This is a genomic window from Streptococcus gallinaceus (genome assembly GCF_024170225.1).
Lineage (GTDB): Bacteria > Bacillota > Bacilli > Lactobacillales > Streptococcaceae > Streptococcus > Streptococcus gallinaceus.
In genome coordinates, this window is record NZ_JALJXU010000003.1 from 57672 (window position 1) to 173014 (window position 115343).

A 115343-nucleotide genomic window follows, 5' to 3' on the forward strand; every position below is an offset into this window, starting at 1 on the left:
ACCAATGATATATGGCAAAGGTTCTAAAGGAAATTATCCACGACTTTCAAAGTTAGCACAAAAATTACCAGTTTTTCCTAATTATGAAAATAAACGAAGTATGTTGCATATTGATAACCTTTGTGAGTTTATAAAGCAAGTTATTGATGGTAACTTGGAAGGTGTACTGTTTCCGCAAAACAAGGAATACGTAGCTACTAGTCAACTTGTAAAAACTGTTGCTAGTGTACATCATCATAAGATTAATCTAACCAAAATGTTTAATCCAATTATTCAATTGCTATTTTTTAATGATAATATAAAAAAATGTTTGGAAATTTAATGTATGAAACGACGATGAGTCAGTATGATTTTGAATATCAAATTAGAGATTTTGAAGAATCAATAGAATTAACAGAATTATAATGGGAGTATGATAGTGGAAAAGAAATATGCCCTCATTGTGGCTAGTGTTGCTTCGATGATAGAGCAGTTTAATATGCATAATATTTGTCTATTACAGGAGCAGGGATATGAGGTTCATATTGCGACAAATTTTGAAAACGGGAGTACAATTTCTGATGAGCGAATTATTCAACTGAAAGAAGAGCTAAATAGCAATAATGTTAAGTTTTTTCAGATTGATTTTAGTAGGAATGTCGGTAATTTTATAAGTCATAAAAAAGCATATTCTCAACTAAGAAGAATTAGCGAATTGTATAACTATTCACTCATGCATTGTCATTCTCCAATTGGTGGAGTACTTGCAAGACTTGTATTTAGAAATTCTTCAACGAAAATTATTTATACAGCACATGGATTTCAGTTTTACAAAGGGGGACGTGTCAGAGACTGGGTGTTATTCTATCCTATTGAATATATTTTTTCTTATTTTACTGATATTTTAATCACGATTAACAATGAAGATTATGCTTTGGCTACTACTTCGATGAAAGCAAAGAAAGTTTTCAAAGTGGATGGTGTTGGTATTGAATATTCAAAAATTCGGGCATCTGCTACTCGCAACAAATCATCAAAAATAAGGCATTCTCTTGGATTATCGGAAGAAGAAATAATATTAATTTCGGTGGGGGAATTGAGTGTTCGAAAGAATCATATGATTATTATTAAAGCTCTTGCTATGCTCGATTTACCAAATCTTACGTACTTAATTATTGGTCAAGGGGAACAAGAATTAGTTATTAAAAAATATTTGGAAGCAAATAATTTATGTAATAAAGTTTTGTTACTTGGTTATCGTAAAAACATTCCGCAATTACTTCAAGAGAGCGACATTTTTTGTTTTCCTTCTAAAAGAGAAGGGTTGGGCTTAGCAGCAATTGAAGCGATGGCAGCAGGTCTTCCGATATTAACTTCTAACGTTAATGGAATAAATGATTATTCTATAAGTGGAGAAACTGGTTATAAATACCATTTTGATGATGTAGAGGGGTTTGCAGAGGGGATTTGCCGACTATTAGATAATGAAACACGTCAAAAAATAGGAGAGCACAATGTCCATGCCGCAAAAAAATATGATATTGCACAAGTGAATCAGCAAATGAAAGCTATTTACAGTCAATTATAAGGAGAAAAAATGGTCATTTTTTATTTTATTTTTCTATTGTTGATTTGCCTGAGCCTTGTATTTCCTAACAGTAAAATAGTATTTGGGATGAATTCTTTGCTACTATGGATTTTGTTTGCTTTCAACCGCGGCGGTGCCGACTATATAGGCTATAGAGCAATGTTTTATACCTTTGGAAATGAGGCAGTACATTTTGATTTTAAAGGAGATTCATTGTGGAAGCTGCTTAATCAAATCTTTTATCAAATGCATTTTAGCTTGGAAATATTTCTAACAGTCATTCTTACCTGTGCAGTTGTTTCCTATTTGCTTTTTATCAAAAAATATTCCAAAAACCCTAATATTGTACTTGCTTTAAGCAGTGTATATCCTTTAGTAGATAACATCATACAGAAACGTTTTTTTTTAGCGATGGCAATTTTAATATGGATTGTTCCGATTTGTTTAAAGCATAGATATAGTTATAAACGATTATTCTATTCGACAGTATTCATCTACCTATCATATTTGATACACTCAGGATATGCTATCATGTTACTTTTATTAGTACCTATTTATTGTATAGATAGAGAGTTTAAAAGTAGAATGATAGGGTATCTAACAGTATTATCTGTAGTTTTAGGAAGTGTAGCTTTGAAATTTGCTCCGTTATTGATATCTAGTAGTAAGTTATATTTATACTTGGAAGATACTTCTTTAAAGACAAATCTTTGGAAATTGGTGGTTCATGTTGCCATTATTTTTATCTATACAGGACTTGTATATCAATCATATCGACCGTTAGTAAAAGAACATCCAGAAAACAAAGATTTTCATCAAGTATTAATGTGGATTTCATCAGGGATGTTGCTATTCATTCCTTTTGTATTACTCAATTCTACATTTTTTAGATTTCCACGACTTTTATTTTTATTCGCGTTTATCATGGTTTCCAATTTATTCAATGTGAAAGACTATAAGATAAAATTACATACATTTAACGTATTACTTATAATGATGGGGATACAGGTGGCAATGTTTGCGATGATGTATGTCTTGACAGGAAATGCAGGTTTTAATAGTTTGGTGCGCCCTTTGATTGAATTAAATGAAGTTTTGCAGCATGTAGTGAGGTAAGGAGAGAGTAAGTGAATAAAGTTTCAATTATTGTTCCGATATATAATGTTGGAAACTACTTATTTCAATGTTTGATGAGCATTCAAAAACAAACTTATCAGAATATTGAAGTAATTTTAGTAGATGATGGAAGTAGTGATTTATCATCAGATGTTGCAAAGAGATTCTCGGAACAAGATGAACGATTTATTTATCATCGCAAAGTTAATGGAGGTTTATCTTCGGCTAGAAATGCTGGTTTGAAAATGGTTACGGGAAACTTTGTTTTATTTGTAGACGGGGATGATATGCTGGAAGAAAATTGCGTTGAAGAGTTGATACGAGTTCAAAATGCATTTGAAGTTGATATTGTATTATTTCCATTTACTAAATTTTATGGTACGCAACGGGAAGAATGTTCGATTATCCCAACAGAATTTCCGGTTGATTTGGCTGGATACGTCCATCAAAGAATTTTTGGTTTAACCAATTCACAATTAAACGCACCTCTTACTAGTGAGAGACTAAATACTGCATGGGGGAAATTGTATTTGTTTGAAAAAATACAGAATTTCACCTTTACGGACACTCAAATCATTGGCAGTGAGGATGTATACTACAATGCTCAAGTGTTCAGTCAACATCTATCAGTAGCCTATTGTGATAATACTAGATATTTGTATAGAAAAGATAATGAGAATAGCTTAACAACTGTTTATAATGAGGCGTTGATTGATCGTCATCATCGATTATATAGTTTGATGTTTGATATTATTCAAGAGCATAGTTTAGATGAAAATTTTACAGAGTCTTTAGATAATCGGATTATTTTAAATTTATTCCCTTTAATTGCCAATATAGTGAACTCTAAAAAAAAATTGAGATTTAAATTAGTAGCGATTAAAGAATTATTGACTAAAAAGATATATCAAGAGAGATTTAGAGCTTTTCAATTCTCCAGATTACCATCTATATGGAGAATTTTTTACAGGTTGTGTAAATATAAAATGGTATTTAGTTTGTTGTGTATGGTACGAGTAATGTATATGGTGAGGTCGTTACGAAATGGCAATAAATGATCCTAAAAGAATTTTCATTATTCCTTATTTTGGAAAGTTTAATAATTACTTTCAATTATTTTTAAATTCATGTAAACAAAATAATCAGACTAATTTTTTAATTTTAACAGATGATACCACTGCATTTGATTATCCTCAAAATGTTACGGTCATCTATACTTCTCTGGAAGAAATAAGTACCAGAGCTGAGAGCGCATTACATCGACCTATACATATTAATAGAGCCTATAAATTATGTGATTTTAAAGCTATATATGGAATACTGTTTGCAGATTTGGTTCAAGATTATGATTATTGGGGATATTGTGATACAGATTTGATTTTTGGTAATTTTGATGGTATGATAGAAAAAATATTCGAACAAGATTATGATAAAATATTCTTTTTAGGACACTGTACCTTGGTCAGAAATTCAAAAGAAATTAATCAATTATTATTGTCTAATAAAAATTTTTTAGAAAAATTAACAGATGTTGATAATAATTATTCACTAGATGAAGAATTTAATGGAAGTATCAATACAATATTACTAAATAAAGAAAAAAGAGTGTGCTTAGAGGAATTAGAAGCAAATACTTATACCAAAACGTCAAATTTTTATTTAACGAAATGGAACAAGAGGCTTCAAAAGTATGAGATTATCAAGCGGAAAAATCATGTATTTGTTCGTGAAGAAAAAGGTTTATTTGAGTATTTTATAGAAAATGGTCAGCTGATAAAGAAAGAGTATCTATATATGCATTTTCAATCACGTCTAATGGAGCTTAAGGTGGATTGTAACAGTTCAGTCTACAAAATTATACCGAATGCTTTTGAACCATTAGAGTATACAGAAGTTAGTCTAGATAATTTCGCGAAAATCAAAAAGAAAAATTGGAACTTACATTATTTTAGATTACGTTCTAAAAACCTTAAAATAAAACTAGAAAGAAAATTAAAGAAAAAATGGAAGTAGATATTAGCGTTATCATCCCCGCTTACAATGCAGAAAAGACAATAGAAAAATGTATCGAAAGTGTATTGGTACAGACTGGATGTAGCTATGAGATGATAATTGTGAATGATGGCTCAACAGATCGAACACCAGAAATTATTGAGCGATATAAGAAACAATACGATAATATTGTATATATTAGTCAAGAGAATAAGGGACCTGCTATAGCTCGAAATGTTGCTCTTGATAAAGTTTCGGGGAAACATATATTATTTCTAGATAGCGATGATTTTCTTACGGTAGATGCCTTTGCCATCTTATCCTCTTATATTGGGAAGGATTTAGTTATTTTAGGATTTCAGCATGTAAAAAATGAAGAGATAGTAAAAAAGTACCGTTTTGATAGGACACAACAGATAAATTTGAGAGATTTATTTGAAGAGTATAGATATTTATCTTATCTAAATCCAAGTTGCACAAGACTATTCAAAGCTTCCTTAATAAAAAAATATAATATAGAGTTTGTTTCTGAGGATGTAATAGGAGGTAGCTTTGGTGAGGATACTATTTTCAATTACTCTTATTATAAAAATATATTAAACTGTTACGTAGATTCTAGTATTATTTATAATGTAAATTTAACTGAAAATTCATTATCCAGAACTTATAAAAAAAATACATTTCAACCGATGTTATATTCATTAAAATTAAGCCAGGAGCTCTCGCTTTCAACTAAAGGGAAATCATTGACCTTTTTAAAGTTATTAAAAAATTTTGTTCTAAATGAGATTGGAACAGGAGTTAATAGTTTGATCATTATTGCTGAAATTAAAGAGTTTCATCAACAGAGTCAAAGTTTTCTCGTATCAGATACTAGCCTATATAATCGCTTATTGGTATTTTTTTTAAATAGAAGGTTTTATTTTATGAGCTATTTTGTTTTAAAAATAGCTTTTTGGAGATTAAAAAATATGAGGTCAAAAAGTGCATAAAATTTCGATTGTTGTTCCTGTATACAATGTCGAGGAATATCTATCAACTTGCATAGAGAGCATTCTTTGTCAAAACTATCAGTATTTAGAAATTATATTGGTTAATGATGGCTCAACAGATTCTTCGGGGAAGATTTGTGAAAGGTATCAGAAAATAGATGAGAGAATAAAGGTACTTCATAAGCAAAATGGAGGTCTATCGGATGCTCGGAATAAGGGAACAGAAATTGCTAGCGGAGACTATATCACATACGTGGATTCAGATGATTTTATAGCTGAGAACTATATTGAAGAATTATATAATATTTTGTTAAAAAAAGAGGCTGATATAGCAGTTTGTTCTTATATTGATTATAGAGAGGGGGAAACTTGCGAAGAGAAGAGTCTGTTGAAAAATTGGACAATATCTTTGTATAGTTCTGCTGATATCATTCAATTAATGTATGACTTTAATCGATTTAAATCAAGCTTAACAACAGCGTGGGGGCTATTACTTCCTAGCAAGGTTGCTAAAAAAGTCACGTTTCCAAAGGGAAAATTGCATGAAGATGAATTTACGACCTACAAGTATTATCTTGAAGTGGAGAAAGTTGCGGTAACAAATCAGCCGCTGTATTTTTATCGCTATCGAAAAGATTCGATTATGAATAAGGAATTTAATTGTAAGAGATTAGATGCTATAGAAGCATTGGAAGAGCGTTTAAGTATTATTGAGCAAAAAGGCATTGATATTTACAAAACGGTTTGTGCCTATCTCTATTTGTTATTATTGTATAAGTATCAATTGGAAAAAAGCAATATTGTCTATCAAGATGATTTAACTAGTAAATTTAAGGCCTATTTTAAAAAATATAGAAATATTTTGTCGTTGAAAGATAGAGTCCGCTTTTTTGTAATAAAATTGCTTGGGAGTTATTTTTTCGAAATCAAAAGGATTGTTGGACGTATTTGAGAAATAAAATGAAAAAAATATATATATGCCACACAGTTTATCATTTGTTAATTGCTCTTTGTAAACTTGATTTAAATGAAAAAAACATGGTTATTTTATTTAATAAAATCCCTAAACGAGAAGAAATTGCGCAAATATTAAGAGAGCACAAGCTAGAAGTTCAAATATATTCTGAGTCAGAAAAAAAATATATAGGTTTTCCTGCTGCTGACGAGGAGAGTCTTTTCTTATTTAATGATTGGACGAATATAGGGGATTTTTTTAGAAAAAATAAAATGGAATATCATTTGATTGAGGATGGATATAACTATTTTTCTGTAAATGTTTACAAAAAAAGGACACGATTTCTTATTAGAGCTTACTACACATTATTTAAAAAAGATGAACGTCCCTTAGGTTATTCGCGATTTTGTAAGTCTATTGAGGTTAATTCTTTAGCAGTTATTCCTTGGGATAGTCGTTGGAAGAAGTTTGTCAGTGTTTCAAGAACAGAACTTTTTGAGAAAATTCCATCAAAAAATCGTCAATTGATATTTACATTATTTCATGTAGAGGAATTTCATATTAAAAGTCAATCGGTCTTGGTCTTGACACAACCACTAGTGGCTGATAGATGGTATAAGACAGCTACTGAAAGTTTTCAGACTCTAGATGAACAATTTGACTATTATCAAAAAATTATCGAAAAATATCGTATGTTAGGCTATACTGTTTATCTGAAAATACACCCTCGTGATAAAGTAGACTATAGTTCGCTCAATGTTACACTGCTACCCCAAAATATACCAATGGAACTTTTAGATATGGTATGCGACCAAAAATTTAGTATAGGTGTTACTCATTCATCAACTGCTCTGGATTTTTTAAATTGTGTAGAGGAAAAAATTACTTTATTCGATCTGAAAGGGATGAAATGAACACAAAAAAACTCATGACCTCAGGTTTCTTATATACACTGGGGAATATATTTGTACAGGCAATTGGATTCATCACTCTTCCTATTTACACTCGCATTATTTCTCAAGAGGTATTTGGAAAGTTTAGTTTATTCTCTTCCTACATGAGTATCTTTATGTTGGTGATTGGTTTACAGGTTTCTGGTTCCTTAAGTGCAGCAAAAGTAAAATATGCGAATGAGTATGATCGTTATGCTGTCAGTGCCTTTCATTTTTCGGGTTTATTTGCTTTTAGTTTGCTCTTACTAGCGCTCTTATTTCGAAAGTTACTGGGAGAGTTATTCGGTTTTTCCGAACAAGTTATTGTTCTCTTAGCTGTCCAAACGTTCAATGGATATTGTTCTGGTTTTTTGGGAGCATATTTTATCCAAAAACAAGAGAGCGTCGCTAATTTTTTGTTATCTTTTGGTAGTGCAATTGTGAATACTGTAATTTCCATAGGATTGATTACAGTTATGACAGATGATTTTTTGGCACGCGTTTATGGAGGTGTTATTCCAAGCAGTGTGCTCATGATAATTACAGTCATTTATTTTCAGCGAAAAAAACAACCGTTTTTTGATAAAAAGTATTTGTCCTTTATGTTGATGATTTCTTTGCCTCTTATTTTTCATCAATTAGGACACTTAGTTTTAAATCAGTTAGATAGAATTATGCTTGGTAAGATGCTGTCTATCAAGGAAGTTGCGATTTATAGTTTTGGCTATACAATGGGAATGATTATACAGACTGTTTTAAATAGCATTAATATGGCGTGGATTCCTTGGTTTTTTGAAGCTAAGAAAAAGAAAGATAAACGTTTACATTACTATGTGTTACGCTATTTGGCTCTTGGGCTATTTTTAACATTAGGTTATTTAACGATTTTTCCAGATTTAGCTCTGTTGATGGGTGGGGAGAAATACAGTCAAAGTATTGATTTTATAGCGATGATTATTATCAGTTACTTTTTTGTGTTTCTATATACTTTCCCAGTCAATATTCAATTTTACTATGCGAATACAAGGATGATTCCTATTGGTACGATTGCTGCGGGAGTAGTAAATGCTGTTTTGAACTACTTTTTCATTCCAAAATTTGGAATTTACGGTGCAGCAGTTGCTACGGTATTATCTTATCTAAGTTTATTGGTTTTTCACCATATCATTTCTAGAAAAAGATATCAATATGATGAGGTAACTGTCAAGGTGTTCCTTATCTTTTCTCTGATTGCAATTGGTTATGCTTTACTGATGAATCAATTTTCAGACAGTTTACCAATTCGTTGGTGTTTAGGAATAATGGTTGTGATCGCTTATGGTGTTTATTTTAAAACAGATGTACAAGCGCTTTATCAAGTGATTGTTCGAAAGAAAAAGGAGTAGTTAAGTGGTTTATATTATTGCAGAAATTGGCTGTAATCATAATGGTGATGTTCAGCTAGCAAAAAAAATGGTCGATGTAGCAGTTGAGTGTGGTGTTGATGCTGTTAAATTTCAAACGTTTAAGGCAGAAAAGCTGATTTCTAAATTTGCCCCTAAAGCAGAGTATCAGAAAGCAACGACTGGTACAGCAGATAGTCAGTTAGAGATGACTAAACGACTTGAATTAAGTTTTGACGAGTACTTGGAAATGCGTGATTATGCACTTACAAAGGGAGTTGATACTTTTTCAACACCTTTTGATGATGAGTCGCTGGACTTTTTGATTTCAACAGATATGCCTGTTTACAAGATTCCTTCGGGGGAAATTACCAATTTACCATATCTCGAAAAAATTGGGAAGCAGCAAAAAAAGGTTATTTTATCAACGGGTATGGCAGTGATGGAAGAAATTCATCAAGCGGTGGACATTCTTCGACAAAATGGGACTACTGATATTTCTATTTTGCACTGTACAACAGAATATCCGACCCCATATCCATCTTTAAACCTAAATGTCATTCATACATTAAAAGAAGAATTCCCAGAATTGACGATTGGTTATTCTGATCACTCTATTGGTTCAGAAGTTCCTATTGCGGTAGCAGCAATGGGTGCAGAAGTCATTGAGAAGCATTTTACATTGGATACTGAAATGGAAGGACCGGATCATAAAGCAAGTGCGACTCCAGAAATTTTAGAAACTTTGGTAAAAGGGGTTAGAATTATCGAACAATCCTTAGGGCGTTTTGAAAAAATTCCAGATCCGGTCGAAGAAAAAAATAAAATTGTAGCTCGAAAATCTGTTGTAGCCTTACGACCAATTAAAAAAGGTGAAATCTTCTCAGAAGAAAATATTACCGTAAAACGACCAGGAAATGGTATTTCACCTATGTCATGGTATGAAGTTTTAGGTAAAGAAGCACAGGAAAACTTTGAAGAAGATGAAGTCATCCGCGATTCTCGCTTTGAAAATCAGTTGTAGCTAAAATATTCTTTTTTACTGAGTTGAGAAACAATTTTGGAAATATATAGGATTTAATATGAAAAAAATTTGTCTGGTTACAGGTTCTCGTGCTGAGTATGGTATTATGAAACCGTTAATTCAAAAACTATTTGACGATGAAGAAATTATTCCGGATATTGTTGTTACCGCAATGCATATGGAAGAGAAATACGGCAATACTTATCGTCAAATTGAAAGTGATGGTTTTCCAATTGCCTATAAAATTCCATTGAACTTAAGAGATACTCAGAAAGAAACTGTTTCAAAAAGTATGGCAAGATTGCAACTGGGTTTGACCGATATTTTCCAAGAAAATGAGTATGATTTAGTAGTCATTTTGGGAGATCGCTATGAAATGTTACCAGTTGTAAATGTTGCTCTTATTTATAACGTGCCGGTTTGTCATTTGCATGGAGGCGAAACGTCACTTGGTAATTTTGATGAATATATTCGCCATGCGATTACCAAGATGAGTCACTTGCATCTTGTTGCAGCTGAAATGTTTCGTCATCGTGTAATCCAGATGGGAGAACAGCCTCGATTTGTGATAAATACGGGCTCATTAGGCGTCGAAAATGCTTTATCAATTCCCTCTTTGTCAAAAATAGAATTAGAGGAGCAATTAGCTGTTAAGTTGGAAGAATCATATGTGGTTGTATTATATCATCCCGTAACTTTTGAAGAAGGCCTATCAGCTGGAGACCAAATGGCAATTGTATTGGAGGCATTAAGTCGATTTGGGCAACAATGTATTTTTATTGGTTCAAACTCCGATACTGGTTCTGATGAAATCTCCACGGCAATTGCTTCTTACCTTAGGAAACATCCAAATTGTCATAGTTTTACCTCATTGTCAACACAGCAGTATCATTCACTCATACGTCATTCAAATGGTTTAGTGGGGAATTCATCATCTGGTTTAATTGAAGTTCCGTCTTTAAATAGAGCTACTTTAAATATAGGTGATAGACAAAAAGGTAGATTGAGTGGTAGAAGTGTTTTAAATGTTTCTGTAGATAGCGATGAAATTTATACTGGATTAAAATCCTTGGAAAAGGTAACAGATTTTTCAAATCCATATTATCAGGAAGATGCCTCTCAGAAAGCGTATCGAGCTATTAAACAGTATCTTAATGAAACTCCTTCTATTTCACAACCTTTTTATGATTTAAACGTGGAGGGTTAATGTGAAAAAAAAATTGGCATTTTTAGGGGCTGGTAGTCATGCAGATGCGATTGTTCCTGTTATTGATAGATTAAGCTATGACTTTATTGGTTTTTTTGATGATAAAGATATTAAGGAACATGATGGCTACCCTATTTTAGGTCATCTGTACGATGTTTTGAAGTTTTTAGAGAATGGAACAATTGATGCTGTTTTTATTACAATTGGGGATAATGCTAAAAGACGTGAATTGTTTGATTACGTTGCAAAGGATTATTATGATGCCATCATTAATATTATCAGCCCAAATGCTTTAGTACTAACTCCTGAAAGTATTTGTGGTAGAGGGATATTTATTGGATTTGGTGCTTTTATTGGCTCAAAAGTTCAATTATTTGACAACAATGTCGTGAATACTGGTGCCTTGATTGAACATCATACAATTGTGAAATCTCACTGTAATATTGCGCCCAATGCGACAATAAATGGACTTTGTAAAATAGAAGAAGAAGTTTATATTGGTAGTGCGAGTGTCATTATTCAAACCTTAAGTATTGCTTCACAAACAACAATTGGTGCTGGTGCAGTGATTGTAAAAGACATTATAGAAAGCGGGACTTATGTTGGAGTTCCAGCGAAAAAAATTAAGTAGAGGTCAAACAATGAAACCAATTTGTATTATTCCTGCACGTTCTGGCTCAAAAGGTTTACCTGATAAAAACATGCTTTTTTTAGCTGGAAAACCAATGATTTTTCATACAATTGATGCAGCTATTGAAACAGGATTATTTGAAAAAGAAGACATTTTTGTTAGCACTGATTCAGACTTATATCGAGATATTTGTTTAGAGCGTGGGATCTCTGTTGTAATGAGAAAACCGGAATTATCATCGGATACAGCTACTTCATATGATATGATGGAAGACTTTTTAGCTGATTATGAGGATGATCAAGTCTTCGTTTTATTACAGGTGACATCGCCATTAAGAAAGGCATGGCATATTGAGGAAGCAGTAGATTACTATACATCTCATGATGTCGATAATGTAGTGAGTTTTTCAGAAGTTGAAAAGCATCCACGTTTGTTTTCAACTTTATCAGAAGAAGGCTTTGCTCAAGATATGGTAGGTGCTGATAGAGGATATCGGAGACAAGATTTACAACCCCTATATTATCCAAATGGTGCTATCTATATTTCGGATAAGCAAACGTATTTAAAAAATAAAAGTTTTTTCACTCCCAAAACCTATGCATATAAGATGGCGAAAGAGTACTCTTTAGATGTTGATACGAGAGATGACTTTATTCATGTGATTGGGCATATTTTCTTTGATTATGATCGTAGAGAGCAGGAAAATAAGGAACTTTATCGACAGGGATTTAAGAAAAAAATGGATAGTAAGGCGAATCGCCTTATTCTAGGAGACTCAAGAACAGTAAATATTGACTTAGAAGGCTTTGCGAATTACTCTCAAGGTGGTTTGACACTCTCTACCCTTTTAGAAAATATTGATATCATTTTAACTGATCATGTAAAAGAAGTCTTTTTATCTATTGGTGTGAATGACTTCATTACAAATCATTCTATCGAATCAATATGTAAAAATTTTGAGAAATTCTACAATATTCTTGTTGAAAAAGAAATAAAATTAAGTATGACAACAGTTGCTTATACGCTTTTTCGAGAAACGGTTAAAAACAGTGAAGTGCACCAGCTGAATAATTGGCTAAATAGCTACTGTCATAAAAATAATATTGCTTTGTTTGACATCAATGAATACGTTGCATATAATGATAGGTTAGATTATCAAAAAACAACAGATGGATTACATTTTAAAGATGAAGTTACACAACAATTACAGATAAAATACCAAGAATTTTTAGCTGAATAGAATAAATAATGGAAATTAGTTGTTTAAAAGAGACTAAATTTATATTTTTTCAAACAGTATGTTCGCTATTTCCGAATTTTTATGAAAAATTTTGATAAATTATGCCCAGTTTTTCAAATTTTAGTGTATGATATTACTATAAAAATTTGAAAAAAGGAGAATGTATCATGAGTGATATTAAAAAGCGAGTACACCGGCATATGTTTTGGATTGGCCTAGTTTCTTTAATATTAATGCTGATTGATAATATTACCTTATCTTATTTTGATATGGATTTGAGTACTAAATTAAATCAGATAGAGCAAACTATTTGCATTATTTTAAGTATATTACTCTTTTTAGGGATATTAACCAATCATACAGATAGAGGAGTAAAACTTTCTGGAAAGATTGATGATAAAAATTCAAGATAATATATTTGGAGAAATTTATTTTTAGGATTCGTCTAATTTTTGACATTCCCCGTCATTTGCTCTATAATAATCAATAATTTAATTTCCTTTAACTAAGTCCAGAGAGGCTGGGAAGGATGCGCAGATCAAGGGCAGGTTCTGTCCAATTTTCGTGTACCTTGCCTCTTGGCGAGGTTCTTTTTTTGAAGAGAGGTCTGTGATGATAATGAAAGAAGAGTTGGTTATTGTGGCGCAGGAGGAGATAGCTCCTCGAATTTTTGCCATGGATTTGTCTGGTGAGATGGTGCAGGAGATGGCTGCGGGTCAGTTCTTGCATATTCGGGTTCCGGATGCGAGCAAGGTCTTGCGTCGGCCGATTTCGATTTCTCAGGTGGATAGGGAGGCGAACAGGTGTCGGATTATTTATCGGATTGAGGGCGAGGGGACGCGTCAATTTTCCCAGATGCAAGTCGGACAAGTATTGGACTGCATGGGGCCCCAGGGAAATGGTTTTGATATTTCATTTTTGAGTGAGGGGCAGTCGGTCTTGCTGATTGGTGGGGGAATTGGTGTTCCTCCGTTGGTTGAGCTAGCGAAGCAGGTTGCCAACTTGGGCTGTCAGGTGACGTCTGTGATTGGTTTTGCGAATAAGGAGGCGGTCATCTTGGAGGAAGCCTTATCAGCTTATGGGGGAGTTGTGGTCACTACTGATGATGGTTCTTATGGTCGTAAGGGTTATGTTTCGGAGGTTGTGGACGAACTTTCTGAGGAATTTGCAGCGGTCTACTCATGTGGAGCACCGGGGATGATGCGCTATGTGGATGGAAAATTTGCCCAGCATGTTCATGCTTATATGTCGCTCGAGTCGCGGATGGCTTGTGGGATGGGGGCGTGTTATGCTTGCGTAGTGCATCCTAAGGATGGTCAGGAAGCTGATTTGCAGCGGGTTTGTGAAGAAGGACCGGTCTTTCCGACAGGTAGCTTGATCTTATAGGAGGTGGAAATGGTTATGGAGAAAAATTGTTTGGCGATTTGTTTGCCGGGATTAGAGTTGAAAAACCCTATTATTCCTGCATCGGGTTGTTTTGGCTTTGGTCAGGAATTCGCCAAGTACTATCCCTTGGATGTTTTGGGTTCCATTATGATAAAGGCAACGACCAAGGAAGCTTGTTTTGGCAATCCTACGCCACGTGTTGCTGAAACACCATCTGGGATGTTGAATGCTATTGGGCTGCAAAATCCTGGTGTAGATGTCGTTTTGTCTGAAAAGTTACCTTGGTTGGCAGAGCATTTTCCAGAACTACCGATTATTGCAAATGTAGCAGGTTTTTCCAATGAGGAATATGCGTATGTCTCGGAGAAGATTTCCAAAGCGCCAAATGTCAAGGCCATCGAGCTCAATATTTCGTGTCCCAATGTGGATCATGGAAATCACGGGCTTCTGATTGGGCAGGTTCCAGAATTGGCTTACGCTGCGGTCAAAGCTAGTGTAGAGCATTCAGATGTGCCGGTTTATGTCAAGTTGACGCCTTCTGTAGCAGACATTACTCAGGTCGCAAAGGCAGCAGAGGATGCGGGGGCGATTGGCTTGACGATGATCAATACGCTTGTCGGTACACGCTATGACTTGAAAACGCGTCAACCGATTATCGCAAATGGTCAAGGTGGGATGTCAGGGCCAGCTATTTTCCCAGTTGCTTTGAAGCTAATTCGTCAAGTGGCGCTGGCAACCGATTTGCCAATTATTGGAATGGGTGGGGTTGACTCTGCGGAGGCTGCGCTTGAGATGATGATTGCGGGTGCTTCTGCGATTGGTGTCGGTACAGCGAATTTTACGGACCCCTATGCCTGTCCAAATATTATTGATGAGCTCCCCAAAGTCATGGACAAATATAGCATCCAGAGCTTGGAGGACTTGCGGGCACAGGTGCGACAAGAGTTACGAAAGTAGGTGGCAGATGGTATTTGCGACAGAGAAAGAAGCTTATGATTTGTTGGAAAAATTGAATATCCCATATGAGCGGCATGACCACAAGGTCATTACCTCTGTGCAGGATTTGGATTTTACCTTGCCGGGGCAGCAGGTCAAGGATTTATTGTTGAAAAATAAAAAGGGCAATCAGCTTTATCTGGTGATTTTGCATGATGAGAAACAGGCTAATCTAGCGCAGTTAGCTGAAAATTTGGAAGAAAAGCGCTTGTCTTTTGTGAGAGAGGAGGTGCTGGAAGAACTCTTACATGTGCCTGCAGGTACTGTGACGCCTTTTGGTTTGCTATTTGATGTGGAGCATCGGATTCAAGTTATTGTGGATGCTGCTGTGGACCAGACGACTACGGTGGGATTTCATCCCTTTATCAACTCGACGACGCTCAATATTGCCTTTAGTGATTTTGAAAAAATCGTCGCGGAGACCGGTCATGTACTTCGGACCATTGACTGTGGTTAGGTTCGGAAAATAATTGACAAATAGAAATCGAAGTGATAGACTGATTCTAAATAAAAACCTTTAACAAGGTCCAGAGAGGCTAAGAAGGGAAACGGTGTAAGAGGGGAAACCCTGATTTTGTCGTACCTTGCCTCAGGCAAGGTATTTTTGTAGAGAAAAAGGAGGTTCGTATGCGCGAAGATAGACCGATTATTGCATTGGATTTTCCAGATTTTGAGACGACGAAGGTATTCTTAGAGAAATTTCCCAAGGAAGAAAAATTGTATGTCAAAATTGGAATGGAGCTCTATTATGCTTGTGGCAGTCAGGTAGTGACCTATGCCAAGTCATTAGGACATAGTGTGTTTTTAGATTTGAAATTGTATGATATTCCCAATACGGTCAAGTCAGCCATGACAGTTTTGCGGAAATTGGGCGTAGATATGACAAATGTGCATGCGGCCGGTGGTGTCGAAATGATGCGAGCTGCACGGCAAGGATTTGGAGATGAGGGATTATTGATTGCGGTCACGCAGCTAACCTCGACTTCTCAAGAACAGATGCAGGATTTTCAAAATATCCAGACCAGCTTGGCTGACTCGGTCCGACATTACGCCAAGAAAACAGCAGAGGCTGGTTTAGATGGGGTCGTTTGTTCAGCTCAGGAAGTGGCTCTAATCAAGGAAGCAACTGCAGACGACTTTCTTTGTTTGACGCCAGGAATTCGTCCAAGTGGGGCAGAAAACGGAGACCAAAAGCGGGTGACGACGCCGGGACAAGCTCGGGAAATTGGTTCAGATTTCATCGTGGTCGGAAGACCCATAACTCAGTCGGAAGACCCGGTTGCAGCCTATCAGGCTATCAAAGGTGAGTGGAATTCTTAGTAGATACAGGATTAGTGATATAAAAGGAGAAAATCATGACATTAGCAACTCAAATCGCAGCAGATTTATTGGATATCAAGGCAGTTTATTTAAAACCAGAGGAGCCCTTTACGTGGGCTTCGGGTATCAAGTCGCCAATTTACACGGACAATCGCATTACTCTTTCTTATCCTGAGACTCGGACCTTGATTGAAGATGGATTTGTTGCGACGATTAAGGAAAAGTTTCCAGAGGTGGAAGTGATTGCGGGGACAGCGACAGCGGGGATTCCGCACGGGGCGATTATTGCAGACAAGATGAACTTGCCATTTTCTTATATTCGTTCAAAACCAAAGGACCACGGTGCGGGCAATCAGATTGAAGGGCGTGTGATTAAAGGTCAGAAGATGGTTATCATTGAAGACTTGATTTCAACAGGTGGTTCTGTGCTGGAGGCAGTTGCAGCAGCGAAAGCAGCAGGTGTTGAGGTGCTAGGTGTGGTGGCTATTTTCACCTATGAATTGCCAAAAGCCAAGGCTAATTTTGAAGAAGCTGGTGTAGAATTGCAGACCTTGTCAAACTACACAGAACTCATCAAAGTCGCCAAGGTCCAAGGCTATATCGATGCCAATGGATTGACCTTACTCAAGAAGTTTAAAGAAAACCAAGACACTTGGCAGGATTGATGAGTTAGCACAGACTTTTTCATGTGAAAGAGCGCAAAATAAGGTAAGGCTGGCGATGGTCCAGCCCTTTTGGTACCAAATGCACTTATCATCTGAAATGTGGTAAAATAATAAGAATAACGAATTTTGAAGGAGACAAAGTAGTGATTTCAATCGTGGTACCTTGCTACAATGAGGAAGAGAGCATTCCCTTATTTTTTAAAGAAACCGAAAAAGTCCGTTTGGAGATGCAGGAAGAATTTGAGTATATTTTTGTGAATGATGGTTCACGTGATACGACGTTAGCGGTTTTACGTGATTTGGCGCAAAAAGAGGAACATGTTCACTACCTATCATTTTCTCGGAATTTTGGAAAAGAAGCTGCGCTTTATGCAGGTTTGAAATCGGCCAAGGGTGATTTGGTGACCGTTATGGATGTGGATTTGCAAGATCCTCCAGCCATGCTCATCCAGATGAAGCAGATGCTTGATGAGGATAGGGAGTTGGATTGTGTGGGGACTCGACGGGTAACTCGAGCGGGAGAACCACCGATTCGTTCATTTTTTGCCAAGATGTTTTATCGCATCATCAACCGTGTTAGTCAGATTGAAATTGTAGATGGTGCGCGTGATTTTCGTCTCATGCGACGTCCGATGGTGGACGCCATTCTCTCTGTTGCGGAATACAATCGCTTTTCAAAGGGGATTTTTGCATGGGTTGGCTTTCATACGGAATACCTTCCTTATGAAAATGTTGAGCGTGTGGCTGGTGAGACCAGTTGGTCCTTTTGGAAGCTGGTTTCCTATTCGCTAGAAGGCTTTATCAACTTTTCAGAAATGCCTTTGAATTTGGCTTCTTACTCAGGGATTTTTAGTTTTATCTTGTCGATTTTAGGGATGCTTATCATTGTTGGAAAGACTTTGATGTACGGGGATCCGGTTGGAGGTTGGCCATCGTTGGTCTGCATTATTCTCTTTATGGGCGGGATTCAGCTGATGACCATTGGTATTTTAGGGAAATACTTGGCGAAAATTTTCCTAGAAACCAAGAAACGCCCCGTGTATATCGTGAAAGAACAGGATGAAAATGCATGGTAGAACATTCAAGTTGGCACCAGGCCATTCAGGAGCAGTTGCCAGAACATTATTTTGGAAAAATCAATGCTTTTTTAGACCAAGTCTATCAGCAAGGGCAGGTCTATCCACCTCGTGAGAAGGTCTTTGCTGCGCTTCAAAAAACGCCTCTCGAAGAGGTCAAGGTGGTCATTTTGGGGCAGGATCCCTATCACGGTCCGGGTCAGGCACAAGGTTTGTCATTTTCAGTTCCGACTAACTTCCCAGCTCCGCCGTCCTTGCAAAATATCCTCAAGGAACTCGGTCAGGACTTGGGTGAGAAGAAAGACCATGACTTGACGTCTTGGGCTGAACAAGGTGTGCTCTTGCTCAATGCCTGTCTGACAGTACCAGCTGGGCAGGCCAATGGTCACGCGGGTTTGATTTGGGAGCCGTTTACAGATGCCGTTATCAAGGTGGTAAATGCGCAAGAGCAGCCAGTTGTCTTTATCCTCTGGGGGGCTTATGCGCGCAAGAAAAAAGCCATGATTACCAATCCGCATCATCTAGTATTGGAATCTGCTCATCCGAGTCCCTTGTCTAGTTATCGAGGTTTTTTGGGTAGTCGTCCTTTTTCAAAAGCCAATCATTTTTTGGCGGAAAATGGCAGAGCAGCAATAGATTGGTTGAGGTAATATGGTCAAGTTAGCAACAATTTGTTATATCGATAACGGGAAAGAATTTTTGATGCTTCATCGGAATAAAAAGCCAAATGATGTTCATCAAGGGAAATGGATTGGTGTCGGAGGCAAGCTGGAAAAAGGCGAGACGCCTCAAGCTTGTGCCCGTCGAGAGATTTTAGAAGAGACAGGTCTGACAGCTGAAAAAATGGAATTGGTAGGCATTATTACCTTTCCAGAGTTTACAGTTGGGCATGACTGGTATACCTACGTTTTTCGTGTGACGGAGTTTTCTGGAGACATCATTGACTGCGATGAGGGGACTTTGGAATGGGTTCCTTACGATCAGGTCGGAGACAAGCCAACCTGGGAAGGGGACCATACCTTTGTCGGCTGGCTCTTAGATAGAAAGCCCTTCTTTTCAGCCAGTTTTACCTATGAAGGAGACCGTCTAGTGGATGAGTCTGTAGATTTTTATGGAGAATAGAATGTTTACATTAGAAGCAATTCAAGCGGCGCATGCTCAGTTTACTGGACCCGATTTTCTAAAATTGATTCAGGAATTTAAGAAAATGGGCATGAAAACCAATACAGTCGACATCGAAAGTGAGCTAGTATCCTATGCGATTGCAGACGAGGTTTTGCAGACGGAAGGTCTCAAGGTTCGGGGCTCAGTTGCAAATGTGGCCAATCAAACAGCTGCTCAAGTAGATTTGGCTCGTCATCAAGAAGGTCAGACTGATTTTCAGACTTTTTGTGATGATATGGCTGCAGCAGGTATTTACAAGTGGGTGATTGACTTGGAGAAAATGACCTGTACCTACTATGATAAGGCAAATCAGCCAGTGATCGCAGAAGTTATTCCTGGTGGAGAATAGCCATGTACGCAGTTATTTTGTGTTTTGACCAGCAGGTTGAGGCTGCGGTGAGGGCCATTTGGCGAGAATTAGCAGACAAACAGATTTCGGATTATGCTGCTCAGGTCAGGGAGCGAAAGCCGCACATTACGCTGGCTTCATTTGATGGTCTGGAAAATGTGTCGGACCTTGTGTTGGATTTGGAGCAATTCTGCAAGGAAATTTCTCGCTTTGCAGTTACCTTTTCATCGGTTGGGTCCTTCTTGAGGTCCGGTACTGTCTATCTCAGTCCAGTTCTGTCGAGCGAGCTCTATCAGTGTCATGCGAGAGTGTATGAGCGACTGACTGTGTCAGCTGATAGCTTGTATAGCCCTGGGAAGTGGATTCCACATATGACGCTGGCTAATTATCTGGCAGAAGACGAGTTGCCAGCAGCCTTTGCCTTGTGTCAAAACCAAGCACAGCTGGAGGGACGAGCTGTCGAAATTCAGCTGATTAAGATTCAAAAAGACAAGCAAGTTCAAGTCGTTTACCAAGCAAATTTTCAAGAATAAAGGAGAGTCTATGCTGTTAATCAAGAATGGTCGAGTGGTAGATCCGCAATCAGGTTTGGATCAGGTGGCAAATGTGCTGATTGATGGGAAAAAAATTGTCAAGATTGGGCAAGATTTATCCAGCGATGATGCGCAAGTTATTGATGCGACGGGGCTAGTGGTGGCACCGGGCTTAGTCGATGTGCATGTGCATTTTCGTGAGCCAGGTCAGACGCATAAGGAAGACATTCATACTGGAGCGCTCGCAGCCGCTGCCGGTGGAGTGACATCGGTGGTCATGATGGTCAATACTAATCCGACGATTTCCACGGTTGAGACCTTGAAAGAAGTGCTTGACTCTGCAGCAAAAGAGAAGATTCATATCCATACGGTAGCGACGATTACAAAGGATTTTGATGGGGAAAATCTGACGGACTTTGAAGCCTTGCTGGAAAATGGTGCTGTCGCCTTTTCAGATGATGGTATTCCCTTGACAAATGCAGGCGTCGTCCGAGATGCGCTCAAATTAGCCAAAAAACACGGCAGTTTTATTGCCCTTCATGAGGAAGACCCAAATCTGAACGGAGTTCTGGGTTTCAACGAAGATGTGGCAGAAAAGCATTTTCATATCTGTGGTGCAACTGGTGTGGCAGAGTACAGCATGGTGGCGCGTGATGTCATGATTGCCTACGCGACACAAGCGCATGTGCATATCCAGCACTTATCTAAGGCGGAATCGGTAAAAGTCGTTGAATTTGCTCAGCAATTGGGCGCGCAAGTGACAGCAGAAGCTGCACCGCAGCACTTTTCTCGGACAGAAGATCTCCTGCTTACCAAGGGTGTGAATGCCAAAATGAATCCGCCCCTTCGATTGGAATCAGACCGCCTTGCAGTCATCGAAGGGCTCAAATCAGGAGTGATTTCCGTAATTGCGACGGACCATGCTCCTCATCATGCGGATGAAAAAAATGTAGCGGATATGAAGCAGGCTCCATCTGGCATGACGGGACTGGAGACCTCTTTATCGCTAGGCTTGACGCATTTGGTGGAAGAAGGTTATCTGACTTTGATGGATTATTTGGCGAAAATGACCAGCAATCCAGCTCGTTTGTATGGCTTGGATGCAGGCTATCTGTCAGAAAATGGCCCTGCAGATATTACTGTTTTTGCGGACAAAGAAAAGCGGATTGTGTCCGATCAATTTCACTCCAAGGCAGCCAATTCGCCATTTATCGGTGATGAGTTAGTCGGAGTTGTCAAATATACGATTTGTAATGGAGAGATTGTCTATCAGGATGGTCAATAAAACACAGAAAAACGATAGAAAACAATATAGCCCCAAAAAGAGAGTCTCGTTCAAGGGATTGTGGCAGGGTGTTAACTGGAAAAAAATTGCTCTACAGTTGGGGCTTGTAGTCGCTATTTTCCTGACATTCTGGGGCTACTTTACTTGGAAAATACAGGCTGAACAGAAAGCATTTGAAGCAGCGGACAAGTCGGAATTTATCCGGATTGTTGGCCACACAGCACAGGATTTGGCAGCAGACCATGATTTGTATGCCTCTGTCATGGTAGCGCAAGCCATTTTAGAAAGTGACTGGGGCAAGAGCCGATTGACGCAGGAAGCCAATAATCTCTTTGGTGTCAAAGGCAGTTTTAATGGAAAATCCTATGAAATTGAGACCCAAGAGGATGATGGTACTGGTAAATTGTCGACCGTCGTGGCACAATTTCGGCAGTACCCGACCTACCATGCCTCTTTGCGAGACAATGCTAATTTATTGGCAAATGGAGTGTCTTGGGATGCCAACTACTATGCGGGTGCTTGGAAAAGTCGGACAAATTCCTATCAAGAGGCGACTGCTTATTTACAGGGACGTTATGCGACGGATACCAGTTATACTAGTAAATTAAATGCCTTAATTGAGCAGTATAATTTAACACGATTTGATAAATAATCTTTACTTGCGCTGTTGAGTAAAGGTTTTTCTATGAACTGAATTTTGTACAGTTTTTGTGACTTGTCTAAAAAGAGCAGAATTACGCTCATTCAGGAAAGATTCTGCTATAATGATGTGAGCATTTTATCATTATGAGTAGGAGATGTCATTATGCAAGACGGTCAGAAGAGAAACTTTGATCAGGCTAGTCGGTCGGGTTTTCTCATTGCACTGGGAATTGTTTATGGAGATATTGGGACGAGTCCGCTGTACACCATGCAATCTCTCGTTGAAAATCAAGGTGGAATTAAATCGGTAAGTGAGACATTTATATTAGGAGCAATTTCGCTGATTATTTGGACTTTGACCTTGATTACCACGATTAAGTATGTATGGATTGCATTGAAAGCGGACAATCATCATGAAGGTGGGATTTTTGCTCTCTATACCTTGGTTCGGAAAATGGCCAAGTGGTTGATTATTCCTGCCATGATAGGTGGAGCGACCTTGTTATCGGATGGAGCCTTGACTCCTGCGGTGACGGTTACAACGGCCATCGAGGGTTTGAAGGCTGTTCCGAGCTTGAGTGTCATGTATGGCAACCAGCACGCAGTCATCATTACAACGCTCTTGGTGCTAGCAGTACTCTTTGGTATTCAACGATATGGTACGGGCTTGGTTGGTCGGATTTTTGGACCGGTCATGGTGGTCTGGTTCAGTTTTTTAGGGCTGAGTGGCCTGCTTAATAGTTTGACACATCTGTCCGTCTTTAAGGCGATCAATCCATACTATGCGATTCAGCTGTTGATGAGTCCTGAAAATCACCGTGGTATTTTTATTCTGGGTTCGATTTTCCTTGCGACAACGGGGGCAGAAGCCCTGTATTCTGACTTAGGGCATGTTGGTCGTGGCAATATTTATGTCAGCTGGCCATTTGTCAAGATTTGTATTATTTTGTCCTATTGTGGTCAAGGTGCTTGGATTTTGCAGCACCAATCCAAGGGCAGTCAGCTCAACCCATTTTTCGCCAGTCTTCCGTCCTGGATGGCGGTCTATGCAGTTATTCTCGCGACATTAGCGGCAATCATTGCCTCGCAAGCCTTAATTTCAGGTTCATTTTCTCTGGTATCAGAAGCCATGCGCCTTAAATTATTCCCAACTTTCCGCATCAATTATCCCGGTAAAAACTTGGGTCAACTCTATATTCCCGTTATCAACTGGATGCTCTTTGCCACCACATCAGCTATCGTTCTATTTTTCCAAACGTCTGAGCGCATGGAGGCAGCGTATGGATTGGCCATTACTATTACCATGCTGATGACCACGATTTTGCTGACGGCTTACCTGATACAAGTTGGGACAAAGCCGCTAGTAGCTATTATCATGATGGCATTTTTTGCTGTGATTGAAGGAATATTTTTCCTCGCCTCTGTTGTCAAATTCATGCATGGTGGCTATGTGGTTGTGATCCTTGCCCTAGCAATCATGTTTGTCATGTTTATCTGGTCCGAGGGCAATAAAATTGTCTTTCGCTACATCAAGTCCCTCAATATCAATGAGTACAGGCCACAGATAGCCCGCCTCAGAAACGACAATCGGTACGAGCAGCAACAGACTAATTTGGTTTACTTGACCAACCGGATGAAGGGCAATAAAATTGACCGTTCCATTCTCTACTCCATTTTAGACCGTCAACCAAAACGAGCCCAGGTCTATTGGTTTGTCAATGTAAAAGTAACCGATGAACCCTATACGGACCGCTATAAGGTGGATACTCTGGGTACTGATTTTCTAGTTTGCGTAGAACTTTATCTTGGCTTTAAGATGCCTCAGACGGTGCCGCGTTATATGCGGACCATTATTCGAGAAATGATAGTGGATGGTCGCTTGCCGAAGCAGGTTCAAGACTATGGACTACATCCGACTCGCGATATTGGCAATTTCCGTTATATTATTCTAGATGAGAAGGTCTCAACTCTTAGTCAGATGAGCTTGTTTGAAAAATTCGTTATGCAAACAAAGGCAGCTATCAAGCACTTGACAGCTAGTCCGATTCGATGGTTTGGCTTGCAATTTTCCGAAACACAAGTTGAAACAACTCCCTTGACATTTACAGAGTTGCCAGACTTGCCTATTCAAGCCATGAAATAAAAAAGAAAACTCCTTGAAAATTTCAGGGAGCTTTTATTTTTTCGGATTTTGCTTGGAGATGTTGAGTCCCCAAGGGACCAAGTTTTCAGAGTGGTTACGTATGCGCTGGATATTATCTTTGTGGCGAATAATAATCACCGAAGCGATCAAGAATATCAAGGCTGAAAAGAGGAGGTCATAGCCAGCTAAGATGAAGTGAAATGCTGGGAAAATCAAGATAGAAATGATAGCCACCACCGCACAAGCTACGCTTGATAGGGAAATCATGCTAAAGAGATAGAGGGTTACAAAAAAGATAACCGCTAGATAAAGCAAGAAAGCTGGTGCAAATCCAAGCAACACACCCGCACTCGTTGCGACGGCCTTGCCGCCCTTGAACTGAGCAAAAATCGAGAAGGTATGTCCCAAGATGGCAAAGAATCCAATGATCAGTGGTGAAAGAGCCGCACCGCCAAACCAGATAGGGAGTAGCACCGCCAAGGTACCTTTCAGCATATCAACCAAGAGAGTTACTGTGCCGGCTTTTTTACCAAGAATACGAAAGGTATTGGTTGTACCAGTATTCCCAGAGCCATGCTCACGCAAGTTAACATTGAAAAATTGTTTTCCGATCCAAAGACCAGTTGGGATCGAACCCAATAAGTAGGCAATAAGTATAAAAAGGATTGTTTTCATAGGCTATATTATAGCATAAGTTACCTGAAAATTCTTCTCTTATCTGTGACTGCTGAAAATGAGGTTACACTCTTTAAATGGGAAAAACTTGCTTATTTTCCCTATTTTCTGTTAATATAGAAAAGATGAATACAGTGGAGGTCAATTTTGGCTAAGAAAGATATCAATATCAATAATTATAATGATGACGCCATTCAGGTGCTAGAAGGGTTGGATGCGGTCCGTAAACGTCCAGGGATGTATATCGGCTCAACGGATGGTACAGGATTGCACCACTTGGTTTGGGAGATTGTGGACAATGCGGTCGATGAAGCCTTGTCAGGTTTTGGAGACAAGATTGATGTCACTCTTAACAAAGACGGTTCGGTCAGCGTATCCGATAGTGGTCGTGGGATGCCGACTGGTATGCACGCTATGGGAATTCCAACCGTTGAAGTGATTTTTACCGTTCTCCATGCAGGTGGTAAATTTGGCCAAGGTGGATACAAGACATCTGGTGGCCTGCACGGAGTTGGTTCTTCTGTCGTAAATGCCCTTTCAAGCTGGTTAGAAGTTGAAATCACTCGTGATGGTGCGGTTTACAAGCAGCGCTTTGAAAATGGTGGAAAACCAGTTGGGACCTTGAAAAAAGTGGGAATAGCCCCCAAGTCAAAAACGGGGACAACCGTGACTTTCCTCCCAGACAAGAGCATCTTTTCAACGACAGACTTTAAGTTTAATACCATTTCAGAACGCTTGAAAGAATCGGCTTTCTTGCTGAAAAATGTTACCATGTCCTTGACCGACTTGCGAGGCGAAGAAGCCGTACACCAAGAATTTCATTATGAAAATGGTGTGCAGGACTTCGTCGTTTACTTGAATGAAGACAAGGAAACCTTGACGCCTGTTATCTCAATTGAAGGACAAGACCAAGGTTTTCAAGTGGAAATCGCCATGCAGTACAATGATGGCTTTTCCGACAACATTCTTTCTTTCGTCAACAATGTCCGCACCAAGGATGGCGGAACTCACGAGACTGGACTTAAAATGGCCATTACCAAGGCTATGAATGACTACGCTCGAAAGACTGGGCTCCTCAAGGACAAGGATAAAAACCTGGAGGGCTCAGACTACCGCGAGGGGCTATCAGCTATTCTGTCCATTTTGGTTCCCGAGGAGCACTTGCAATTTGAAGGTCAGACCAAGGATAAACTCGGTTCACCACTGGCTCGTCCGATTGTGGATGGGATTGTTTCAGAGAAATTGACCTATTTCCTTTTGGAAAACGGCGAGCTAGCAACCAATCTGGTTCGCAAGGCTATTCGTGCGCGTGATGCCCGTGAGGCGGCTCGAAAAGCGCGTGATGAGAGTCGAAACGGCAAGAAAAATAAAAAGGACAAGGGCATTCTTTCAGGGAAATTAACACCTGCCCAGTCCAAAAATGCGGCTAAAAATGAACTCTATCTTGTCGAAGGAGATTCGGCCGGTGGTTCTGCCAAGCAAGGTCGCGATCGTAAGTTCCAAGCCATTCTTCCTTTGCGAGGTAAGGTGCTCAACACCGAGAAGGCAAAGATGACCGACATTCTCAAAAACGAAGAAATCAACACCATGATTTACACTATTGGTGCTGGTGTCGGAGCCGACTTTAAGGTCGAGGATATCAATTACGACAAGATTATCATCATGACCGATGCGGATACGGATGGGGCCCACATTCAGACCCTGCTCCTGACCTTTTTCTACCGCTACATGCGTCCGCTGGTTGAAGCGGGGCACGTCTACATCGCTTTGCCTCCTCTTTATAAGATGTCAAAAGGCAAGGGCAAAAATGAGCAAATCGCCTATGCGTGGTCAGATGGTGAGTTAGAAGAGTTGCGCAAGCAATTTGGCAAGGGCTCCATGCTCCAGCGCTACAAAGGTCTGGGGGAAATGAACGCCGATCAGCTTTGGGAGACGACCATGAATCCTGAAACCCGCACCCTCATTCGCGTCACCATCGACGACCTCGCGCGTGCCGAACGCCGTGTCTCCGTCCTCATGGGTGACAAACCCGCTCCACGTAGACAATGGATTGAGGATAATGTCCGATTTACCTTGGAGGAGAGTACGGTGTTTTAATGAATTATATTGAAACAGAACGATTAGTTTTTCGTTCGTGGAAAAGCAGTGACTTTGATGACTTCTTATCCATGAATCAAGATCCAGAAGTCATGCGTTATTTACCAAACTTCTACTCGATTGAACGTGCAAAAAAAATATTTCAACTGATTCAAAAAGAGTTTGAGAACTATGACTATAGTTTGTTTGCTGTAGAGACAAAGGAAAATGGACAATTTATTGGATACGTTGGCTTGCACCATACTCAATTGGCATGTATAAAAAATGAAATAGTAGAGATTGGTTGGAGGTTAAAGAGAGAGTTTCGGGCGAAGGGCTATGCGACAGAAGCTGCTCAAGCCTGCCTAAAGTATGCTTTTACTGAATTAAAATTACAAGAAGTATATGCTTTTATAGCTGAAGGCAATATACCGTCAAAAAATATTATGAGAAAAGTAGGAATGGAATTTGTTCAATTTTTTTCAAGCTCGGAAGTGAACGAAGATGATGATTTATATTGTCAGGTACTTTATAAAATTTCCAAAGAACTCTACATTGCCAATGACGATAAAAAATAGGAAACTACTTGTATTCACAACAAGAACCCTTTTGTTAAAGTGTTAGCTTTTAGAGGATAACAGAAGTCAGTTATCAGTTGCAGTAGTATAAAACTAAATAGAAAGGTCAAGTTTGGTTATTGAAAAGTAACTGAACATGGGACTAATTTTCTACAGAAATTTTCGGCAAGCCGAATCGTCCCTTTGTATCTTAATTATGTCCAACATTCAAAACATGTCCCTCGAGGACATCATGGGAGAGCGCTTTGGTCGCTACTCCAAGTACATTATTCAGGAGCGGGCGCTGCCTGATATTCGTGATGGGCTCAAGCCCGTTCAGCGCCGCATTCTTTATTCTATGAATAAGGATGGCAATACTTTTGAAAAAGGCTACCGCAAGTCGGCCAAGTCTGTCGGAAATATCATGGGTAATTTCCACCCGCACGGGGATTCGTCCATTTATGACGCCATGGTTCGCATGAGTCAGGACTGGAAAAACCGTGAGATTTTGGTGGAAATGCACGGAAACAACGGTTCCATGGACGGTGACCCACCTGCGGCCATGCGTTATACTGAGGCTCGCCTGTCAGAGATTGCTGGCTACCTTTTGCAGGATATCGATAAGAAGACCGTGCCTTTTACTTGGAACTTTGACGATACCGAAAAAGAGCCAACGGTCTTACCAGCAGCCTTTCCAAACCTTTTGGTCAATGGGGCAACGGGGATTTCAGCCGGATATGCTACGGACATTCCACCGCACAATCTAGCGGAAGTCATCGACGCTGTGGTCTACATGATTGACCACCCGTCAGCCAAGCTGGACAAACTCATGGAGTTCTTGCCTGGACCGGATTTCCCGACAGGCGGCATTATCCAAGGGGCTGATGAGATTAAAAAGGCCTACGAGACTGGGAAAGGTCGTGTGGTTGTTCGCTCCAAAACGGAGATTGAACAGCTGAAAGGTGGCAAAGAGCAAATCATTGTGACCGAGATTCCCTATGAGGTCAATAAGGCGGTGCTAGTCAAGAAAATTGACGACGTCCGTGTCAATAATAAAGTGCCTGGTATCGCTGAAGTGCGTGACGAGTCTGACCGAACGGGTCTTCGTATCTCCATTGAGCTCAAGAAAGACGCTGATAGTCAGACTATCCTCAATTACCTGCTCAAGTACACGGATTTGCAGGTCAATTACAACTTCAACATGGTGGCCATTGACAACTTTACCCCTCGTCAAGTGGGCTTGCAGAAGATTTTGTCTAGCTACATCGCTCACCGCCGTGATATCATTGTAGCGCGCAGCCGTTTTGACAAAGAAAAAGCCGAAAAACGTCTCCATATCGTTGAGGGGCTGATTCGTGTCTTGTCCATTCTGGACGAAGTTATTGCCCTTATCCGTGCCTCGGAAAATAAGGCTGATGCCAAGGAAAATCTCAAAGTCAGTTATGATTTCTCAGAAGAGCAGGCGGAAGCTATCGTGACCTTGCAACTGTATCGTTTGACCAACACCGATATCGTGACCTTGGAAAATGAAGAGGCTGAACTGCGAGATAAGATTGCCATGTTGACGGCTATCATCGGTGACGATCGGACTATGTTTAACGTCATGAAGCGGGAACTGCGTGAGATTAAGAAGACTTTCGGCAATGCTCGTCGTTCTGAACTGCAGGCTGAAAGCGAGACCATTGAGATTGACACAGCTAGCTTGATTGTAGAAGAAGACACGATTGTCAGCTTGACACGCGGTGGCTATATCAAGCGTACGAGTCTTCGTTCCTTCAATGCTTCCTCACTTGATGAACTAGGCAAGCGGGATGATGATGACTTGGTCTTTATGGCACAAGCCAAGACCACTCAGCATCTCTTGATTTTCACCAATCAGGGAAATGTTATCTATCGTCCTGTCCATGAATTAACGGATATTCGCTGGAAGGATGTGGGGGAGCATTTGTCGCAGACCATTACCAATCTGTCTGCGGACGAGGAAGTGCTCTACGCAGACATTTTGGACGAGTTTGAGACGGGTGTCTATTTTGCGGCGACCCGTCTAGGACAAATCAAGCGTTTCGAACGTAAGGAATTTGCGCCGTGGCGGACCTATCGTACCAAGTCCGTTAAATTTGCCAAGCTCAAAGACGAGACAGATAGCATTGTAGCTGTAGCACCGATTTTACTAGATGATGTCATGATGGTCACTCAAAATGGTTACGCGCTACGCTTTAACATTGATGAAGTGCCTATCGTTGGCGCTAAAGCAGCAGGTGTCAAGGCTATTAATCTCAAGGACGGCGACTTGCTTCAAGCGGCCTTTATTGCTAACACCAAGTCCCTCTACATCTTGACCCAACGCGGCAGCCTTAAGCGGATGGCGGTTGAGGACATTCCTTTGGCTAAGCGGGCTGGACGTGGACTTCAGGTCTTGCGTGAGCTCAAAGCCAAGCCGCATCGCGTCTTTGTGGCTGGTCCAGTTCTTTCGGAAAATGGCAGAGCTGAGCTTGATTTATTTGCCACAGAAGTGGACAATACCGATCAGCAAATTCTCCAAGTCATGTCCAAAACTGGGGATGTCACTGAAGTCAATCTTGCAGACCTCACCCTGTCAGAACGCACTAGCAACGGAAGCTTCATCTCAGATAAAATTTCTGACCAAGAAGTTTTTGCGGCTAAGCTAAAATAATAAATATCAAAAGGAGCTGGGCAAAAGTCCAGCTCCTTTTAATTTGTATTCTTCTAAATGCAAAGTGCAGGTTTGCTTGCTCCTCTCTCATGATAGTTTTTTCTTATACCCATCTATAAAAAATCCATATTTGTAGGATACTGGATTTTTGATATAATGTAACAATTACAAAGGAGGTTCTATGGAAAATCATAAATTTGATAATGAAGGGCAATTTCAGCGTAAGATGACGAGTCGTCATTTGTTTATGTTATCCCTCGGAGGAGTAATCGGGACAGGGCTGTTTTTAAGTTCTGGCTATACGATTGCACAAGCTGGGCCGCTAGGAGCAGTGTTATCTTACTTAGTTGGGGCGGTAGTCGTCTACTTAGTCATGTTGTCCTTAGGGGAGCTGGCAGTTGCCATGCCGGTTACGGGTTCGTTTCACACCTATGCCACAAAATTCATCAGTTCGGGAACAGGATTTACAGTTGCGTGGCTGTATTGGATTTGCTGGACAGTGGCTCTTGGTTCTGAATTTTTAGGAGCAGGAATGCTGATGGGAAGATGGTTTCCTACCGTACCAGCTTGGGTATTTGCAGCTATTTTTGCGAGTCTGATTTTCATTTTAAACGCGCTCTCCGTCCGATTATTTGCAGAAGCAGAGTTTTATTTTTCAAGCATTAAAGTTTTGGCGATTATCGTGTTTATTGGTTTGGGGCTATTGGCTATCTTTGGACTTATTCCTTATGCTGGTTCGTCCCAAGCGCCGCTATTTTCAAATCTGACGGCATACGGTGCTTTTCCACACGGAATAGTCGCTCTGGTCTCGGTTATGTTGGCAGTTAATTACGCTTTCTCAGGGACAGAATTGATTGGAATCGCAGCAGGTGAGACAGACAATCCGAAAGAAGCCGTTCCACAAGCTATCAAAACAACTATCGGTCGGTTGGTTATTTTCTTTGTTTTGACCATCATTGTACTGGCTTCACTCCTCCCTGTAAAAGAAGCAGGCGTGACCGATGCGCCATTCGTATTGGTTTTTGACCGGATGGGAATTCCTTTTGCGGCTGACTTGATGAATTTTGTCATTCTGACAGCCATTTTATCAGCTGGGAATTCAGGACTTTATGCCTCTAGCCGCATGCTCTGGTCTTTGGCAAATGAAGGAATGTTGAACAAGCGGGTCGTGAAAATCAACGAACACGGTGTGCCAATGCGAGCGCTTCTTTTGTCTATGGTCGGTGCCTTACTTTCTCTCTTTGCCAGTGTATTTGCAGCTGATACAGTATTCTTAGCGCTCGTTTCTATTGCTGGATTTGCAGTTGTGGCGGTTTGGCTGTCCATTCCGATCGCGCAAATTCGTTTCAGAAGAGAGTGGTTGAAAGACCACAGTTTAGAAGAATTAAGCTACCGTACGCCATTTACACCTGTGTTGCCGTATATTACCATCACTCTATTGGTTATCTCAATTATTGGGATTGCTTGGGATAGTTCTCAGAGAGCAGGTCTTTATTTTGGGATTCCATTTACAGTTCTATGCTACATCTATCATTATGTCAAATATAGAAAGTGGTGAGAAGATGGGGAGATTTAAAGAATTATTACGTCAAGATAAGGTCTTGATTTTGCATGGTGCTCTAGGAACTGAGTTGGAATTTCAAGGGCATGATGTTTCTGGAAAACTCTGGTCAGCCAAGTACTTGATTGAAAATCCTCAACTGATACAGGACATCCACGAAGCCTATCTAAAAGCAGGCAGTGATATCGTGAAAACTTCCAGCTACCAAGCTACTTTACCTGGTTTAGAGGAAGTTGGTCTGACAGCAGAAGAGGCTAGAGAGATCATCCGTCTGACGGTCACTCTTGCAAAAGATGCCAGAGACAATATCTGGGCGCAGTTAACAGAGGAAGAAAAGGCAAGTCGTTCATTTCCGCTTATCAGTGGCGATGTAGGTCCCTATGCTGCTTATTTAGCAGATGGTTCTGAATATACTGGTCAATATGGCGAAATTTCAGCAGAAGCGTTAAAAGCTTTTCATCGGGAACGGCTTACTTTATTGCTCGAAGAAGGTAGCGAACTTTTGGCTCTAGAAACCATACCAAATTTACTAGAAATCCAAGCCCTATTAGACTTGTTAGCTCAAGAATTTCCAACTGTTGAAGCCTATCTCAGTGTAACTACTCAGGACGGGCAAACTCTTACAGATGGCTCCGATATAGCACTTGTCGCAGACCTGGTCAATCAGTCCAAACAGGTCTTGGCACTGGGTGTTAATTGCAGTGCGCCAGCTCATGTATCCCAGTTCTTGGTACACTTGAGCCAGATGACGCAGAAGCCGTTGGTAACTTATCCAAATTCAGGCGAGGTTTACGATGGAAAGACGCAGACTTGGACACAGCAGGCAGACCATAGCCATACTTTACTGGAAAATACAGAAAAATGGATTGACCAAGGTGCACAAATAGTTGGAGGATGCTGTCGAACTAGACCAGTAGACATTGCATTCTTAGCTGATCATCTAAAAAATTCATAAAAATTTTCTAAAAAACTGTTACGATAGTAGCAGTTTTTTAGCTTGTTTCAGCCGGACCGAAAGAGTACAATAGAGTCAGGATGATAATGAGCAACGGAATGTTCACATTTGAAAATAAAATTTGTAGAATTTTCTGAATATTTCTTGATTTTTTCATAAAAAAAGGCTAAAATAGTTAAAAATAAAAGGAGTACTGTTATGACTGTGAATCTTGACTGGGAAAACCTTGGTTTTTCCTATATGAAATTACCATATCGTTACCTTGCAACCTATAAAGATGGTCAGTGGCAAGAAGGTGTCTTGACAGAGGATGCGACCCTGCATATTTCAGAGAGTTCGCCAAGTTTGCACTATGGTCAGCAAGCATTTGAAGGCTTAAAAGCCTACCGAACGAAGGATGGTTCTATTCAACTTTTCCGTCCCGATGAAAATGCCAAACGCTTGCAGAGAACAGCGGATCGCTTGCTCATGCCTCAAGTGCCAACGGATATGTTTGTCGAGGCTTGTAAGCAAGTAGTAGCCGCTAATCATGAGTTTGTACCGCCTTATGGTACTGGTGGCACGCTTTATCTTCGTCCGCTTTTGATTGGTGTGGGAGATATTATCGGTGTGAAGCCAGCTGATGAGTACATTTTTACGATTTTTGCCATGCCAGTAGGAAATTATTTCAAAGGTGGTTTGCAGCCAACTAATTTCTTGATTCAAGATGAGTACGACCGTGCAGCACCAAACGGAACTGGTGCGGCTAAGGTCGGTGGAAATTATGCAGCAAGCCTGCTTCCAGGTAAAAAGGCGAAAACGAGTGGATTTTCAGATGTCATTTATCTAGACCCAGCTACTCATACTAAGATTGAAGAAGTTGGTTCCGCTAATTTCTTCGGGATCACAGCTGATAACGAATTTATCACACCAATTAGCCCATCTATCTTGCCATCAATCACCAAATATTCATTGCTGTATTTGGCAGAAAATCGTTTGGGCATGAAAGCAATCGAGGGCGATGTCTTGGTTGATGAACTTGGAAAATTCACTGAAGCCGGTGCCTGCGGTACAGCAGCTGTCATCTCACCAATCGGTGGTGTGCAGCACGGTGATGATTTCCATGTTTTCTATAGTGAAACAGAAGTCGGACCTGTCACTCGGAAACTCTACGATGAATTAACGGGTATTCAGTTTGGCGATGAGGAAGCACCCGAAGGCTGGATTGTCAAAGTAGACTTGTAAAAATAGAGCTTGCACTTGCAAGCTTTTTCCTTTTTTTGTACAATGGAGAGAGTGAGTAAAGAGAGGATTTACGATACATTATGAGTAAAAAAGATAAAAAAATTGAAATTCAGATTGAGGACAGCCAAGTTGTTGTAAACGGCGATACATTCCCAGGTTACCGTTTGACAATTGGTAAAAAAGTGATTGGAGAGATTGCTGAGCTTGGTGAATCTCATTTTGCAGTTGTAAAAAATGGGAATACCGAAAGTTTCTTCAAAAAATTGGAACCAGCAGTCGGAAATATTATTGAAAATTACAATTTGAGCAATTAAGGTCTTGAATTAGCCACTATTTTATGATAAAATAGTGGCTGTTAGTGTTGGAAAGATAGCGAAGAGGCTAAACGCGGCGGACTGTAAATCCGCTCCTTCGGGTTCGGGGGTTCGAATCCCTCTCTTTCCATTAAATTTTGGGGTATAGCCAAGCGGTAAGGCAAGGGACTTTGACTCCCTCATGCGTTGGTTCGAATCCAGCTACCCCAGTCAAGGTATTAGAGGAAACTCTAATTCGTCAAAGCTGCTGTGTCTGTCCTTGCGTGTGCCTTAAATAAAATATATTTTTAGTCAGTTGGCAATGGGGCCTGCTGACATCGGAGGTTTTTTTAATGAACGAATTTGAAGATTTGTTGAACAGTGTAAATGAAGTTGCAACTGGTGATGTGGTAACTGCAGAAGTATTGACAGTTGATGCTGGTCAAGCAAATGTAGCTATCTCAGGTACTGGTGTCGAAGGTGTCTTGACTCTTCGTGAGTTGACAAACGACCGCGACGCTGACATCAACGACTTGGTAAAAGTTGGTGAAACACTTGAATTGCTTGTACTTCGTCAAGTTGTAGGTAAAGATACTGACACTGTTACATATCTTGTATCTAAAAAACGCTTGGAAGCACGCAAAGCATGGGACAAGCTTGTTGGCCGTGAAGGCGAAGTTGTAACTGTTAAAGTAACTCGCGCCGTTAAAGGTGGTTTGTCAGTTGAATTTGAAGGACTTCGTGGTTTCATCCCAGCTTCAATGATCGACACTCGTTTCACTCGTAACACTGAGCGTTTCGTAGGTCAAGAATTTGATGCTAAAATCAAAGAAGTTGATCCAGCAGAAAACCGTTTCATCTTGTCACGTCGTGAAGTTGTTGAAGAATCAGCAGCAGCTGCACGTTCAGAAGTATTCTCAAAAATTGAAGTTGGTTCAGTTGTAACTGGTACAGTTGCACGTATCACAAGCTTTGGTGCTTTCATCGATCTTGGTGGTGTTGATGGATTGGTTCACTTGACTGAATTGTCACACGAACGCAACGTTTCACCTAAATCAGTTGTAACTGTTGGTGAAGAAGTTGAAGTGAAAGTACTTGCTATCGACGAAGAAGCAGGTCGTGTATCATTGTCATTGAAAGCTACAACACCTGGACCATGGGATGGTGTTGAGCAAAAATTGGCAGCTGGCGATGTAATCGAAGGTAAAGTTAAACGTTTGACTGACTTCGGTGCTTTCGTTGAAGTATTGCCAGGTATCGATGGACTTGTACACATCTCACAAATTTCACACAAACGTGTTGAAAATCCAAAAGATGCATTGACTGTAGGTCAAGATGTAACTGTTAAAGTTCTTGAAGTGAATGCTGCTGATGAACGTGTATCACTTTCAATCAAAGCACTTGAAGAGCGTCCAGCACGCGAAGAAAATGCTTCTGAAGAAGGTGAAAAACGTCAATCACGTCCAGCTCGTCGTCCAAAACGTGAAGCGAAACGTGACTACGAATTGCCAGAAACTCAAACAGGTTTCTCAATGGCAGACCTTTTCGGTGATATCGAATTGTAATAAATAGAAAGCTAGGAGTATTCCTAGCTTTGTCTATCCACCCTTAGTGTAATGGATATCACGTAAGATTCCGGTTCTTGAGATGGGGGTTCGATTCCCTCAGGGTGGATTATTAGAGTGAAAGTCTGTTTTTACAGGCTTTTTCTTATTGAGAAAGATTAGTAACTCTTATTAAGAGATTATTGAAAATTTTCTGAAAAATGTTATACTAGTATAACGAGGTGAATTATGTTACATTTTGAAAATGATTATAATAAAGGTGCGCATCCTGCACTCTTGCAGGCGCTTGTAGAGACGAATGATGAGGGGCTTTCTGGTTACGGGACAGATGTCTATACAGAGTCTGCGATTGAGAAGATTCGCCAGGCTTGTGACTGTCCGCAGGCACAGATTACGTTTTTGACGGGTGGTACTCAGACCAATCAAGTGGTGATTAATTCTATGTTGGCTTCCTACGAGGGAGTTGTGGCCGCAGAAACAGGTCATATTTCTGTTCATGAGGCAGGTGCCATTGAGTTTTCTGGGCACAAAGTTCTCACGCTTCCACATGAAAATGGGAAAATTTCTGCAGCAGCTGTCCGCCAGCTTTTGGTAGATTTTTATGCGGATGGCAATCGTGAGCATATGGTCTTCCCAGGAATGGTCTACATCTCTCATCCGACGGAATATGGTACGCTATATAGCAAGTCTGAATTGGAAGAGTTGTCTGCGCTTTGCCGTGAGTACAAGATTCCTCTTTTCTTAGATGGCGCTCGTTTGGGCTATGGTTTAGCGGCTAAGGATACGGATGTTGACTTGCCAACGATTGCCAAACTCGTAGATGTCTTTTATATTGGTGGGACTAAGATGGGAGCCTTGATGGGCGAAGCCATTGTCTTTATGCAGAATAATGAGCCAAAACATTTCACTCCAATTGTCAAGCAACATGGTGCTCTCTTGGCTAAGGGGCGTTTAAATGGAGTGCAGTTCGATCGTTTCTTTACGGAAAATCTTTACTTTGAATTAGGACAACATGCTGTTGATTTGGCTGAGGAATTGAAAGTGATTTTGGAAGAGAAAGGCTTTGAATTTTATCTCAAGTCACCAACAAACCAGCAATTTGTTATCGTAGAAAATGAGCAATTGACTGAGTTGACGGAAAAAGGAATCGTCTATGGCTTCTGGGAAAAATATGATGACAGCCGTACAGTCATCCGTTTTGCAACCAGCTGGTCTACAACCCGAGAAGAATTAGAAGAATTGAAAAATAGACTGTAAAACTCTGCTTAGCAGGGTTTTCTTCTATTATTGAACTTGAATTTTTGGTATAATGAGAGGTAATGTAGAAAAGGAAACAGATATGATTTACTTCGATAACTCGGCAACGACTCAGGTCTATCCTGAAGTCTTAAAAACGTATACGGAGGTAGCCACTAAGATTTGGGGCAATCCGTCTAGTCTTCATCATTTGGGTAGTCAGGCAACGCGTATTTTAGAAGCTGCACGCCAACAAATTGCAGAACTCTTGGGAAAAAAGGCAGAGGAGATTATGTTTACTTCTGGCGGTACTGAGGGGGATAACTGGGTCATTAAGGGTGTGGCTTTTGAAAAAGCCTATCTTGGCAAGCACATTATCGTTTCTGCAGTGGAACATCCTGCTGTTAAAGAATCAGTTCTTTGGCTGAAAACGCAAGGCTTTGAAGTGGATTTTGCACCGGTAGATGAAGCAGGTTATCTAGATCTTCAAGCACTGGAAAACCTCATCCGCAAGGATACGATTCTTGTCTCTGTTATGGCGGTCAATAATGAAATAGGTGCTGTTCAGCCGATTCAAGAAATTGCGGACTTGCTAGCGGGTAAGCCAACTATTTCTTTTCATGTAGATGCAGTTCAGGCTGTTGGCAAAGTACCGACAGATAGTTATTTGCCAGAGCGAGTTGATTTTGCGACTTTTTCAGGGCATAAATTTCATTCGGTACGCGGTGTCGGCTTCATCTATGCCAAAGCTGGCAAGAGATTGCAGCCTTTATTGACAGGTGGTGGTCAAGAGGGTGACCACCGTTCGACCACGGAAAATGTGGCAGGGATTGCAGCGACAGCTAAGGCACTTCGAATGACGCTGGAAAAAGCAGAAGTGGCTCAGAAACGCCTGCAAGCCATGAAAGAAGTGATTGTGGCTGGATTACAAGACTATAAGGACGTTGTTGTTTTTTCTCAATTGGAAAATGCTGCGCCCAATATCGTGACATTTGGTGTTAAATACATCCGTGGAGAAGTGATTGTCCATGCATTTGAAGAACACCAAATCTATATCTCCACAACATCAGCTTGCTCTTCCAAGGCTGGAAAACCAGCTGGAACCCTGATTGCTATGGGTGTGCCACAAAAATTAGCCCAGACAGCTGTCCGTGTTAGCTTAGATGAAGATAATGACATGGGACAGGTTGAGCAATTCTTAACCATTTTCAAACAAATTTACAACAAAACTCAGAAAGTGAGATAAATGAACTATTCAGAAATCATGGTGCGCTACGGTGAATTGTCGACCAAAGGCAAAAATCGGATGCGTTTCATCAATAAATTAAAAAATAATATTCAAGAAGCCTTGTCTATCTATCCAGATGTAACAGTTCACTTTGACCGTGACCGTGGGCACGTCTACCTAAATGGGACGGATTATCAGCCAGTAGCTGCTTCTTTGCAGAAGATTTTCGGTATCCAGAATTTTGCGCCGTCTTATAAGGTTGAAAAGTCTGTATCAGCCTTGCGTCAAGCCGTTCAGGATATTATGAAAGCCATCTATAAGGAAGGCATGACCTTTAAAGTGGCTGCACGTCGTAGCGACCACAGTTTTGAGTTGGATAGCCGCGATTTGAACCAAGAATTGGGTGGAGCAGTCTTTGAAGCTATTCCGAATGTTCAAGTACAGATGAAATCGCCCGATATCACTCTTCGTGTAGAAATTCGCGAAGATGCGGCTTATATTTCCCATGAAGAAATCAAGGGTGCGGGTGGGCTTCCAGTTGGTACTGCTGGTAAAGGGATGCTGATGTTATCTGGTGGTATTGATTCGCCAGTGGCGGGGTATTTGGCCCTAAAACGTGGTGTGGATATCGAAGCGGTACACTTCGCAAGCCCACCTTATACCAGCCCTGGTGCGCTTAAAAAGGCTCATGATTTGACACGAAAACTGACATCTTTTGGTGGTAATATTCAGTTTATCGAGGTGCCTTTTACAGAGATTCAAGAAGAGATCAAAAACAAGGCTCCGGAAGCCTATCTTATGACTTTGACTCGTCGCTTCATGATGCGGATTACAGATGCCATTCGTGAGAAACGAAACGGCCTTATCATCGTAAATGGTGAAAGTCTAGGGCAGGTAGCTAGTCAGACCTTGGAGTCTATGCAGGCAATCAATGCCGTGACCAATACGCCAGTGATTCGTCCCGTTATTACCATGGACAAGCTAGAAATTATTAATATTGCGCAGAAGATTGATACATTTGACATTTCTATTCAGCCATTTGAAGATTGCTGTACAATTTTTGCACCAGACCGTCCAAAAACCAATCCTAAAATCAAAAATGCAGAGCAATATGAAGCGCGTATGGATGTTGACGGTTTGGTCGAACGAGCAGTTACGGGCATTATGATTAGAGAAATCACTCCTGTTGAAGAAGTGCAAGATGAAGTTGATGGACTTATTGAAGATTTGCTGTAATGATGCATCCGGTTTTGAGTGATTTTTTTGATGGGCTATTAGGATCGTACACATTTTCAACGGGAGTAGAGAATGTATTCTACGATCGCCTTCCTTATGCGACCTATTATGTAGGACAATTAACCAAGTTCCTTTTGTGGATTGGTGTCATCCGCTATGCTTTAAGAAAACAACATCCATAGGTGGGCTTGTTTCAACTGAAAAACATAGCAAAAGAGATGTGGAGGACAACTAGTGGAAAATTAGAATGTGTGGTTCTCCTTTTCTGGGTGACGTTCCTATTTGTCAGCACGATAAATAGTGTGTCTACTGCTTTGCCTATGATGCAAGGATATTTTAAAACGGCAGGCGATGGAATCGATGAGGAAATTCAGGTTCTTCATACTCGGAGTGGAGGAAGTAAGTCGTCAGCTGGAGAAATAGATGCTCTCTTCGTATCTTCAGTAGACGAACGCAGTTATTTTCTTCATGTCATTAATGCCAGTAAAACTTTGGTTAAACAGACAGAAGAAGGGCAAATTTACGAGACGGTATTGTATCTAGACAACAGAGGTCAACAATTTTTAGTTGATGACTTTATCAGTGAATAATAAAGGAGTTTTATATGACACACGTATTAAAAGGCTTTGAACCGAGTCGTCATTATTTAGACTTTCACTTGGCTGCTTTTGCTTATTATGATGGCTTAGAAGTCATCGACCAGTTAAAATTAGGTGCACCAGTTCAACTCATGGCAGAACCGGAAAATATTCACGATCCACATGCTGTAGCCATTTTCTTTGAAAATACAAAAATTGGTTACGTACCAGCTGATTATAATCAAGAATTGTCCAAATTTCTCTACTTTGGGTATGGCGATATTTTCGAAGCTCGCATTCAAATGGTAAATCACGAAACGCATCCAGAACGTCAATTTAGAGTAGTAGTGAAATTGAAAGATAATCGCTAAAAATTCTCTAAAAACTACAGACTTTCTCTTGTCAAATAGCGAGAGGAGTGCTATACTAGGATTGTTGACTATGCACACCCTGTGCAACCGCACGATTACCGTTTTAAGTGGTTCGCCCCACGGTACTAGGCGAGTCTTCACAAAAATAGCGGGGAAACCCAAAAATCCATAGGAGGTGCATAATGAGCACATATGCAATCATTAAAACTGGCGGTAAACAAGTTAAAGTTGAAGCTGGTCAAGCTATCTACGTTGAAAAATTGAACGCAGAAGCAGGTCAAGAAGTTACATTTAACGAAGTTGTTCTCGTTGGTGGCGACAAAACTGTTGTTGGTACACCACTTGTAGAAGGTGCAACTGTTGTAGGTACTGTTGAGAAACAAGGTAAACAAAAGAAAGTTGTTTCTTATAAATACAAACCTAAAAAAGGTAGCCACCGTAAACAAGGTCACCGTCAACCTTATACAAAAGTTGTTATCTCAGCTATCAACGCTTAAGAGCGTCTAGCCTAACAACTGTCATCACATAATTTTGGAGGAATAACATTATGTTAAACTTGAATCTTGCTCAATTAAACCTCTTCGCCCACAAAAAAGGTGGAGGTTCAACATCAAATGGTCGTGACTCACAAGCAAAACGCCTTGGTGCTAAAGCTGCTGATGGTCAAACTGTATCAGGTGGTTCTATCCTTTACCGCCAACGTGGTACAAAAATCTACCCAGGTGCTAACGTAGGCCGTGGTGGAGATGACACTCTTTACGCTAAAGTAGAAGGTGTTGTACGTTTCGAACGTAAAGGTCGCGATAAAAAACAAGTTTCTGTTTACCCAATCGCTAAATAAGCAACTTGTCTATGAAAAAGTCTTCTTTTTGAGAAGGCTTTTTTTCGTATTTAGGATTCGATTCAAATTTTTGACAAAGGAATTTTTCTAGTTTAAAATGTAATTATAAAAATTACCTTTAAAGAAGAACAATGAATTTATATTTTAATATGGCTGTGCATGCCTTGGCATATTTGGTAAAGCATGCCGGGGAGAGTTTTTCTTCGCAAGAACTAGCGGAGCTGATTTGTGTTAATCCTGTTCAATTGCGCTCGGTCATGCGCCCGTTAGTGGAGCACCGGCTTGTTATTTCTAAAAAAGGCAAGTTCGGTGGCTACAGTGTTGATGCCCACATTGGCGAGATTTATCTGGATCAGATTTTTCTTTTGTTTCGGGAAGTGGAGCAGGATAGTCGCATTTATACAGGGACAGGTGAGAGTCATTGTGAAATTGCCCGCAATATGACCAAGGTCATGAAGTCTTATGCAGAGCAGGAGTACCAAGCTCTAAAAAATCTTTATTCTGGGGTTCAACTGAAGGATGTTTTAAATAAAATAGAAGCTATGGAGGCTGTCAAATGAAAAAATATCATCTAATTGTAATTGGTTTTGGTAAAGCAGGAAAAACCATCGCCAAACAAGCAAGTAAGCATGGCGAAAAAGTTGCACTTATTGAAAAAAGTGCTGGCATGTATGGCGGAACTTGTATCAATATTGCCTGCATTCCGACCAAGGTATTGGTAGAGGCTAGCCGTGAAGGATTGGCTTTTCAAGAAGCGATTGCTCGTAAAAATGCGGTTGTGTCTGCCCTCAATCAAAAGAATTTTCATTTATTAGCAGATGATGAAAATATCGATGTCATCGATGGTTTGGCGACCTTTAAGGATGATAAAGTGATTGCGGTTACGAAAGAAAATGGTGAAATAGAGACGCTAACTGCGGATAAAATTGTGATCAATACTGGTGCTAGTCCATTTATCCCTGAGATTAAGGGAGTGAGAGAGTCGCGTTTTGTTTATGACTCAACATCCATGATGAATCGGGAAGAACTCCCTGAAAAATTGGTTATTATCGGTGGAGGCTATATTGCGCTTGAGTTTGCCTCTTTCTTCGCTAATTTCGGTAGCAAGGTAACGGTTGTGGAGCGGGCAGAAAATATTTTAACAAAAGAAGACCCAGAAATTGCGGCTCAAGTGGTGAAAGATTTGTCAGGTGCGGGAATTGAATTTGTCCTTAGCGCAGACACGCAAGAAATCAAGGACGGGGAACAGTTTACTACAGTGGTGACAAATAAGGGTGAATTTGAAGCCGATGCAGTCTTGGTTGCTGCTGGAAGACGTCCAAACACGCAAAATCTTGGATTGGAAAATACAAACATCCAAGTCGGAAAAGGTGGAGAAGTGGTCGTTAATAACTTTTTAGAAACCGATGTTACTGGTGTTTATGCGGCTGGTGATGTCAAAGGTGGACTACAATTTACCTATATTTCCTTAGATGATGCGCGGATTTTGCAGGACCAATGGTATGGAAAGAAAGAACGTTCACTGAACAATCGTGGGAATGTTCCTTATTCTGTTTTTATCACACCGGTCCTAGGACGAGTTGGTTATACATTGGATGAAGCCTTGAAAAATGGCTACCAAGCGGTTGAAAACAGCCTGCCAGTCAGCCAAATTCCAAGACATAAGATCAATAATGACCCACGAGGCCTCTTTAAGGTAGTAGTGGACAAAGAAAGTCGTGAAATTCTAGGTGCCAGCCTCTACGGAGAAAATGCAGAAGAGTTGATCAATGTGATTAAAATGGCTATGGACAACCATCTTCCATTTACCTATCTCCGAGACAATATCTACACGCATCCAACTATGATTGAGTCCTTTAACGATCTCATGAATCTTTCTCTCTAATCAGATAAATATTCTTTTGCGATGTTTTTTACAAAAATAAATATAGAAAACGGATAAAATACGAACTAAATGGTGTGGATTGATACTTTTTAAAAAAAGTATCGACGAAACCAAACTTACATGCTACACTTAAAAAGCTTAGAAAAGGTGTTTTCTAGCAAATATAAACCCGAGTAAACAAAAGCCTACGGACAGGCAGGGTTGAATGCCGAAGCGGGATTAGTCACCAACTTTTCCCCTTATTGATAGGGTTAAAAGCCTACATTTTATAAGTTGATTTCAGTGGTCAAAGGACATACTGAAGGCTCAATAAAGTACGTAATATTTGCAACTGGAGAGTTAGGAAACATCTGGAACGAATTACTCAACAGAAACAAAGACAAAAAAACGTCATACGATTGTAGAGCAGGTGAAAACCTGCTCTTTTTTCATAAATGATAAACACTTGATGGGGTACCAGAGGTGAAAGTGCTAGGGTACTGCGTATAATTTTTGGAATATTCCAAAAAATAACTTTGTAAGGAGTGTATCATTGAATAGAGTGAATCAGGGAAATGCCCCGATCTATCAAGGATTGGTCAATCTGCGGAAACAACGGATTGTTCCTTTTGATGTGCCTGGGCATAAGCGCGGGCGTGGCAATCCAGAGTTGGTAGAATTGCTGGGTGAAAAGTGTGTTGGAATTGATGTCAATTCCATGAAGCCTCTGGATAATTTGGGTCATCCAGTATCCATCATTCGTGAGGCGGAAGAATTAGCTGCGGATGCCTTTGGTGCCCATCATGCTTGGTGGGACCACATCAGCAGTTCAGGCTATGATTCTTGCGACCTGCAAGGCTGGCGATAAGATTATTTTGCCGCGGAATGTACATAAGAGTGCCATCAATGCTTTGGTTCTCTGTGGGGCGATTCCGATTTATATCGAGATGAGTGTCAATCATCAGATTGGGATTGCACTCGGTCTTGAAAATGAACGCTTGGTTCAAGCTATCAAGGACCATCCAGATGCTAAAGCGGTTTTAATCAATAATACGACCTATTATGGTATTTGTTCGGATTTGAAAGGTTTAACAGAGATGGCTCATGCAGCCGGGATGAAGGTCCTAGTGGATGAAGCGCACGGAGCTCATTTGTTTTTTAATGAGCATTTGCCCATGTCGGCAATGGAAGCGGGGGCGGATATGTCAGCTGTTTCCATGCATAAGTCGGGTGGTAGCTTGACGCAGAGTTCGATTTTGCTGATGGGAGAAGGGCAAAATCCTGAATACGTTCGGCAGATTATCAATTTAACCCAGTCGACGAGTGCCTCCTATCTGCTCTTGTCGAGTTTGGATATTTCCCGTCGTAATCTTGCTCTGCGGGGGCGAGAGTCATTTGAAAAAGTGATTGAGATGGCGGAATATGCTCGTCGAGAAATCAATGCTATCGGCGGCTACTATGCCTACTCGAAAGAATTGATTGATGGAGTGATGGTATGTGATTTTGATGTGACCAAGCTATCCATTTACACGCAGGGAATTGGCTCCTATCTGGTCCAGTCTGTGGTCAATGACCGCATTAAAAATGGGCAAAAACGTGCTTTCCAACTCGCAGTTGATAAGGACAATGATGTAGCACGAACACTTTACGAAAAATTGGATTTCAAAGTAGTAACTGAAATTTGTTATTATACGGCTTGAATTAGATGCATGTAGACTGAAAGAGGTGAACTATGCGTGTCATACGGAAATTGTTGAAACATCGGATAATGGCGGTGTCTATCTCCGCCTGCCTTGGGATATCAGGAAAGAATTTGGGAAAGGCAGGCTAAAAGTAGAGGCAACCTTTGACGGTGTTCCTTATCACGGCAGTATTGTCAATATGGGCGTCAAGCATGCTGATGGCAATATTTGTTATATCATCGGCATTCCTAAAAAAATTCGAAAAGCCATCGGAAAATCGCATGAAGACATGGTACATGTTCGCATAGTGATAGCAGAGTAAACTTTTTTTGAAAAAAGAGACAAAAACTAAAAGTAAGCCTTTTCTTTTTTTGAAAATCTGATATACTAATACAGTACGTGATAAAAATCACAAATCTGTATGAGGTAAGAAAATGATAGACTATCCAGAATCCAGCAGTCCCTTGCTGACAAGCTTAGACAAGAGCATTAAGAAAAAGGCAGAGTTGATTGAGACCAACTACGGCGCCTATGCTGTACGTGCCATGCTAGCTACGCTTTATCTGACCCTAGGATATGCGATTTCAGTTGTTGTCATGGACAAGCTCAATCATTTGGTCGATGGCTGCGGAAAATTTGGCTACGCCTTCCTATTTGGCTGGGGCCTGACCATGATTGTCTATATGAATGCGGAACTCGGCACGTCCAATATGATGTACATGACAAGTGCTGTTCACCGCAAGGTGATTCCGACCAAAACGGCTTTGAAAATTCTCTTTAGCTGTATCGCCTTTAACTTCCTCGGAGCGGTGATTACCTGCTATTTCTTGTCGCTGACCAGTCCATTTCAGCCAGGTCATGTCGAGGCTCACAGTGCTATACTTGAAATGGCCACTCTGAAATTAAGCAAAACACCGCTGACACAATTTGTAGAAGGGATTTTTGCCAACATCGTGGTGAATATTTCCGTTCTTGCAGCCCTTCGCATGAAAGATGATGCTGGGAAAATCATAGCGACCATTTGTATCATTTTCATCTTCGCTTTTCTTGGTTATGAGCACGTCATTGCCAATTTCTCGACTTTCTCACTAGCCTATTTTGTCAATGGAGGACCGGTTGAAGGGATGACACTTCTGTCAGTCTTATCGAATTTCCTTTTCTCAGGACTTGGGAATTTTGTTGGCGGCGGTCTAGTTATGGGCCTGACCTATAGCTGGCTCAATCAAAAAAGTAAATTGTATTTGGATTAAATAAAAAAGTAAGAGACTTCCTGTAAGTCTCTTTTTTCAGTGCAATATGGTATAATGATGAAGAATGAAAAAAGGAAGAATGCTATGAATATTCAACAATTACGTTATGTTGTGGCCATTGCCAACAGCGGAACTTTTCGGGAGGCTGCTGAGAAAATGTTTGTCTCTCAACCCAGCTTGTCGATTTCAGTTCGTGATTTGGAAAAGGAGTTGGGCTTTAAGATTTTTAGTCGGACCAGCTCGGGTACTTTTTTGACACGTCGCGGCATGGAATTTTATGAAAAGGCCCAGCAATTGGTCAAGGGATTTGACAGTTTCGAACACCTCTATTTGCAGTCTGAGGAAGAGCGACCAGAGTTCTCGATTTCCAGTCAGCACTATGATTTCTTACCACCTTTGATGACAGAGTTTTCGGAAAATTTTCCTGAATACCGTAATTTTCGGATTTTTGAGTCTACAACGGTGCAGATTTTGGATGAGGTATCTCAAGGTCATAGTGAGTTGGGCATTATCTATCTCAATCCGCGTAATACCAAGGGAATTATGCAAAAGTTGACTAAGCTGCATTTGGATGTGGTGGAGATGATTCATTTCCAAACGCATATTTACATCCGCAAAGGTCATCCGCTAGCCAGCCGGAAAGAGATTAAATTAGAAGACTTGAAGGGTTTGCCAACGGTACGATTTACGCAAGAAAAAGAGGAATACCTCTACTATTCTGAAAATTTCTTTGATACATCGGATTCATCGGTGACCTATGATGTGACTGACCGAGCTACCTTGAATGGAATCCTGGAGCGGACAGACGCCTATGCTACGGGTTCTGGATTCTTAGACAGTGAAAGTGTGCACGGTATTACAGTTATCCCGCTTGTTGATGAAATGGAAAATCGTATGGTTTATGTCAAACGCGAAGATGCTGATTTGAGTCAATGTGCCCAAGATTTTGTGGCAGCCATGCAGGAATATTTTGATAAGAAGAAAGGGTAAGATGAGAAAATTTAGCTTTCCAGTTTTAATAGCTGGTTTGATTGGCCTCGATCAGCTGGTCAAATGGTGGACGGTAAGCAATGTTGAATTGGATACCAGCCGGGAATGGATTTCTGGTTTTATGAGTTTGGCTTACCTTAGAAATTATGGAGCAGCTTACTCAATGCTGCAAAATCAGCAATGGCTCTTTACCATCATTACGCTCGTTGTGATGACAGCAGCCATCTGGTATTTTATCAAGCAGATTGATGGCAGTCTCTGGCAACTGTTTGCCCTGTCTTTGATTATCGCAGGTGGTCTTGGAAATTTTATCGATCGCTTGAGATTGGGTTATGTGGTGGATATGTTTAAGACAGAGTTTATTGATTTCCCAGTCTTCAATGTAGCAGATGCTTGCTTGACAGTCGGAGTTGCGGTATTGTTTATTTGTATCCTAAAAGAGGAGGAATATGGAAGTAAAAATTAAAAATGGTGGTGTTCGTCTAGACAAGGCCTTGGCAGATGAGACAGAATTATCACGCCCCCTTGCCAACGAGCAAGTCAAACTTGGTCAAGTCTTGGTTAACGGTCAGGTAAAAAAAGCCAAGTACAGTGTTCAAGTAGGCGATATCATCACCTATCAATTACCAGAAATCGTAGAAGTAGACTATGTGGCAGAAGACATTCCTTTGGATATGGTCTATGAAGATGCAGATGTTGCAGTGGTCAATAAACCACAAGGCCTGGTTGTTCATCCATCTGCGGGGCATCCTTCTGGTACCTTGGTCAATGCGCTCTTGTATCATGTCAAAGACCTATCAGGTATCAATGGAGTTGCGCGTCCAGGAATTGTCCACCGGATTGATAAGGATACATCTGGCTTGCTCATGATTGCTAAAAACGATGAGGCACATACAGCTCTGGCAGAAGAATTGAAAGCTAAGAAGTCTTTGCGCAAATACCTTGCTATCGTTCATGGGAATCTACCAAATGACCGTGGCGTCATTGATGCACCCATTGGTCGTTCGGAGAAAGACCGCAAGAAGCAAGCAGTAACGGCTAAAGGAAAAGATGCGGTGACACGTTTTCAAGTAGTGGAACGCTTTGGAGATTATACCTTGGTGGAGCTCACCTTAGAGACAGGGCGTACCCATCAAATTCGTGTTCACATGGCTTATATTGGTCATCCAGTAGCAGGAGATGAGGTCTATGGCCCACGCAAGACATTGAAGGGGCATGGTCAATTTCTCCATGCACAGACGCTCGGTTTTACACATCCAAAAACAGGCGAGCTTGTGACCTTCACAGCACCAGCGCCAGCTATTTTCCAAGAAACACTAGAAAAATTAAGAAAAGATTAAAAGTCAGGTGTTCCCGTCTTTTTTCTATAAACTGTTTTATCTCAGCCTAAAGACCGAGGTTCTTGTCCTATAGCTATGGTACAATGACTGTAGAGGAAAGTAAGTATGTTAAAATCTGAAGAAAAATTAAAAAGAATTCGTATGGTCGTGAGGGGCATTGGCTGGATTATGCTGATTTTGACAACGCTCTTGGTCGTGCATCTCTTTTTCCAAGGCTACTTAACGGATGCTCAAAAATTGAAGTCTGTTGTCCATAAAGCGGGTATCTGGGGTCCATTGCTCTTTCTAGCTGTTCAGATTGTGCAGGTGGCTATTCCCATTCTGCCAGGTGGCGTGACAACTTTAGCAGGTGTGCTGATTTTTGGGAATTTTTGGGGCTTTGTATGGAATTATATCGGTATTTGTGCTGGTTCTGTTTTGGGCTTTCATATCGCTAAGACCTTTGGTCGTCCCATTTTACATGCCTTTTTCAGTCCCAAGACCATTGCCAGTTATGAAAAACACACCAATTCTGACAGTAAGTTTACCAAGTATTTTGCCTGGGCCATCTTTTTGCCGGTGGCGCCAGATGATTTGCTCTGCTATTTGGCAGGGACAACCAGCATGAGTTATAAGACTTTTACTTGGATTATTTTACTTGGAAAGCCCGCTTCCTTGTTGATTTACAGTTTGGGATTGACGACCGTGCTTAAGCATTTCTTCGGAATCGTTTAGTATGAAACCATTGTCATCTTGCCCAAATATTCCCTTCATGCTATACTAGAGTCTGTATTATTTATTGAAGGAGATGACATGGAAACTTTACCAAATTGTGTAAAATGCCAATCAGAATATGTATATGAGGATGGGGCTCTCTTAGTTTGCCCTGAGTGTGCCTACGAATGGAACCCAGCTGAACTTGCTGAGGAAGATGCCATTCTTGCAATTGATGCAAATGGAAATCGTTTGGCAGATGGTGATACAGTGACATTGATCAAAGACTTGAAAGTCAAAGGTGCACCCAAAGACTTGAAACAAGGTACGCGCGTGAAAAATATTCGTATCGTTGAGGGTGACCACAACATCGATTGCAAGATTGATGGCTTTGGTGCCATGAAACTCAAATCAGAATTTGTCAAGAAAATTTAATCCAAAGAGACAAATGTCTCTTTCTTTTTAGGAGTATACTATGAGAATCAAACTATTATATTTGTCGAGATGTCTGCTAGCCTTATTGGCGGTTGTGGGAACGAGCATGGAGATTGCCAAGTACGGCATCGGCATGTTGATGTATTATACAGTACAGTCCAATTTATTAGTGGCGCTGTTTTCGCTCTATATGGTTTATGTCATGAGTCGAAAATTGGATATGCAGTCACCTAAATTTTTACGGATAAAAGCAGCGGTTACCATGTCTATCATGATTACCTTTGTCATTTATCATTTGCTGTTGGCGCCGATTGTGACAGATTTTTGGCGCGTTGAAAATATTCTCTGCCATTACATTGTACCGCTTTACTTTTTCGCGGATACCTTGTTCTTTGATAAGCAAAAGCAGTACAAGTGGTTTGACCCAATCTGGTGGACGTCGCTTCCCTTGCTTTATATGATTTTTGGCTTGGTCAACGGCCTCTTTATCAAGATTCCAATTCCTGATGCTAAAGACAGTCCCTTTGCCTATTTCTTCCTAAATGTGACCAAATACGGCTGGAATTTTGTATTGACCTACGCCGGCACCATCTTTGTCGTTTATTTAATCGCAGGATTTGTCTTACTAGGTATCAAATCCATTTCCTTTAAGAAAAGAGCCTGGGAACACGAATTATTTCCTGATTTTTAGGTAAATATTTGTCAGAAAAAAGAAGTTTTGCTATACTATAGTCAATGAATCCTTTAAGAACTGTCCCGTGAGACAGACAAGGAGTAGACGTAGAATAGGGAGACAGTCTGTCTGCCTACATTTTGCTGAAATCTCCTTGAAAAGGGAGATTTTTTTCTTGCCTGGCAAGAGTTTGGAGGAAGACATGAAAACTAAGGAAATTGTCGATGAAATGACAATGAAACGCGCCATCACGCGTATTACTTATGAGATTATCGAACGCAATAAACAGCTAGATAAGATCGTCCTGGCTGGAATTAAGACACGTGGTGTCTATATTGCTCGCCGCATTCAAGAACGCTTGAAACAGCTGGAAGGTATCGATGTTCCAATCGGTGAATTGGATACCAAGCCTTTCCGTGATGATGTCAAGATGGAAGAAGACACGACGCTGATGGAAGCGGATGTGAATGACCGCGATGTTATCCTTGTCGATGATGTACTTTATACTGGACGTACCATCCGTGCAGCCATTGATAATGTGGTTTCACTTGGGCGACCTGCTCGTGTAAGTTTGGCAGTCTTGGTAGACCGTGGTCACCGCGAATTGCCTATTCGAGCGGACTATGTTGGGAAAAATATTCCAACCAGTCGATTGGAAGAAATTGTTGTCCATGTCACAGAAGTGGATGGACAAGATCAGGTTCTTCTAGTAGAAGTAGCACAGTAAGTTTCAGTAGATTCATCAATAAAAAGGTAGGTGTTCGTCATGACAGTTACGAATGGTAAAGTTTCACTCAAGCATTTGGTTACAATGGAAACTCTCTCCAATGAGGAAGTTTTTGGCTTGATACAGCGTGGTCTAGCCTTCAAACGAGGACAAGCAGATTTTCAAACCGATCGGCAGTACTTTGCATCTAATCTCTTCTTTGAAAATTCAACTCGGACGCATAAGTCATTTGAAATGGCAGAGTTAAAACTTGGAATGGGAATGATTGACTTTGATGCCAAAACTAGCTCGGTCAATAAGGGAGAGACGCTTTACGATACCATTTTGACCATGAGTGCCTTGGGAGTGGATATCTGTGTGGTTCGCCACCCGGATGTGGACTATTATAAGCAGCTCATTGATAGTCCGACCATCCAGACTTCTATTGTTAATGGAGGAGACGGATCGGGGCAGCATCCCAGCCAGTCATTGCTTGACTTGATGACCATTTATGAAGAATTTGGTGGCTTTGAGGGCTTGAAAGTGGTTATTGCAGGTGACATTACACACTCTCGTGTGGCCAAGTCAAATATGCAAATTCTCAAGCGTCTTGGAGCAGAGATTTACTTTGCCGGACCAAGCCAGTGGTATTCTGATGAGTTTGATGTCTATGGACAGCACATTGCCATTGATGACATGATCGAAGAAGTAGATGTTATGATGCTCTTGCGTGTGCAGCATGAGCGTCATGATGGAAATGAAAGCTTTTCAAAAGAAGAATACAATCGTTGCTACGGACTGACAGATGACCGATACAAACGCTTGAAGAGTACAGCCATTGTGATGCACCCTGCGCCTGTCAACCGGGATGTGGAGATTGATGACCACTTGGTAGAGGCACCAAAATCGCGGATTGTCCGTCAGATGACAAATGGTGTCTTTGTCCGCATGGCTATTCTCGAAGCTGTTTTGAATGGCAAAGCCTAGCAAGAATCAACGTTAAAGAACTCCAGAGAGGGTTTACGAAAGGAAATACATGACCAAACGATTATTAATTTTAGAAGATGGGACCATTTTTGAAGGTCAGGCATTTGGCGCGGATATTGATGTGACGGGAGAAATCGTCTTCAATACAGGGATGACCGGCTACCAAGAATCCATTACAGACCAGTCTTACAATGGTCAGATTTTGACCTTTACCTATCCCTTAATAGGGAATTACGGTATCAATCGTGACGATTACGAGTCCATTAAGCCGACCTGCAAAGGGGTAGTGGTTGCTGAAAATGCCCGCAGAGCTAGCAACTGGAGGAACCACTTATCACTTGATGAATTTCTCAAGTCCAAAAATATTCCCGGGATTTCAGGGATTGATACACGGGCTTTGACGAAAATTATTCGCCAACACGGCACGATGAAAGCTACTATAGCAGATGAGGGCGACAGTATTGAGCACTTGAGCGACCAGCTCCGTGCAACGGTCCTTCCGACAAATAATATTGAGCAGGTGTCTACCAAGACGGCCTACCCAGCACCAGGTGTCGGTAAAAATATCGTCTTGGTTGACTTTGGGCTCAAGCACTCGATTTTACGTGAATTTTCTAAGCGAAACTGCAATGTGACTGTAGTGCCATTTGACACAAAAGCCGAGGAAATTCTCCACCTTAATCCAGACGGAGTGATGTTGTCGAACGGCCCTGGTAACCCTGAGGATGTGCCGGAAGCTTTGGAGATGATTCGTGGAATTCAGGGGCAAATTCCTATATTTGGGATTTGTATGGGACATCAATTGTTCAGTCTGGCAAATGGTGCGACAACCTACAAAATGAAATTTGGTCACCGTGGCTTCAACCATGCAGTCCGCGAAATTGCGACGGGGCGTGTTGATTTTACTAGCCAAAATCATGGGTACGCAGTTGATCGTGAGACCTTGCCTGAAGAGTTGATTGTCACACATGAAGAAATCAACGACAAGTCAGTCGAAGGGGTACGGCACCGTTATCTACCAGCTTTTTCTGTGCAATTTCACCCAGATGCAGCACCTGGTCCGCACGATGCTTCCTATCTCTTCGATGAATTTCTCGAAATGATTGATGCCTTCCAACTGGAAAAAACACGTTTGTAGTATTTAATGTCACCCCGCGAGGTGACGAATAGGAAAGGAGAAAAAGAGGGGGCGTATTTAATTTTTGTAATTGAATACGGGCTACGAACTGTGACAAAAAGATAGATTTTCCTAGAATCAATGGATTCTTCGTCAAATCTCCTATTTTGTCTTTGTTCGCTAGACGCCCTTTATATCTTAAACATGCCAAAACGTTCTGATATTCATAAAATTATGGTGATTGGGTCTGGTCCGATTATTATTGGTCAGGCTGCTGAGTTTGACTATGCGGGAACGCAAGCTTGTCTTGCTTTGAAGGAGGAGGGCTACAGTGTTGTCCTGGTCAATTCAAATCCCGCGACGATTATGACCGATAAGGAAATTGCAGATAAGGTTTATATTGAGCCGATTACGCTGGAGTTTGTGACGCGTATTTTGCGCAAAGAAAGACCGGATGCGCTTTTGCCAACGCTTGGTGGTCAAACAGGTCTCAACATGGCCATGGAATTGTCCAAAAATGGGATTTTGGATGAATTGGGCGTGGAGTTACTTGGAACCAAGTTGTCTGCTATTGATCAGGCCGAGGACCGTGACCTCTTCAAGCAACTCATGGAGGAGCTTGAGCAACCGATTCCTGAATCTGAAATTGTCAATACCGTTGAGGAAGCTGTTGCTTTTGCGGTGACGATTGGTTATCCAGTCATTGTCCGTCCAGCCTTTACCCTTGGTGGTACGGGTGGCGGCATGTGTGCCAATGAGGATGAGTTACGAGAAATTGCTGAGAATGGGCTCAAGCTGTCACCGGTGACTCAGTGCTTGATTGAGCGTTCCATTGCAGGTTTTAAGGAAATCGAGTACGAGGTCATGCGTGATGCCGCGGACAATGCCCTCGTAGTGTGTAACATGGAAAACTTTGACCCTGTTGGGATTCACACAGGAGACTCCATCGTATTTGCTCCAACGCAAACTCTTTCAGACATTGAAAACCAAATGCTGCGCGATGCCAGTCTCAAAATCATTCGAGCTCTTAAAATCGAAGGTGGCTGTAACGTTCAGCTGGCGCTTGACCCGCATAGTTTTAAATACTATGTCATCGAAGTTAACCCACGGGTGTCTCGCTCATCAGCCCTTGCTTCCAAAGCGACAGGTTACCCAATTGCTAAATTGGCGGCGAAAATTGCTGTTGGATTGACTCTGGATGAGATGATTAACCCTGTTACAGGAACGACCTACGCCATGTTTGAGCCAGCGCTTGACTATGTCGTAGCTAAAATTCCGCGTTTCCCATTTGATAAGTTTGAAAATGGTGAGCGTCGTCTGGGGACCCAGATGAAAGCCACCGGCGAAGTTATGGCCATCGGGCGCAACATTGAAGAAAGTCTTCTCAAGGCTTGCCGTTCGCTTGAAATCGGTGTCCATCACAATGAAATGCCTGAGCTGATTCAGGTGACTGATGATGCCCTTCTTGAAAAAATTGTAAAAGCACAAGATGACCGTATCTTCTATCTTTCCGAAGCCATTCGCCGAGGATTTACCATTGAGGAATTAGCTGACTTAACAAAAGTTGATATTTTCTTCCTGGATAAATTGTTGCATATCTTTGAAATTGAGCAGGACTTGGCTAGCCATCCTAAGGACGTCTGGTCTTTGAAGGAAGCTAAACGAAATGGATTTTCTGACTGTAAAATTGCTGAATTGTGGCAGATGACGGCAAAAGAAGTACGCGTCTTCCGTCATGCTTACAAGATCTTACCAGTCTACAAAATGGTAGACACCTGCGCAGCTGAATTTGAATCAGCGACGCCTTATTTCTACTCGACCTACGAATGGGAAAATGAGTCTATCAAATCCGATAAAGAATCAGTTATCGTTCTTGGTTCTGGTCCAATCCGTATCGGCCAAGGTGTGGAGTTTGACTACGCGACCGTTCACTCAGTAAAAGCTATTCAGGCTGCGGGCTATGAAGCCATTATTATGAATTCAAATCCTGAGACAGTGTCGACAGACTTTTCCGTTTCAGATAAGCTCTACTTTGAACCATTGACGTTTGAAGATGTTATGAATGTCATCGAGTTGGAGCAGCCAAAAGGAGTTGTGGTCCAGTTTGGAGGACAAACAGCGATTAACTTGGCAGAAAGTTTATCTCAGGCAGGTGTGCAAATTCTTGGGACACAGGTTGCTGATCTTGACCGTGCTGAAGACCGTGACCTCTTTGAACAAGCTTTGAAAGCTCTAGACATTCCACAGCCACCAGGTTATACGGCGACTAATGAAGAAGAAGCCGTTGAAGCGGCTCGTAAGGTTGGCTTCCCAGTACTTGTGCGTCCATCCTATGTCCTCGGCGGACGGGCTATGGAAATCGTTGAGAATGAAGATGATCTTCGTTCCTACATGCGGACAGCGGTTAAGGCTAGCCCAGACCATCCAGTTCTCGTTGACTCTTATATCGTTGGCCGTGAGTGCGAAGTAGATGCTATTTCGGACGGAAAAGATGTTCTGATTCCTGGGATTATGGAGCATATCGAGCGCGCAGGCGTTCACTCAGGCGACTCCATGGCTGTTTACCCACCGCAAGGATTGTCCCAAAAAGTCAAAGATACCATTGCAGACTACACTAAGCGTTTGGCTATCGGTCTCAACTGTATCGGTATGATGAACATCCAGTTTGTCATAAAAGACGAAGTGGTCTATGTGATTGAGGTAAACCCACGTGCCAGTCGTACGGTACCATTCCTCTCAAAAGTGACCAATATCCCAATGGCGCAAGTTGCAACCAAGTTGATTTTGGGCGAGAGCTTGGCAGAGCAAGGTTATGAAGATGGTCTCTATCCTGAAAGCAATCTGGTCCATGTCAAGGCCCCTATCTTCTCCTTCACCAAGCTGGCTAAGGTTGATAGCCTCCTAGGACCGGAAATGAAGTCGACAGGTGAGGTCATGGGAACAGACACAACGCTTGAAAAAGCCCTATACAAAGCCTTTGAAGCGACTTATTTCCATATGCCGGAATTTGGAAATGTCGTCTTTACCATTGCAGATGATACCAAGGAAGAGGCTTTGCAACTCGCAAAACGTTTTGATAGAATCGGCTATGCCATTTTTGCCACAAGTGGAACAGCAGCCTTCTTTGCAGAAAACGGCTTAGAGGCTTGCTTAGTTGGAAAAATCGCAGAAAGCGAAAATGACATCCCAAGCCTCGTTCGCTCAGGTCAAGTGCAAGCCATTGTCAATACCGTTGGAACCAAACGGACTGCTGACACGGATGGTCAAGTCATCCGAAGTTCGGCGATTGAACAAGGAGTTCCCCTCTTTACAGCCTTAGATACGGCTGAGGCAATGGTGCGCGTTCTAGAAGGACGTAGCTTTACTACACAAGCTATTTAAAATAGCAATTAGAACCCCAAGAAAAACGAGTCTTTTGACTTGTTTTTCTTTCACCTAATTTCTGAAAAAAATCTCTATCTGTGGTAGAATAAGAGAAGAATTTACGGAAATAAAGGAGAAATAATGAATTCTGTAGCTCGTTTAATTGAAGCATTTGTCCCAGAAAACTACAATCTTTTCTTGGATTTGAATCGTACTAATAAGACTTTTTCTGGTCTGGTTACCATTACTGGTCAAGCCTTGAAGGAAACTGTTGCCTTGCACCAACGTGATTTGTCGGTTTCATCTGTCAAAGTTGCTGGTCAAGAAGTGAATTTCCAAGTGGATAATGAATTGGAAACTGTTGCATTTTCAGTAGCCAATCTTGGTGACACAGTCCTTGAAGTGGCCTTTTCTGGAAATATCACAGACAACATGGATGGTATCTATCCTTCTTACTACACACTTGATGGTGAGAAAAAAGAACTCTTGGGAACACAGTTTGAAAGCCATTTTGCTCGTCAAGCATTCCCATCTATTGATGAACCAGAGGCGAAAGCAACCTTTGATCTTAGCTTGAAATTTGACCAATCTGAAGGAGAAATCGCCCTTTCGAACATGCCAGAAATCCAAGTTGAGAACCGCAAGGAAACTGGTGTTTGGACATTTGACACGACACCACGCATGTCATCCTATCTCTTGGCATTTGTTTGTGGAGACTTGCAAGGCAAAACGACACATACTAAAAATGGTACTTTGGTTGGTTCTTACTCAACCAAGGCTCATTCCATGGAAAGTCTTGATTTCTCATTGGAAATTGCAGTCAAGGCCATTGAGTTCTATGAAGATTACTTCGGTGTAGCCTACCCAATTCCACAGTCTCTCCATGTCGCTTTACCAGACTTCTCAGCTGGTGCCATGGAAAACTGGGGCCTTGTGACCTACCGTGAGGTCTACTTGGTTGTTGATGAAAATTCGACCTTGGCAAGCCGTCAGCAAGTGGCTCTTGTTATCGCTCACGAAGTGGCTCACCAATGGTTTGGTAATCTCGTTACTATGAAATGGTGGGATGACCTTTGGCTCAATGAATCATTTGCCAACATGATGGAGTACGTCTGTGTCAATAGCATCAAACCTGAGTGGGAAATTTTTGACGATTTCCAAACGTCAGGTGTACCTTTGTCACTCAAACGAGATGCGACGGACGGTGTCCAATCCGTTCACGTTGCGGTTCATCACCCAGATGAAATCAATACACTCTTTGACCCTGCTATCGTTTATGCAAAAGGAAGCCGTCTCATGCACATGTTGCGCCGTTGGTTAGGGGATGCGGATTTTGCAAAAGGCTTGGGCGCTTACTTTGAAAAACACAAGTATGGCAATACTGTCGGAACAGACCTTTGGAATGCACTTGGAGAAGCTTCTGGCCGTGACGTTGCAGGCTTTATGGATTCATGGTTGGAACAACCAGGTTACCCAGTATTGACAGTCTCTGTAGAAAATGACACTCTGAAAATTCATCAAGAGCAATTCTTCATTGGTGAAAATGAAGACAAGGGTCGCATCTGGCAAGTACCGCTCAACAGCAATTGGACTGGTCTTCCAGACACATTGACAACTGAAACCTTGGAAATTCCAAACTACAGCGCTCTGGCTGCACAAAATGAAGGTGCCCTCCGTTTCAATACTGAAAATACAGCCCACTATATTACCAACTATCAAGGCGAGCTTTACCAAGCTATCGTTGACGAATTGGCAGGTTTAGACAAGGTATCTAAGTTGCAAATTATCTTGGAACGCAATCTCTTGTCTCGTGGGGGTCGTGTGTCCGTAGCCAGTCTCTTGGACTTATTACCAAGTTTAGAAAAAGATACAGAAAATATCGTTCTCGTTGCCGTGGCAGATATCCTTGGTGCAGTTGAGACAGTTATTGATGAAGATTCTGAAGAGGAAAAAGCCTACAAAGAATTGGTCAAGTCAACTCTTCGTTACAACTACGAACGTCTTGGATTTGAAAAACGTGAGGGTGAAGCAGAAGAAGATGAAAAATCACGTCAAATGGTCTGGTCATGGATGATTTATGCAGGAGAACAATCTGCTATCGATGCAGCTGCAAACTTGTATAAAGAGTATGACGGCAAATTGTCATCATTACCAGCTGCCCTTCGTGCTCTCGTCCTTGGCAACCAAGTCAAAAACTTTGAAAGCAAGGAAGTGACAGACACTTACCTTCAAGAATACATTGCAACCAATGATGGGAACTACCAACGTCAACTCATGGCTGCCCTCTCAAATACCAAAAACCAAGAAACGGTTGAACAGCTCTTGGTTAATTGGCAAGATAAATATGTGGTGAAACCACAAGACTTGTCTATCTGGTATTTCAATTTCCTTGGTCATGACTTCACACAAGGAACTGTATGGGCTTGGGCACAAGAAAATTGGGATTGGATCAAGTCTGCTCTTGGAGGCGATATGAGCTTTGACAAGTTCGTCATTTACCCAGCTGGCGCATTCAAGACTACTGAGCGTTTGGCTGAGTACAAAGCCTTCTTTGAACCTCAATTGACAGATATGGCGATTAGCCGAAATATCAGCATGGGAATCAAAGAAATTGCAGCTCGTGTTGACTTCATCGAACGTGAAAAATCAGCTGTTAGCCAGGCTCTTCTCAAATAATATAGAAAAACCAGAATGATTTTCTGGTTTTTTTCTGAAAATTTTGCTACAATCTAGGGCGAGAAAAGGAGGACTTTATGTCTATTATTACAATTATTTTAGGAACTCTTGTCGCACTTGAATTTTTCTATATTTTTTACCTTGAAACGATTGCGACGACATCTACAGCAACTGCGCGTGTCTTCAATATGAGCCAGGAAGAGCTGCAAAATAAAAACGTTACAACTTTATTTAAAAATCAAGGTGTTTACAATCTCTTGATTGGTCTACTTATCTTGGTTGCGCTCTATATTTTCCCAAGCGTTACTTGGTTGGCGGTGTTGTTGGTCTACATCATTTTGGTGGCTATTTACGGCGGTATGACTAGCGATAAGATGATTATTTTGAAACAAGGTGGATTGGCTATTCTGACCTTGTTGACGCTTTTATTTTAGATTGATTTTCTAGCAAGATGTACTTGCTAGTTTTTTTATTTATATTATTTTGAATTTACAATAGTACAAATGTGTTATAATAGAATTATGGCATATTCAGTAGATTTTCGTAAAAAAGTTCTCGATTATTGTGAACGAACAGGTAATATTTCAGAGGTTGCGATTGTGTTTGGTCTTTCTCGCAACACTATTTATGGATGGAAAAAGTTGCGGAAGCAAACAGGAAAACTTGAGCATCAAGTCAAGGGGACCAAGCCTCGCAAAGTTAATCGCGAGCGGTTAAAGTCCTTTATCGAAGAGCATTGAGATTGCTTTGGAATTTGATTGTCATCCGAGTGCAATTCACTATGCACTTAAAGCCATGGGCTACACTCGAAAAAAAGAATTGTACCTACTATGAGCAGGACCCAGAAAAAGTAGCTGTTTTTCAAGCCGCTTTTGAAAAACTATGTCACTTACCCACAGTTTATATTGACGAAACAGGTTTTAATACCTACTTTTATCGAGAATATGGTCGTTCCCCTTGTGGTCGGATGATTGAGGGAAAGGTTTCAGGTAAGAAGTATCAACGTATTTCTCTGGTCGCAGGTCTAGTTGGCGATAGGATTATTGCTCCCATGACTTATGAATCCACCATGACAAGTGAGTTTTTTGAGGCCTGGTTTAAGGAGTTCTTGTTGCCTAACTTAGATAGCCCTTCTCTGATTATCATGGATAACGCAAGGTTTCATCGAATGAGGCAGCTAAGGATATTATGTGAGGACAGAGGACATATAGTATTACCTCTTCAACCCTATTCCCCAGAGCTGAATCCCATCGAGAAAATCTGGGCTCATATTAAAAAGCATCTTAGAAAGGTATTGTCAACTTGTAATACCTTTCTAGATGCTCTTTTGTCCTATTCTTGTTTCACTTGACTATATATTAAATTAAGAAAAGATAAATGTTTAAAAAACATGGTATTGTAAGGGTTTTCGAGAGCTTATTTGTTTGACTTTAATCTTTTTTAGTGTTAATATACCCAATCAAGTATACTAATTGAAATTAGGGAAATGAACACAAAAGAATTAAAATTTTTACGAAGAGCACAATTGTTAGAATTGATGCTGGAACAGCAAAATGTGATTGAAGAGCAGCAGGCTCGGATCAATGAATTAGAAAAAGAGCTCGCGAATCGTCATTTAAAAATGGAACAAGTAGGGTCCATTGCGGAGGCTTCTTTATCGCTGACAAGAATTTTTGAAGAGGCTCAAGCAGCTGCAGACTTGTATTTGGAAAATGTACGACGGATTGTTGAAGAGAAAGAAGAAAATGGAATCTGAAAAATTAACTTCAAGGGATGTTGCAAGAGAATTAGAGCGAGTTCGGTATCAATCCAGCTTTTGGATGATTGTGAGAAATACGCTCTTTACACTTCTTGCAGTTGTATCACTTGCAATATTGGTGGCAGTCTTATGGCTGCCTGTTTTGCGAATTTATGGTAATTCTATGAACAAGACCTTGCAGCAAGATGATATTGTTCTGACTGTCAAGGAATCAAGTGATAAGGTTGAAACGGGTGATGTTTTGGCTTTTTATTATAACAACAAAGTGTTAGTGAAGCGAGTCATTGCCAAGTCAGGAGATTGGGTGGATATTGACTCGGAAGGGACAGTCTATGTTAATCAGAAAGAATTGGCTGAACCTTATGTTGATAAAAAGTCTCTCGGAAATAGCAATATTACCTACCCCTATCAGGTACCGGATGATCAGATTTTTGTATTGGGAGATAATCGTGAAGTATCGATTGACTCACGGAATACGTCTATCGGGACTGTAACAGAAGAACAAGTGGTCGGAAAAATTGTTTTTAAAGTTTGGCCGCTGAAATCATTTGGGGCTATCAAATAAATGAAAGGATAAGTTTTGAAGGATATTTATAGAATTATTTATGATTCTATCCAATATGGTCGTCACAAAGGAAAATGGAAATTTTTCCTGTGGGCTACCATGTTACTCTTAACATTTACAACAACTTATTTCTTAATTCTGCCAGCCATTACCATTGAAGAGGATAAGGCTGAGGAGATTGCTCTAGTCGTTGAGTCATCTTCAACGACTGGAAGTGAGGAAACATCTTCATCAAGTGTTGAACAAAGTTCAAAGACAGAAACGAGTTCTAGTTCGGTAGAAACAGAGCAAGTGACTGTAACTACTGGTGGAGAATACTTGGAAGATACCCTCTATGATAAAACAGAAGCTTATACCGTTTCTGTTCGTGTTACGAAAGATGCAAGGATTCCTAAAAGTGCGACCTTAAAAGTAGAAGAGTTAAAAGAAGAAGCTCAAGACTTTAATGATTACAAGGGTCAAGTTGAGAATCAGATTGATACAAAAATTAAGAGTTTGAAGCTATACGATATTACCATTATAGTAGATGGACAGGAAGTCGAACCTGCATCTGCTGTGCAGGTGGAAATATCTTATAGCCAGCCGATAGAATCAAGGGACGAAGAGGTCAAAATTGTCCATTTCAAAGATGATGGACAAATTGAAGTTCTGAGATCAAAAGATACAGAAGAAACGAAAAATGCAAGGAGTGATATTGCCTTTAAAACAGACTCGTTCTCTATCTATGCGATTGTACAAGGTGATGTGACAGTTCCGCGTGCTACTTACCATTTTGAAAATGCAGATGGCACAGATTATACGTTTTTAACGTCATCTGGTAAGGCGGTGCATGAGCAGGTGCTGAAGAATGGTGAAAGTTTGAAAGGTGTCGGTATTCCGATTGTCAGTAGTAACCAGCACTTTAATGGCTGGTATCTCTATGATAAAACGACAGGTCGATTCGGTGATAGGATTGAATTTGATGTGCCGATACCTGTGACAGAGACAAAAGATATTTATGTTCGTCCTAGCTACGGTAAGATTGCTTATGTGACCTTATATGATAGTCCAGATGGTGGAGCCATTTTAGATCGCCATGAGTTTGTCTTGAATAGTAATGGTGATGGCCAGATAGATTTGACAACGCATGACGTGGAGGCTCCGACCTCAGATTTGAGTTTTGCGGGTTGGTCATTAACACCGCACGGAGCCATTATTGATGCCGAGCTTGCTAAAAATTATCCGATTACAGGCAATATCTCCCTTTATCCCGTCTTTAAACAGGCTAAAAAGATTGAATTTTTTACGGGAGATCTGGCTTCTGGTGCGACTTATATAGCACCGAGACGAGTCTTTGAGGGAGAAACAGCAGCAAGGGTAGAGCCTAAAGAAGAGCCGACGCGTCCAGGGTATACATTTGTAGGGTGGTATACTTCTGAAACAGGAGGCTATCTTTATAACTTTGATGAAGTTGTGACAAGTGATATCAAATTGTATGCTAGCTGGATTCCAGCCCAGACAAGCTATACTGTGGTTTATTGGCAACAATCCGCAAATGACTCCCAAAATGCCCCAGACAGTCAAAAGACATATGACTATTTGGGGCAGGAGACACGAGCAGGGACGACGGGTAGTTTAGTCTATACTACCGCCTACGATCGTGTGACCAAGGTTCCTAATGGTTTCCAATTGAATAACAGAAGAACAGAATATTCCAAGGTTGTTCAACCAGATGGCTCAACAGTATTGAATGTCTACTATGACCGAAAACTGATTACAATGAGGTTTACATTCCGAGATGGTACAAGAAAAATATTTACAGGTTTGTATGGAACTAGTTTAGCAGCAAATGGATATACTTGGCCTAGAACAAATTACGCTTGGAGCTATTATTCAGACAATGGTATAGGTGGTATGAGTTACTTAGGCGACTTTATTCTTCCTGATACAGTTGCGGAGCGAACTGGTACTGTTATTGAACTTTTTCCAGGTGGTGGAAAAACGCAAGAATATCGTTTCTTTAAACAGAACATTGATGGCAGCTATTCAAATGATCCAAATGATATTGGTGCAGGAAGCAATGCACAGCGATTTACTTTCTCTGAAAAATATACAGGTTTCAAAGTAGCATATGCTCAGAGATACTATAATAGTGGTAGTGTATATGATTTATCTGCGAAGAGTGTCGCTTCTGGACAATGGGTATCATTGCTGGATTCGTATTATGGTAATTATCTAAATCTAGCCATTTGGTACGAACGCAAGTCCTTCAAGATTCATTATTTAGATCCTTTTACCAATCAGGAATTAAGTAATTTCCCAGAAAAATCAGCCTTGTATGAAGAGAATTTATCGAAATACGAGCCTGATACAACTACCACTAAGCCTGTTCCGAGCCTGCCTGGTTATGAATGGGATGGAAAGTGGTACAAAGACCAGGCTCGTACTACAGAGTTTGATTTTAATACAAAAATGCCTGACCATGATGTGAAAGTATATGCTGGTTGGCGCAATATAAAATATAAAGTCACTATCGAGCCAGATGGAGGAGCCTTATCAGCAGGTGAATCCACCTACTTCAATGTGAATTACGGTGAGAAAATTAGTGAATACTATGACATTAGCCGTGATTATGTTGAAGATTCAGATGGTGCTTACTATTATCGCTATGATACGCGGGCTAATGCAACTGCGGTAATAGAAACGCAACGTTATGCCCGTTATACGACAGACCCAACAGAGCCAAATGTAGATACAAGTAAGAAGTATCGCTTTGAGAAAGATGCATACAAATTAGTAGGATGGTATTATGTCAATAAAGACGGAACGGTTAGACCATATGACTTTTCGGGTTCGGTAACAACCGACATCACCCTTCGTGCAATTTGGCGGCGTGTCGGTGAGTACCATATCAAGTATTCAGACGATGCAGTTGGTTTGGATGGCAAGCCGGTCCTGAAAGACGGCGCACAAGTCAAAACGTCAGAATCACCGGTTGACACCAATAGTTATGATGACCAGTCTCACTCGGCTTTACTGAGTCGCCCGCAGATTCCAGAGGGCTATCGATTCCGAGGATGGTGGTATAACGGTAAGTTATACAATCCCTACGACTACATACCGGTATTAAGTAAACTAGCCAATACTAATAAGGATATTATGATTTATCCAGCACTGATTCCTATTGAAGCTATTACCTTAGAAGATACTTTTATTAAATTTAACGGTAATGGTGGTAAGCGAATTGGGGAGAGTGGTGTAGAAGTAGAAGAGACACAGCTCAGTCACTTAGAATTAAATACTAAGATGAATGTACCTGATACGACTTACTTTGTTCGTGAAGGTTATGACTTGGTGGGATGGAATACAGACAAGATTCAAGCTAACTTGAGAGTTGTGCAGTTCCAACCAAATGAAGAAATTGGGGTTGATAATCAAGCCAATGTCTCCAATACTCTGTATGCGGTATGGAAGCCGAAAAAATACACAGTGACCATTTCCAAGAAAGTAATTGGAGTGGAAAGTGATAAAAATAAAGACTTCACATTTGACCCTAGTGACAGTCTGCAAGCGGAAAATTTCTTCTTACAAGATGGACAGTCAAAAGCATTTACGGTTGAATATGGAACGACGATTAGTATTGATGAACAGGTTTATGCAGATTTTAATGTCGCTGAAACTATTACAGAGAAAAATCTAGCAGATCATTCAGCAGATAAGACCTATCCTGCTAATAATACACCATCACTTGTTGTTAAAGGTGATGTGGATATTGTCTTTACAAACACACGGAACAAACAAAAATTGCGCGTTCAAAAAGTGGATATTGAAAACTTTAACAATACACTTTCAGGGGCAATATTTGATGTGTATACCATTGATGAAAATGGAAATCGTTCTGCTACACCGTCCTATGAAAATATTACGTCTGATGGCAATGGTTACCTAGTTGGTAAGAGTACAAATTATTTGTCTATTCCAGTCGGTAAGTACGCGATTGTTGAAAAGAAAGCTCCAGATGGTTACTTACTTCCGCAAGAAGCAATGACTCTTCAAGTCACAAGTACAAGTGTCAGCTTCCTGCAAAATGGAAATGCTGCCGCGGTTACAACTGCGACATTAGAAGATGGAGAAATTTTCTTCCAATACAAGATTACCAACTCCAAAGGTACAGAATTGCCAAGCACTGGGGGAATGGGTGAACACATCTATCTTATTTTAGGCTTACTCCTAGTCTTACCAGCTAGCTATATTTTATACAAAAGAAAAACATAGTATTGATACACAATACTAGAAGAAGGAAACTATGAAAAAACAAATCTTAACCACTATGCTGTTGTCAACAATCGCACTCGGCAGCCTAGCACCAGCTGCAACTAGCACCGTACTTGCGGCGGATAATGGAACGATAACTATCGAAAGTACGCAAAAAGGAGCAGTATATTCTGCATACAAAATTTTTGATGCAACTGTGGCTGATCCAGCTATCAATAATGGTGCTGTATCTTATACTGTTCCAGCAGATCGTGTAGATACGTATAAAGCAAGTGCCAATTTTGATACATTGTTTACCCTTACTACCAATGGTGGTGTAACTTATGTAACGAAAAAAGATAGTGCAACGGATTCACAAATCGCCGAGTGGGCTAAAAGTGTATCTGCGGGTCAAACACCAGCTAATACTGTTACAGAAGATGCAGCAGGTACGGCAGAGTTGTCAGTACCATACGGTTACTACTATGTCGGTACGACTGCAAACAATGGTGCAACTATTATGGTGACATCGGCTTCACCAAATGCAACTATTCGCGAAAAAAATAATGAACCTACATGGGGTGATGCGGATAACCAAGGTAAATCAGGTAAATCTGTAGACGATAAAGTAAAAGCGGTTGGAGAAACCGTTACCTATACGCTAAACTATACAAACGCAACATATTATACTAAAGGTAACAAGGTATACCAATATGTTGTCAAGGATGCCCTTCCAACAGGTGTTGATTTCAATGAAGGCTCTGTAAAAGTCGAAGTCAATGGACAGGTTCTTACAGAAGGAACAGGAAAAACAACTTATATCTTAAACCAATCCGATAATGGTTTTTCAGTGACAATTCCATGGGCAGCAACTCAAACTGCTACAACAGCTACAGGAGATGTAGTAGGAAATCAAACAACAGCTGCTACACTTGGGGATAAAGATGATTTTTACTATAATCCAATCTCAACTATCAAAGTAACTTATACAGCAACAATGTTGAAAGCTGCTTCAGAAGGCTCAACAGAAACAGATACCAATAAAAATACTGCTTATATCAATCCTAATGAATTGACAACTGATAAAGGTTCGTCAGCGACGGTTTATGATGGACAAATTACGATTGACAAAGTAGCAGCTGGTACAGATAAAAAACTGAAAGCTGCAAAATTTGTTTTGCGTAAAAAAGGTACAGAAGAGTATTTGAAGTTAGCAGATACTACTGAAAATGTGACTTGGGTAGGTCGTGATACAGCTCAAGTATTTACAACAGATACTCAAGGAGCAATCACTATTTCTGGTTTGGATGAGGGTGAGTATGAATTGCTTGAAACTGAAGCACCAGCTGGTTACAATCTTTTGAAAGAACCAGTTGCAGTCAAATTGGCATTTGATGAAAATATAGCAGATGGAGATACGCTTCTTGTCACTTCTAAAGTAGCCAACAAACAAGGTGCTGAGCTTCCATCAACTGGTGGTATGGGAACGAAGATTTTCTACATACTTGGTACCGTTCTTGTTATCGGTGGTAGTGTTGTCCTAATCGCGCGTCGTCGTGCAAGAAACTAATTAAATGATAGAAGAGGAGGGAATTGTGACAGAGAAAAAACAAAGCGTTTGACGGATAAAGCAATTTCCTTCTTTTTGGTTGCCATTATCGTGGCAGGTGTGGTGTTGCTGAGCTATCCGTCTGTGGCAGATTATTGGAATTCTTTCCACCAGTCGCAGGCTATCATGGATTATCAGGAGAAGGTGACAACTTTAGATACTAGCCAGTACCAAAAGATGATAGCAGATGCTGAAGTTTATAATGCAGAAATGGCAAAAACTGGCATCAATTGGCACATGAACAAGGAGGAGCGGAGCCGGTACAATTCGCTTCTGTCCATTGATAATACGGGTAATATGGGCTATGTTTCTATTCCAAAAATCAAGGTCACACTGCCTATCTATCATGGAACGACCGAAGAGGTATTGCAAACGTCTATTGGGCATTTGGAGGGAACTAGTCTACCAATTGGTGGGAGTGGTACCCATTCCGTTTTGTCGGGTCATCGTGGCTTGCCGTCAGCGCGACTGTTTTCGGATTTGGATAAATTGCGAGTTGGAGATCGTTGGACCGTCCACATTCTCAATGAAACCTACACTTATGAAGTTGACCAGATTCGTGTGGTCTTGCCACAAGATTTGAGCAATATTCAGATTGAAGCTGGAAAAGATTACCAGACTCTATTGACCTGTACGCCTTACGGGGTCAATACGCATCGCTTGTTGGTGCGAGGGCACCGAGTGGCGAATGAAGATGGAGATGCCTTGGTTTTGGCTGATGCCATTCAGATTGAACCAATTTACATTGCGCCGTTTATCGCTATTCCTCTCATTCTATCCTTACTCATGCTCTTCCTATTCTCAACGAGACAGCAACAGAAACGCAAGCAATTAGTCGAAAAAATCAAAAAAGGAGAAGACAAATGACTGTCAAAAAATTAAGTTATTTAGCAGGAATCGTGTTCCTTCTTTCTTGTTTTTTTCAGCTAGCTGTATTTGCCAAGTCTCCAAGAGGAAGTATCACGATTAGTCAATCTTATGAAGGCGAGGTGAGAGCTGGTGGTGATTTGAAATTGTATCAAGTTGCCAGTCTGCAGGAAGGAAATATGGTTTCAACGCCAGTATTTGCCGATGTTGCAGCTACTATGGACTTAAGCGCAAGCAGTATCGCTGTCAACAATCGCAACTACAGTCAACAATTAAAGCAACTTGCCCTCGCTAGCAGCCCGCTGCAAGAAGTAGCAGACATCCCGCTTTCAGGAGCGAAGTTTGAAGATTTGGAAGCAGGAGTTTATCTCATTATCCAGACTAAATCAGAGGATGGATTTGAACCACTCAGTCCAGTTTTAGTGGCCTTGCCAACAGATGATAATTACATTTTGTCAGCGACCGAGAAAATGAGCTTGAAAAAAGAGACAACTCCTTCGACTGTGATTGATGACAGCAAGGTTAAGAAACAGACGGAGCTTCCCTTTACAGGTCAATTGTGGTGGCCGATTCCGGTCTTGTTTGTGGTGGGGATGGCTTGCATCTATGCTTCTCGAAAGAAAAGAGGCTAGCATGCAGAAGAGAGACTTAAGAAGTCGGTTGCTTTTAGCTCTGGGCTTGCTTTGTATCCTGCTTTCTATGACATGGTTGGCGTGGAATTTGGTTGAAAATTATCAAGTGAAACAGGCTTCAGATCATGTATTATCTAGTTTGAAATTAGTAGAGAAACGGGATTTTGATGCGACAGATGAAGAGCTTCCTGTTGAAAAGATTGACCAGACCAATTATATGGGTGTCCTGTCCATTCCAGATAAGAATCTCTATCTTCCTATCGCAGCGGACTATAGTTTTGAGCAGATATCAAAGAACCCAACGCGGTACATGGGGTCTTACCTGACAAATGATTTGGTCGTGTGTGGTCATGACAATGCGGTCCATTTTTTAGCCTTGCAAACGATTGCTATAGGCACAAAAATAAGTTTAGAAACAGTGAACGGTGAGAAGATTCAGTACATGGTGACCAATCGAGAGGTTATCGAGCCGACAGCTGTAGACAAGGTGTCGAAGGGAACTGGTCAAGATGATGACTGGGATTTGAGTCTCTTTACCTGTACACAAAGTGGGCTAGCGCGTGTCTTGGTACGTTGCAAACGAATTTAAATAGAAAATAAAAGAACTGGAACTTTCGTTCCAGCTCTTTTATTTTCTATACAATTTGTCTTGTTCGTAGACTGGGTCAAAGGTCACGTGGATGCCCAGTTTACGGAAGACATTTTTATCTTCTTCAGGTAGGGTCACGGTCGAATGGACTTCGCTTCCTTTGAGGTTGGCCAGTTGGTTCATAGCCAATTGAGCTTCCTCGTTATTCATGGCAGTGATGGCAAGAGCCATGAGAATTTCGTTTGAGTGGAGGCGTGGATTTTTGCTTCCAAGGTGTCCAATTTTGAGATTTTGGATTGGTTTGACATATTCAGGTTCAATCAAGTGAGTCGCCTTGTCAATATTGGCTAATTTCTTGATGGCGTTAATGATGACAGCGGCAGATGGTCCGAAGAGTTCGGATGTTTTACCCGTTACAATTTCGCCAGTTGGCAATTCGAGTGCAAGGGCAGGATGATCAGTTGTTTCTTCTTTTTCGCGCGCCACAACGGTCACTTTGCGATCGGCAGGTGTTACGTTGATGTCATTCATGAGCAGTTTAATCTTCTTAACAGCAGTTTCAGGTACACGTTCTGCCTTGAAGTCAACGAGGGTTTGGTAGTAACGGCGGATGATTTCTTGCTTAGATGCTTCGATAGCTGCTTCGTCGTCCACGATGGCAAATCCAACCATATTGACACCCATATCAGTCGGTGATGCATAAGGAGACTTGCCAAGGATACGCTCCAACATCCGTTTTAATACTGGGAAAATCTCGATGTCACGGTTGTAGTTGACAGTTGTTTTGCCGTAGGCTTCTAAGTGGAATGGGTCAATCATGTTGACGTCGTCCAAGTCAGCCGTTGCAGCTTCATAGGCCAAGTTGACAGGGTGATGCAATGGTAAATTCCAAACTGGGAATGTTTCAAATTTGGCATAGCCAGAAGTCACCCCGTTGATTTGGTCATGGTAGAGGTTGGACATACAAGTCGCCAATTTACCTGAACCAGGTCCGGGTGCTGTCACGACAACGAGCTTGTGGCTGGTTTTGATGTAATCATTTTTTCCGAGACCATTTGGAGAAATGATATTGTCCATATCGGTAGGATAGCCGTCGATTGGATAGTGGAGGTAAGATGGGATACCGTTTTTCTCTAATTGCTTACGGAAGGCATCTGCCGCAGGCTGACCGCTGTATTGGGTAATGACAACTGAACCGACAAAGATGTCCAAGTCTTTGAATTTATCAATCAGACGGAAAACTTCTTGGTCATAAGAGATACCAAGGTCGCCACGTGATTTTGAATGCTCGATATTGCTTGCGTTAATGGCAATGACAATCTCGACTTGCTCTTTCAATTCTTGGAGTAGTTTAATCTTGTTATCAGGCTCATATCCTGGCAAGACGCGCGCAGCATGGAAGTCTTCCAGCATTTTTCCACCAAATTCAAGATAGAGTTTGCCTTCAAATTGATTGATACGCTCTAAAATGTGGTCACGCTGCAGATTGAGGTATTTTTCTGAGTCGAATGCGCTTTTTTTTGTCATTGGGAAATAGCTTTCTGTTTTCTTGGTAGTTTGAGCAGTTGCTTGATTAGCCATTGTTTCTTTGTCAAAAATTTCTGGCTTCAATCCTAAAATTTTACAAATCTTAAAGACGGTGTCTGCTTTGGCATTTAAGATACCACGTTCAAGGATAGAGCGGATGGTTGTGTAGGGAATGTCGTTTTCAATCGAAAAGGCACGTACACTGCCGTATTTTGCTTCAATTAGCTTTTTTAATTCTAGTTCGGTCATGATGTCCTCCTTGCTAACTAGTATACTATACGAAAAATCATTTGTAAAACAAAAAATATATACGAAAAAATGTAAATAAGTTGCTTTCGTAGCAATTTGTTGAATAAAATAGTTCCATATGGTAGTATATGTTTCAAGTTGTAATTCTATATAGAAATAAATGGTGGCATATGATTGAAAAAAGTAATGGTGGCTATTTAAACATGCGAGTGCATTTGCTTAATGGTCGGCTTTTCCAAAGTCTGCTCAACAAGGAGCCGGGTGTTCTGTATCGCAGTGAGCAAGGCAAGATTTTATCGGCTCTCTGGTCTAGTCAGGGGAGTATGACGGCTACGGATATTGCCCTAAAGACGGGGTTGGCTAATAATACGCTAACCAGCATGCTAAAACGGCTGGAGGAACAAAGCTTGATTGCTTTTGAGAGCCATCCTCTCGATAAGCGGAAAAAATTCGTTAGCTTGACAGACTTGGGCTGGTCTCAGGAGAAAATTGGCGACAAGGTCAGTCGGGAATTGGCGGATATTTTCTATAAGGGCTTCTCGGAGGAAGAAATGGGAGAATTCGAGGCTTATCTGGAGCGAATTTTAGAAAATTTACAGGCAGCTTCTGTGAAATAAGGAGAAGAAATGATTGAATTTAAAGATGTAAAAAAGACCTATGGCGAGGGAGATATTCTCAAATCTATTCAGTTGCAGATTCAGTCTGGAGAATTTATGGTTTTGGTTGGGCCGAGTGGTTCAGGGAAGACAACCTTGCTGAAAATGGTCAATCGGTTGATTGAACCAAGCGCGGGCCAGATATTCTTAGATGGCCAGGAATTAACTAGTCTGCCTTTACGAGCTCTCCGTTTGTCTATCGGTTATGTTTTGCAGCAGATTGCTCTTTTTCCAAATCTCACGGTGGCCGAAAACATTCTCTTGATTCCAGAGATGAAAAAATGGAAGAAAGGCCAAGCTCAGGAGCGGATGGAAGTCTTGATGGAGAAAGTTGGGCTACCGTTTTCTGAATATGGTCACCGCTATCCCAAAGAATTATCTGGTGGTGAGCAGCAACGAATTGGCATTTTACGGGCGATTATTGCACAGCCAAAGATCTTGCTCATGGACGAACCCTTTTCTGCCTTGGACGCTATTTCCCGTAAGCAATTACAGCTGTTGACCAAGGAATTGCATGAGGAATTTGGCATGACGACCATTTTTGTGACGCACGACACGGATGAGGCTTTGCTTTTGGCTGATAAGATTGCTGTTCTTCATGAGGGAGAGATTGTGCAACTGGCTAGTCCGACAGTTATTTTAGAAAGTCCTGTCAATGACTTTGTGAGAGATTTATTTGGAGGAGGTCAGGATGACTAGTCTCGTATCAACTTTTGAAAATCGATTTGGCGACTGGGTCACAGCACTTGGTCAGCATTTGCAACTTTCGCTGGTGACGCTTTTAATCGCCATTGTACTGGCATTGCCACTTGCAATCTTGCTCAGTCCGCATCGAAAAGCAGCAGAAGCTATCTTGCAAATTGCTGGAATGATTCAAACCATTCCTTCGCTGGCGATTTTAGGACTGCTGATTCCAATGATGGGAATCGGAACCTTGCCAGCCTTGACTGCCTTGGTCTTGTATGCTGTTTTTCCTATTTTACAAAACACTTTGACCGGTCTAGCAGGGATGGACCCTAGTTTGACGGAAGCAGGGGTGGCATTTGGGATGACCAAGTGGGAACGATTGAAGAAATTCGAGTTGCCCCTGGCCATGCCTGTGATTATGTCCGGCATTCGAACAGCGGCGGTATTGATTATCGGGACGGCGACTCTGGCTGCCTTGATTGGGGCTGGCGGACTGGGTTCTTTCATTTTGCTGGGAATTGACCGCAACAATACGAGCTTGATTTTAATCGGAGCCTTGTCTTCAGCCGTTTTGGCAGTGGGTTTTAATTTCCTTTTAAAATTTTTAGAAAAGGCACGTCCTCGGACGATTTTTGCTAGTTTTGCAGTCTTGATTCTGGGTCTGTCTGTCTCTTACGCGCCAGCCTTTTTCCCAAAAATGCAAGAAAAGGAAATCATTACTGTTGCTGGTAAATTGGGTCCTGAACCCGAAATTCTCATCAATATGTACAAGCTCTTGATTGAGCAAGATAGTAGTAAGTTAAAGGTTGACCTGAAGCCGAATTTTGGCAAGACGACTTTCCTGTACGAAGCATTGAAGTCAGGGAAGATTGATCTTTATCCAGAGTTTACGGGGACAGTCACGGCATCTTTGCTACAGCCTGCACCGTCTGTCTCAAATGATGCGGAACAAGTCTATGAAGCAGCCCGTGACGGTATTCTCAAGCAAGATAAGTTAGTGTTGCTTGAACCGATGCGCTATCAAAATACTTATGCTATCGTTGTTCCTCGGAAAATTGCAGAGCAATATGGGCTCAAGACGATTTCGGATTTGAAAGCTGTCGAGCAAGAATTAAAGGCAGGCTTTACCTTGGAATTTAACGACCGCGAAGATGGCAACAAAGGCCTGCAATCCTTGTATGGGCTCCAGTTATATGTTTCCACTATGGAACCTGCTCTCCGATATCAAGCTATTCAGTCAGGAGATATCCAGATTATAGATGCATACTCGACCGATGCAGAAATCGCCAAATATGACTTGGTCGTATTGAAAGATGACAAAAAGCTCTTTCCACCTTACCAAGGTGCGCCACTTTTATCCCAATCTTTGTTGAAAAAGCATCCAGAATTGAAAAAGATTCTGAATCAATTGGCGGGTCAGATTAGCGAAGAAGAAATGAGCCAAATGAATTATCAAGTTGGTGTAGAAGGTAAATCCGCTAAAAATGTAGCGCGTGCCTATTTAGAAAAGAAAGGACTACTGGAAAAGTAGTGGTAGATTGATATGACAACTATTGCAATTACAGGCGTGACAGGTCATTTAGGTGGCTATGTCGCTAAAAAAATCTCAGAAGCAGGAATTGTAGCGCGTCACTTGGCACGCAGTCCAGAGCGTGCGATTCGTTTTGCTAATGCAGAATTGGTTCAGGCTTCTTACGAATACAGCCCGCAAGCCGTCCAGGCTTTGACAGGTGTAGAGGCCCTGTTTATGGTTTCTGGGAAAGAACACCCAGACCGTCTCCAACAGCATTCTGACCTCATTGATGCCGCTAAGGAAGCTGGGGTCAAGCATATCATCTATACTTCCTTTTATAGTGCTAGTGATGAGGCGACCTTTACCCTCTCACGCGACCATGCAAAGACGGAAAATTATATCAAGGAAAATGGTTTTACTTACACATTTTTGCGGGATAATTTCTACATGGACTTTTTTGTCGAACTATGTCAGGAGTATGGAGAGGTCCGTGGACCTGCAGGACAAGGCAAGGTTTCAGCTGTCGTGCGCCAAGATGTTGCAGACGTGGTAGTGGAAATCCTGAAACACCCTGCAAAATGGGAAAATCAGACACTGGACATGACTGGTCCAGAAAATCTAAGCATGGCAGAACTTGTTCAGGTTGTCGGGCAAGCCTGGGGAAAGAAAATCAATTATATCGATGAGACGGTTGAAGAAGCCTACCAATCGCGTAAGGTCTGGCCAGCTGAAGACTGGGAATACGATAGCTGGGTTTCGACCTACACAGCCATTAAAGCTAGCGAGCAAGAAGGCCTTTCGTCAGATATTGAAAAGGTATTGGGCCGACCAGCGACCTCATTGGTAGAATTTTTAAAAACAAGATAAGGAAAAAATAGGACTATCGCAAGTTCTGTTTTTTGGTATGAATCTGATTAGTTGAAGTTTCGAATTTTTGTCGATATTTCCTCAAATAAATATTTTGTGAAATAATGAGCATATTTTTTGTAATCGGTAACAGAGTCAGTTATAATGTATGGTATAAAATAATATTTTGAAAGCGAGATTTTTCTATGGCAAAAATCGTTGTTGTTGGTGCAAACCACGCCGGTACTTCAAGTATCAATACACTTTTGGATAACTACGGTGCACAAAATGAAGTAGTTGTCTTTGACCAAAACTCAAACATCTCTTTCTTGGGTTGTGGTATGGCTCTTTGGATTGGTAACCAAATTTCTGGTTCAGAAGGTCTTTTCTACGCAAACAAAGAAATGCTTGAAGCAAAAGGCGCTCGTATCTACATGAACTCACCAGTTCAAGCAATCGACTACGATGCAAAAACAGTTACTGCCCTGGTAGACGGTAAAGAACACGTAGAAAGCTATGACAAGTTGATCTTGGCTACAGGTTCACAACCAATCTTGCCACCAATCGCTGGTGCAGAAATCAAAGAAGGCTCACTTGAGTTTGAAGCAACACTTGAAAACCTTCAATTCGTTAAATTGTTCCAAAATGCACAACAAGTTATTGATAAATTGGAAGACAAATCAAACGACATCAAACGCGTAGCAGTTGTTGGTGCGGGTTACATCGGTGTTGAATTAGCAGAAGCTTTCCAACGTCATGGTAAAGAAGTCATCTTGATCGACGTTGTAGATACTTGCTTGGCTGGTTACTATGACCGCGAGCTTTCAGACATGATGAGCAAAAACATGGCTGACCACGGTATCGAGTTGGCATTTGGTGAAACAGTTAAAGCTATCGAAGGCGACGGTAAAGTTGAACGCATCGTAACTGACAAAACAAGCCGCGATGTTGATATGGTCGTTCTTGCAGTAGGTTTCCGTCCAAATACATCTCTTGGTGCTGGTAAATTGGAAACATTCCGCAACGGCGCTTACCTTGTAAACAAAAAACAAGAAACAAGCATCAAAGACGTGTACGCAGTTGGTGACTGTGCGACAGTATTTGACAATGCTATTAACGATGTGAATTACATCGCTCTTGCATCAAACGCTCTTCGTTCAGGTGTAGTAGCTGGTCACAATGCTGCTGGTGTTGAAGTTGAATCACTTGGTGTACAAGGATCAAACGGTATCTCAATCTATGGCCTTAACATGGTTTCAACTGGTTTGACAGAAGAAAAAGCAAAACGCTTTGGCTTCAATCCAGTTGTTGTTGAATCAACTGACCTTCAAAAAGCTGCCTTCATCGAAGAAGCAAACCACGAAGTAACAGTGAAAATCGTTTATGATAAAGATACTCGTAAAGTTCTTGGTGCACAAATGGTATCACGTGAAGACATGTCTATGGGTATCCACATGTTCTCATTGGCAATCCAAGAAGGCGTAACAATCGACCGCTTGGCGCTCCTTGACTTGTTCTTCTTGCCACACTTCAACCAACCATTGAACTACATCGCAAAAGCTGCCATCTCAGCTAAATAATCATCAAAAAAATCGACTAGTTTTAGTCGATTTTTTTGATATATTTACTGGGTGAGTAGGGACTACGGTCGAAATGGGGATTTTTGTCGAGGATTTCTTGGGCAATTTGCCAACCGATAAAAGGACCAGATGTAAGTCCTGAAGAACCTAGACCGCTAGCGACCCATATGTGTTCTTGGTCAGAAAGGTTGCCGTAAAATGGGGAGTAGTCTGATGTGTAGGCGCGTATTCCCACCCGTCTAGCGCTAATAGGCAACTCAGCTAGTTCAGGGATGAATTGGCTAGCCGTTTCTTTCATTTTTTCAATCTTGTCATTATCCAGCGTCAAGTCAAAGCCCATATCGTCTTCGTGGCTCGCACCGATGACCAGTTTTCCATTTTCAAAAGGCAGGATATCAATCTCGCCGTGCAACATGCAACCAGACCACTCATCAGTAGTAAAGTCTGTTTCGATTTCCAGCAGTTGACCTTTCTGTGGACGGACATCCACAGTATAGTCTAGCGGAGCAAGAAGTTGTGGTAACCAAGCTCCCACAGCTAGGATGATTTGGTCGGTCTTCAGCACTTGCTGGTTGATAGAGATAGTCTGCTCATCCATCAACTCGGCTTTCCCATGGAGTAGTCTTCCACCATTTTGCAGAAAGGCTTCTTGTAAATGATCTAGCAAAAGATTGCCGTCCACACGGCCACCCCCACTTGCTAAAATAGCACCTTGCTCCGTTGATAGTTGAGGAATGATTTGTGTTACGGATTGTCCAGTGAATAGGTTAAGCTCCCCAATCATGGGAGCTTTTTCTCTTCTTTCAAGAGCTATATTTTCTAATTTTTTCAGGAGCTTTTCCTTGTTTTTAAAGACCAGTGTCCCAGTCTGCTTGTAAGCAGGGTTCGAAAATCCAACCTCTTGCAAATCCGACATTAGTTGCGGATAAAATGCCGCTCCGCTAGCGGTCAAATGATACCAATCTTGATTGCGACGTTGCGACAGCCAAGGGCAGATAATTCCAGCGGCAGCACGTGTCGCCGTACCAGTACCTTCATCAATCAAGGTCACCTGACAATCTTTTTCTTGTGATAGATAGAACGCGGCTGTCGAACCAACAATTCCCCCTCCGATAATGACTATTTCTCTTTTCATAGGAATATTATAGCATAAAATAGAGAATTTTTTTATCTGCTTGTACATGATACAATAAAGAGAAGAGAAAAATAGCACAAAAAAACAAAAGCATAAGAAAAGAAAGCAGGTTCAACATGAAATTCAAACGTAAGACACGACTAACCCAAGAAGAACAAGACTATATCAATGGAGTAGTTGGATATCCTCTGGCAAAAGAAAAGGATTATCTAATTTATTCTGAAACTGAGAGGATCTATCGTCTGATTATCGAATTCTACAACTCCAATCCGGATCGTCCTCAAGATGAAATTCATATTACTATCTATAAAGATAAGGTAATTGTACTAACCTATACTTACTGTGTTAAGGGAGATATTCTTGAGTTCCATTTCGAGTCTATCCTAGTCCCTTCTCAGTTTAGGGATGAGGAGGAAAAGATCATTGAGGTTATAAAGGGGACAACCGAGGCAATAGGTGCAAATAAAGATGGCAGTCCTGGTCGATGGTCATACATATATACCGATGGTTTTCCGCTGACCTACAGTGATGAGATAACGATTCCAGTTGTTGCATCTAGTGAGGTTTAGCGATGTACAAAACAATCAAAGATATCATTACTTGGGTAGAAAATTACCCTCAACCTAAAGCAAACTTAGAACAGTTTGCCCTAGACCTGGCCGACCAGATCCGCCAGATGTCTTTTGACTTGCCTGAGGGTAGCAGAACTATCTTCTACTCAGGAGGGTTCACTGGGGCAGATTCCTCTGCCAATGGCTACATGTTTCACACAGCTAAAAGACACAGCGAAGCTAGTAAGGCCAAGCTGTCCTTCATCAACGATGTCGCCGAAAATATCTTAAATGATCTAGATTTTAAAAAAGCGATTGATGAAGCGATTGATTTTGAAACTAATACATTATTCCGTGGAACCTGGAAGGGTGACACTCGTCAAAAGACCGTTTTCGGAGATAAGGCCTTGGCTTTGGATGATCTCATATCCGAGATACTGGTGCAGAAGCATGCTAAGGGGGATGTGGCAGTCCTGATGGGGCCAGATGCTGATAAAAATCGGGTCTTTGCCCAGACGGAGCTGCCGGGACTGATGGCTAATGAGCGAGTTACTCATATTAATGGCATCCCCAAGGAGGAGTTGGCCGGTCTTTCCAGCGATTTGGAGCGCTTCAATCGCATTAAGGCGGAATCAGTAACACAGTTGTCAAAGGCAGAAATCTATTCTAAAATCAATAAATTTTATATGAATTCGCTGGTTTTGTGATAGATTTCAGTGAAAGGAGAAAAAACGATGATGTGCCAAAAGATAATTGTTCGCTCACTACCGTTTCTGGACTCTAGTTAGAGGGCAGAGACAGGAAATGGCGCAACAAATAAAGAATAAGAAAACGAAAGAAGGTTCAAAATGGAATTTAAATTAAAAATGCACCTAACCCAAGAAGAACAAGATTATATCAATGGAGTAGTTGGTTATCCATTGGTAGAAGAGAGGGATTATTTGGTTTATTCTGAAGCCGATAAGATCTATCGCTTAATTTTTCAATCACAAAATTCAAATCCTGATCGCTGCCAAAATGCAATTGATATTATGATTTATAAAGATAGTCTCGTGAAATTGACCTACAGAGCTCATAGTCGAAATGACTACGAAGAAGTGACCTTCTTTGCAATAGTAGCACCTACCAAACTCAAGAATGAAGAAGAGAAAGTTATTAAAATGATTAAGGCTACGCAAGCGAGGATGGCTGCTGCGAGAGATGGAGATCCTGATAAAATGGTGATGATTTATCCCAATGGTATCCACATAACCTATAGTGATGACCGTTTGATTCCAATTAAGTAGAATGGTGGTTTTAGGGAATGTACAAAACAATCAAGGATATTATTACTTGGATAGAAAATTATTCTAATCCTAAAGCAAACTTAGAACAGTTTGCCCTAGACTTGGCTGACCAGATCCGCCAGATGTCTTTTGATCTACCTGAGGGGAGTAATATCATCTTATATTCAGGAGGCTTCACCGGGGCAGATTCCTCTGCCAATGGCTACATGTTTCAATCAGTTAGTAGACACATACAAGCTAGTCAGGGCAAGCTGTCTTTCATAAATGATGTGGCAGAAAATATTTTAAATAGTACTATGTTTGATAAAACGTTGCGTTCACTTATTGGTAATAAAACTGATGATGTCTTACACGGAACCTGGACCAACAATACTCGTCAAAGGACAGTTTTCGGAGACAAGGCTCTAGCTTTGGATGATGTGATTTCAGAGATATTGGTGCAGAAGCATGCTAAGGGGGATGTGGCTGTTCTGATGGGAGGCAACGCTCATGACAATAGCGTCTTTGCCAAGACCGAGCTGCCGGGACTGATGACTAATGAGCGAGTTACTCATATTAATGGCATCCCTAAAGAGGAGTTAGCCGGTCTTTCCAGCGACTTGGAGCGCTTCAATCGCATTAAGGCGGAATCAGTAGCACAGTTGTCAAAGGCAGAGATTTACCGTGTTGGGGATCAAGAGTTTTTACGGGTCAAGGATGGATATTTCAGTGATATTTTCAACTATGAAACTTTTGCAGATTCCAAAAAAGTGACAGACTCCTTCGACTCTAGGGTTCGGCATCAAAATCCTGCCTGGCTTACAGATGTGGAGTTGGGTAAGTTATATAATCTAGATATTCGCAAGACAAGGCCAGAGGCTTTGCAGAAACTTCGGACCCGACATTACAATGATGCTCTAAATACAGCTATGAAGGTCGAATCAAAGGCGTTGCATGCAAGTGATACCAAGCTGGTCATTTATCCTGATGGAAGTATGGATTTGGCCTCTACCAAAAGTGCGAATAGCCGTTTACCTGAGGTCACAGTTGGCCAGCTACAAAAGTATCAGGCTGACCCAGACTTAGTCGAGAATGAAGCCTTTAGAAAACTAACTGCCCCTGAGCAAATCACGACTGAGCGGACCTATAAGCAATACACGCAGTTACTCAAGCATATCGACGATATGCCCCTGGATGAAACTGCGAAAAATATCTATGCGACAGCTACAGGTATCAGCCTAGATCAACTATCTAAGACAGATGAGCGCCTCATCAAGATCGGGGAGTCCTTAACCCTCAAGAAGGGCAACGCCTACGACAAACTCATGGAGTTCGCCAAAAACCATGAACGTCTGACCAATACCTCCAACACTTTACTACGTGGTATGGATATCGGATTTAATGTTTTGGAAGCGGGATTGGTCTTACACGATGTTTACAAGCATCTCCATAAAGGTGACACCAAGGGAGCAATAGGAGCGGCCATTGGTGGGAGTGTTGAGTGGGGTATCACCAATAAATTGGGAGCTGCCCTTACCCTTAAGCTGGCAGGTTTAGGAGCTGTTATCGCAGGTGGTAGCGTGGTTGGTCTCGTCGCAACGACCCTGGTAGCAGGGCTGATTGGATATGGTATTGCATCTTATATCGGAAGTAAGGCAGATGAGTTAATCCAGCAGTTGTTTGCCTCATCGGAGCTTGTCGCTGCACCGGTTGATCCACTGATTTTAGATATGGCTGGCAATGGTTTCCATCCGACAACCCTGGGTCAAGGAGCTCATTTTGATTTGGATCAGAATGGATTTGCAGAAAAGATGAACTGGATATCAGGTGATGATGCCATGTTAGTAATTGACAAAAATGAAAACGACATCATAGATGATGGAAACGAAATCTTTGGTGATCAGACCCGTCTCAAGGACGGTCAGTATGCTAAGAATGGCTTTGAAGCCCTGAGAGAGTATGATAGTAACCAGGATGGCCTTATTTCAAGTGAGGATGTGGACTTTGGCAAACTCCTCATTTGGCAGGATAACGGAAATGCCCAGACAGAAGACGGCGAACTGGTTAGTCTAAAAGAGGCGGGTATTCAGTCTATTCAACTAGAATATAGTCAATTTGGAGAAGAGTCTGACACAGGAGTAACATTTGGAAATACTGCAACCTTTACCAAGGTTGATGGTAGTCAGTTGAACATCGCAGAATACTGGGTGAAGACAGAGACCCACAATACGATTGAACACAATAAAGGTAGCCTAGTGGGAGATGATGCCCAACTTCCAAATACAGCATCCCATGGTGCCCTTCCGTCATTGCATACCGCAATTGCTATGGATACTAGTGGTCAGTTACGAGATATGCTGGCAACCTTTAAGGTGACCGAAGATGCCAAGACTCGGAAGCAACAGATTGAGTCCATCCTGCAAATCATCGCAGGTGCTACTGATATCGCAGACAATAGCCGCGGTAGTCGATTTAGTGCGAAGAAGTTGAAAGTCGTAGAAGCCTTTATGGGCAGAAAGTTCATCGGTCAGAATGGCGCGGAACCCAATGCAAATGCTGCGAAACAACTGGAAACAGCTTATCAAGAAATCCTTCAAATGTATTACCATGATTTAATGCTTCAAACGAGAGTGCAGGAAGTACTCGTTATGATAGACCAAAACGAAAAAATGATTCGTCTTGATCAAGTAAAAGAAGCTCTAGCGACAGTAATGGATGAATCCGAAACTGTACAAAAAATAGGTGAATATGCAGGAACTCTTCATTACCTTAGTAGGTATGGAGTAAAAGGGTGGGAAGAATTTAGAGATTACTATAGTTCTCAATCAGCTATTTACAGTAAGCAAATAGCCCTTTCGACTAATCAGGCAATTGTGGGGGATGACAGTGGAGAAGCGCTGACCGTAACTGCAGAAAAATCACTTATTTACGCAGGCGCTGGCAACGACACCCTCAACGGCTCCAATGGTGTCGATACTCTCTATGGCGAAGACGGCGATGATACTATCAATGGCGGTTCAGGCAATGATACTATCATTGGTGGTGCAGGAGATGATACCTTAAAAGGTGGCGATGATAAGGATGACCACGATGTCTATCTCTTCGGTCGCGGTCACGGTAAGGATTATCTCTATGACGAGTATGGTACGAGCACTATTCGGTTTACCGATGACATCGTGGCTTCCGACTTCCTCGTTCGTCGAGATGGTCAGCACATTGTCTTGATGAATCAGGTTAGTGGAGACCAGTTAACGATCGCTTATTTCGCTAGTCATTCCACACACCGTAGAGTGATTCTAGAGTTCTCAGATGGAACTGTGCATACAATTGATAATCAAGATTCCATCTTCCGCAACCTGATAGGAACGGCTGCGGATGAAACGATAGACCTGATCCTATCTGACGGAGGGACCATCCGAGCAGGCGCTGGCAACGACACCCTCAACGGCTCCAATGGTGCCGATACTCTCTATGGCGAAGACGGCGATGATACCATCAATGGCGGCTCAGGCAATGATACTATCATTGGTGGTGCAGGAGATGATACCTTAAAAGGTGGCGATGATAAGGATGACCACGATGTCTATCTCTTCGGTCGCGGTCACGGTAAGGATTATCTCTATGACGAGTATGGTACGAGCACTATTCGGTTTACCGATAACATCGTGGCTTCCGACTTCCTCGTTCGTCGAGATGGTCAGCACATTGTCTTGATGAATCAGGTTAGTGGAGACCAGTTAACGATCGCTTATTTCGCTAGTCATTCCACACACCGTAGAGTGATTCTAGAATTCTCAGATGGAACTGTGCATACAATTGATAATCAAGATTCTATCTTCCGCAACTTAACAGGAACGGCTGCGGATGAAACGATAGACCTGTTCCTATCTGATGGAGGGATCATCCGAGCAGGCGCTGGCAACGACACCCTCAACGGCTCCAATGGTGCCGATACTCTCTATGGCGAAGACGGCGATGATACTATCAATGGCGGTTCAGGCAATGATACTATCATTGGTGGTGCAGGAGATGATAACCTGTATGGTGGAGACGGAGATGATATTTATGTCTTCGGTCGTGGTCACGGTAAGGACCGGATTTCAGATAGCTCAGGTCATACGACCGTATCCTTCCAAAGTGGGAGTAGCGCAGATGCTCTTCGTGTCTCTCGAGAGGGATCCGACTTAGTACTTAGTAGCTCGGAAACGGATAGCATTCGCTTGTCCAACTACCATTCCTCCTCATCTGCTCGTGATGTGTCAATGCTCTTTGCGGACCAGAGCACAGCTGTGATCGATCAGACAGATTGGACCCTAAATGTGACACCAGCATCTTTGGAGGCAAAGGCGTTCTCTGTTGAAGACCAAGTACGGGGAGCTAGGGCAGTGCTAGAAGATGCAGGAAACACTGAGATAGTGGCTGACGGTATGGCGCCTACAGACTTGTCAGTAGCTGATCAAGAGGCGGCCTACAAAGCTCAACTAGCTACTCAACTCCTATCAAGCCTACCTGATAGGAATGCAGCACCAGATACTCTGAACTCAAATGTTATAGTAACTGAGGAACTCTATACAGAGCAGTTTACATTGGGGGCGTAGAAGTACAATAATGAAGAAAAATGGATGAGTGGGGAAAGTCTCCTTGCTCATCCAAATGATGGGAGAACAATGACAAAGAATGAATATTCAGAACTAACCGCATTTTTAATTTTTTCAAAACTCAAGGACATCAGTACGAACCAAGTTGATCTGACGGAATTGGCGGAACAATTTCAAACGAGGGGGGAAGTTTTGCTCCTTCAAATCGGTAGGTACTACGGGTTAAAATGTAAGTTAGCAAGGGTGACACCGAAAAAATGGAAGAAAAAAACTGTCTCAACCCTACCTTACCTAGCCAAAGGCAAAGATGGAGATTTCTTTTTAATGTTGGCCTATCGAGAAGAATCTGTTGTCGCCCTTTTTCCAGCAGAGACAACTCCTAGGGTATTGTCCCAGGAAGAGTTATGGGAGATTTGGGAGGGAGACGGCATTTGGATGGTTAAAAAGGGAGAAAGCGCTAGTGAGCAGGCACGATTTAGCTTCCGATGGTTCATTCCTACTATTTTAAAATTTAAAAAGGAATTTGTTCAAGTTCTTTTAGCAGTCTTTCTTGTGCAGTGTTTGGGACTATTGACTCCTATTATGACACAAGTCATCATTGATAAAGTTTTGTCGCATCGGACACTTGCTACACTCTATGTTTTAGCTTTGGGAATTGGTCTAGTCTACCTTTTTGAGCTTATCTTGTCTCTAGCCAAGAACTATCTTTTTACACATACAACCAATAGAATTGATGTCTTACTGAGCTCGAAGTTATTTGCACATTTATTTTCACTCCCCTTATCCTATTTCGAAAGTAGACGGGCTGGTGAGACAGTTGCAAGGGTTCAGGAGTTAAATCACATCCGACAATTTCTAACAGGTACTCCTTTATCAACTTTAATTGATGGTCTTTTTATCACGGTGTATTTGGTAGTGCTCTTTTTGTATAGTACTTCGCTATCTTGGGTAGTTGTTGCGTCGGTTCCCTTTTATATCATCCTGTCACTGATTGTAACACCACTTTTTAGGAAACGGTTAGATGAGAAATTTTATGCAGGAGCCCAGACTTCCTCCTTTCTTGTAGAGTCCATTCAAGGGGTACAAACGGTGAAATCGTTCGCTTTAGAGCCTAAGTTTGAAAGCAAATGGGGAGAACTACAGGCAGACTATGTCAAAGCCAGTTACAAGACAGCCATGTTAGCAGGGACATCAGGCACAATCGCCCAATATATACAGAAAATGTGTGACTTAATTGTTCTATATATTGGAGCACAGATGGTAATGGCAGGACAATTTTCAGTTGGTCAACTTGTCGCATTTCGTATGCTTTCTAGTCGCATTAGTGGTCCAGTATTGCGTTTGGTCCAACTATGGCAAGAGTACCAACAAGCCTCATTATCTGTGACACGTATAGGAGATATTTTTAATTCTCCTAGAGAAGTTGAGGCAAGTTCCGCAAAAGGTCAAGTACCGAGACTCCAAGGAAGTATTGAGTTTGATCACATCACTTTTCGTTATCGTCTGAATACACCAGAAATCTTGCGGCAACTAAGTTTTTCCATAGAACCTGGTCGTATGATTGGAGTTGTTGGTCGGAGCGGTTCTGGCAAGAGCACTATTGCAAAGTTGATTCAAGGCCTTTATCGACCGGAGATGGGCAGAGTACGGATTGATGGTATGGACACCTCTTTATTAGATCCAAAACAATTGCGTAAGCAAATCGGAGTTGTCTTACAGGAAAATTTTATCTTTAATGGAACAGTGAGAGATAACATTGCCATCCACTATCCCACAGCTAGTGTAGAAGAGGTTATTTTAGCAGCAAAACGTGCCGGAGCCCATGATTTTATCTTGGCTTTGCCAAATGGCTACGATACGATAGTCGGAGAAAAGGGGCAAGGCTTATCGGGTGGTCAAAAACAACGCTTAGCCATTGCACGTGCAATTATTGCAGATCCACCTATTTTGATTTTTGATGAGGCAACCTCGGCTCTTGATTATGAATCAGAAAGTATTATCCAACAAAATCTCAAGGCTATCTGTCAAGGTCGAACAGTAATCATGATTGCGCATCGACTATCCACCTTACGTGATGTGGATGCGATTATGGTGATTGATAATGGTAGAATAGATGCTTTTGGCTGTCACGAAGATTTGCTGAAGCAAAAAGGGCTTTATGCTTCTCTATATGAGAAGCAGGTGAAAGGAGAGGTTGATGCTGGATAATAAGAAAGAAAGTATGCTGAGTCGCTATATTCAACGAACGAGCCAGATGAAAGAAGAACGGTTGCGCTATGATTTTATGCCCTCTTTACTTGAAATTATAGAGCGGCCTAGCCACATCGCAGGAAGTGTAATTGTTTTGACAATCTTCACTTTAGTTATTGTAACTGGAATCTGGGCATCAGTTTCGCGTATTGATATAGTTGTCAGGGGGACAGGAACCGTACAGCCTAGCAAAGAGTCTTCAAAACTTTACTCGCAATCCACTGGATTTATTGACTTGGTTCATGTCAAAGAAGGTGACCGTGTGGTAAAAGGACAGACAATTTTGAGTTTGGATCAGACGGTTATTTCTACTCAAGTCCAGCAGATACAGCAGGAAGTCTCACAACTTGAGACGCAAATAAGCGTCTATCAACAGCTGATAAGCGATGTTTTTCAAACGCTAGACTTATCCAGCTATAAAGAAGGAGAGCGTTCTAGCATTGATGCTATTATTAGTGAACAGGCTTATTACCAAGAGTTATGGAGACGGGAGGGGGAAACAATTCGTAATCAGTACGCGGCAATGATACGAGAAAAAATTCTCACTTTCGAAAACAAACTAAGTCTTTCGAAAGTGTCTTTAGAACAAGCAAAATACCAAATGGAGCACTTAATTTTGAAAGCTCCTATTAATGGTAGGGTCCTCTCATTGGCCCAACACCATACAGGAGAGTTGCTAACTCAATCTTCGCCAGTTGCAGTCTTGCTGCCTGATGATGTTCCGTATACATTTACCGGATATTTATCTGATAAGGATATGGCTGATGTGGCTGTTGGTGATGCTGTTGAAATTAAGCTATCTGCTTATCCTTATGCTGACTACGGCTCCATAGCGGGTCAGATTAGTAGTATTGGCTCAACAGCTATAAAAGTAGAAGGTCATGGGATGGTCTATGAAATCGTGATTGATCCGATAATGAAAAAACTCCCAAAGGGTGTTCAGTTGAAATCAGGATTATCAGGGAGTTTTGAAATCAAACAGGGAAGTAGAACTGTACTAGAATACTTTTTGGATCCCATCGTAGGAGGATTAGATGATGGCTTAAAAGAAAAATAAGTTATTAAATATAATTAGTTTTGAAAAGTAGAAGTCCTTCACAATAAACAAAACAGGAATGACTTGACCTCTCTTATCAAGAGAATAAATGCTCCGACTTGTTTGAGACAGACGAAAATTTGATAAATAAAACTTGATAAATTCAATTATTGCTTACAACTTGTTTGAATCTATGTCTGTTTTCAAGCATGTCTATTACTTTTTTTATAAAATGAACGTAATACCAATAAGAACCTGTATTCAAAACCCGGTATTTTTGATTAAAATTTTTTCTTAATCATTATCATCATAATGGGAGTCAATGTTCTTCTAAAAAATATATTTATCATCAAAAAATGCTTTCCTATCTTAGATGAATTTCACTTATAGATTTCCCAAAATAAAAATTCGCTCATTTAGAACTGATTTTGCTATAATGAAGTCATCGTTTTATTTTTTAAGGAGAGAGAAATGACAGATGTGATGTATCCAGATGTCCTTGTCAAGGGAGCTGGAGCCATAAAGGTTGCGACAGTTGGTGATAGTTTAACTTACGGATATGGCTTGGAAAATCGGGAACAAGATGCCTATCCATCTATTTTAGCGGATTTGCTAGGAAGTCATTATCAAGTTAGCAATTTTGGGCTTAGCGGTCGTTCCTTGCAATCAACAGCTGATTTTCCTTATTTTAATGAAAAAAATGCACAACTTTCTTTAGAAAGCGATGCGGATATTGTTATCATTATGATTGGCAGTAATGACAGTCGAGGTCCCTATTGGAATAAGGAAAGATTTGTCAGCGAGTACCGAAAAATGGTAGAGCGTTACATAAACTTACCAAGTCATCCAGATGTTTTTTTGGTCGTGCCACCCTTTGTGCCAACCAGTCGATTTGGGCTGAATAACGTCATTATAAGAGATGAATTGCAAGAGATTATTCCGAAAATTGCCCAAGAATTTGACCTACCCTTTATCAATCTTTATCCCTTAACGGATAGGAAAGAAGCCTATTATAGTGATGGTCTGCACCTCACACCCTTGGGAAATCAGCTAGTGGCACAGACAGTGTTTTCTCATTTATTAGGGGAAAAGGCCTGAGATTTTTCTCGAAGATTATGCTATAATGTTAGGAAAGGAAATGTTTAGGAGAGATTATGGTAAAGCGAGATTTGATAACGCAGATTGTAGTAGGACTATTGTTGGTAGTGGGATTCGTGGTGTTGCGCGTGTGGTTTTTTGAACCAGTCACAATCAATGGTCAAATGGACAATCAATACTTGAAAAAAGATAGTGTCGTACTGGCTTCAAAAAATTCAGATATTACTTATGGAGATTTTGTTCTCTATCAAGTTGATGGAAAAGAGTATGTCGGACGCATTGTTGCGGCGCAAGGCGATACCGTCACTTATATGGACGATGTCCTTTATCGCAACAATAAAATCATTGACGAAAACTATCTAAAGAGAATCAATAAATCGGAATACTATACAGAAGATATGACCATTGCAACATTGACGCAAGGTGAGCATGTCTCTGTCCCTAAAAATGAATATCTTTTGCTCAATGACAATCGTGCAGACAAGCGAGATAGTCGCCAATTTGGCTTAATTGCCAAAAAAGATATTATCGGGCAAGTCTTTTTCCGTATCAGCCCACTCAAGCAATTTGGATTTATCGATACAGGACTGGCAGAGTAATGCTAGTCTTTTTTAGTTATCTATTTGCAAAAATAGACTATACCAATTTATTTCTTGACAAGTAAAAAAACTTGTAATATACTGTAATCGTTCGGGTCTAAAGAGTTTTAAATGAACTAGACCAATTTTAAAAAAGAAACGAAAGCAACCTCAAGGTTGAAGGTAATAAATATGTGTGGGATTGTTGGTGTTGTAGGAAATACAAATGCAACGGAAATTTTGATTCAGGGACTTGAAAAGCTGGAGTATCGTGGATATGATTCTGCGGGTATCTTCGTAACAGGAGCTGGTACAGGTCGTTTGGTCAAGTCAGTTGGACGTATTGCTGATTTGTCAGAAAAAGTTGGTCAACATACAGAAGATACGATTGGTATCGGCCACACACGTTGGGCAACTCACGGCAAACCAACCGAAGACAATGCGCATCCGCACACATCTGCAACAGGACGTCTTGTTCTCGTTCATAACGGTGTGATTGAAAACTACTTGGATATCAAAAATACCTACCTTGCAGGTCACAGCCTTAAAGGTCAAACAGATACTGAAATTGCTGTGCATTTGATCGGTCAATTTGTAGAAGATGGCTTGTCAGTTTTAGAAGCCTTCAAAAAAGCTCTTCATATCATCCAAGGTTCATATGCTTTTGCCTTGATTGATGCAGAAGATGCAGAGACAATTTACGTCGCTAAAAATAAATCACCACTCTTGATTGGTCTTGGCCAAGGTTACAACATGGTCTGCTCAGATGCCATGGCTATGATCCGTGAGACTAGCGAATATATGGAAATCCACGATAAAGAATTGGTTATCGTGAAAAAAGACAGTGTTCAAGTGATGGACTACGATGGAAATGCTATTGAGCGTGGTAGCTACACTGCTGAACTTGACTTGTCTGATATTGGTAAAGGGACTTATCCTTTCTACATGCTCAAAGAAATTGATGAGCAACCAACTGTTATGCGTAAGTTGATTTCGACATATGCTGATGAAGAAGGCAATATGACAGTTGATGCGGACATTATCAAGGCAGTACAAGATGCAGACCGCATTTACATCTTGGCAGCAGGTACTTCTTACAATGCTGGTTTTGCTTCTAAAAACATGCTAGAAGCCTTGACAGATACACCAGTTGAGTTGGGTGTTGCTTCAGAGTGGGGTTACCACATGCCACTGCTCAGCAAAAAACCACTTTTCATCCTCTTGACCCAATCAGGCGAAACGGCTGATAGCCGTCAAGTATTGGTAAAAGCAAATGAAATGGGTATCCCAAGTTTGACCATTACCAATGTACCTGGATCAACTCTTTCTCGTGAAGCAACTTACACCATGCTCCTTCATGCAGGACCAGAAATTGCCGTGGCTTCAACTAAAGCCTATACAGCACAAATCGCCTCCCTTGCCTTCCTCGCAAAAGCTGTCGGTGAAGCAAATGGCAAACAAGAAGCACTTGACTTTAACTTGGTACACGAATTGTCATTGGTTGCTCAGTCAATCGAGTCTACTTTGTCAGAAAAAGACGTGATTGCAGAAAAAGTTGAAAAATTATTGGCAACCACACGCAACGCATTCTACATCGGACGTGGAAATGATTACTACGTAACCATGGAAGCAGCCTTGAAGTTGAAAGAAATTTCCTATATCCAAACAGAAGGTTTCGCAGCTGGTGAATTGAAACACGGTACTATTTCCTTGATTGAAGAGGGAACACCGGTTATCGCTCTCCTTTCTGCCAATGAAAAAGTTGCAGCCCATACACGTGGAAATATCGCGGAGGTAGTATCACGTGGCGCTCATACTCTAGTAATTGCAGAAGAAGGTGTCGAACGTGAGGGAGATGACCTCGTCTTGAACTCCGTACATCCTTACCTATCAAGTATTTCGATGGTTATTCCAACACAATTGATTGCTTATTATGCATCACTTCAACGAGGCTTGGACGTTGACAAGCCTCGTAACCTTGCTAAAGCAGTTACCGTTGAATAGAAAACCAAAGAGAGCAGCAGCTCTCTTTTTGCATATATATACAAAAAACAAGTCAGTATACAAAAAATGAGAGAAGTGTGATATAATAAAATTTGTATAAAATGAAGAGGTTATTATGGATTATATTTTAGATGTATTACCGAGATTATTGAGTGGTGCAGGGGTGACAATCCAAGTATTCTGTATGGTTTTGGTGCTTTCCTTGCCATTGGGTGCAGTTGTCGCTTTCTTGATGCGGATTCATTTTCCGCCCCTACGCTGGTTGCTTAATCTCTATGTTTTGATTATGCGTGGTACGCCCTTGCTCTTGCAGTTGATTTTCATTTATTATGTGTTGCCAACGATTGGAGTGACCTTTGACCGGATGCCAGCTGTCATTATCGCTTTCACGCTCAACTATGCGGCTTATTTTTCAGAAATCTTCCGCGGAGGGATTGATGCGATTCCTGAAGGTCAGTATGAAGCGGCCAAGGTGTTGAAATTTACTCACCTGCAGACCATACGTTACATTATTTTGTCACAAGTCGTGAAAATCGTTTTACCGAGTGTGTTCAATGAGGTCATCAATTTGGTCAAGGATACCTCTCTGGTATACATCCTTGGTGTTGGAGACCTCTTGCAGGTTAGTAAGACAGCAGCCAACCGTGATGCCAGTCTGGCACCGATGTTCATTGCAGGAGCAATATATCTCATCATGATTGGAATCACTACACTTGGTTCTAAGTGGATCGAGAAGAAGTTTGATTATTACAAATAGGAGGAAATATGTTAGAATTACGAAATCTATCTAAGAAATTTGGCAATAAACAGATTTTCTCTCATTATGATTTGTTGATTCCTGAGGGGAATATCATTGCCATCGTGGGGCAATCTGGTGGCGGAAAGACAACTCTGCTCCGTATGCTAGCTGGACTAGAGACAATCGACGAAGGCCAGATTTTATACAACGGTGAGGAATTGTCACTGGATGAGCTAGAAAAACGAAACTTGCTTGGTTTTGTCTTTCAGGATTTTCAACTCTTCCCGCACTTGTCTGTCTTGGAAAACTTGACCTTGTCGCCGATTAAGACCATGGGTTTGTCATCTGACGAGGCAGAAAAAAAGGCTAAGAAGTTGCTGGAAAAATTGGGCTTGGCTAATCATGCGACTGCCTATCCATTTTCATTGTCAGGTGGGCAAAAGCAGCGGGTTGCCTTGGCGCGTGCCATGATGATTGACCCAGAGATTATCGGTTATGACGAGCCGACTTCAGCGCTTGACCCTGAGCTGCGTAAGGAAGTGGAAAATCTTATCCTCAAAAATAAGGACACGGGAATTACTCAGATTGTTGTCACTCATGATATGCAGTTTGCAGAAAATATTGCAGACCAGATCATCAAAATTGAACCAAAACACTAGGAGTTTGCTTATGAAACTGAAAAAAATGTTACTAGGAGCGACTGTGCTTCTTGCAGGTCTTGCATTGACAGCTTGTGGAACGAGCAAGAAAACGGAAACGAAAAAAGACAGTTGGGACAGCATTAAATCTGCTAAAAAAGTTACGATTGGTTTTGACAATACCTTTGTACCAATGGGATATGAAGATAAGTCAGGAAAAAATGTCGGCTTTGATATTGACCTAGCAGAAGCGGTTTTTGCCAAATATAACGTCAAAGTTGAATGGCAGCCAATTGACTGGGATTTGAAAGAAACAGAACTCAGTAATGGCAACATCGCGCTCATCTGGAACGGCTATACTGCTACAGCTGAGCGCAAGAAGAAAGTGCTCTTTACGGATAATTACATGGCCAATGCTCAAGTCTTGGTAACGAAAAAGTCTTCAAAAATTGATACAGTGGCGGCTATGAAGGGTAAAGTTTTGGGAGCCCAAGCTGGTTCGTCTGGCTACACGGCTTTTGAAAATCAAGCAGACATTCTCAAAGACATCGTCAAAGACAATGATGCAACGCAATACTCAACTTTTAACGAAGCCTTGATTGATTTGCAAAATGATCGGATTGATGGACTCTTGATTGACCGCGTTTATGCAAATTACTACTTGAAAGAAGAAGGAATTCTTGCAGACTACAATGTCTTAGATGCTGGTTATGACAGTGAGGCTTTTGCAGTCGGTGCACGAAAAGCAGATAAGACCTTGGTTAACAATATCAATAAAGCCTTGAAAGAACTCTATGCAGATGGCAGTTTCCAAAAAATCTCTGACAAATGGTTCGGAGAAGATGTTGCTGCGGATGATATTAAGAAATAAATAGAAACCAGACATGGTCTGGTTTTTTTGTATGTTTGTGACAAAAAAATCTTGGCACAAAAACTGTGACAAAGTTTGAGTGTTTTTGACAGAGGAAGCAAGTTATAATAGACTTATCAAAATGAGTGAGCAAGATAAAAGTTCAATTCTAATTAATCGAGTTTTATACGGTCTCACATCTTAGGGAATTGAGTTCGCCCTAAACTCTTTGGAAAAAAGATAAATCTTCCAAGTATTGACCATACTTTGTCAGGCTTTCTATTTTTCCTTCGAGTTTTATACGGTCTCACATCTTATATTTAGGAGGAGAGAAGACATGGAAAATGGTTCTTCTTGGAAAGTACGGGTTCAAAAACTCGGTACGACGTTATCAAACATGGTTATGCCTAACATTGGGGCATTCATTGCTTGGGGTGTCTTGACAGCACTCTTTATTGAAACAGGTTGGTTGCCAAATGCCCACTTTGCAAAAGCGGTTAGTCCAATGTTGACATATGCTTTGCCACTCTTGATTGGTTATACTGGTGGTCATGCCGTTTACGGTCAACGTGGTGCGGTAGTTGGTGCTATTGCAACATTTGGTGCTATTTCAGGTTCATCTGTTCCAATGTTTATCGGAGCAATGGTTATGGGTCCTCTTGGTGCATGGTGCATTAAGAAATTTGATGAAAAATTCCAATCAAAAATCCGTGCAGGGTTTGAAATGTTGGTTAATAACTTCTCAGCAGGTTTGATTGGTTTTGCCCTTCTCTTGATTGCCAATAAATTGATTGGTCCAGTTGTAGCAAGTTTGACAGAAGCGATTGGTAACGGAGTACAAGTTTTGGTTGACCTCCATCTTTTGCCACTTGCAAACATCTTGATTGAACCAGCTAAAGTTCTCTTCTTGAATAACGCCCTTAACCACGGTATCTTTACACCTCTTGGTACAGAGCAAGTTCTTCAAACAGGTAAATCAGTTCTCTTCCTTTTGGAAGCAAACCCTGGTCCAGGTCTTGGTATCCTCCTTGCCTTTGCAGTCTTTGGTAAAGGTTCAGCTAAATCTTCTTCATGGGGTGCTATGATCATCCACTTCCTTGGTGGTATCCACGAAATCTACTTCCCATACGTTATGATGAAACCAGCTCTCTTCCTTGCAGCTATCGCAGGTGGTGTAGCAGGTACATTTACAAATGTTCTTCTTGGCTCAGGTTTGTCTGGACCAGCTTCACCAGGTTCTATTATCGCTATTGAATTGATGGCTCCTAAAGGTGTGTGGCCACACGTGAATGTATTCCTTGGTGTTCTTGTCGCAGCAGCAGTTTCATTCCTTGTCGCAGCTGTTATCTTGAAAGCAGATAAATCTGAAGGTGATGATTTGGCAAAAGCGCAAGCAGCAACAAAAGCAGCTAAAGCAGCTTCAAAAGGTCAAGCTCTTCCAGTTTCAGCAGAAATTTCAACAGACGCTGTTAAACAAATCATCTTCGCATGTGATGCAGGTATGGGTAGCTCAGCAATGGGCGCATCTCTTCTTCGCAAAAAAGTACAAGAAGCAGGTCTTGATATCCCTGTAACAAATAAAGCTATCTCAACACTTGAGGATACTGATTTGACATTGATTGTCACACAAGAAGAATTGACACTACGTGCACAACAACGTACACCACGCGCCATCCATGTTTCAGTAGATAACTTCTTGACATCACCAAAATACGATGAAATCGTAGCAAAATTGGCAGACAAGGCACCAGCTGAAAAAAAGTCTGAAGCCGTAGGCCAAGCAACAAGTCAAGCTAGCCTCGTAGGTGTAGAAAAAGTGGTATTTGCCTATGATAAGGCACAGGGTTCAGCGACTATGGGTAAAGAAACCTTGAAAGCTATTTTCAAGAACAAGAACATCACCATCCCAGTTGAAACAGTTGCCTACACAGGGTTGGCTCAATTAAACAATCCAGCTATCTTAGTGGTTGTTACTGCAGATAAAGCAGCAGGTGTAGAAGCTATTGCACCAGCAGCTCGTATCCTTGCGGTAGATAGTCTTGTTACTACACCAGACTACGACAAATTGGTCGCAACAATCTAAGACTTAGCAAACAATTTATAGTATAATAAGGCTATGCTATTAACCAAACGTGAAGAACAATTATTGAAAGCTTTCCTAAAAGTGGGAAAGCTTTCGTTGAAAGAAATGGCTGAAATTTTACAAGTTTCCAGTCGGACGGTCTATCGCACCTTGTCAGATTTGACGGTAACCTTGGCGGATGAGGGGATTCTCATTATCAAGGAGGGAAAGAAATACCATCTGTCTGGAGATTTGGATAATGTGCAGCTGGATTCATCTTTAGAAGAATTTTCAGTTAGTGAACGTCAGTTACGGATTGCTTATAGTCTTCTGACCAGCTCCTCTCCCATTACCAATGAACAGTTGCAAGATATTTTTCTTGTTTCCAATGTCACCATTATCCAAGATATGGCTGTTTTAGAGAAGCGCTTGAGTGATTTTGGATTAGAATTGGTGCGGGTAAAGGGCTACAGTATTGGAGGGCCTGGGGCGAATCGTAGACGTTTTCTAGCAAATCTTCTAACAAATGCTATTTCGGTGCATGATTTTTGGCATGATAACATCACAGAGTTTACCATTCTCAATCCAGAGATGACAGGTGTGATTCGGCAGGTTTTTGAAGAACACCAAGCCAGTCTGGGTGAACTGGATGCCAAGCTAAAAGAGTTTTTGATGATGTTGTTGAGTTTGGCGGACAATCAGGGAGACTTGTATTCACAGGTCAATGTCTCCAAGGACGCGCTGGATATTTCACAAAAATTGTTTGCGGATTTGGCCAAGGCGACAAAGCATTTTTACAACATTCAAGAGATTATTTATTTTGCAAATATCTTGGATGAGGTGATCTTGAAGCGGCAGGAAGTCCCCCTTTTCCGGGAAAAATTTGACAGTGAGTTTTATTACAATGTATCTCAGTTGGTGGATTCGGTGTCGCGCTTTACCAAGATTGATTTCGTTAAGGATAAGATGCTCTTTCAGTTATTATTCAATCACTTGAAGTTGAGTTTGGCAGTGCCGCAGCTCTTTCCGGAGCATTCCTTGTCAAATGTAGCTCATCTAGCAACGCAGAACAATCAATTCTTGCATAGTCTAGTTAGCTTGCTCATGAAGGATATTTTTCCACCATTTTTACAAAATGAATACGAGTACGAGCTGGTAACGTTGCATTTTGCAGCGAGTCTGCGTCGCAGTCCGGATATTTATCCTATTCGCATTCTTTTGTTAACGGATGAGCGTCCGCTGACGACGAGTGTCCTGGTCTCTAAAATCAAAAACATTGCTCCATTTGTCGAGTTAATCGATGTGAAAAGCACAACGGATTTACCTCATTTACAGCTGAAACAGTATGATTATTGTCTGTCTACGAAACCTCTTTCGCATGAGGGAATTGACTTGATTTCAACTTTTCCAAATACGCAGGAAATCTTAGAATTACAGGAAACCTTGCAGTGCATCCAAGAAAATCGAACCATTTCTGCGCGTGAAGATATTCGCCCAGAAGTTTCCTATGATTTGCAAGCCTACATCCAGTCGTCAAGCCAACTCTTGCAACATTTTGACTTTGACATGATTGACAATCCAGCTGGTTTTGAAGCAACCGTTTATCAGATTATCGAAAACTTATCTGTCGTGACGGACGGTGATTATGTGGCTAAGAAGATTTTGGCACGATTTGAGACCAGTCCATTAGCCATTCCAAATACCAATTTGGCGCTTTTGCACACGCAATCAAGCAAGGTGAACTCAAGCCAATTTATGGTGGTTGAATTATCTCAACCTGTTCAAGCCTTGTCCATGAATTACCAACAAGAAGAAGTCAAACGGATTCTGGTCATGTTGACAAAATTGGATGAAAACCAAGAAATGCGTGATTTGATGACAGCCATCAGCCAGTCGATTATCGAAAATAAATTGTACACTGAAATTTATCGAGCGGGAAATCGGGACATCATTTACCACCTGCTCAATACCATCTTTACTGAAAAAATTAAAAAATTGGAGAACTAACATGGAATTTCAAAAAGAACTTATCAAATTAAATCAAACATTTGCGACAAAGGAAGAAGCCATTCGTTTCTGTGGTCAGCAATTGTTTGAAGCTGGACATGTCAATGAGGCTTACATCGAAGCCATGATTAAACGTAACGAAGAATTGTCAGTCTACATGGGCAACTTCATTGCGATTCCTCATGGAACAGACGATGCGAAAAAAGAAGTCCTTTCATCAGGCATTACGATTGTACAAGTGCCTGCTGGTGTGAATTTTGGAACAGAAGAAAATCCAAATACAGCAACTGTTCTTTTTGGGATTGCAGGACTTGGCGATGAACATTTGGAAATTATCCAAAAAATTTCAATCTTTTGTGCGGATGTTGACAATGTTGTCAAATTGGCAGATGCCCAATTAGCAGATGAAGTAATCGCTTTACTCGATAGCGTTGCCTAAGAAAGAAGGAAGAAAATGAAAAAAGCAGTACATTTTGGTGCCGGAAATATTGGTCGTGGATTTATCGGAGAAATTCTCTTTGAAAATGGTTTTGAAATCGCCTTTGTGGATGTCAATGAAAAAATTATTGATGCCTTGAATGAGCGTGGTTCATACGAGATTGAAATTGCAGAAGACGGCCAACGCCACATTGCCGTTTCAGGCGTTCGTGGGATTAACAATGCTAAAAATCCTGAAGATGTTGTGGCAGCTATTGCAGAAGCAGACTTGATTACAACCGCCATCGGTCCAAATATCTTGCCTTTCATCGCAGGCTTGATTGCACAAGGGATTGAAGCGCGTAAGGCTACTGGCAATCAACAACCAATTGATGTGTTGGCTTGTGAAAATATGATTGGTGGATCAGCTTTCCTTTATGAAGAAGTGAAAAAACACCTTTCAGAGGAAGGTTTGGCATTCGCAGAAGAATTTGTCGGTTTCCCAAATGCAGCTGTTGATCGTATCGTACCAGCCCAATCACATGAAGATTCCCTCTTTGTAGTCGTTGAACCATTTAACGAGTGGGTGGTTGAGACAAGCCGCATGAAAAATACAGAACTTCAGTTAAATGGTGTTCACTACGAAACTGACTTGGAACCATTTATCGAGCGGAAACTTTTCTCAGTAAACTCTGGACATGCGACTTCAGCCTATACAGGTGCTTACTACGGTGCAAAAACAATCCTTGAAGCCCTTCAAAATGTCACCGTTAAAAACACTGTAGAAGCTGTTTTGGCAGAAATCCGTAGTCTTTTGATTGCGAAATGGAACTTTGATGAGGCAGCCTTGGTTGAATACCATAAGGTCATCATTAGCCGTTTTGAAAATCCATTTATCGTGGATGATGTCACACGTGTGGCTCGCACACCAATCCGTAAGCTTGGCTTTGACGAGCGCTTCATTCGGCCAATCCGTGAATTGAAAGAATGCGGACTGCGCTACGATAATCTTCTCAATACAGTGGCTTATGTTTTCCAATACCGTGATGAAGCAGATGAGCAGTCTGTTCAATTGCAAGCTCTCTTGGCTGAAAAGTCATTGACAGAAGTTGTCCAAGAGGTGACTGGTTTGACAGATGCAGACTTGATTGCTGAAATCGTAAATGCGGTAGAAGTCGCTTAATAAATCAAAAAAGAGCCCTTGAGCTCTTTTTATTGATCGTTTTTTTTAGAAACTTGGTGGAAGACGATTTGCCAGACTTCCTTTCGACGCCAAAGCGATGTATGAACACGATTATCCAGCTCGAAGGTGACGAGTTTTGATTTTTGACTAATGGATGTCATCTGGTAGTTGTGCATCTGTCCCTGCGGAAGTTGCTGAATGGCTAAAGTTTGTACCTTGTCCATGTAACGGCCGTCGGATGTGATAAAGGTGTAGTTGTCAGCGAAGAAATCTTCGAAACCTTTTTCTTGTGCCAGTATCTGTCCTTCGAAGCGGTAAAGTTTGTCATAGACATGCTCGTACATTTCGTCGTGGGGAATGGCAGACGGTTCTACGTGGATATCAACATCGAAGACCCCGTATTTTAGCTTGAGGAGTTCTTCAACATGCTCGGTAATTTCGTGGCTTTCATAGACAGAGAGGTCGGGATTCATTTCCAGGACAATGTCGAGGTAGATATTGGCTCCGTACGTCCGGCCTCGTTGTGATTTGACAGAAACGATTTTGGGGAGTTTTAAGATATCTTCTTCATACTGGTGGAGGAGATTTTCATCAAAACCATCAGATAAGGTAAAGAAGCTTTCCATAAAAATCTCATATGCCGTTTTGAGAATGAAAAATGTGATGATAATAGCTGCAATCTTATCAATAATGGTCCAACCCATAGCAGCTGCAAATACGGCGATGGACGTTCCGATTGAGGTAACAGCATCCGATAAATTGTCCTTGGCAGCTGCTTCTAGAGCACGAGAACGTGCTTTTTTGGCGAGTCGCTTGTTGTACTCGTAGACGCCCAGCATGACGATGGCGGAGACAACTCCGACAATGGCACCCATTTTATCAATCTCGACGACTTGGTTGTTGAGGATTTTTTGAATGGTGCTGGCCAAGACTTGGAAACCAACCACAAACATGATAAAGGATGTGATGAGGCTGGCCAGATCTTCCATTTTCCAGTGGCCAAAGCGATGGTCGGTATCCGCAGGTTTTTGTGCCATGCGGAGTCCTAGTAAGACGGCGACATTCCCAATAATGTCAGAAATGTTATTGAAAGCATCGGCAGTTAAGGCATCAGAGTGGAAGAGATTTCCTGCTGCTAGCTTGCAGCCAGACAGGAGGACATAGGCTGCGATAGAGAGGATAGCTCCCTTCTCAGCAGCCTTGAGATTTTTCATTTGATCTTGCATGGTATCTCCTTTGTATCCATTTATTCTAGCAAAAATAGAGCTATTTTTCAAAGAAAGGAAACGAACAAAAAAGAGCCAGAGGCTCTTTTTTAGTAGATCTCAATATCTCCTGACTTCGTTTGGAGAATGAGGTCAGCATGGGATTCTGGAGCGTGGTAGGTATACCCACGTCTCGTTTTCACAAGAGGAAGATTGGTTTCACAGTCGCCAAAATTGGTTTCGATTTGAAGTGAGGTGGTCTGTGCTGCCGCAGCAAATCCATTGATTTCCATATCACCAGAAGCAGTAGTCAAACTAGATTTTCCTGAAAAATTGCAATGGTGTAGCTCCATGTCGCCACTAGCACTTTGAAGAGTGACCTGTTCAAGCTGACTTTTGTTGATTTCCATATCGCCAGCTCCTAGTTGGATTTGAGAATAGTTGATTGTGCTGTCTGTCAAGCTAATATCTCCGCTTCCAATCTGAATGATTCCTTTTTTAACTTGGCATGAACGGAGGTCCATATCACCCGATCCTGCACTTAATTTGACCTGGGTCAATTGACACTGTTTCAAATCCATATCGCCAGAACCAGTTTGAATGGTTCCAGATGTGATAGCTAGATGTCTTGTCATCACATCTCCGCTACCGAGTTGGATACTGACTTGCTCCAGTTTTTTATCTTGTGGAATGTACAGCTTAATGGTATTTCCAGAGAAGACTTCTGTCAGAATCCCTTTTATGAGAAATTCCATGTTAAAGCCAAATGAAAATTTTTCTTTTTGCTTGTTAAAGGATTGACGGATGTTAAGATGGCCATCCGTGTTTTCAATTTCAAGCTGGTTAGTGCTATCCGCAAGCAGGTAGGCATTTTTTTCCTCTGTTGGGAAAATGGAAATGTCTAGCGATCCGAAATGCAGGGACAGCTGATTAAAGTCGTCTAGGTCTACGCGGGCTTGGTTTGAATCAGCTTCTCCTTGAGAGAATGTAGTGTCTTCCTGATGGAAATTAGAGTGATTGGAAGTATTTTCTTTTTGCTGGATGGTAGCTGGGCTAGATGCAAGTTTGCTGAGTAATTCGTTTGCGACTTCTTTTGGACTGCCTAATCCGTCTAGAATGCTGGATTCATTTTCAGGACCTGCTTCTTCAAAAAGCTCTGTAAAGTAGTCAATGGCTTCATTGTATTCTTCTCGTGGAAGTGGTTGGAGTAGCTGTGCTAATTCGTCTAAAAATTGTGTCTGTGTCATTTGCGGAGGCTCCCTTCAATAATTTGGTCGATGCTTGTTTTGTAGTGTTCCCATTCTTGCTGGAGAAAGGGGAGATGCTCTTGTCCCTCGGTCGTAATCGTATAGTACTTACGCTTGCGTCCTTGGAATTCTTGTGAATAGGTGGTCAGAAATCCAGCTTTTTCCAACTTTTTCAAGATGGGATAGAGGGTGGATTCTTTGAAATCGGCGACCAATTTGATGGTTTGGCTAATCTCGTATCCATAGGAATCATGTTTTTCGATGATGGATAGAACCAAAAATTCAATCAAAATGGATGAAACTGGGTAATACATCCTGTCCTCCTTATGTATAAATATTTTATATATAAATAATATACCTATACACAAATTATGTCAAGAACTATATATATAAAATTTTTATATTTTTTGTCCAAGAGTGATTTATGATATAATTTGCTGAGAAAGAAGATGTTGTATGATAGCAATATTGTTGAAAGCCTTCGGTTTTATGCTGGTCATTGGCTTAGGATATTATCTAAAAATGATGGGCATTGTCGAGAAGAAGGATGTTAAGATTTTCTCAACCATTGTCATGAATGTGACCTTACCCTGTGCTCTTTTGGCGTCGGCTTCAGAAGTGAAGTTGTCTGGACTTTTATTGATTCCATTATTACTCGGTTTCGCTAGCAACCTGCTCATGGATGCTATCGGCTACTGGGAGGCTCGCAAGGGGAGCATCGTGGAAAAGGGTGCAGGTATGGTTCAGATTTCAGGTTTTAATATCGGAACCTTTAGTCTTCCGTTCATTCAGACTTTTTTTCCAGCTTCTTACCTGACCAGCGTTCTCTTGTTTGATACGGGAAATGCACTCATGGTTTTGGGTGGAAATTACACACTTGCAGCTAGTCTTAATCACGAAAAAGAGCCCATGATGCTGAAAATGATTGGAAAAAATTTGTTTTCGTCTCTTCCATTTAAAGTTTATCTCGGAACCTTGCTCTTAGCTGCTTTTCATATTTCCATTCCACAAGAGATACTCTCCATTACCAATATTGCAGGCAATGCAAATCCATTTTTAGCCATGCTCATGTTAGGAATGATGGTGGATGTGGAGGTTAACTGGAAAGATTGCAAGCGATTGATGAAGCTGTTAGCTATTCGTGTAACCATGGCTTTGGGGCTGGGAGTAGCCTTCTATTTTCTTTTGCCTATTCCACTTGACATGCGGCAAATGCTGATTATCTGCGTGGCCTCTCCAATTTCAGTCGTGGCTCCAGTTTATGTCATGCAGCTGGATGGGAATGCGTCAGAAGCAGCCAATCTTAACTCACTGAGCATTCTTGTCAGTTTACTGGTCATGACGGCGCTCATGGTTTTGTTTAGAGTATAATAAAAAGCCTGATAGCAGGCTTTTTATTGTTTGTCATAAGCAACAATACCAAGAATCACGTCAACAGCTTTTTCCATGGTTTCGACTGAAACGAATTCGAAGCGGCCGTGCATGTTTTCCCCACCTGCAAAGATGTTTGGTGTTGGAATTCCCATAAAGGAAATCTTAGAGCCATCTGTTCCACCGCGAATTGGTTCGATAATTGGCTTAATGTCAAGATTTTCCATCACTTCTTTGGCAATATTGATCGGAGTCATGTCTTTTTCAATGACTTTTTTCATATTGTAATACTGGTCGTGGAGGTTAACGATGACGCGTGGTGTGTCAAAAGCAGCATTCATGTTTTCTGCAATATCGAGCATGACCTGCTTGCGTGCTTGGAAATCTTCTTCTTCAAAGTCACGGATAATGTAGCTTGTTGCGGCTTGGTCAACGCTACCAGTCATGTCCATGAGGTGATAGAATCCTTGGTAGCCGTCTGTTTTTTCAGGGCGGTCTGCTTCAGGAAGAGCATTGTGGAAGTCGATAGCCAGTTGGAAGGCGTTGATCATCTGATCTTTGGCAGAACCTGGGTGAACATTGCGTCCGATGAAGTCAATTTTTGCAGCGGCAGCGCTAAATGTTTCGTACTGCAATTCGCCAAGAGGCCCACCGTCAACTGTGTAAGCGAAGTCGACATTGAAGTCTTCAACATCAAACTTATTGGCACCGACGCCGATTTCCTCGTCTGGACCAAAGCCAACGCGGATTTCGCAGTGCTTGATTTCTGGGTGTGCAACTAGGTATTCGATAGCAGTCATGATTTCAGCGATACCGGACTTATCATCTGAACCTAGCAAGGTTGTTCCGTCTGTAGTTACCAAGGTTTGACCAAGATAATTTTTCAACTGAGGGAAGTCTTTTGGATCAAGGTTGAATCCAGAAGTACCAAGCGTAATAGGATTTCCGTCATAGTTTTCAATAATCTGTGGTGCGACACCTTCGGCATTGAAGTCGGCTGTATCCATGTGTGAAATGAAGCCAATCTTGCGTGTCAAGGCTGGGTCGTTGGCAGGAAGGGTACCGATACAGTAGCCGTTTGGCAAGTAGTGAACGTCCTGCAAGCCGATTTTTTCCATTTCAGGTAAGAGGATATTTTTGGCAAATTCAACCTGGTTTTGTGTACTAGGTGTGGTTGTTGAGTTTTCGTCAGAGCGGGTGTTTTCTTTTACATAGACCAAGAAACGCTCGAGTAGGTTAGGGTATCTCATGTTTTCTCCTTTTAGATGGTGTTTAGTTTAAGATGTATTGGTGAATGGCCTGTGCCACACCGTTGTCGTTATTGCTAGCGGTGGTAGCATCTGCCAGTGCTTTGATATGGTCATCGGCATTTCCCATGGCAATGCTGAGTCCGGCAAATTTGAGCATTTCAATGTCATTGTTGGCATCGCCCATGGCCATAATTTCGCTAGGATCAATGTTCAATAGTTTGGCTAGTTTTTTGAGAGCAGAAGCCTTGCTGACTCCGAGTGGCAGGACTTCATAAATGGTTTTCTGCGAACGAACACCGTTGAAACGTTGGGTCAGTTCTTCTTGGTGGCGTTCTTGAAATTCATCGCAGGCTGCTTGACTTCCAACATACATGCCTTGGAAAAGGTGTCCAGGAAATTGAATTGCCTGGTCTAGCGGGAGGGTGATGGGTTCTAAAAAGACGACTTCCGTATCTGCTTTGACATAGTCATTTGCCTCCTCATCTAGGACAAAGTAGTGTTCCTCATCAAATAAAGTCAGTTGCAGCTGGCTATCCTTTGCAAATCCTGCTAGATAGGCGATATCATCTGGAGATAATTCAGCCCAATCAACCAAGCTCCAATCCTTGGTTTGGTGAGTTGAGCAACCATTGTTTACGATGACGTATTCATTTTCAGCGTCTAGGTTTAATTGGTCAAAATAGGGCTTGACGCCAGGCAACATCCGACCGGTGCACAGGACTAATTTGACTCCGGCATCAACAGCTTTATGGATGGCTTGGATATTTTCTTGGGACAGTCTTTTTTGGTCATCCAGTAAGGTGCCGTCCATATCAAGTGCTAGTAATTTAATCATAGCTTCCTCCTAAAAGTCACTAGGAACATTATAGCACAAATCAGGAAAGGCTTACAGGGAATGTGATATAATATAGAAAATTAGGAGGAATTAGGATGAATCAAATAAAATGCCCGCATTGTGGGACAGCTTTTCAAGTCAACGAAACAGAATACAGCGAGCTCCTAAGTCAGGTCAGAACAGCAGAATTTGAACAGGAAATTCATGACCGTTTGGCGCGTGAAGTAGCCTTGGTCGAGGAAAAAGCAAAAAATCAGCAGCAAGAAAGTTTAGGAAAAAAAGATGCTGAAATTCAAGCCCTAGAAGCAAAAATTGCCAACTTTGGGACAGAAAAAGCCTTGGTCGCAAAAGAAACAGAGCAGCAGTTATCCAGTCAATTAGCTGAAAAGGATAAGCAGTTGCAGGAGCTCATGGCTCGTCTTGACAAGATGCAATTGGAGCACGAACATCAACTACAAAAAGAATTAGCCAATCTGGAAAAAGAACGAGACTCGGCTAAAAATCAATTGATTCTACAAGAAAAAGAAAGTCAGCTGGCGCTGACAGCCTTGGAAAGTGATTACCAAGTCCAGCTCAAGGCAGCCAATGAACAGGTAGAATTTTACAAGAATTTCAAGGCACAACAGTCTACAAAGGCAATCGGTGAAAGTCTTGAAATTTACGCAGAAACCGAGTTTAACAAAGTTCGTGCCTATGCCTTTCCTCGTGCGCAATTCGGCAAGGACAATACTGTATCAGGTTCCGGCTCAAAAGGAGACTTTATTTTCCGTGAAGCAGATGAAAATGGAGTCGAGTTCATTTCGATCATGTTTGAAATGAAAAATGAGGCGGATGCGACCAAGACTAAGCATAAAAATAGTGATTTTTATAAGGAATTAGACAAAGATCGTCGCGAGAAAAAATGTGAATATGCAGTCTTGGTTTCCATGTTGGAGGCGGATAGCGATTATTTTAACACGGGCATTGTCGATGTTAGTCACGAGTACGAAAAAATGTACGTTATCCGACCCCAGTTCTTTATTCAGCTGATTGGGCTCTTGCGAAATGCGGCCTTGAACAGCCTATCTTATAAGCAAGAATTGGCTCTGATTCGTGAGCAGAATATTGATATTACGAATTTCGAAGATGACTTAAACGCCTTTAAAATAGCTTTCGCTAAGAACTACCAGTCAGCGTCAACAAATTTTGGGAAAGCGATTGATGAGATTGACAAGGCCATCAAATGTATGGAAGAAGTTAAAAAATTCTTGACCACTTCTGAAAATCAGCTCCGCTTGGCCAACAATAAATTGGACGATGTCTCTGTCAAAAAATTGACACGCAAAAATCCAACCATGAAAGCAAAATTTGACGCTTTGAGCGAGCAATAAATCATTAAAACGTGATGATTTTATTGAGATATCTAAGAAAGGAAAGGTATGGATTATATTTTACTTCTGCGTGGCATCAATGTTGGCGGAAAAAACAAGGTCAGTATGCCCATATTGAAGGAACAGCTGGTCGCCGTGTTGCAGCAATGTTTTCAGAAAGAGTATGAGTTTCAGCTGAATTTTTCATTGGTCAATACACAGGATTTTCTAGCGGAAAAGGTGGCTGATTGGTGGGAAGAAGAGATGGCACGACGAGATGTGCTCTTTGTCACGCAGGATTTGACCATTGACGCGATTTCTGACTCACTTCAGGCAATGCCACTTGGAAATGAGCGGCTGTACATTGGACACAAAGCCATATTCTGGGGGAAAATGGACGAGGCAGACTACCTCAAAACCGCCTACCACAAACAACTCATCAAGCAAGCCTACTATCGCCAACTGACTATTCGTAATGGAAAAACCTATGCCAAACTCCGAGAACTGGCTGAGGAGAGAACCAAAAACGATAGACTTATCTAGTCTATCGCTCTTACTCTGTAGCAATGCTCTGAAGCAAGATAACTGCTGTAGTAACAGGTAACATGCGTACACGGTTTAGGCTGAGTAAGCCATTAGCAGCAGTTGCAAGTCCTTCATTTGTCGTAACACCGAGTTTGTAGTTGCTGTTTCCAGCGATGGTTAAGGTGTCGTTTGAGTAGCGTCCTGCTGGGTAGGCGACGGCAATAGTGTCCTGGTTGAGTTCAGTATCGAGATAGTGTTTCGAATTTTGTAGCTCAGCTGTTTGGTTTTCAATGCTTGAATATTCCAAGTCTGGGTGATTGACCGTATGACTTTGTAGGGAAATGTTATGTTGCTTCATTTCCTTCATCTGCTCCAGTGTCAGATTGCCTTGATTGCCAACAGTACCTGTGATGACATTGTTGGTGGCTTTCATGTTGTATTTTTTGAGGATAGGATAGGCCACATCATGGAAATCCCAGAGGCTATCATCAAAGGTAAGCCAGACAACTTTTTTACCTTCTGGTAAAACATTTTCGGTCAATACCTTGTAGGCTTCTTCAGGAGAAAGCGTGTAGTAACCTGCGTTTTGCAAGGCTTGTAAATGACTTTCAAAGGTTGTTGGGTCGACAATCAGATTGGCATTGGCTTCCTCGCCTGCTCCCATGACGTGGATGGCATGGTACATGAGGATAGGAACTTTGACAGGAGCCTTCTGTTTGACCCAGTTGACGTCTGCCGCAGCCGTAGCCGAGCTGGCTGTGGTTGATTGCTCAGTCTCTGATTTTTTTGCAGTATTTTTTTCGGATGACTTAGAAATTGCCGTGCTAGTTTTTGTCGTCTCATGATTAAATAAATGAGAAATGGCATTGGTTTTTACGACTAAAAATGTAGAAATGAGTAGAAGAATAAGCGCCAGTGCAATCCCGGTTCGTTTTCGTCGTTGCTGGCGTTTCTTTTCTTGGCGTTGAGCAGAACGATTTTGTCTTGTGGTCATAGGAACCTCCTTGTTTTTTTCCTTTTATTATAACAAAAAAACTAGTGGCAAATTATCAGAAAATTTGGTATAATACTCAAAATATAGAAATCGAAGAGGGAATTATATGGTTGTCAATATCGCCTTATTAGGTTTTGGAACGGTCGCAAGCGGCGTACCCTTCCTATTGAAAGAAAATACAGAGAAAATCAAACAAGCGGCACAAGATGATATCCGTATCGCAAAAGTCTTAGTGCGGGATGATGCTGAGAAAGAACGCCTTCAAGCTGTGGGACACGATTATGATTTTGTGACCAATATTGATGCGATTTTATCAGATGAAAGCATTCAAATTGTCGTTGAGCTCATGGGGCGTATTGAGCCTGCTAAGACATTTATTACACGTGCTCTGGAAGCTGGTAAACACGTTGTGACAGCTAATAAAGACTTGATGGCAGTTCATGGTTCAGAGCTGCGCGCTGTTGCGGAAAACCACGGCGTTGCCCTCTATTATGAAGCTGCGGTAGCAGGTGGTATTCCAATCTTGCGTACCTTGGCAAATTCTTTCGTTTCAGATAAGATTACACGTGTACTCGGTGTCTTGAACGGTACATCCAACTTCATGATGACCAAGATGGTGGATGAAGGATGGACTTACGAGCAAGCTTTGCAAACTGCGCAAGAACTTGGTTATGCGGAGTCTGACCCAACTAACGATGTGGAAGGAATAGATGCGGCCTACAAAGCAGTTATTCTTAGCCAATTTGCCTTTGGGATGACTATTGATTTTGATGACGTAGCCCACAAAGGAATTTCAAATATTCGTCCTGAAGATGTGGCCGTCGCCCAAGAATTGGGCTATGTCATCAAGCTAGTTGGCGATGTTCAGGAGACGGAGTCAGGTGTGTCAGCTGAAGTTTCACCGACATTTTTGCCAAAACAGCACCCACTTGCCAGTGTCAATGGTGTGATGAATGCAGTCTTTGTAGAGTCAATTGGGATTGGGCAATCTATGTTTTATGGGCCAGGGGCTGGTCAAAAGCCAACCGCTGCCAGCGTAACGGCTGACATCATCCGTATCGTTCGCCGTCTCAAAGAAGACAATGTCGGCAAAGCCTTCAATGAATTTAGTCGATCTGTTCAGTTAGCAGCAAAAGATGATGTCAAGAGTGAGTACTATTTCTCTATTGCGACGCCAGATGAAAATGGGAAAATGCTTCGCGCAGCAGAGATTTTCAACAGTGAAGCTGTGTCATTTAAGCAAATTTTGCATCAAGCTTCTGATGGACAGTATGCCCGTTTGGTGATTGTTACACACGAGATGAGCAAGACTCAACTTGAAAATGTTACTGAAAAGTTGAATACTGTATCTGATTTCCAAGTTGGCAATATCTTCAAAGTATTGGGAGAATAGTATGAAAATTACTGTACCAGCAACGTCAGCTAATATTGGACCAGGATTTGACTCGGTCGGTGTTGCCTTGTCGAAGTACCTGACCATCGAAATCCTCGAAGAACGAGAGGATTGGTTTGTCGAACACGACTTGGAATATGTACCGACAGATAAGTATAATTTGCTCATCAAAACGGCCTTGACAGTCAAGTCAGACTTACAACCTCATCACGTAAAAATGGTCAGCGACATTCCTCTAGCACGGGGACTGGGCTCTTCTAGCTCGGTCATTGTAGCAGGAATTGAATTAGCCAATCAGCTCGGAAAATTGGAACTAAGTCAAGAAGAAAAGCTGGAAATCGCGACGAAAATCGAAGGTCATCCAGACAATGTTGCGCCAGCTCTTTTCGGAAATATGGTCATTGCATCCTACGTCGATAAAAAAATCAATGCAGTTACCGTAGCATTTCCTGAAACGGCTTTTGTTGCTTTCATTCCAGATTACCAATTGCGCACAAGTGATAGCCGCAATGTATTGCCTAATCAGCTATCTCATAAAAAAGCAGTTGCCGCGAGCGCTATTGCCAATGTAGCAGTAGCAGCTCTCCTAACAGGAGACATGGTAAGAGCCGGACAAGCCATTGAATCAGATATGTTCCACGAGCAATACCGTCAAAAATTGGTTAAGGAATTTCACACAATCAAAACAATTAGTCGTGAAAATGGTGCTTATGCTACTTACTTGTCGGGTGCAGGCCCAACTGTCATGGTTCTAGCACCTTTTGATAAAGTCGACCAAATCATTGCAAAAATCAAGGCCGAAAATCTAGAAGGAGAAGTCTGCCAACTAAGTGTAGACACTCAAGGAATTTTGGTGGAAGAATAGTGGAAAGAAGGCTAGGGAGCAATCCCAGTCTTTTTTCTTTTTCTAAGAAGATCTGCTAAGATTATGATATAATAGCAAGAGTATATTATTTTTGAATCGAGACATTATGAGAGATAAAATTGCTAAGGCATTAAATGGAATTGATATTCGTTTTGATGAGCCCTTAAAAGGCTATACATACACAAAAGTCGGAGGTCCAGTTGACTATCTGGCTTTTCCTCGTAACCGCTTTGAAATCGTTCGAATTGTTGAATTTGCAAACCAAGAAAATATCCCTTGGATGGTTTTGGGAAATTCTAGTAATATTATTGTCCGAGATGGTGGTATCCGTGGATTTGTGATTCGGATGGATTGTCTGAATTCGGTCACCGTGTCTGGTTATACGATTGAGGCAGAGGCTGGGGCAAATTTGATTGAAACAACGCGCGTGGCCTTGCACCATTCCTTGACAGGTTTTGAGTTTGCTTGTGGCATTCCAGGAAGTGTTGGCGGTGCAGTCTTTATGAATGCGGGGGCTTACGGTGGGGAAGTAGCCCATATCTTGGTATCCGCTCAAGTCTTGTCGCCGTCTGGTCATGTAACAACCATGGATGCTCGTGAGTTGCGTTTTGGCTACCGGTCATCGATTTTACAGGAAAATGGAGCCATTGTATTATCTGCAAAATTCGCTCTCAAACCTGGAAATCACACAGTGGTTGAACAAGAAATGAAGCGGTTGACACATTTGCGTGAGCTCAAGCAACCCTTAGAATATCCATCATGTGGATCTGTTTTCAAGCGTCCTGTTGGACATTTTGCAGGCCAATTGATTATGGAAGCTGACTTGAAAGGTTACCGCATCGGTGGCGTAGAAGTCTCGCAAAAACATGCAGGATTCATGGTCAACGTAGCAGATGGAACAGCGGGTGACTATGAGGAATTGATTGCCCATGTCATTGAAAAGGTGGAAGAAAACTCAGGTATCCGACTCGAGCGAGAAGTTCGAATTTTAGGAGACAAGTAAGCTACAGTAGCCATAGATAGGCCACACAGAGCCTCAATCTGTAATACAATCAAAAGGATTTTATGAGAATTGAAAAAGCCAATTATCGAATTTAAGGATGTTTCAAAGGTCTTCGAAGACAGTGGGACAACCGTTTTGAAAAACATTAACTTTGAGTTGGAAGAAGGGAAATTTTACACCCTTTTAGGAGCATCAGGATCTGGTAAATCAACGATTTTGAATATTATCGCGGGTCTATTAGATGCAACAAGTGGTGATATTTTCCTTGATGGAGAGCGCATCAATGATGTTCCTACCAATAAACGTGATGTTCACACCGTCTTTCAATCCTATGCCCTTTTTCCGCATATGACAGTCTTTGAAAATGTGGCTTTTCCACTAAAATTACAAAAAGTTGATAAAAAAGAAATCAATCGTCGTGTACAAGATGCTTTGAAAATGGTTCGTTTGGAAGGTTTTGAAAAGCGTTCTATCCAGAAATTATCTGGTGGTCAGCGTCAACGTGTTGCCATTGCGCGTGCCATTATCAATGAACCGCGAGTGGTGCTCTTGGATGAGCCGCTTTCAGCCTTGGACTTGAAGCTACGAACAGAAATGCAGTACGAACTCCGTGAATTGCAACAACGTCTGGGCATCACCTTTGTCTTTGTGACGCATGATCAGGAAGAAGCCTTAGCGATGTCAGACTGGATTTTTGTTATGAATGACGGGGAAATCGTCCAATCTGGTACACCAGTTGACATCTACGACGAGCCCATCAACAACTTTGTTGCGACCTTTATCGGTGAGTCCAACATTCTACCAGGTCGGATGATTGAGGACTACTTGGTTGAGTTCAATGGCAAACGCTTTGAAGCGGTTGACGGTGGGATGCGTCCAAATGAAGAAGTTGAAATCGTTATCCGTCCAGAAGATTTGCGCATTACGCTTCCAGAAGAAGGAAAATTGCAGGTTAAGGTCGATACTCAACTGTTCCGAGGTGTTCACTATGAAATCATTGCCTACGATGATTTGGAAAATGAATGGATGATTCATTCAACGCGTAAGGCCATCGAGGGAGAAGTCATTGGCTTGGATTTTGAACCCGAAGACATCCATATCATGCGTCTCAACGAAACTGAAGAAGAGTTTGACGCCCGTATTGAAGAGTATGTAGAGATCGAAGAAGTTGAAGATGGCTTGATTAACGCCATTGAAGAGGAAAGAGAGGAACGAAATGAAGAAAACCTCTAGACTCTTTGTACTTCCTTATGCAATCTGGGTCTTCCTCTTTGTCTTTGCGCCGGTTTTGCTCATCATTTATAAGTCCTTTTTTGATATCAACGGTCATTTGACCTTAGATAATTACGTGACCTATTTTACATCGCCCAATATGACTTATTTGCGAATGAGCCTCAATTCCATTCTCTATGCAGGAATTATCACTCTGGTGACCTTGCTGATTGCCTATCCAACTGCATTTTTCTTGACGCAACTCAAGCACAAGCAGCTGTGGCTCATGCTCATCATTTTGCCAACCTGGGTCAATCTCTTGCTTAAAGCTTACGCCTTTATCGGGATTTTTGGTCAACACGGGACTATTAATCAATTTCTAGGATTTTTCGGACTTGGAGTCCAACAAATCTTGTTTACGGATTTCTCATTCATCGCTGTAGCCAGCTACATTGAGATTCCGTTCATGATTTTACCCATTTTCAACGTCTTGGATGATTTGGACCACAATCTCATCAATGCCAGTCGTGACCTTGGGGCAAATAATTGGCAGACATTCACAAAGGTTATTTTTCCGCTCTCAATGAATGGTGTCCGTTCAGGTGTGCAAGCAGTTTTCATTCCGAGTCTCAGTCTCTTTATGTTGACTCGTCTCATCGGAGGAAATCGCGTGATTACCCTCGGGACAGCCATCGAACAGCACTTCTTGACCACTCAGAATCTTGGAATGGGTTCAACCATTGGAGTTGTCTTGATTGTGGCCATGCTGGCCATCATGTGGTTAACAAAGGAGCGTAAAAAATAATGAAAAAGTTTTCGAAGATTTATTTGGCACTTGCCTTTGTGATTCTCTATTTTCCGATTTTTTATCTCATGGCTTACGCTTTCAATGCAGGCGGAGACATGAATCGGTTTACAGGATTTACTCTTGAGTATTTCCAAAATATGTTTGGTGATAGTCGTCTTATGTTGATTTTGGCTCAAACTTTCTTGCTAGCCTTTCTCAGCTCACTGATTGCGACGGTTATCGGGACATTTGGTGCAATTTATATCTACCAAGCCAAGGACCGTTTTCAAAATCAACTCCTGTCTATCAATAACATCCTCATGGTAGCACCAGATGTTATGATTGGTGCCAGCTTCCTTTTGCTCTTTACCATGATTAAGTTTCAGCTAGGATTTTTGACAGTCTTGCTCAGTCATGTGGCCTTTTCTATTCCGATTGTGGTGCTGATGGTTTTGCCTCGCCTCAAGGAAATGAATGCAGATATGATTTCAGCAGCCTATGATTTGGGAGCAACTCAGCCACAAATGCTAAAAGAGATTATGTTGCCCTACTTGACACCGGCCATCATCGCAGGTTATTTTATGGCCTTTACCTACTCCTTGGATGACTTTGCGGTTACTTTCTTTGTGACAGGGAATGGCTATTCAAATCTATCTGTTGAGATTTATTCTCGGGCGCGCCAAGGGATTTCCTTGGAAATCAATGCCTTGTCAACACTCGTTTTCCTCTTTAGTGTCCTTTTAGTAATCGGATATTATTTCATTTCACGTGAGAAGGAGGAGACAGTTTAATGAAACGTTTGTATTCATTTTTTTCAGGTATTGTTGCCATTGTGTTGATTCTATTTGTCCTGACAATTAGTTTGGAAAATAAATCAAATGCTGGAACGACGGATAAGTTGGTTATTTACAACTGGGGCGATTACATTGATCCAGACTTGCTAAAGGAATTTACAAAAGAAACTGGGATTCAGGTTGATTACCAGACATTTGACTCCAACGAAGCCATGTATACCAAAATCAAGCAAGGGGGAACAGTCTATGATTTGGCAGTTCCGTCTGAATATATGATTTCTAAGATGATGGACGAAAAGATGTTGGTCAAACTAGACCATTCTAAAATTAATGGTCTGGAAAATATCGATAGTCAGTTTTTGGGACTTAGTTTTGACCCTAAAAACGCCTACTCGATTCCTTATTTCTGGGGAACCTTGGGAATTGTCTACAATGATAAAATGGTGAAAAATCCGCCCAAGGAATGGAAGGATCTCTTCTCACCAGAATTTCGAGATTCCATTATGCTCGTTGATGGTGCCCGTGAGGGGATGGGAATTGGCTTACAAACGCTGGGCTATAGTCTGAATAGTAAAAATAAGGCTGAGCTAGAAGAAGCAGCCAATCTCATCTATACTTTGACGCCCAACATCAAGGCAATTGTATCGGATGAAATCAAGGGCTATATGATTCAAGATGCAGCGGCAGTAGCTGTTTCCTTCTCAGGAGAGGCTAGCGAGATGCTAGACGGCAATGAACATTTGCATTATGTAGTTCCATCAAAAGGTTCCAACCTTTGGTTTGATAATATGGTCATCCCAAAAACTGCAAAAAATGTAGATGGAGCTTATCAGTTTATCAATTTTATGTTGCGACCAGAAATTGCTGCTCGTAATGCAGAATACATTGGTTATGCAACACCAAACAAGGCTGCAAAAGCACTCTTGCCAAAAGAAATCACATCGGATAAAGCCTTTTATCCGACAGAAGGAACAATTGCAAATTTAGAAGTTTATAATAATCTCGGACGTGAGTACCTGGGTATCTATAATGACTTGTACTTGCAATTCAAGATGTATCGTAAATAATAAAAAAGGTAGAAGAAGAAATTCTTTCTACCTTTTATCAAAGGAAAGGAGAGAATATGGAAAATTATAGGAAAGAATACCGGTTTGTGCATCAGGCTATTTTGGGATATGTACTACGCGGTGTCCTTGTTGGGATTGTTGCCGGTGGAGTTGTCGCCGCTTTTCGGCTGGCGATTGAAAAACTGTTTGAATTTGTCGTGCATATCTACAAGGCTTCTCATAGTCAACCACTTTATCTACTAGGAATTGCCGTTGCTTATCTGATTTTAGTTTTCATTCT

The 115343-nt window shown here is 41.3% G+C and carries 106 protein-coding genes, 3 tRNA genes, 3 pseudogenes and 1 other annotated feature (2 of these 113 cut by a window edge); of the genes and pseudogenes, 103 read left to right on the forward strand and 9 right to left on the reverse strand.

The window, feature by feature from the left end; genetic code table 11:
- From J2T50_RS04445 to J2T50_RS04575, 27 genes and pseudogenes are all read left to right on the forward strand, one after another.
- Window positions 1-405: pseudogene (locus tag J2T50_RS04445) on the forward strand (NAD-dependent epimerase/dehydratase family protein); it begins 449 nt to the left of the window's first position.
- 13 nt (window positions 406-418) lie between these two features.
- Window positions 419-1567, forward strand: a complete 1149-nt coding sequence (locus J2T50_RS04450; RefSeq protein ID WP_253364155.1) for a glycosyltransferase — start codon at window positions 419-421, stop codon at window positions 1565-1567.
- A 9-nt stretch (window positions 1568-1576) separates the two neighbouring features.
- A complete protein-coding gene (locus J2T50_RS04455; protein ID WP_253364157.1) occupies window positions 1577-2683 on the forward strand; it encodes an EpsG family protein in 1107 nt (368 codons plus the stop codon).
- A gap of 11 nt (window positions 2684-2694) precedes the next feature.
- On the forward strand, window positions 2695-3741 hold the full coding sequence (locus J2T50_RS04460; RefSeq protein WP_253364158.1) for a glycosyltransferase family A protein: 1047 nt from the start codon (window positions 2695-2697) through the stop codon (window positions 3739-3741).
- On the forward strand, window positions 3728-4696 hold the full coding sequence (locus tag J2T50_RS04465) for a DUF6625 family protein (RefSeq protein WP_253364159.1): 969 nt from the start codon (window positions 3728-3730) through the stop codon (window positions 4694-4696). Before J2T50_RS04460 ends, J2T50_RS04465 begins: the two co-directional genes overlap by 14 nt.
- On the forward strand, window positions 4687-5667 hold the full coding sequence (locus tag J2T50_RS04470) for a glycosyltransferase family 2 protein (protein ID WP_253364160.1): 981 nt from the start codon (window positions 4687-4689) through the stop codon (window positions 5665-5667). The genes J2T50_RS04465 and J2T50_RS04470 overlap by 10 nt, the downstream gene beginning before the upstream one ends.
- The gene (locus J2T50_RS04475) at window positions 5660-6619 is read left to right on the forward strand and encodes a glycosyltransferase family 2 protein (protein WP_253364161.1); all 960 of its coding nucleotides are present in this window, start codon (window positions 5660-5662) and stop codon (window positions 6617-6619) included. Before J2T50_RS04470 ends, J2T50_RS04475 begins: the two co-directional genes overlap by 8 nt.
- An 86-nt stretch (window positions 6620-6705) precedes the next feature.
- Window positions 6706-7536 carry a glycosyltransferase family 52 gene (locus J2T50_RS04480; protein WP_253364162.1) on the forward strand — a complete coding sequence of 277 codons (831 nt, stop codon included), beginning with the start codon at window positions 6706-6708 and terminating at the stop codon, window positions 7534-7536.
- The gene (locus J2T50_RS04485) at window positions 7533-8939 is read left to right on the forward strand and encodes an oligosaccharide flippase family protein (RefSeq protein ID WP_253364164.1); all 1407 of its coding nucleotides are present in this window, start codon (window positions 7533-7535) and stop codon (window positions 8937-8939) included. Before J2T50_RS04480 ends, J2T50_RS04485 begins: the two co-directional genes overlap by 4 nt.
- A 4-nt stretch (window positions 8940-8943) precedes the next feature.
- A complete protein-coding gene (neuB, locus tag J2T50_RS04490; RefSeq protein ID WP_253364166.1) occupies window positions 8944-9960 on the forward strand; it encodes an N-acetylneuraminate synthase in 1017 nt (338 codons plus the stop codon).
- A 58-nt stretch (window positions 9961-10018) separates the two neighbouring features.
- A complete protein-coding gene (neuC, locus tag J2T50_RS04495) occupies window positions 10019-11167 on the forward strand; it encodes a UDP-N-acetylglucosamine 2-epimerase (protein WP_253364168.1) in 1149 nt (382 codons plus the stop codon).
- 1 nt (window position 11168) lies between these two features.
- A complete protein-coding gene (locus J2T50_RS04500) occupies window positions 11169-11798 on the forward strand; it encodes an acetyltransferase (protein WP_253364170.1) in 630 nt (209 codons plus the stop codon).
- Between the two features lie 10 nt (window positions 11799-11808).
- Window positions 11809-13038 carry a cytidylyltransferase domain-containing protein gene (locus tag J2T50_RS04505; protein ID WP_253364172.1) on the forward strand — a complete coding sequence of 410 codons (1230 nt, stop codon included), beginning with the start codon at window positions 11809-11811 and terminating at the stop codon, window positions 13036-13038.
- Window positions 13039-13205: 167 nt separating this feature from the next.
- Entirely contained in the window at window positions 13206-13451 is a 246-nt protein-coding gene (locus tag J2T50_RS04510) for a phage holin (RefSeq protein WP_253364173.1), read from the forward strand.
- A gap of 196 nt (window positions 13452-13647) precedes the next feature.
- Window positions 13648-14424, forward strand: a complete 777-nt coding sequence (locus J2T50_RS04515; RefSeq protein ID WP_494546316.1) for a dihydroorotate dehydrogenase electron transfer subunit — start codon at window positions 13648-13650, stop codon at window positions 14422-14424.
- A 15-nt stretch (window positions 14425-14439) separates the two neighbouring features.
- The gene (locus J2T50_RS04520) at window positions 14440-15381 is read left to right on the forward strand and encodes a dihydroorotate dehydrogenase (RefSeq protein WP_253364177.1); all 942 of its coding nucleotides are present in this window, start codon (window positions 14440-14442) and stop codon (window positions 15379-15381) included.
- A 7-nt stretch (window positions 15382-15388) separates the two neighbouring features.
- Window positions 15389-15877 (forward strand): YbaK/EbsC family protein, encoded by a 489-nt coding sequence (locus tag J2T50_RS04525; RefSeq protein WP_253364179.1) that lies wholly within the window; start codon window positions 15389-15391, stop codon window positions 15875-15877.
- Between the two features lie 170 nt (window positions 15878-16047).
- Complete coding sequence (gene pyrF / locus J2T50_RS04530; RefSeq protein WP_253364181.1) at window positions 16048-16740, forward strand: orotidine-5'-phosphate decarboxylase; 693 nt, start codon at window positions 16048-16050, stop codon at window positions 16738-16740.
- Window positions 16741-16775: 35 nt separating this feature from the next.
- Window positions 16776-17405 (forward strand): orotate phosphoribosyltransferase, encoded by a 630-nt coding sequence (gene pyrE, locus J2T50_RS04535; protein ID WP_253364183.1) that lies wholly within the window; start codon window positions 16776-16778, stop codon window positions 17403-17405.
- A 143-nt stretch (window positions 17406-17548) separates the two neighbouring features.
- Window positions 17549-18481, forward strand: a complete 933-nt coding sequence (locus tag J2T50_RS04540) for a glycosyltransferase family 2 protein (RefSeq protein ID WP_253364185.1) — start codon at window positions 17549-17551, stop codon at window positions 18479-18481.
- Complete coding sequence (locus J2T50_RS04545) at window positions 18475-19131, forward strand: uracil-DNA glycosylase (protein ID WP_253364186.1); 657 nt, start codon at window positions 18475-18477, stop codon at window positions 19129-19131. Before J2T50_RS04540 ends, J2T50_RS04545 begins: the two co-directional genes overlap by 7 nt.
- Before the next feature lies 1 nt (window position 19132).
- Window positions 19133-19603 (forward strand): NUDIX hydrolase, encoded by a 471-nt coding sequence (locus J2T50_RS04550; RefSeq protein ID WP_253364187.1) that lies wholly within the window; start codon window positions 19133-19135, stop codon window positions 19601-19603.
- Window position 19604: 1 nt separating this feature from the next.
- On the forward strand, window positions 19605-19994 hold the full coding sequence (locus tag J2T50_RS04555) for a DUF1398 domain-containing protein (RefSeq protein ID WP_253364189.1): 390 nt from the start codon (window positions 19605-19607) through the stop codon (window positions 19992-19994).
- 2 nt (window positions 19995-19996) lie between these two features.
- Window positions 19997-20527, forward strand: a complete 531-nt coding sequence (locus J2T50_RS04560) for a 2'-5' RNA ligase family protein (protein WP_253364191.1) — start codon at window positions 19997-19999, stop codon at window positions 20525-20527.
- Window positions 20528-20537: 10 nt separating this feature from the next.
- On the forward strand, window positions 20538-21812 hold the full coding sequence (locus J2T50_RS04565; protein WP_253364193.1) for a dihydroorotase: 1275 nt from the start codon (window positions 20538-20540) through the stop codon (window positions 21810-21812).
- Complete coding sequence (locus J2T50_RS04570; protein ID WP_253364194.1) at window positions 21802-22464, forward strand: glucosaminidase domain-containing protein; 663 nt, start codon at window positions 21802-21804, stop codon at window positions 22462-22464. The genes J2T50_RS04565 and J2T50_RS04570 overlap by 11 nt, the downstream gene beginning before the upstream one ends.
- 153 nt (window positions 22465-22617) lie before the next feature.
- A complete protein-coding gene (locus J2T50_RS04575) occupies window positions 22618-24597 on the forward strand; it encodes a KUP/HAK/KT family potassium transporter (RefSeq protein ID WP_253364195.1) in 1980 nt (659 codons plus the stop codon).
- A 33-nt stretch (window positions 24598-24630) separates the two neighbouring features.
- Here the strand turns inward: J2T50_RS04575 and plsY are convergent, their stop codons facing one another.
- Complete coding sequence (plsY, locus tag J2T50_RS04580; protein ID WP_253364196.1) at window positions 24631-25272, reverse strand: glycerol-3-phosphate 1-O-acyltransferase PlsY; 642 nt, start codon at window positions 25270-25272, stop codon at window positions 24631-24633.
- Window positions 25273-25419: 147 nt separating this feature from the next.
- Between plsY and parE the strand changes: the two genes are divergently transcribed.
- From parE to J2T50_RS04805, 44 genes and pseudogenes are all read left to right on the forward strand, one after another.
- The gene (gene parE / locus J2T50_RS04585; RefSeq protein ID WP_301282808.1) at window positions 25420-27369 is read left to right on the forward strand and encodes a DNA topoisomerase IV subunit B; all 1950 of its coding nucleotides are present in this window, start codon (window positions 25420-25422) and stop codon (window positions 27367-27369) included.
- Complete coding sequence (locus tag J2T50_RS04590; RefSeq protein ID WP_253364197.1) at window positions 27369-27926, forward strand: GNAT family N-acetyltransferase; 558 nt, start codon at window positions 27369-27371, stop codon at window positions 27924-27926. Before parE ends, J2T50_RS04590 begins: the two co-directional genes overlap by 1 nt.
- 196 nt (window positions 27927-28122) lie before the next feature.
- Window positions 28123-30579, forward strand: a complete 2457-nt coding sequence (gene parC / locus J2T50_RS04595; protein WP_253364198.1) for a DNA topoisomerase IV subunit A — start codon at window positions 28123-28125, stop codon at window positions 30577-30579.
- Between the two features lie 181 nt (window positions 30580-30760).
- Complete coding sequence (locus tag J2T50_RS04600; protein ID WP_253364200.1) at window positions 30761-32137, forward strand: amino acid permease; 1377 nt, start codon at window positions 30761-30763, stop codon at window positions 32135-32137.
- Between the two features lie 4 nt (window positions 32138-32141).
- Window positions 32142-33095, forward strand: a complete 954-nt coding sequence (gene mmuM, locus J2T50_RS04605; RefSeq protein ID WP_253364515.1) for a homocysteine S-methyltransferase — start codon at window positions 32142-32144, stop codon at window positions 33093-33095.
- A 171-nt stretch (window positions 33096-33266) separates the two neighbouring features.
- A complete protein-coding gene (locus tag J2T50_RS04610) occupies window positions 33267-34319 on the forward strand; it encodes a branched-chain amino acid aminotransferase (protein ID WP_354280914.1) in 1053 nt (350 codons plus the stop codon).
- Between the two features lie 80 nt (window positions 34320-34399).
- Window positions 34400-34633, forward strand: a complete 234-nt coding sequence (locus J2T50_RS04615; RefSeq protein WP_253364204.1) for a DUF2969 domain-containing protein — start codon at window positions 34400-34402, stop codon at window positions 34631-34633.
- A 49-nt stretch (window positions 34634-34682) separates the two neighbouring features.
- Window positions 34683-34763, forward strand: a tRNA-Tyr gene (locus tag J2T50_RS04620).
- Window positions 34764-34771: 8 nt separating this feature from the next.
- Window positions 34772-34843 (forward strand) — tRNA-Gln (locus J2T50_RS04625).
- A gap of 122 nt (window positions 34844-34965) precedes the next feature.
- Window positions 34966-36177 carry a 30S ribosomal protein S1 gene (gene rpsA, locus J2T50_RS04630; protein ID WP_222349624.1) on the forward strand — a complete coding sequence of 404 codons (1212 nt, stop codon included), beginning with the start codon at window positions 34966-34968 and terminating at the stop codon, window positions 36175-36177.
- Between the two features lie 37 nt (window positions 36178-36214).
- Window positions 36215-36286: transfer RNA gene (locus J2T50_RS04635), tRNA-Arg, on the forward strand.
- A 119-nt stretch (window positions 36287-36405) separates the two neighbouring features.
- Window positions 36406-37434, forward strand: a complete 1029-nt coding sequence (locus J2T50_RS04640) for a threonine aldolase family protein (RefSeq protein WP_253364206.1) — start codon at window positions 36406-36408, stop codon at window positions 37432-37434.
- Between the two features lie 82 nt (window positions 37435-37516).
- Window positions 37517-38659: a cysteine desulfurase family protein gene (locus J2T50_RS04645; protein WP_253364209.1), complete on the forward strand. Its 1143-nt coding sequence runs from the start codon at window positions 37517-37519 to the stop codon at window positions 38657-38659.
- Window positions 38660-39877: a tRNA uracil 4-sulfurtransferase ThiI gene (gene thiI, locus J2T50_RS04650; protein WP_253364210.1), complete on the forward strand. Its 1218-nt coding sequence runs from the start codon at window positions 38660-38662 to the stop codon at window positions 39875-39877. It abuts the gene before it with no gap.
- Window positions 39877-40059, forward strand: coding sequence for a hypothetical protein (locus tag J2T50_RS04655; RefSeq protein WP_253364211.1), 183 nt, complete (start codon window positions 39877-39879; stop codon window positions 40057-40059). Before thiI ends, J2T50_RS04655 begins: the two co-directional genes overlap by 1 nt.
- A 138-nt stretch (window positions 40060-40197) precedes the next feature.
- Window positions 40198-40467, forward strand: a complete 270-nt coding sequence (locus J2T50_RS04660) for a hypothetical protein (RefSeq protein WP_253364212.1) — start codon at window positions 40198-40200, stop codon at window positions 40465-40467.
- 14 nt (window positions 40468-40481) lie between these two features.
- Window positions 40482-40826, forward strand: coding sequence for an HIRAN domain-containing protein (locus J2T50_RS04665; protein ID WP_253364213.1), 345 nt, complete (start codon window positions 40482-40484; stop codon window positions 40824-40826).
- Window positions 40827-40901: 75 nt separating this feature from the next.
- Window positions 40902-40973, forward strand: a sequence feature (ribosomal protein L21 leader region).
- Window positions 40974-41008: 35 nt separating this feature from the next.
- Entirely contained in the window at window positions 41009-41323 is a 315-nt protein-coding gene (rplU, locus tag J2T50_RS04670) for a 50S ribosomal protein L21 (RefSeq protein WP_049617884.1), read from the forward strand.
- Between the two features lie 50 nt (window positions 41324-41373).
- On the forward strand, window positions 41374-41667 hold the full coding sequence (gene rpmA, locus J2T50_RS04675) for a 50S ribosomal protein L27 (protein WP_018167286.1): 294 nt from the start codon (window positions 41374-41376) through the stop codon (window positions 41665-41667).
- Window positions 41668-41798: 131 nt separating this feature from the next.
- A complete protein-coding gene (locus tag J2T50_RS04680; protein ID WP_253364214.1) occupies window positions 41799-42227 on the forward strand; it encodes an RrF2 family transcriptional regulator in 429 nt (142 codons plus the stop codon).
- Entirely contained in the window at window positions 42224-43552 is a 1329-nt protein-coding gene (gene merA / locus J2T50_RS04685) for a hypothiocyanous acid reductase MerA (RefSeq protein WP_253364215.1), read from the forward strand. Before J2T50_RS04680 ends, merA begins: the two co-directional genes overlap by 4 nt.
- Before the next feature lie 532 nt (window positions 43553-44084).
- Window positions 44085-45075 (forward strand): annotated as a pseudogene (locus tag J2T50_RS04690) (aminotransferase class I/II-fold pyridoxal phosphate-dependent enzyme); the annotation flags it as partial.
- 181 nt (window positions 45076-45256) lie between these two features.
- Window positions 45257-45535: a DUF1905 domain-containing protein gene (locus J2T50_RS04700; protein ID WP_253364216.1), complete on the forward strand. Its 279-nt coding sequence runs from the start codon at window positions 45257-45259 to the stop codon at window positions 45533-45535.
- Window positions 45536-45647: 112 nt separating this feature from the next.
- Window positions 45648-46463 carry a formate/nitrite transporter family protein gene (locus J2T50_RS04705; RefSeq protein WP_253364218.1) on the forward strand — a complete coding sequence of 272 codons (816 nt, stop codon included), beginning with the start codon at window positions 45648-45650 and terminating at the stop codon, window positions 46461-46463.
- Window positions 46464-46547: 84 nt separating this feature from the next.
- Window positions 46548-47453, forward strand: coding sequence for a LysR family transcriptional regulator (locus tag J2T50_RS04710; protein WP_253364220.1), 906 nt, complete (start codon window positions 46548-46550; stop codon window positions 47451-47453).
- A gap of 1 nt (window position 47454) precedes the next feature.
- On the forward strand, window positions 47455-47919 hold the full coding sequence (gene lspA / locus J2T50_RS04715) for a signal peptidase II (RefSeq protein WP_253364222.1): 465 nt from the start codon (window positions 47455-47457) through the stop codon (window positions 47917-47919).
- On the forward strand, window positions 47903-48793 hold the full coding sequence (locus J2T50_RS04720; RefSeq protein WP_253364224.1) for an RluA family pseudouridine synthase: 891 nt from the start codon (window positions 47903-47905) through the stop codon (window positions 48791-48793). The genes lspA and J2T50_RS04720 overlap by 17 nt, the downstream gene beginning before the upstream one ends.
- 141 nt (window positions 48794-48934) lie before the next feature.
- Window positions 48935-49507, forward strand: a complete 573-nt coding sequence (locus J2T50_RS04725) for a TVP38/TMEM64 family protein (protein ID WP_253364517.1) — start codon at window positions 48935-48937, stop codon at window positions 49505-49507.
- Between the two features lie 78 nt (window positions 49508-49585).
- Entirely contained in the window at window positions 49586-49921 is a 336-nt protein-coding gene (locus J2T50_RS04730) for a zinc ribbon domain-containing protein YjdM (protein WP_253364226.1), read from the forward strand.
- Between the two features lie 40 nt (window positions 49922-49961).
- The gene (locus tag J2T50_RS04735; protein ID WP_253364228.1) at window positions 49962-50612 is read left to right on the forward strand and encodes a Pr6Pr family membrane protein; all 651 of its coding nucleotides are present in this window, start codon (window positions 49962-49964) and stop codon (window positions 50610-50612) included.
- Between the two features lie 184 nt (window positions 50613-50796).
- A complete protein-coding gene (gene pyrR, locus J2T50_RS04740) occupies window positions 50797-51321 on the forward strand; it encodes a bifunctional pyr operon transcriptional regulator/uracil phosphoribosyltransferase PyrR (protein ID WP_253364230.1) in 525 nt (174 codons plus the stop codon).
- A 39-nt stretch (window positions 51322-51360) separates the two neighbouring features.
- Window positions 51361-52287 (forward strand): aspartate carbamoyltransferase catalytic subunit, encoded by a 927-nt coding sequence (locus J2T50_RS04745; RefSeq protein ID WP_253364232.1) that lies wholly within the window; start codon window positions 51361-51363, stop codon window positions 52285-52287.
- Window positions 52288-52336: 49 nt separating this feature from the next.
- Complete coding sequence (locus J2T50_RS04750) at window positions 52337-53425, forward strand: carbamoyl phosphate synthase small subunit (RefSeq protein WP_253364234.1); 1089 nt, start codon at window positions 52337-52339, stop codon at window positions 53423-53425.
- A 183-nt stretch (window positions 53426-53608) separates the two neighbouring features.
- Complete coding sequence (gene carB, locus J2T50_RS04755) at window positions 53609-56785, forward strand: carbamoyl-phosphate synthase large subunit (protein WP_253364236.1); 3177 nt, start codon at window positions 53609-53611, stop codon at window positions 56783-56785.
- Window positions 56786-56908: 123 nt separating this feature from the next.
- Window positions 56909-59443 (forward strand): M1 family metallopeptidase, encoded by a 2535-nt coding sequence (locus J2T50_RS04760; protein ID WP_253364238.1) that lies wholly within the window; start codon window positions 56909-56911, stop codon window positions 59441-59443.
- A gap of 77 nt (window positions 59444-59520) precedes the next feature.
- The gene (locus tag J2T50_RS04765) at window positions 59521-59877 is read left to right on the forward strand and encodes a DUF1304 domain-containing protein (RefSeq protein ID WP_253364239.1); all 357 of its coding nucleotides are present in this window, start codon (window positions 59521-59523) and stop codon (window positions 59875-59877) included.
- An 87-nt stretch (window positions 59878-59964) separates the two neighbouring features.
- Window positions 59965-60794, forward strand: a pseudogene (locus J2T50_RS04770) (IS630 family transposase).
- 135 nt (window positions 60795-60929) lie between these two features.
- Window positions 60930-61199 (forward strand): DNA repair protein, encoded by a 270-nt coding sequence (locus J2T50_RS04775; protein ID WP_253364240.1) that lies wholly within the window; start codon window positions 60930-60932, stop codon window positions 61197-61199.
- The gene (gene lepB / locus J2T50_RS04780) at window positions 61189-61767 is read left to right on the forward strand and encodes a signal peptidase I (protein ID WP_253364241.1); all 579 of its coding nucleotides are present in this window, start codon (window positions 61189-61191) and stop codon (window positions 61765-61767) included. Before J2T50_RS04775 ends, lepB (J2T50_RS04780) begins: the two co-directional genes overlap by 11 nt.
- Window positions 61768-61782: 15 nt before the next feature.
- Window positions 61783-66021 (forward strand): InlB B-repeat-containing protein, encoded by a 4239-nt coding sequence (locus tag J2T50_RS04785; RefSeq protein ID WP_253364242.1) that lies wholly within the window; start codon window positions 61783-61785, stop codon window positions 66019-66021.
- A 31-nt stretch (window positions 66022-66052) separates the two neighbouring features.
- Window positions 66053-67570 carry a SpaA isopeptide-forming pilin-related protein gene (locus J2T50_RS04790; RefSeq protein ID WP_253364243.1) on the forward strand — a complete coding sequence of 506 codons (1518 nt, stop codon included), beginning with the start codon at window positions 66053-66055 and terminating at the stop codon, window positions 67568-67570.
- Window positions 67571-67618: 48 nt separating this feature from the next.
- Window positions 67619-68476, forward strand: a complete 858-nt coding sequence (locus tag J2T50_RS04795; RefSeq protein ID WP_253364244.1) for a class C sortase — start codon at window positions 67619-67621, stop codon at window positions 68474-68476.
- Complete coding sequence (locus J2T50_RS04800) at window positions 68473-69108, forward strand: hypothetical protein (RefSeq protein WP_253364245.1); 636 nt, start codon at window positions 68473-68475, stop codon at window positions 69106-69108. The genes J2T50_RS04795 and J2T50_RS04800 overlap by 4 nt, the downstream gene beginning before the upstream one ends.
- A gap of 1 nt (window position 69109) precedes the next feature.
- Window positions 69110-69697 (forward strand): sortase, encoded by a 588-nt coding sequence (locus tag J2T50_RS04805; RefSeq protein ID WP_253364246.1) that lies wholly within the window; start codon window positions 69110-69112, stop codon window positions 69695-69697.
- 39 nt (window positions 69698-69736) lie between these two features.
- On the opposite strand, the gene J2T50_RS04810 is transcribed toward J2T50_RS04805, so the two are convergent.
- On the reverse strand, window positions 69737-71224 hold the full coding sequence (locus J2T50_RS04810; RefSeq protein WP_253364518.1) for a DUF1846 domain-containing protein: 1488 nt from the start codon (window positions 71222-71224) through the stop codon (window positions 69737-69739).
- A 422-nt stretch (window positions 71225-71646) separates the two neighbouring features.
- Here J2T50_RS04810 and J2T50_RS04815 point away from each other — a divergent pair, with 422 nt between their 5' ends.
- The 5 genes from J2T50_RS04815 (at window position 71647) to nox (ending at window position 76755) form a co-directional block, all read left to right on the forward strand.
- Complete coding sequence (locus J2T50_RS04815) at window positions 71647-72090, forward strand: MarR family winged helix-turn-helix transcriptional regulator (protein WP_253364520.1); 444 nt, start codon at window positions 71647-71649, stop codon at window positions 72088-72090.
- Window positions 72091-72099: 9 nt separating this feature from the next.
- Window positions 72100-72828 carry an ATP-binding cassette domain-containing protein gene (locus J2T50_RS04820; protein WP_253364248.1) on the forward strand — a complete coding sequence of 243 codons (729 nt, stop codon included), beginning with the start codon at window positions 72100-72102 and terminating at the stop codon, window positions 72826-72828.
- Window positions 72821-74347, forward strand: a complete 1527-nt coding sequence (locus tag J2T50_RS04825) for an ABC transporter permease/substrate-binding protein (protein WP_253364249.1) — start codon at window positions 72821-72823, stop codon at window positions 74345-74347. The genes J2T50_RS04820 and J2T50_RS04825 overlap by 8 nt, the downstream gene beginning before the upstream one ends.
- 12 nt (window positions 74348-74359) lie before the next feature.
- Window positions 74360-75196: an SDR family oxidoreductase gene (locus J2T50_RS04830; RefSeq protein WP_253364250.1), complete on the forward strand. Its 837-nt coding sequence runs from the start codon at window positions 74360-74362 to the stop codon at window positions 75194-75196.
- Between the two features lie 185 nt (window positions 75197-75381).
- The gene (nox, locus tag J2T50_RS04835; protein ID WP_253364251.1) at window positions 75382-76755 is read left to right on the forward strand and encodes a H2O-forming NADH oxidase; all 1374 of its coding nucleotides are present in this window, start codon (window positions 75382-75384) and stop codon (window positions 76753-76755) included.
- Between the two features lie 22 nt (window positions 76756-76777).
- On the opposite strand, the gene J2T50_RS04840 is transcribed toward nox, so the two are convergent.
- Complete coding sequence (locus tag J2T50_RS04840) at window positions 76778-77890, reverse strand: NAD(P)/FAD-dependent oxidoreductase (protein ID WP_253364252.1); 1113 nt, start codon at window positions 77888-77890, stop codon at window positions 76778-76780.
- Window positions 77891-78006: 116 nt separating this feature from the next.
- Between J2T50_RS04840 and J2T50_RS04845 the strand changes: the two genes are divergently transcribed.
- The 16 genes from J2T50_RS04845 to J2T50_RS04920 all read left to right on the forward strand — a co-directional run bounded on the left by J2T50_RS04845 (window position 78007) and on the right by J2T50_RS04920 (window position 99166).
- Entirely contained in the window at window positions 78007-78459 is a 453-nt protein-coding gene (locus J2T50_RS04845) for a hypothetical protein (RefSeq protein ID WP_253364254.1), read from the forward strand.
- Window positions 78460-78461: 2 nt separating this feature from the next.
- Complete coding sequence (locus J2T50_RS04850; protein WP_253364256.1) at window positions 78462-79148, forward strand: hypothetical protein; 687 nt, start codon at window positions 78462-78464, stop codon at window positions 79146-79148.
- A 141-nt stretch (window positions 79149-79289) separates the two neighbouring features.
- Window positions 79290-79727 (forward strand): hypothetical protein, encoded by a 438-nt coding sequence (locus J2T50_RS04855; RefSeq protein ID WP_253364257.1) that lies wholly within the window; start codon window positions 79290-79292, stop codon window positions 79725-79727.
- 17 nt (window positions 79728-79744) lie between these two features.
- Window positions 79745-84304 (forward strand): calcium-binding protein, encoded by a 4560-nt coding sequence (locus J2T50_RS04860; RefSeq protein WP_253364258.1) that lies wholly within the window; start codon window positions 79745-79747, stop codon window positions 84302-84304.
- A 69-nt stretch (window positions 84305-84373) separates the two neighbouring features.
- On the forward strand, window positions 84374-86512 hold the full coding sequence (locus J2T50_RS04865) for a peptidase domain-containing ABC transporter (RefSeq protein ID WP_253364259.1): 2139 nt from the start codon (window positions 84374-84376) through the stop codon (window positions 86510-86512).
- Entirely contained in the window at window positions 86502-87611 is a 1110-nt protein-coding gene (locus J2T50_RS04870) for a beta-barrel domain-containing protein (RefSeq protein WP_253364260.1), read from the forward strand. Before J2T50_RS04865 ends, J2T50_RS04870 begins: the two co-directional genes overlap by 11 nt.
- Window positions 87612-88061: 450 nt before the next feature.
- On the forward strand, window positions 88062-88688 hold the full coding sequence (locus J2T50_RS04875) for a GDSL-type esterase/lipase family protein (RefSeq protein ID WP_253364261.1): 627 nt from the start codon (window positions 88062-88064) through the stop codon (window positions 88686-88688).
- A 56-nt stretch (window positions 88689-88744) separates the two neighbouring features.
- Complete coding sequence (lepB, locus tag J2T50_RS04880; protein WP_253364262.1) at window positions 88745-89287, forward strand: signal peptidase I; 543 nt, start codon at window positions 88745-88747, stop codon at window positions 89285-89287.
- Between the two features lie 171 nt (window positions 89288-89458).
- Window positions 89459-91270 carry a glutamine--fructose-6-phosphate transaminase (isomerizing) gene (gene glmS / locus J2T50_RS04885; protein ID WP_253364263.1) on the forward strand — a complete coding sequence of 604 codons (1812 nt, stop codon included), beginning with the start codon at window positions 89459-89461 and terminating at the stop codon, window positions 91268-91270.
- Between the two features lie 115 nt (window positions 91271-91385).
- A complete protein-coding gene (locus tag J2T50_RS04890) occupies window positions 91386-92027 on the forward strand; it encodes an amino acid ABC transporter permease (protein ID WP_253364265.1) in 642 nt (213 codons plus the stop codon).
- 8 nt (window positions 92028-92035) lie between these two features.
- Window positions 92036-92668: an amino acid ABC transporter ATP-binding protein gene (locus J2T50_RS04895; protein ID WP_253364266.1), complete on the forward strand. Its 633-nt coding sequence runs from the start codon at window positions 92036-92038 to the stop codon at window positions 92666-92668.
- Between the two features lie 10 nt (window positions 92669-92678).
- Window positions 92679-93518: an amino acid ABC transporter substrate-binding protein gene (locus J2T50_RS04900; RefSeq protein WP_253364267.1), complete on the forward strand. Its 840-nt coding sequence runs from the start codon at window positions 92679-92681 to the stop codon at window positions 93516-93518.
- Window positions 93519-93834: 316 nt separating this feature from the next.
- Window positions 93835-95580, forward strand: coding sequence for a PTS mannitol transporter subunit IIBC (locus tag J2T50_RS04905; protein WP_253364268.1), 1746 nt, complete (start codon window positions 93835-93837; stop codon window positions 95578-95580).
- 33 nt (window positions 95581-95613) lie between these two features.
- A complete protein-coding gene (locus tag J2T50_RS04910; protein WP_253364269.1) occupies window positions 95614-97566 on the forward strand; it encodes a BglG family transcription antiterminator in 1953 nt (650 codons plus the stop codon).
- A gap of 1 nt (window position 97567) precedes the next feature.
- Window positions 97568-98005, forward strand: a complete 438-nt coding sequence (locus tag J2T50_RS04915) for a PTS mannitol transporter subunit IIA (protein WP_253364270.1) — start codon at window positions 97568-97570, stop codon at window positions 98003-98005.
- Between the two features lie 15 nt (window positions 98006-98020).
- Window positions 98021-99166 (forward strand): mannitol-1-phosphate 5-dehydrogenase, encoded by a 1146-nt coding sequence (locus tag J2T50_RS04920; protein ID WP_253364272.1) that lies wholly within the window; start codon window positions 98021-98023, stop codon window positions 99164-99166.
- A gap of 29 nt (window positions 99167-99195) precedes the next feature.
- Here J2T50_RS04920 and J2T50_RS04925 read toward each other — a convergent pair whose 3' ends face one another.
- From J2T50_RS04925 to J2T50_RS04935, 3 genes are all read right to left on the reverse strand, one after another.
- Window positions 99196-100392, reverse strand: a complete 1197-nt coding sequence (locus tag J2T50_RS04925) for a cation diffusion facilitator family transporter (RefSeq protein ID WP_253364274.1) — start codon at window positions 100390-100392, stop codon at window positions 99196-99198.
- Window positions 100393-100481: 89 nt separating this feature from the next.
- The gene (locus J2T50_RS04930) at window positions 100482-101618 is read right to left on the reverse strand and encodes a DUF4097 family beta strand repeat-containing protein (RefSeq protein WP_253364276.1); all 1137 of its coding nucleotides are present in this window, start codon (window positions 101616-101618) and stop codon (window positions 100482-100484) included.
- A complete protein-coding gene (locus J2T50_RS04935; RefSeq protein ID WP_253364278.1) occupies window positions 101615-101932 on the reverse strand; it encodes a PadR family transcriptional regulator in 318 nt (105 codons plus the stop codon). Before J2T50_RS04935 ends, J2T50_RS04930 begins: the two co-directional genes overlap by 4 nt.
- Before the next feature lie 142 nt (window positions 101933-102074).
- On the opposite strand from J2T50_RS04935, the gene J2T50_RS04940 reads away from it, so the two are divergent.
- Complete coding sequence (locus J2T50_RS04940; protein WP_253364280.1) at window positions 102075-102989, forward strand: AEC family transporter; 915 nt, start codon at window positions 102075-102077, stop codon at window positions 102987-102989.
- Window positions 102990-103012: 23 nt separating this feature from the next.
- Here the strand turns inward: J2T50_RS04940 and pepT are convergent, their stop codons facing one another.
- Together pepT and J2T50_RS04950 are read right to left on the reverse strand one after the other, a co-directional pair.
- Window positions 103013-104239 carry a peptidase T gene (gene pepT, locus J2T50_RS04945; RefSeq protein WP_253364282.1) on the reverse strand — a complete coding sequence of 409 codons (1227 nt, stop codon included), beginning with the start codon at window positions 104237-104239 and terminating at the stop codon, window positions 103013-103015.
- 22 nt (window positions 104240-104261) lie between these two features.
- Window positions 104262-105074, reverse strand: coding sequence for a Cof-type HAD-IIB family hydrolase (locus J2T50_RS04950; RefSeq protein WP_253364284.1), 813 nt, complete (start codon window positions 105072-105074; stop codon window positions 104262-104264).
- A gap of 95 nt (window positions 105075-105169) precedes the next feature.
- Between J2T50_RS04950 and J2T50_RS04955 the strand changes: the two genes are divergently transcribed.
- Window positions 105170-106444: a DUF2130 domain-containing protein gene (locus tag J2T50_RS04955; protein WP_253364286.1), complete on the forward strand. Its 1275-nt coding sequence runs from the start codon at window positions 105170-105172 to the stop codon at window positions 106442-106444.
- Between the two features lie 48 nt (window positions 106445-106492).
- A complete protein-coding gene (locus J2T50_RS04960) occupies window positions 106493-106966 on the forward strand; it encodes a DUF1697 domain-containing protein (RefSeq protein WP_253364288.1) in 474 nt (157 codons plus the stop codon).
- Between the two features lie 10 nt (window positions 106967-106976).
- On the opposite strand, the gene J2T50_RS04965 is transcribed toward J2T50_RS04960, so the two are convergent.
- Complete coding sequence (locus J2T50_RS04965; RefSeq protein WP_253364290.1) at window positions 106977-107942, reverse strand: polysaccharide deacetylase family protein; 966 nt, start codon at window positions 107940-107942, stop codon at window positions 106977-106979.
- Window positions 107943-108048: 106 nt separating this feature from the next.
- Between J2T50_RS04965 and J2T50_RS04970 the strand changes: the two genes are divergently transcribed.
- From J2T50_RS04970 to J2T50_RS05005, 8 genes are all read left to right on the forward strand, one after another.
- Window positions 108049-109335 (forward strand): homoserine dehydrogenase, encoded by a 1287-nt coding sequence (locus J2T50_RS04970; protein WP_253364292.1) that lies wholly within the window; start codon window positions 108049-108051, stop codon window positions 109333-109335.
- 1 nt (window position 109336) lies between these two features.
- Window positions 109337-110200 carry a homoserine kinase gene (gene thrB, locus J2T50_RS04975; RefSeq protein WP_253364297.1) on the forward strand — a complete coding sequence of 288 codons (864 nt, stop codon included), beginning with the start codon at window positions 109337-109339 and terminating at the stop codon, window positions 110198-110200.
- A gap of 106 nt (window positions 110201-110306) precedes the next feature.
- Entirely contained in the window at window positions 110307-111203 is an 897-nt protein-coding gene (gene murB, locus J2T50_RS04980; protein ID WP_253364299.1) for a UDP-N-acetylmuramate dehydrogenase, read from the forward strand.
- A 69-nt stretch (window positions 111204-111272) separates the two neighbouring features.
- Window positions 111273-112436 carry an ABC transporter ATP-binding protein gene (locus tag J2T50_RS04985; protein WP_253364301.1) on the forward strand — a complete coding sequence of 388 codons (1164 nt, stop codon included), beginning with the start codon at window positions 111273-111275 and terminating at the stop codon, window positions 112434-112436.
- Window positions 112420-113220: an ABC transporter permease gene (locus J2T50_RS04990; RefSeq protein WP_253364303.1), complete on the forward strand. Its 801-nt coding sequence runs from the start codon at window positions 112420-112422 to the stop codon at window positions 113218-113220. The genes J2T50_RS04985 and J2T50_RS04990 overlap by 17 nt, the downstream gene beginning before the upstream one ends.
- Window positions 113220-113993 (forward strand): ABC transporter permease, encoded by a 774-nt coding sequence (locus J2T50_RS04995; RefSeq protein WP_253364305.1) that lies wholly within the window; start codon window positions 113220-113222, stop codon window positions 113991-113993. The genes J2T50_RS04990 and J2T50_RS04995 overlap by 1 nt, the downstream gene beginning before the upstream one ends.
- Window positions 113993-115063, forward strand: a complete 1071-nt coding sequence (locus tag J2T50_RS05000) for an ABC transporter substrate-binding protein (RefSeq protein ID WP_253364307.1) — start codon at window positions 113993-113995, stop codon at window positions 115061-115063. Before J2T50_RS04995 ends, J2T50_RS05000 begins: the two co-directional genes overlap by 1 nt.
- A 56-nt stretch (window positions 115064-115119) precedes the next feature.
- Window positions 115120-115343, forward strand: the start of a protein-coding gene (locus J2T50_RS05005) for a ClC family H(+)/Cl(-) exchange transporter (protein ID WP_253364309.1). The gene runs 1312 nt beyond the window's last position; 224 of the gene's 1536 nt are visible here — the first part of the coding sequence; its start codon is at window positions 115120-115122; its stop codon lies beyond the right edge, outside the window.

Excerpts from the sequence above, each read along its gene's own strand:
- lspA (WP_253364222.1), top strand. The coding sequence starts at position 47,455 with ATGAGAAAATTTAGCTTTCCAGTTTTAATAGCTGGTTTGATTGGCCTC.
- J2T50_RS04565 (WP_253364193.1), top strand. The coding sequence starts at position 20,538 with ATGCTGTTAATCAAGAATGGTCGAGTGGTAGATCCGCAATCAGGTTTG.
- carB (WP_253364236.1), top strand. The coding sequence starts at position 53,609 with ATGCCAAAACGTTCTGATATTCATAAAATTATGGTGATTGGGTCTGGT.
- J2T50_RS04935 (WP_253364278.1), bottom strand. The coding sequence starts at position 101,932 with ATGTATTACCCAGTTTCATCCATTTTGATTGAATTTTTGGTTCTATCC.
- J2T50_RS04825 (WP_253364249.1), top strand. The coding sequence starts at position 72,821 with ATGACTAGTCTCGTATCAACTTTTGAAAATCGATTTGGCGACTGGGTC.
- J2T50_RS04455 (WP_253364157.1), top strand. The coding sequence starts at position 1,577 with ATGGTCATTTTTTATTTTATTTTTCTATTGTTGATTTGCCTGAGCCTT.
- J2T50_RS04845 (WP_253364254.1), top strand. The coding sequence starts at position 78,007 with ATGAAATTCAAACGTAAGACACGACTAACCCAAGAAGAACAAGACTAT.
- J2T50_RS04775 (WP_253364240.1), top strand. The coding sequence starts at position 60,930 with ATGAACACAAAAGAATTAAAATTTTTACGAAGAGCACAATTGTTAGAA.
- J2T50_RS04560 (WP_253364191.1), top strand. The coding sequence starts at position 19,997 with ATGTACGCAGTTATTTTGTGTTTTGACCAGCAGGTTGAGGCTGCGGTG.
- J2T50_RS04600 (WP_253364200.1), top strand. The coding sequence starts at position 30,761 with ATGGAAAATCATAAATTTGATAATGAAGGGCAATTTCAGCGTAAGATG.
- J2T50_RS04730 (WP_253364226.1), top strand. The coding sequence starts at position 49,586 with ATGGAAACTTTACCAAATTGTGTAAAATGCCAATCAGAATATGTATAT.
- murB (WP_253364299.1), top strand. The coding sequence starts at position 110,307 with ATGAGAGATAAAATTGCTAAGGCATTAAATGGAATTGATATTCGTTTT.
- J2T50_RS04485 (WP_253364164.1), top strand. The coding sequence starts at position 7,533 with ATGAACACAAAAAAACTCATGACCTCAGGTTTCTTATATACACTGGGG.
- J2T50_RS04590 (WP_253364197.1), top strand. The coding sequence starts at position 27,369 with ATGAATTATATTGAAACAGAACGATTAGTTTTTCGTTCGTGGAAAAGC.
- J2T50_RS04950 (WP_253364284.1), bottom strand. The coding sequence starts at position 105,074 with ATGATTAAATTACTAGCACTTGATATGGACGGCACCTTACTGGATGAC.
- J2T50_RS04645 (WP_253364209.1), top strand. The coding sequence starts at position 37,517 with ATGATTTACTTCGATAACTCGGCAACGACTCAGGTCTATCCTGAAGTC.
- J2T50_RS04890 (WP_253364265.1), top strand. The coding sequence starts at position 91,386 with ATGGATTATATTTTAGATGTATTACCGAGATTATTGAGTGGTGCAGGG.
- J2T50_RS04665 (WP_253364213.1), top strand. The coding sequence starts at position 40,482 with ATGACACACGTATTAAAAGGCTTTGAACCGAGTCGTCATTATTTAGAC.
- J2T50_RS04820 (WP_253364248.1), top strand. The coding sequence starts at position 72,100 with ATGATTGAATTTAAAGATGTAAAAAAGACCTATGGCGAGGGAGATATT.
- J2T50_RS04720 (WP_253364224.1), top strand. The coding sequence starts at position 47,903 with ATGGAAGTAAAAATTAAAAATGGTGGTGTTCGTCTAGACAAGGCCTTG.
- J2T50_RS04680 (WP_253364214.1), top strand. The coding sequence starts at position 41,799 with ATGAATTTATATTTTAATATGGCTGTGCATGCCTTGGCATATTTGGTA.
- thrB (WP_253364297.1), top strand. The coding sequence starts at position 109,337 with ATGAAAATTACTGTACCAGCAACGTCAGCTAATATTGGACCAGGATTT.
- J2T50_RS04550 (WP_253364187.1), top strand. The coding sequence starts at position 19,133 with ATGGTCAAGTTAGCAACAATTTGTTATATCGATAACGGGAAAGAATTT.
- parC (WP_253364198.1), top strand. The coding sequence starts at position 28,123 with ATGTCCAACATTCAAAACATGTCCCTCGAGGACATCATGGGAGAGCGC.
- pepT (WP_253364282.1), bottom strand. The coding sequence starts at position 104,239 with ATGAGATACCCTAACCTACTCGAGCGTTTCTTGGTCTATGTAAAAGAA.
- J2T50_RS04990 (WP_253364303.1), top strand. The coding sequence starts at position 112,420 with ATGAAGAAAACCTCTAGACTCTTTGTACTTCCTTATGCAATCTGGGTC.
- J2T50_RS04615 (WP_253364204.1), top strand. The coding sequence starts at position 34,400 with ATGAGTAAAAAAGATAAAAAAATTGAAATTCAGATTGAGGACAGCCAA.
- plsY (WP_253364196.1), bottom strand. The coding sequence starts at position 25,272 with ATGAAAACAATCCTTTTTATACTTATTGCCTACTTATTGGGTTCGATC.
- J2T50_RS04710 (WP_253364220.1), top strand. The coding sequence starts at position 46,548 with ATGAATATTCAACAATTACGTTATGTTGTGGCCATTGCCAACAGCGGA.
- J2T50_RS04640 (WP_253364206.1), top strand. The coding sequence starts at position 36,406 with ATGTTACATTTTGAAAATGATTATAATAAAGGTGCGCATCCTGCACTC.
- J2T50_RS04660 (WP_253364212.1), top strand. The coding sequence starts at position 40,198 with ATGATGCAAGGATATTTTAAAACGGCAGGCGATGGAATCGATGAGGAA.
- J2T50_RS04910 (WP_253364269.1), top strand. The coding sequence starts at position 95,614 with ATGCTATTAACCAAACGTGAAGAACAATTATTGAAAGCTTTCCTAAAA.
- J2T50_RS04705 (WP_253364218.1), top strand. The coding sequence starts at position 45,648 with ATGATAGACTATCCAGAATCCAGCAGTCCCTTGCTGACAAGCTTAGAC.
- J2T50_RS04805 (WP_253364246.1), top strand. The coding sequence starts at position 69,110 with ATGCAGAAGAGAGACTTAAGAAGTCGGTTGCTTTTAGCTCTGGGCTTG.
- J2T50_RS04790 (WP_253364243.1), top strand. The coding sequence starts at position 66,053 with ATGAAAAAACAAATCTTAACCACTATGCTGTTGTCAACAATCGCACTC.
- glmS (WP_253364263.1), top strand. The coding sequence starts at position 89,459 with ATGTGTGGGATTGTTGGTGTTGTAGGAAATACAAATGCAACGGAAATT.
- J2T50_RS04860 (WP_253364258.1), top strand. The coding sequence starts at position 79,745 with ATGTACAAAACAATCAAGGATATTATTACTTGGATAGAAAATTATTCT.
- rpsA (WP_222349624.1), top strand. The coding sequence starts at position 34,966 with ATGAACGAATTTGAAGATTTGTTGAACAGTGTAAATGAAGTTGCAACT.
- J2T50_RS04855 (WP_253364257.1), top strand. The coding sequence starts at position 79,290 with ATGGAATTTAAATTAAAAATGCACCTAACCCAAGAAGAACAAGATTAT.
- pyrF (WP_253364181.1), top strand. The coding sequence starts at position 16,048 with ATGCGCGAAGATAGACCGATTATTGCATTGGATTTTCCAGATTTTGAG.
- J2T50_RS04965 (WP_253364290.1), bottom strand. The coding sequence starts at position 107,942 with ATGACCACAAGACAAAATCGTTCTGCTCAACGCCAAGAAAAGAAACGC.
- mmuM (WP_253364515.1), top strand. The coding sequence starts at position 32,142 with ATGGGGAGATTTAAAGAATTATTACGTCAAGATAAGGTCTTGATTTTG.
- J2T50_RS04995 (WP_253364305.1), top strand. The coding sequence starts at position 113,220 with ATGAAAAAGTTTTCGAAGATTTATTTGGCACTTGCCTTTGTGATTCTC.
- J2T50_RS04725 (WP_253364517.1), top strand. The coding sequence starts at position 48,935 with ATGGTCGTGAGGGGCATTGGCTGGATTATGCTGATTTTGACAACGCTC.
- J2T50_RS04900 (WP_253364267.1), top strand. The coding sequence starts at position 92,679 with ATGAAACTGAAAAAAATGTTACTAGGAGCGACTGTGCTTCTTGCAGGT.
- J2T50_RS04850 (WP_253364256.1), top strand. The coding sequence starts at position 78,462 with ATGTACAAAACAATCAAAGATATCATTACTTGGGTAGAAAATTACCCT.
- J2T50_RS04525 (WP_253364179.1), top strand. The coding sequence starts at position 15,389 with ATGGTATTTGCGACAGAGAAAGAAGCTTATGATTTGTTGGAAAAATTG.
- nox (WP_253364251.1), top strand. The coding sequence starts at position 75,382 with ATGGCAAAAATCGTTGTTGTTGGTGCAAACCACGCCGGTACTTCAAGT.
- J2T50_RS04830 (WP_253364250.1), top strand. The coding sequence starts at position 74,360 with ATGACAACTATTGCAATTACAGGCGTGACAGGTCATTTAGGTGGCTAT.
- J2T50_RS04840 (WP_253364252.1), bottom strand. The coding sequence starts at position 77,890 with ATGAAAAGAGAAATAGTCATTATCGGAGGGGGAATTGTTGGTTCGACA.
- J2T50_RS04915 (WP_253364270.1), top strand. The coding sequence starts at position 97,568 with ATGGAATTTCAAAAAGAACTTATCAAATTAAATCAAACATTTGCGACA.
- J2T50_RS04735 (WP_253364228.1), top strand. The coding sequence starts at position 49,962 with ATGAGAATCAAACTATTATATTTGTCGAGATGTCTGCTAGCCTTATTG.
- J2T50_RS04520 (WP_253364177.1), top strand. The coding sequence starts at position 14,440 with ATGGAGAAAAATTGTTTGGCGATTTGTTTGCCGGGATTAGAGTTGAAA.
- J2T50_RS04930 (WP_253364276.1), bottom strand. The coding sequence starts at position 101,618 with ATGACACAGACACAATTTTTAGACGAATTAGCACAGCTACTCCAACCA.
- J2T50_RS04875 (WP_253364261.1), top strand. The coding sequence starts at position 88,062 with ATGACAGATGTGATGTATCCAGATGTCCTTGTCAAGGGAGCTGGAGCC.
- J2T50_RS04895 (WP_253364266.1), top strand. The coding sequence starts at position 92,036 with ATGTTAGAATTACGAAATCTATCTAAGAAATTTGGCAATAAACAGATT.
- J2T50_RS04575 (WP_253364195.1), top strand. The coding sequence starts at position 22,618 with ATGCAAGACGGTCAGAAGAGAAACTTTGATCAGGCTAGTCGGTCGGGT.
- J2T50_RS04810 (WP_253364518.1), bottom strand. The coding sequence starts at position 71,224 with ATGACAAAAAAAAGCGCATTCGACTCAGAAAAATACCTCAATCTGCAG.
- J2T50_RS04470 (WP_253364160.1), top strand. The coding sequence starts at position 4,687 with ATGGAAGTAGATATTAGCGTTATCATCCCCGCTTACAATGCAGAAAAG.
- J2T50_RS04865 (WP_253364259.1), top strand. The coding sequence starts at position 84,374 with ATGACAAAGAATGAATATTCAGAACTAACCGCATTTTTAATTTTTTCA.
- rpmA (WP_018167286.1), top strand. The coding sequence starts at position 41,374 with ATGTTAAACTTGAATCTTGCTCAATTAAACCTCTTCGCCCACAAAAAA.
- J2T50_RS05000 (WP_253364307.1), top strand. The coding sequence starts at position 113,993 with ATGAAACGTTTGTATTCATTTTTTTCAGGTATTGTTGCCATTGTGTTG.
- J2T50_RS04925 (WP_253364274.1), bottom strand. The coding sequence starts at position 100,392 with ATGCAAGATCAAATGAAAAATCTCAAGGCTGCTGAGAAGGGAGCTATC.
- J2T50_RS04920 (WP_253364272.1), top strand. The coding sequence starts at position 98,021 with ATGAAAAAAGCAGTACATTTTGGTGCCGGAAATATTGGTCGTGGATTT.
- J2T50_RS04765 (WP_253364239.1), top strand. The coding sequence starts at position 59,521 with ATGTCTATTATTACAATTATTTTAGGAACTCTTGTCGCACTTGAATTT.
- J2T50_RS04745 (WP_253364232.1), top strand. The coding sequence starts at position 51,361 with ATGACAGTTACGAATGGTAAAGTTTCACTCAAGCATTTGGTTACAATG.
- neuC (WP_253364168.1), top strand. The coding sequence starts at position 10,019 with ATGAAAAAAATTTGTCTGGTTACAGGTTCTCGTGCTGAGTATGGTATT.
- lepB (WP_253364262.1), top strand. The coding sequence starts at position 88,745 with ATGGTAAAGCGAGATTTGATAACGCAGATTGTAGTAGGACTATTGTTG.
- thiI (WP_253364210.1), top strand. The coding sequence starts at position 38,660 with ATGAACTATTCAGAAATCATGGTGCGCTACGGTGAATTGTCGACCAAA.
- rplU (WP_049617884.1), top strand. The coding sequence starts at position 41,009 with ATGAGCACATATGCAATCATTAAAACTGGCGGTAAACAAGTTAAAGTT.
- J2T50_RS04905 (WP_253364268.1), top strand. The coding sequence starts at position 93,835 with ATGGAAAATGGTTCTTCTTGGAAAGTACGGGTTCAAAAACTCGGTACG.
- J2T50_RS04510 (WP_253364173.1), top strand. The coding sequence starts at position 13,206 with ATGAGTGATATTAAAAAGCGAGTACACCGGCATATGTTTTGGATTGGC.
- J2T50_RS04570 (WP_253364194.1), top strand. The coding sequence starts at position 21,802 with ATGGTCAATAAAACACAGAAAAACGATAGAAAACAATATAGCCCCAAA.
- J2T50_RS04465 (WP_253364159.1), top strand. The coding sequence starts at position 3,728 with ATGGCAATAAATGATCCTAAAAGAATTTTCATTATTCCTTATTTTGGA.
- pyrE (WP_253364183.1), top strand. The coding sequence starts at position 16,776 with ATGACATTAGCAACTCAAATCGCAGCAGATTTATTGGATATCAAGGCA.
- J2T50_RS04760 (WP_253364238.1), top strand. The coding sequence starts at position 56,909 with ATGAATTCTGTAGCTCGTTTAATTGAAGCATTTGTCCCAGAAAACTAC.
- J2T50_RS04955 (WP_253364286.1), top strand. The coding sequence starts at position 105,170 with ATGAATCAAATAAAATGCCCGCATTGTGGGACAGCTTTTCAAGTCAAC.
- J2T50_RS04545 (WP_253364186.1), top strand. The coding sequence starts at position 18,475 with ATGGTAGAACATTCAAGTTGGCACCAGGCCATTCAGGAGCAGTTGCCA.
- J2T50_RS04970 (WP_253364292.1), top strand. The coding sequence starts at position 108,049 with ATGGTTGTCAATATCGCCTTATTAGGTTTTGGAACGGTCGCAAGCGGC.
- J2T50_RS04655 (WP_253364211.1), top strand. The coding sequence starts at position 39,877 with ATGATGCATCCGGTTTTGAGTGATTTTTTTGATGGGCTATTAGGATCG.
- J2T50_RS04870 (WP_253364260.1), top strand. The coding sequence starts at position 86,502 with ATGCTGGATAATAAGAAAGAAAGTATGCTGAGTCGCTATATTCAACGA.
- J2T50_RS04750 (WP_253364234.1), top strand. The coding sequence starts at position 52,337 with ATGACCAAACGATTATTAATTTTAGAAGATGGGACCATTTTTGAAGGT.
- J2T50_RS04800 (WP_253364245.1), top strand. The coding sequence starts at position 68,473 with ATGACTGTCAAAAAATTAAGTTATTTAGCAGGAATCGTGTTCCTTCTT.
- J2T50_RS04960 (WP_253364288.1), top strand. The coding sequence starts at position 106,493 with ATGGATTATATTTTACTTCTGCGTGGCATCAATGTTGGCGGAAAAAAC.
- J2T50_RS04555 (WP_253364189.1), top strand. The coding sequence starts at position 19,605 with ATGTTTACATTAGAAGCAATTCAAGCGGCGCATGCTCAGTTTACTGGA.
- J2T50_RS04480 (WP_253364162.1), top strand. The coding sequence starts at position 6,706 with ATGGTTATTTTATTTAATAAAATCCCTAAACGAGAAGAAATTGCGCAA.
- merA (WP_253364215.1), top strand. The coding sequence starts at position 42,224 with ATGAAAAAATATCATCTAATTGTAATTGGTTTTGGTAAAGCAGGAAAA.
- J2T50_RS04505 (WP_253364172.1), top strand. The coding sequence starts at position 11,809 with ATGAAACCAATTTGTATTATTCCTGCACGTTCTGGCTCAAAAGGTTTA.
- pyrR (WP_253364230.1), top strand. The coding sequence starts at position 50,797 with ATGAAAACTAAGGAAATTGTCGATGAAATGACAATGAAACGCGCCATC.
- J2T50_RS04940 (WP_253364280.1), top strand. The coding sequence starts at position 102,075 with ATGATAGCAATATTGTTGAAAGCCTTCGGTTTTATGCTGGTCATTGGC.
- lepB (WP_253364241.1), top strand. The coding sequence starts at position 61,189 with ATGGAATCTGAAAAATTAACTTCAAGGGATGTTGCAAGAGAATTAGAG.